106 protein-coding genes, 1 tRNA gene and 2 other RNA genes (1 of these 109 cut by a window edge) are annotated in these 113,875 nt (G+C 61.7%); 69 read left to right on the forward strand and 40 right to left on the reverse strand.

Going from position 1 to position 113,875, the window contains the following annotated elements:
- The 28 genes from QWE_RS09660 to ligA form a co-directional block, all read left to right on the forward strand.
- Positions 1-249, forward strand: a 249-nt coding sequence (locus QWE_RS09660) for a J domain-containing protein (RefSeq protein ID WP_006725926.1), incomplete at its 5' end; no start/stop codon positions are given.
- A complete protein-coding gene (locus QWE_RS09665; protein ID WP_006725927.1) occupies positions 246-1,007 on the forward strand; it encodes an N-acetylmuramoyl-L-alanine amidase in 762 nt (253 codons plus the stop codon). The genes QWE_RS09660 and QWE_RS09665, both read left to right, overlap by 4 nt.
- Positions 1,008-1,264: 257 nt before the next feature.
- On the forward strand, positions 1,265-1,789 hold the full coding sequence (locus QWE_RS09670) for a lytic transglycosylase domain-containing protein (protein WP_006725928.1): 525 nt from the start codon (positions 1,265-1,267) through the stop codon (positions 1,787-1,789).
- Positions 1,790-1,874: 85 nt separating this feature from the next.
- Positions 1,875-3,065: an NAD(P)/FAD-dependent oxidoreductase gene (locus tag QWE_RS09675; RefSeq protein ID WP_006725929.1), complete on the forward strand. Its 1,191-nt coding sequence runs from the start codon at positions 1,875-1,877 to the stop codon at positions 3,063-3,065.
- A gap of 79 nt (positions 3,066-3,144) precedes the next feature.
- Positions 3,145-3,543: RNase P RNA component class A (gene rnpB, locus QWE_RS24405), an RNA gene on the forward strand.
- A gap of 382 nt (positions 3,544-3,925) precedes the next feature.
- The gene (gene mraZ / locus QWE_RS09680) at positions 3,926-4,363 is read left to right on the forward strand and encodes a division/cell wall cluster transcriptional repressor MraZ (protein ID WP_006725930.1); all 438 of its coding nucleotides are present in this window, start codon (positions 3,926-3,928) and stop codon (positions 4,361-4,363) included.
- A gap of 17 nt (positions 4,364-4,380) precedes the next feature.
- A complete protein-coding gene (rsmH, locus tag QWE_RS09685) occupies positions 4,381-5,406 on the forward strand; it encodes a 16S rRNA (cytosine(1402)-N(4))-methyltransferase RsmH (RefSeq protein WP_006725931.1) in 1,026 nt (341 codons plus the stop codon).
- Between the two features lie 2 nt (positions 5,407-5,408).
- Positions 5,409-5,795, forward strand: coding sequence for a cell division protein FtsL (gene ftsL / locus QWE_RS09690; RefSeq protein WP_006725932.1), 387 nt, complete (start codon positions 5,409-5,411; stop codon positions 5,793-5,795).
- The gene (locus QWE_RS09695; RefSeq protein ID WP_006725933.1) at positions 5,795-7,540 is read left to right on the forward strand and encodes a peptidoglycan D,D-transpeptidase FtsI family protein; all 1,746 of its coding nucleotides are present in this window, start codon (positions 5,795-5,797) and stop codon (positions 7,538-7,540) included. Before ftsL ends, QWE_RS09695 begins: the two co-directional genes overlap by 1 nt.
- Before the next feature lie 59 nt (positions 7,541-7,599).
- Positions 7,600-9,054 (forward strand): UDP-N-acetylmuramoyl-L-alanyl-D-glutamate--2,6-diaminopimelate ligase, encoded by a 1,455-nt coding sequence (locus QWE_RS09700; RefSeq protein ID WP_006725934.1) that lies wholly within the window; start codon positions 7,600-7,602, stop codon positions 9,052-9,054.
- Positions 9,051-10,484 (forward strand): UDP-N-acetylmuramoylalanyl-D-glutamyl-2,6-diaminopimelate--D-alanyl-D-alanine ligase, encoded by a 1,434-nt coding sequence (locus QWE_RS09705; RefSeq protein WP_006725935.1) that lies wholly within the window; start codon positions 9,051-9,053, stop codon positions 10,482-10,484. The genes QWE_RS09700 and QWE_RS09705 overlap by 4 nt, the downstream gene beginning before the upstream one ends.
- A gap of 24 nt (positions 10,485-10,508) precedes the next feature.
- Positions 10,509-11,609 carry a phospho-N-acetylmuramoyl-pentapeptide-transferase gene (gene mraY, locus QWE_RS09710; RefSeq protein ID WP_006725936.1) on the forward strand — a complete coding sequence of 367 codons (1,101 nt, stop codon included), beginning with the start codon at positions 10,509-10,511 and terminating at the stop codon, positions 11,607-11,609.
- A 7-nt stretch (positions 11,610-11,616) separates the two neighbouring features.
- Positions 11,617-13,026 carry a UDP-N-acetylmuramoyl-L-alanine--D-glutamate ligase gene (gene murD, locus QWE_RS09715; protein WP_006725937.1) on the forward strand — a complete coding sequence of 470 codons (1,410 nt, stop codon included), beginning with the start codon at positions 11,617-11,619 and terminating at the stop codon, positions 13,024-13,026.
- A 1-nt stretch (position 13,027) separates the two neighbouring features.
- On the forward strand, positions 13,028-14,182 hold the full coding sequence (ftsW, locus tag QWE_RS09720) for a putative lipid II flippase FtsW (protein WP_006725938.1): 1,155 nt from the start codon (positions 13,028-13,030) through the stop codon (positions 14,180-14,182).
- A gap of 6 nt (positions 14,183-14,188) precedes the next feature.
- A complete protein-coding gene (gene murG, locus QWE_RS09725) occupies positions 14,189-15,310 on the forward strand; it encodes an undecaprenyldiphospho-muramoylpentapeptide beta-N-acetylglucosaminyltransferase (RefSeq protein WP_006725939.1) in 1,122 nt (373 codons plus the stop codon).
- Entirely contained in the window at positions 15,307-16,719 is a 1,413-nt protein-coding gene (gene murC / locus QWE_RS09730) for a UDP-N-acetylmuramate--L-alanine ligase (RefSeq protein ID WP_006725940.1), read from the forward strand. The genes murG and murC overlap by 4 nt, the downstream gene beginning before the upstream one ends.
- Entirely contained in the window at positions 16,720-17,694 is a 975-nt protein-coding gene (gene murB / locus QWE_RS09735; RefSeq protein WP_006725941.1) for a UDP-N-acetylmuramate dehydrogenase, read from the forward strand.
- A gap of 68 nt (positions 17,695-17,762) precedes the next feature.
- Positions 17,763-18,617 carry a GGDEF domain-containing protein gene (locus QWE_RS09740; RefSeq protein ID WP_006725942.1) on the forward strand — a complete coding sequence of 285 codons (855 nt, stop codon included), beginning with the start codon at positions 17,763-17,765 and terminating at the stop codon, positions 18,615-18,617.
- 205 nt (positions 18,618-18,822) lie between these two features.
- Positions 18,823-19,749, forward strand: a complete 927-nt coding sequence (locus QWE_RS09745; protein ID WP_006725943.1) for a D-alanine--D-alanine ligase — start codon at positions 18,823-18,825, stop codon at positions 19,747-19,749.
- Positions 19,737-20,669, forward strand: a complete 933-nt coding sequence (locus QWE_RS09750) for a cell division protein FtsQ/DivIB (RefSeq protein WP_052018139.1) — start codon at positions 19,737-19,739, stop codon at positions 20,667-20,669. Before QWE_RS09745 ends, QWE_RS09750 begins: the two co-directional genes overlap by 13 nt.
- The gene (gene ftsA / locus QWE_RS09755) at positions 20,666-21,997 is read left to right on the forward strand and encodes a cell division protein FtsA (protein WP_006725945.1); all 1,332 of its coding nucleotides are present in this window, start codon (positions 20,666-20,668) and stop codon (positions 21,995-21,997) included. Before QWE_RS09750 ends, ftsA begins: the two co-directional genes overlap by 4 nt.
- Before the next feature lie 96 nt (positions 21,998-22,093).
- Complete coding sequence (ftsZ, locus tag QWE_RS09760) at positions 22,094-23,839, forward strand: cell division protein FtsZ (RefSeq protein WP_006725946.1); 1,746 nt, start codon at positions 22,094-22,096, stop codon at positions 23,837-23,839.
- A gap of 261 nt (positions 23,840-24,100) precedes the next feature.
- Positions 24,101-25,057 carry a UDP-3-O-acyl-N-acetylglucosamine deacetylase gene (gene lpxC / locus QWE_RS09765; RefSeq protein ID WP_006725947.1) on the forward strand — a complete coding sequence of 319 codons (957 nt, stop codon included), beginning with the start codon at positions 24,101-24,103 and terminating at the stop codon, positions 25,055-25,057.
- 279 nt (positions 25,058-25,336) lie between these two features.
- Positions 25,337-26,143: an outer membrane protein assembly factor BamD gene (locus QWE_RS09770; protein ID WP_420804553.1), complete on the forward strand. Its 807-nt coding sequence runs from the start codon at positions 25,337-25,339 to the stop codon at positions 26,141-26,143.
- Positions 26,144-26,176: 33 nt separating this feature from the next.
- Positions 26,177-27,850 (forward strand): DNA repair protein RecN, encoded by a 1,674-nt coding sequence (recN, locus tag QWE_RS09775; RefSeq protein ID WP_006725949.1) that lies wholly within the window; start codon positions 26,177-26,179, stop codon positions 27,848-27,850.
- 58 nt (positions 27,851-27,908) lie between these two features.
- Complete coding sequence (cls, locus tag QWE_RS09780; RefSeq protein ID WP_006725950.1) at positions 27,909-29,357, forward strand: cardiolipin synthase; 1,449 nt, start codon at positions 27,909-27,911, stop codon at positions 29,355-29,357.
- A gap of 75 nt (positions 29,358-29,432) precedes the next feature.
- Positions 29,433-30,245 (forward strand): endonuclease/exonuclease/phosphatase family protein, encoded by an 813-nt coding sequence (locus QWE_RS09785; protein WP_006725951.1) that lies wholly within the window; start codon positions 29,433-29,435, stop codon positions 30,243-30,245.
- Between the two features lie 298 nt (positions 30,246-30,543).
- The gene (gene ligA / locus QWE_RS09790; RefSeq protein WP_085942925.1) at positions 30,544-32,754 is read left to right on the forward strand and encodes an NAD-dependent DNA ligase LigA; all 2,211 of its coding nucleotides are present in this window, start codon (positions 30,544-30,546) and stop codon (positions 32,752-32,754) included.
- Positions 32,755-32,756: 2 nt separating this feature from the next.
- Here ligA and QWE_RS09795 read toward each other — a convergent pair whose 3' ends face one another.
- The 5 genes from QWE_RS09795 to QWE_RS09815 form a co-directional block, all read right to left on the reverse strand.
- Positions 32,757-33,605: a GGDEF domain-containing protein gene (locus QWE_RS09795; protein WP_006725953.1), complete on the reverse strand. Its 849-nt coding sequence runs from the start codon at positions 33,603-33,605 to the stop codon at positions 32,757-32,759.
- 249 nt (positions 33,606-33,854) lie between these two features.
- Positions 33,855-34,265, reverse strand: coding sequence for a hypothetical protein (locus QWE_RS09800; protein WP_006725954.1), 411 nt, complete (start codon positions 34,263-34,265; stop codon positions 33,855-33,857).
- An 11-nt stretch (positions 34,266-34,276) separates the two neighbouring features.
- Positions 34,277-35,140, reverse strand: a complete 864-nt coding sequence (locus QWE_RS09805; RefSeq protein ID WP_006725955.1) for a TIGR02587 family membrane protein — start codon at positions 35,138-35,140, stop codon at positions 34,277-34,279.
- 142 nt (positions 35,141-35,282) lie between these two features.
- Positions 35,283-37,394: a DEAD/DEAH box helicase gene (locus QWE_RS09810; RefSeq protein WP_006725956.1), complete on the reverse strand. Its 2,112-nt coding sequence runs from the start codon at positions 37,392-37,394 to the stop codon at positions 35,283-35,285.
- Between the two features lie 166 nt (positions 37,395-37,560).
- The gene (locus QWE_RS09815) at positions 37,561-38,097 is read right to left on the reverse strand and encodes a GNAT family N-acetyltransferase (RefSeq protein ID WP_006725957.1); all 537 of its coding nucleotides are present in this window, start codon (positions 38,095-38,097) and stop codon (positions 37,561-37,563) included.
- 247 nt (positions 38,098-38,344) lie between these two features.
- Here QWE_RS09815 and QWE_RS09820 point away from each other — a divergent pair, with 247 nt between their 5' ends.
- Both QWE_RS09820 and QWE_RS09825 read left to right on the forward strand, forming a co-directional pair.
- Positions 38,345-38,986, forward strand: coding sequence for a 3'-5' exonuclease (locus QWE_RS09820; protein ID WP_006725958.1), 642 nt, complete (start codon positions 38,345-38,347; stop codon positions 38,984-38,986).
- A gap of 43 nt (positions 38,987-39,029) precedes the next feature.
- Positions 39,030-39,518 carry a CreA family protein gene (locus QWE_RS09825; RefSeq protein WP_006725959.1) on the forward strand — a complete coding sequence of 163 codons (489 nt, stop codon included), beginning with the start codon at positions 39,030-39,032 and terminating at the stop codon, positions 39,516-39,518.
- Between the two features lie 208 nt (positions 39,519-39,726).
- On the opposite strand, the gene QWE_RS09830 is transcribed toward QWE_RS09825, so the two are convergent.
- The 4 genes from QWE_RS09830 to QWE_RS09845 form a co-directional block, all read right to left on the reverse strand.
- Entirely contained in the window at positions 39,727-40,089 is a 363-nt protein-coding gene (locus tag QWE_RS09830; RefSeq protein ID WP_006725960.1) for a hypothetical protein, read from the reverse strand.
- 238 nt (positions 40,090-40,327) lie between these two features.
- Entirely contained in the window at positions 40,328-40,792 is a 465-nt protein-coding gene (locus tag QWE_RS09835) for a chemotaxis protein CheW (protein WP_006725961.1), read from the reverse strand.
- 2 nt (positions 40,793-40,794) lie between these two features.
- A complete protein-coding gene (locus tag QWE_RS09840; RefSeq protein ID WP_006725962.1) occupies positions 40,795-42,762 on the reverse strand; it encodes a methyl-accepting chemotaxis protein in 1,968 nt (655 codons plus the stop codon).
- Between the two features lie 193 nt (positions 42,763-42,955).
- The gene (locus QWE_RS09845; protein ID WP_006725963.1) at positions 42,956-43,744 is read right to left on the reverse strand and encodes a DUF2189 domain-containing protein; all 789 of its coding nucleotides are present in this window, start codon (positions 43,742-43,744) and stop codon (positions 42,956-42,958) included.
- Between the two features lie 137 nt (positions 43,745-43,881).
- On the opposite strand from QWE_RS09845, the gene QWE_RS24965 reads away from it, so the two are divergent.
- The 3 genes from QWE_RS24965 to QWE_RS09855 all read left to right on the forward strand — a co-directional run bounded on the left by QWE_RS24965 (position 43,882) and on the right by QWE_RS09855 (position 45,729).
- Positions 43,882-44,037, forward strand: coding sequence for a hypothetical protein (locus tag QWE_RS24965; RefSeq protein WP_085942926.1), 156 nt, complete (start codon positions 43,882-43,884; stop codon positions 44,035-44,037).
- Between the two features lie 119 nt (positions 44,038-44,156).
- A complete protein-coding gene (locus QWE_RS09850) occupies positions 44,157-44,756 on the forward strand; it encodes an SCO family protein (RefSeq protein ID WP_006725964.1) in 600 nt (199 codons plus the stop codon).
- Positions 44,757-44,844: 88 nt separating this feature from the next.
- Positions 44,845-45,729, forward strand: coding sequence for a 50S ribosomal protein L11 methyltransferase (locus QWE_RS09855; protein ID WP_006725965.1), 885 nt, complete (start codon positions 44,845-44,847; stop codon positions 45,727-45,729).
- Positions 45,730-45,878: 149 nt separating this feature from the next.
- Here the strand turns inward: QWE_RS09855 and QWE_RS25465 are convergent, their stop codons facing one another.
- On the reverse strand, positions 45,879-46,052 hold the full coding sequence (locus tag QWE_RS25465) for a hypothetical protein (RefSeq protein ID WP_006725966.1): 174 nt from the start codon (positions 46,050-46,052) through the stop codon (positions 45,879-45,881).
- Between the two features lie 265 nt (positions 46,053-46,317).
- Between QWE_RS25465 and QWE_RS09865 the strand changes: the two genes are divergently transcribed.
- A complete protein-coding gene (locus tag QWE_RS09865; RefSeq protein ID WP_006725967.1) occupies positions 46,318-48,153 on the forward strand; it encodes an aminopeptidase P family protein in 1,836 nt (611 codons plus the stop codon).
- 3 nt (positions 48,154-48,156) lie between these two features.
- Here the strand turns inward: QWE_RS09865 and QWE_RS09870 are convergent, their stop codons facing one another.
- The 6 genes from QWE_RS09870 to pncA form a co-directional block, all read right to left on the reverse strand.
- On the reverse strand, positions 48,157-48,468 hold the full coding sequence (locus QWE_RS09870) for an AzlD family protein (protein ID WP_006725968.1): 312 nt from the start codon (positions 48,466-48,468) through the stop codon (positions 48,157-48,159).
- Entirely contained in the window at positions 48,465-49,175 is a 711-nt protein-coding gene (locus QWE_RS09875) for an AzlC family ABC transporter permease (RefSeq protein ID WP_006725969.1), read from the reverse strand. The genes QWE_RS09870 and QWE_RS09875 overlap by 4 nt, the downstream gene beginning before the upstream one ends.
- Before the next feature lie 198 nt (positions 49,176-49,373).
- Positions 49,374-49,715: a hypothetical protein gene (locus QWE_RS09880; RefSeq protein WP_006725970.1), complete on the reverse strand. Its 342-nt coding sequence runs from the start codon at positions 49,713-49,715 to the stop codon at positions 49,374-49,376.
- 148 nt (positions 49,716-49,863) lie between these two features.
- Complete coding sequence (gene panB / locus QWE_RS09885) at positions 49,864-50,691, reverse strand: 3-methyl-2-oxobutanoate hydroxymethyltransferase (protein ID WP_006725971.1); 828 nt, start codon at positions 50,689-50,691, stop codon at positions 49,864-49,866.
- Between the two features lies 1 nt (position 50,692).
- Entirely contained in the window at positions 50,693-51,565 is an 873-nt protein-coding gene (panC, locus tag QWE_RS09890; RefSeq protein WP_006725972.1) for a pantoate--beta-alanine ligase, read from the reverse strand.
- A gap of 89 nt (positions 51,566-51,654) precedes the next feature.
- Entirely contained in the window at positions 51,655-52,281 is a 627-nt protein-coding gene (gene pncA, locus QWE_RS09895) for a bifunctional nicotinamidase/pyrazinamidase (RefSeq protein ID WP_040299971.1), read from the reverse strand.
- A 189-nt stretch (positions 52,282-52,470) separates the two neighbouring features.
- Here pncA and QWE_RS09900 point away from each other — a divergent pair, with 189 nt between their 5' ends.
- From QWE_RS09900 to QWE_RS09910, 3 genes are all read left to right on the forward strand, one after another.
- Positions 52,471-54,810, forward strand: a complete 2,340-nt coding sequence (locus tag QWE_RS09900) for a glucose/quinate/shikimate family membrane-bound PQQ-dependent dehydrogenase (protein ID WP_006725974.1) — start codon at positions 52,471-52,473, stop codon at positions 54,808-54,810.
- A 139-nt stretch (positions 54,811-54,949) separates the two neighbouring features.
- Entirely contained in the window at positions 54,950-55,231 is a 282-nt protein-coding gene (locus tag QWE_RS09905) for a DUF6074 family protein (protein WP_006725975.1), read from the forward strand.
- Positions 55,232-55,346: 115 nt separating this feature from the next.
- A complete protein-coding gene (locus QWE_RS09910) occupies positions 55,347-55,946 on the forward strand; it encodes a thymidine kinase (protein WP_006725976.1) in 600 nt (199 codons plus the stop codon).
- Positions 55,947-55,958: 12 nt separating this feature from the next.
- Here QWE_RS09910 and QWE_RS09915 read toward each other — a convergent pair whose 3' ends face one another.
- Together QWE_RS09915 and QWE_RS09920 are read right to left on the reverse strand one after the other, a co-directional pair.
- Positions 55,959-56,741 (reverse strand): glycosyltransferase family 25 protein, encoded by a 783-nt coding sequence (locus tag QWE_RS09915; RefSeq protein WP_040299973.1) that lies wholly within the window; start codon positions 56,739-56,741, stop codon positions 55,959-55,961.
- Positions 56,742-56,815: 74 nt separating this feature from the next.
- A complete protein-coding gene (locus QWE_RS09920) occupies positions 56,816-59,305 on the reverse strand; it encodes an ATP-dependent helicase (protein WP_006725978.1) in 2,490 nt (829 codons plus the stop codon).
- A gap of 278 nt (positions 59,306-59,583) precedes the next feature.
- Between QWE_RS09920 and QWE_RS09925 the strand changes: the two genes are divergently transcribed.
- The 4 genes from QWE_RS09925 to QWE_RS09940 all read left to right on the forward strand — a co-directional run bounded on the left by QWE_RS09925 (position 59,584) and on the right by QWE_RS09940 (position 69,270).
- Positions 59,584-60,792, forward strand: coding sequence for an efflux RND transporter periplasmic adaptor subunit (locus QWE_RS09925; RefSeq protein WP_006725979.1), 1,209 nt, complete (start codon positions 59,584-59,586; stop codon positions 60,790-60,792).
- Positions 60,789-63,938, forward strand: coding sequence for an efflux RND transporter permease subunit (locus tag QWE_RS09930; RefSeq protein WP_006725980.1), 3,150 nt, complete (start codon positions 60,789-60,791; stop codon positions 63,936-63,938). Before QWE_RS09925 ends, QWE_RS09930 begins: the two co-directional genes overlap by 4 nt.
- 117 nt (positions 63,939-64,055) lie before the next feature.
- Positions 64,056-65,465, forward strand: coding sequence for an FAD-binding oxidoreductase (locus QWE_RS09935; protein WP_006725981.1), 1,410 nt, complete (start codon positions 64,056-64,058; stop codon positions 65,463-65,465).
- Between the two features lie 73 nt (positions 65,466-65,538).
- Complete coding sequence (locus QWE_RS09940; protein ID WP_006725982.1) at positions 65,539-69,270, forward strand: AsmA family protein; 3,732 nt, start codon at positions 65,539-65,541, stop codon at positions 69,268-69,270.
- A 10-nt stretch (positions 69,271-69,280) separates the two neighbouring features.
- Here the strand turns inward: QWE_RS09940 and QWE_RS09945 are convergent, their stop codons facing one another.
- From QWE_RS09945 to ssrA, 4 genes are all read right to left on the reverse strand, one after another.
- The gene (locus QWE_RS09945) at positions 69,281-69,541 is read right to left on the reverse strand and encodes a ribbon-helix-helix domain-containing protein (RefSeq protein WP_006725983.1); all 261 of its coding nucleotides are present in this window, start codon (positions 69,539-69,541) and stop codon (positions 69,281-69,283) included.
- Between the two features lie 67 nt (positions 69,542-69,608).
- Positions 69,609-69,797, reverse strand: a complete 189-nt coding sequence (locus QWE_RS09950; RefSeq protein WP_006725984.1) for a DUF4169 family protein — start codon at positions 69,795-69,797, stop codon at positions 69,609-69,611.
- A gap of 49 nt (positions 69,798-69,846) precedes the next feature.
- Complete coding sequence (locus tag QWE_RS09955; RefSeq protein ID WP_006725985.1) at positions 69,847-70,350, reverse strand: SspB family protein; 504 nt, start codon at positions 70,348-70,350, stop codon at positions 69,847-69,849.
- 194 nt (positions 70,351-70,544) lie between these two features.
- Positions 70,545-70,921: a transfer-messenger RNA gene (gene ssrA, locus QWE_RS24690) on the reverse strand.
- Positions 70,922-71,036: 115 nt separating this feature from the next.
- On the opposite strand from ssrA, the gene QWE_RS09960 reads away from it, so the two are divergent.
- From QWE_RS09960 to QWE_RS09985, 6 genes are all read left to right on the forward strand, one after another.
- Positions 71,037-71,831 carry a thymidylate synthase gene (locus tag QWE_RS09960; protein ID WP_006725986.1) on the forward strand — a complete coding sequence of 265 codons (795 nt, stop codon included), beginning with the start codon at positions 71,037-71,039 and terminating at the stop codon, positions 71,829-71,831.
- A gap of 22 nt (positions 71,832-71,853) precedes the next feature.
- On the forward strand, positions 71,854-72,375 hold the full coding sequence (locus tag QWE_RS09965) for a dihydrofolate reductase (protein ID WP_006725987.1): 522 nt from the start codon (positions 71,854-71,856) through the stop codon (positions 72,373-72,375).
- Between the two features lie 152 nt (positions 72,376-72,527).
- The gene (gene hflK, locus QWE_RS09970) at positions 72,528-73,661 is read left to right on the forward strand and encodes an FtsH protease activity modulator HflK (RefSeq protein ID WP_006725988.1); all 1,134 of its coding nucleotides are present in this window, start codon (positions 72,528-72,530) and stop codon (positions 73,659-73,661) included.
- Position 73,662: 1 nt separating this feature from the next.
- A complete protein-coding gene (gene hflC, locus QWE_RS09975) occupies positions 73,663-74,616 on the forward strand; it encodes a protease modulator HflC (protein WP_006725989.1) in 954 nt (317 codons plus the stop codon).
- 4 nt (positions 74,617-74,620) lie between these two features.
- On the forward strand, positions 74,621-74,806 hold the full coding sequence (locus QWE_RS09980) for a DUF2065 domain-containing protein (protein WP_006725990.1): 186 nt from the start codon (positions 74,621-74,623) through the stop codon (positions 74,804-74,806).
- A gap of 110 nt (positions 74,807-74,916) precedes the next feature.
- The gene (locus QWE_RS09985; protein WP_006725991.1) at positions 74,917-76,512 is read left to right on the forward strand and encodes a Do family serine endopeptidase; all 1,596 of its coding nucleotides are present in this window, start codon (positions 74,917-74,919) and stop codon (positions 76,510-76,512) included.
- Position 76,513: 1 nt separating this feature from the next.
- On the opposite strand, the gene QWE_RS09990 is transcribed toward QWE_RS09985, so the two are convergent.
- Genes QWE_RS09990 through serB form a run of 3 tightly spaced genes read right to left on the reverse strand, consistent with a single transcriptional unit; the run spans position 76,514 to position 80,401 of the window.
- Positions 76,514-78,889 (reverse strand): putative bifunctional diguanylate cyclase/phosphodiesterase, encoded by a 2,376-nt coding sequence (locus QWE_RS09990; protein ID WP_006725992.1) that lies wholly within the window; start codon positions 78,887-78,889, stop codon positions 76,514-76,516.
- A 57-nt stretch (positions 78,890-78,946) separates the two neighbouring features.
- Entirely contained in the window at positions 78,947-79,501 is a 555-nt protein-coding gene (locus QWE_RS09995; RefSeq protein ID WP_006725993.1) for a GNAT family N-acetyltransferase, read from the reverse strand.
- A 9-nt stretch (positions 79,502-79,510) separates the two neighbouring features.
- On the reverse strand, positions 79,511-80,401 hold the full coding sequence (gene serB, locus QWE_RS10000; RefSeq protein WP_006725994.1) for a phosphoserine phosphatase SerB: 891 nt from the start codon (positions 80,399-80,401) through the stop codon (positions 79,511-79,513).
- On the opposite strand from serB, the gene miaA reads away from it, so the two are divergent.
- Positions 80,400-81,314, forward strand: coding sequence for a tRNA (adenosine(37)-N6)-dimethylallyltransferase MiaA (gene miaA / locus QWE_RS10005; RefSeq protein ID WP_006725995.1), 915 nt, complete (start codon positions 80,400-80,402; stop codon positions 81,312-81,314). The two genes, serB and miaA, sit on opposite strands and share 2 nt — an antisense overlap.
- 3 nt (positions 81,315-81,317) lie before the next feature.
- Here the strand turns inward: miaA and QWE_RS10010 are convergent, their stop codons facing one another.
- Positions 81,318-83,447 (reverse strand): ATP-binding protein, encoded by a 2,130-nt coding sequence (locus QWE_RS10010; RefSeq protein WP_040299975.1) that lies wholly within the window; start codon positions 83,445-83,447, stop codon positions 81,318-81,320.
- Positions 83,448-83,792: 345 nt separating this feature from the next.
- Here QWE_RS10010 and QWE_RS10015 point away from each other — a divergent pair, with 345 nt between their 5' ends.
- Both QWE_RS10015 and ilvN read left to right on the forward strand, forming a co-directional pair.
- The gene (locus QWE_RS10015; protein ID WP_040299929.1) at positions 83,793-85,571 is read left to right on the forward strand and encodes an acetolactate synthase 3 large subunit; all 1,779 of its coding nucleotides are present in this window, start codon (positions 83,793-83,795) and stop codon (positions 85,569-85,571) included.
- Between the two features lie 17 nt (positions 85,572-85,588).
- Positions 85,589-86,161, forward strand: coding sequence for an acetolactate synthase small subunit (gene ilvN / locus QWE_RS10020; RefSeq protein WP_006725998.1), 573 nt, complete (start codon positions 85,589-85,591; stop codon positions 86,159-86,161).
- Between the two features lie 70 nt (positions 86,162-86,231).
- Here ilvN and QWE_RS25895 read toward each other — a convergent pair whose 3' ends face one another.
- Together QWE_RS25895 and QWE_RS10030 are read right to left on the reverse strand one after the other, a co-directional pair.
- Positions 86,232-86,768 (reverse strand): metalloregulator ArsR/SmtB family transcription factor, encoded by a 537-nt coding sequence (locus tag QWE_RS25895; protein ID WP_006725999.1) that lies wholly within the window; start codon positions 86,766-86,768, stop codon positions 86,232-86,234.
- 161 nt (positions 86,769-86,929) lie between these two features.
- Positions 86,930-87,775: an aldo/keto reductase gene (locus QWE_RS10030; RefSeq protein WP_006726000.1), complete on the reverse strand. Its 846-nt coding sequence runs from the start codon at positions 87,773-87,775 to the stop codon at positions 86,930-86,932.
- Positions 87,776-87,931: 156 nt separating this feature from the next.
- Here QWE_RS10030 and QWE_RS10035 point away from each other — a divergent pair, with 156 nt between their 5' ends.
- The 5 genes from QWE_RS10035 to QWE_RS10055 all read left to right on the forward strand — a co-directional run bounded on the left by QWE_RS10035 (position 87,932) and on the right by QWE_RS10055 (position 91,406).
- On the forward strand, positions 87,932-88,525 hold the full coding sequence (locus tag QWE_RS10035; RefSeq protein ID WP_006726001.1) for a LysE family translocator: 594 nt from the start codon (positions 87,932-87,934) through the stop codon (positions 88,523-88,525).
- Positions 88,526-88,534: 9 nt separating this feature from the next.
- Positions 88,535-89,185 carry a nitrile hydratase subunit alpha gene (nthA, locus tag QWE_RS10040; protein WP_006726002.1) on the forward strand — a complete coding sequence of 217 codons (651 nt, stop codon included), beginning with the start codon at positions 88,535-88,537 and terminating at the stop codon, positions 89,183-89,185.
- Complete coding sequence (nthB, locus tag QWE_RS10045) at positions 89,182-89,841, forward strand: nitrile hydratase subunit beta (RefSeq protein WP_006726003.1); 660 nt, start codon at positions 89,182-89,184, stop codon at positions 89,839-89,841. The genes nthA and nthB overlap by 4 nt, the downstream gene beginning before the upstream one ends.
- Entirely contained in the window at positions 89,828-90,202 is a 375-nt protein-coding gene (locus tag QWE_RS10050) for a nitrile hydratase accessory protein (protein ID WP_040299931.1), read from the forward strand. The genes nthB and QWE_RS10050 overlap by 14 nt, the downstream gene beginning before the upstream one ends.
- Positions 90,203-90,275: 73 nt before the next feature.
- The gene (locus QWE_RS10055; protein WP_006726005.1) at positions 90,276-91,406 is read left to right on the forward strand and encodes an ATP-dependent DNA helicase; all 1,131 of its coding nucleotides are present in this window, start codon (positions 90,276-90,278) and stop codon (positions 91,404-91,406) included.
- Between the two features lie 13 nt (positions 91,407-91,419).
- Here the strand turns inward: QWE_RS10055 and QWE_RS10060 are convergent, their stop codons facing one another.
- The 3 genes from QWE_RS10060 to QWE_RS10070 form a co-directional block, all read right to left on the reverse strand.
- Positions 91,420-91,932, reverse strand: coding sequence for a DUF4405 domain-containing protein (locus QWE_RS10060; protein ID WP_006726006.1), 513 nt, complete (start codon positions 91,930-91,932; stop codon positions 91,420-91,422).
- A gap of 108 nt (positions 91,933-92,040) precedes the next feature.
- Positions 92,041-92,727, reverse strand: a complete 687-nt coding sequence (locus QWE_RS10065) for a MerR family transcriptional regulator (protein ID WP_006726007.1) — start codon at positions 92,725-92,727, stop codon at positions 92,041-92,043.
- Between the two features lie 180 nt (positions 92,728-92,907).
- On the reverse strand, positions 92,908-93,885 hold the full coding sequence (locus tag QWE_RS10070) for a hypothetical protein (protein WP_006726008.1): 978 nt from the start codon (positions 93,883-93,885) through the stop codon (positions 92,908-92,910).
- A gap of 254 nt (positions 93,886-94,139) precedes the next feature.
- Here QWE_RS10070 and QWE_RS10075 point away from each other — a divergent pair, with 254 nt between their 5' ends.
- Positions 94,140-94,892, forward strand: coding sequence for a pyridoxine 5'-phosphate synthase (locus QWE_RS10075; RefSeq protein ID WP_006726009.1), 753 nt, complete (start codon positions 94,140-94,142; stop codon positions 94,890-94,892).
- A 16-nt stretch (positions 94,893-94,908) separates the two neighbouring features.
- Here QWE_RS10075 and QWE_RS10080 read toward each other — a convergent pair whose 3' ends face one another.
- Complete coding sequence (locus QWE_RS10080; protein WP_006726010.1) at positions 94,909-95,622, reverse strand: aspartate/glutamate racemase family protein; 714 nt, start codon at positions 95,620-95,622, stop codon at positions 94,909-94,911.
- A 164-nt stretch (positions 95,623-95,786) separates the two neighbouring features.
- Between QWE_RS10080 and QWE_RS10085 the strand changes: the two genes are divergently transcribed.
- Positions 95,787-96,251 carry an Lrp/AsnC family transcriptional regulator gene (locus tag QWE_RS10085; protein ID WP_006726011.1) on the forward strand — a complete coding sequence of 155 codons (465 nt, stop codon included), beginning with the start codon at positions 95,787-95,789 and terminating at the stop codon, positions 96,249-96,251.
- A gap of 77 nt (positions 96,252-96,328) precedes the next feature.
- Here the strand turns inward: QWE_RS10085 and QWE_RS10090 are convergent, their stop codons facing one another.
- The 4 genes from QWE_RS10090 to QWE_RS10105 all read right to left on the reverse strand — a co-directional run bounded on the left by QWE_RS10090 (position 96,329) and on the right by QWE_RS10105 (position 97,628).
- The gene (locus QWE_RS10090; RefSeq protein ID WP_006726012.1) at positions 96,329-96,577 is read right to left on the reverse strand and encodes a hypothetical protein; all 249 of its coding nucleotides are present in this window, start codon (positions 96,575-96,577) and stop codon (positions 96,329-96,331) included.
- Positions 96,578-96,684: 107 nt separating this feature from the next.
- Positions 96,685-96,933, reverse strand: coding sequence for a hypothetical protein (locus QWE_RS10095; RefSeq protein ID WP_006726013.1), 249 nt, complete (start codon positions 96,931-96,933; stop codon positions 96,685-96,687).
- A gap of 106 nt (positions 96,934-97,039) precedes the next feature.
- Entirely contained in the window at positions 97,040-97,288 is a 249-nt protein-coding gene (locus tag QWE_RS10100) for a hypothetical protein (protein WP_006726014.1), read from the reverse strand.
- 100 nt (positions 97,289-97,388) lie between these two features.
- Positions 97,389-97,628: a hypothetical protein gene (locus tag QWE_RS10105; RefSeq protein ID WP_006726015.1), complete on the reverse strand. Its 240-nt coding sequence runs from the start codon at positions 97,626-97,628 to the stop codon at positions 97,389-97,391.
- A 403-nt stretch (positions 97,629-98,031) separates the two neighbouring features.
- On the opposite strand from QWE_RS10105, the gene QWE_RS10110 reads away from it, so the two are divergent.
- Together QWE_RS10110 and ilvC are read left to right on the forward strand one after the other, a co-directional pair.
- Complete coding sequence (locus QWE_RS10110) at positions 98,032-98,718, forward strand: TetR/AcrR family transcriptional regulator (RefSeq protein ID WP_006726016.1); 687 nt, start codon at positions 98,032-98,034, stop codon at positions 98,716-98,718.
- 24 nt (positions 98,719-98,742) lie between these two features.
- On the forward strand, positions 98,743-99,762 hold the full coding sequence (gene ilvC / locus QWE_RS10115) for a ketol-acid reductoisomerase (RefSeq protein ID WP_006726017.1): 1,020 nt from the start codon (positions 98,743-98,745) through the stop codon (positions 99,760-99,762).
- 73 nt (positions 99,763-99,835) lie between these two features.
- Here ilvC and QWE_RS24385 read toward each other — a convergent pair whose 3' ends face one another.
- Positions 99,836-101,023, reverse strand: coding sequence for a GGDEF domain-containing protein (locus QWE_RS24385; RefSeq protein WP_006726018.1), 1,188 nt, complete (start codon positions 101,021-101,023; stop codon positions 99,836-99,838).
- A gap of 201 nt (positions 101,024-101,224) precedes the next feature.
- Here QWE_RS24385 and QWE_RS10125 point away from each other — a divergent pair, with 201 nt between their 5' ends.
- The 5 genes from QWE_RS10125 to QWE_RS10145 all read left to right on the forward strand — a co-directional run bounded on the left by QWE_RS10125 (position 101,225) and on the right by QWE_RS10145 (position 105,621).
- The gene (locus tag QWE_RS10125) at positions 101,225-102,448 is read left to right on the forward strand and encodes an aminotransferase-like domain-containing protein (RefSeq protein WP_006726019.1); all 1,224 of its coding nucleotides are present in this window, start codon (positions 101,225-101,227) and stop codon (positions 102,446-102,448) included.
- Between the two features lie 110 nt (positions 102,449-102,558).
- On the forward strand, positions 102,559-103,668 hold the full coding sequence (locus tag QWE_RS10130; protein ID WP_006726020.1) for an endonuclease/exonuclease/phosphatase family protein: 1,110 nt from the start codon (positions 102,559-102,561) through the stop codon (positions 103,666-103,668).
- Positions 103,665-104,402 carry an NUDIX hydrolase gene (locus tag QWE_RS10135; protein WP_006726021.1) on the forward strand — a complete coding sequence of 246 codons (738 nt, stop codon included), beginning with the start codon at positions 103,665-103,667 and terminating at the stop codon, positions 104,400-104,402. Before QWE_RS10130 ends, QWE_RS10135 begins: the two co-directional genes overlap by 4 nt.
- Before the next feature lie 76 nt (positions 104,403-104,478).
- Positions 104,479-105,396 (forward strand): PhzF family phenazine biosynthesis protein, encoded by a 918-nt coding sequence (locus tag QWE_RS10140; protein ID WP_006726022.1) that lies wholly within the window; start codon positions 104,479-104,481, stop codon positions 105,394-105,396.
- Positions 105,397-105,545: 149 nt separating this feature from the next.
- Positions 105,546-105,621, forward strand: a tRNA-Lys gene (locus tag QWE_RS10145).
- 321 nt (positions 105,622-105,942) lie between these two features.
- Here the strand turns inward: QWE_RS10145 and QWE_RS10150 are convergent.
- Genes QWE_RS10150 through QWE_RS10160 form a run of 3 tightly spaced genes read right to left on the reverse strand, consistent with a single transcriptional unit; the run spans position 105,943 to position 108,703 of the window.
- Positions 105,943-106,734, reverse strand: a complete 792-nt coding sequence (locus tag QWE_RS10150; protein ID WP_006726023.1) for a heme ABC transporter ATP-binding protein — start codon at positions 106,732-106,734, stop codon at positions 105,943-105,945.
- Positions 106,734-107,804 (reverse strand): FecCD family ABC transporter permease, encoded by a 1,071-nt coding sequence (locus tag QWE_RS10155; protein ID WP_100220882.1) that lies wholly within the window; start codon positions 107,802-107,804, stop codon positions 106,734-106,736. Before QWE_RS10155 ends, QWE_RS10150 begins: the two co-directional genes overlap by 1 nt.
- A 20-nt stretch (positions 107,805-107,824) precedes the next feature.
- Positions 107,825-108,703: a heme/hemin ABC transporter substrate-binding protein gene (locus tag QWE_RS10160; RefSeq protein ID WP_006726025.1), complete on the reverse strand. Its 879-nt coding sequence runs from the start codon at positions 108,701-108,703 to the stop codon at positions 107,825-107,827.
- Positions 108,704-108,949: 246 nt separating this feature from the next.
- Between QWE_RS10160 and hmuQ the strand changes: the two genes are divergently transcribed.
- The 5 genes from hmuQ to QWE_RS10185 all read left to right on the forward strand — a co-directional run.
- Positions 108,950-109,294, forward strand: coding sequence for a heme-degrading protein HmuQ (gene hmuQ / locus QWE_RS10165; RefSeq protein WP_006726026.1), 345 nt, complete (start codon positions 108,950-108,952; stop codon positions 109,292-109,294).
- Between the two features lie 7 nt (positions 109,295-109,301).
- Entirely contained in the window at positions 109,302-109,820 is a 519-nt protein-coding gene (gene hutX / locus QWE_RS10170; protein ID WP_006726027.1) for a heme utilization cystosolic carrier protein HutX, read from the forward strand.
- A gap of 120 nt (positions 109,821-109,940) precedes the next feature.
- Positions 109,941-112,541, forward strand: a complete 2,601-nt coding sequence (locus QWE_RS10175; RefSeq protein WP_006726028.1) for a mechanosensitive ion channel family protein — start codon at positions 109,941-109,943, stop codon at positions 112,539-112,541.
- Between the two features lie 110 nt (positions 112,542-112,651).
- Entirely contained in the window at positions 112,652-112,924 is a 273-nt protein-coding gene (locus tag QWE_RS10180; protein ID WP_006726029.1) for a hypothetical protein, read from the forward strand.
- Positions 112,925-113,075: 151 nt separating this feature from the next.
- On the forward strand, positions 113,076-113,875 hold the 5' portion of the coding sequence (locus QWE_RS10185; protein ID WP_006726030.1) for a response regulator. 25 nt of this gene lie beyond the right edge of the window; the window shows 800 of its 825 coding nt (coding positions 1-800); the start codon lies at positions 113,076-113,078; the stop codon falls past the right edge of the window.

Raw genomic sequence — 113,875 nt, forward strand, 5'->3', positions numbered from 1 at the left:
GAGCGGTTCGAGGCGATCACCGAGCGGCACATCCATCAGGACGGTGATCCCTATGGCGTGCTGGGCGTGAAGCCATCGGACGATTTCGCGACGATCCGGAAGCGCTACCGTGCTCTGGCTGCCGAAAATCATCCGGACCGGCTGCATGCCCGTGGCGTGCCCACCGAGTTTCATGCCGTTGCCCATCACCGCATGGCGAAGTTCAACGCCGCCTATTCGGCGATCGAAAAGGCGCGCCGCGCCGCATGACGTCATTCCAGGCCGATTATCGCGGTGCGGAAGTCTCACCGTCGCCCAACCACAATGAACGGGTGGGCATCGACCGTCCGGACATCCTGCTGCTTCACTACACAGGCATGCCGTCGGCCGAGGGTGCCCAGGCCTGGCTCTGCAATCCCGAAAGCCAGGTGTCGAGCCATTACATCGTGCATGAGGACGGTCGTGTCGTGCAGATGGTGCCGGAAGATCGACGGGCCTGGCACGCCGGCAAGAGTGTCTGGGGCGGAGAGACCGACATCAACTCCCGGTCGATCGGGATCGAGATCGCCAATGCCGGCCATCCCGCCGGGCTTCCGGATTACCCGGATCGGCAGATCGAAACCGTCATCGAATTGTGTCTCGAATGCGTCAAACGGCACGATATTGCCCCCGAAAGGGTGCTTGCCCACTCCGATGTAGCCCCCATTCGCAAGGTCGATCCCGGTGAAAATTTCCCCTGGGATCGGCTGCATCGGGCAGGGGTCGGGCACTGGGTCGAACCGGCTCCGATCGGCGGCGGACGCTTCTTCCAGCGCGGCGACCGCGGGCAGCCCGTCGAGGCCCTGCAATCGATGCTGTCGCTCTACGGGTACGGTCTTGAGATTTCTGGTGAATTCTGCCCCCAGACGGAAGGCGTTGTCGCCGCGTTCCAACGGCACTTCCGGCAAGCCAAGGTTGACGGGGTTGCCGATAGCTCGACCATCGAGACCCTACACAAGCTCCTGACCACCCTGCCGCGTTTCGCCTGATTAAGCCACATCCTGCGCTGTTTTTGGACCAACGAAATCAACGCGCGGGAGAGCGATTTGTTGCGGTGCCACAGGAATTCCTCATTGGGCCGCTCTAAGGGACGGGCTGAACGGCGCTTGAGGTTCGCAGACGGACCTGGCGCAAACATCAACTTGAGAGACCCGGACTGGCGGCCTGACAAGGGCTCGCGGCGCTGAACTGCGCCCGCTTTGACGCGCGTGGATTCCGGTGGCTCGATTGGAGACTGAACCTTCTCATGACACGACGACTTGTTGCTGCCGCGGCATGCATTGCCCTTCTGTTGACTCACGCCCAGTCCGCGCTTGCCGGTAGCGAGGAGCGCCGCTTCAAAAAGCCCCTCAAAACGATTACCCGCGATGCCGGTTATCCGGCCGCACCCTCCTTCTCTAAAAGCCCCTACAGCGCGATCATCACGAAATATGCGAAGAGCTACGGGGTCCCGGTCGATCTGGCCCATGCCGTCGTTCGCGTCGAGAGCAATTTCAATCCCAAGGCGCGCGGCAGTGCCGGCGAAGTGGGTCTGATGCAGATCAAGCCGGCGACAGCGCGGGCCATGGGCTATCGCGGCAATACCAAGGGTCTCTACGATCCCGAGACCAATATCCGCTACGGCATGAAGTATCTCTCGATGGCCCATGAGCTGGGTGGCGGCGAGACCTGCGGCACCATCCTGCGCTACAATGCCGGCCATGGCGCCAAGCGCATGAACCCGATCTCCAAGCGCTATTGCGGCAAGGTTATCGCCTTGATTGGAAACTGAGAAAGAGCTGTGCCCTTGCCGTTCCTGTGACTGGACACGAGGGCTCGTCATGCTATCACCGGACGCAACGTAAGGATGGTGACGCATGATTGAGCGGTTCAAGTCGATAGTCGTTGGTCGAGGCATGATGGGGGCTGCTGCTGCCCGTTATCTCGCGCTTCAAGGGGATGGCGTCGCCGTCATCGGACCCGACGAGCCGAAGGACTGGGCGAACCATCACGGCGTATTTGCCAGCCACTACGACGAGGCGCGGATCACCCGGACGATCGATGCGAACCCTGTCTGGGCGAGGCTCGCAAACCGGTCCATCGCGCGCTACGGCGAGATCGCTGCCGAAAGCGGGATCGACTTTTACGAGGAGGTCGGTTGCCTGATCGTCGGGCCGGAGCGGGGTGGGACGGATCCCTATGTCTCTCAGGTCGAGAATGCCGCAAGGCAGCTCGGCGTGTCCATCGAGATGCTGTCGGATACAGCACTCAAGGCCCGGTTCCGCTATTTCGATTTCGGCTCGCAGTGTGAGGGTGTCTACGAGCAGCGGAATGCCGGCTACGTCAATCCGCGCCGGCTGGTCGAGGCTCAGAGCCTTCTTGCCGAAAAGGCCGGCGCCAGGGTCATCCATCGGACGGCCGTCTCCGTCAGGGAAGAGGACGGTTTCGCCATTGTCACCACAGATGATGGCGCTGTCTATTCGGCCGAGCGCGTGCTGGTGGCAGCAGGTGGCTTCTCGATCAACGAGAACCTCCTCCCGCGACCGATCGATCTCAAGGTCTTCGGGCGAACCGTGGCCTTCTTCGAAATCCCGGATGAGGAGCTGGACGCCTATCGCGGCATGCCGTCGCTCATCCATCAGCCGGAAAATCCCGTCGATCACATCTATCTCCTGCCGCCGGTGCGCTATCCGGATGGCAAGATCTATCTGAAGATCGGTGGCGATCCGGATGATTTGCAGCTGGAGACAGAGCCGGAGATTCGCGCCTGGTTCCGGCGGGGTGGTCGTCTCACGACGCGCGATCACCTGCATCGGATCATCACGCGTCTCGTGCCGTCGCTCGCAGATGCGCCGCTTTCGATGGCGGCCTGCGTCACGTCGTTCACGCCGAAAAATTATCCGGCCATCGGCTTTGCGAGCGAGCGCATCGCGGTTCTGACCGGCGGCTGTGGTGCAGCGGCCAAGAGTTCCGACGAGATCGGACGTCTCGGTGCCGAGCTTATTCAACACGGCCGAATCGTTGACGATGCCTATGGCGACGTCTTCCGGCCAGTGTTCAGAGACTGATTCACCAAAAGCGGCCAAGTGGCCATCCGCGCACGGTTTTCGTTGGCATTCGGGGCAAGGGTCGGTTAAGGACCCCTTGCCAGTTGGCCGGGCAGCCGCGCTTTACCAATGCCGAAAGGCGGTAGGGTGAGGAAAGTCCGGGCTCCACGGAAACACGGTGCCGGATAACGTCCGGCGAGGGCGACCTCAGGGAAAGTGCCACAGAAAGCAAACCGCCTCGCTTGCGAGGTCAGGGTGAAAGGGTGGGGTAAGAGCCCACCGCGTCGCTGGCAACAGGGACGGCACGGCAAACCCCACCGGGAGCAAGACCGAATAGGGATGACACGGGTGGTGCGCAAGCACCGCTACAGCCTGTTTCCGGGCCAGTTATCCGGGTGGGTTGCGCGAGGCAGCGTGCAAACGCTGTCCCAGATGAATGGCTGCCACGTTCCGGGAAACCGGAGCCATACAGAACCCGGCTTACAGGCCAACTGGCAAATTTTCCCTTTTCCGAGTTTTCGGCGAACCACCTGAAATCACAGGGGGAACGCTTTTATGTGCCGCAGATCACGTTCACGGCAACCGGCTGCGAAAAGGCGTCGGAAAACAGCGGTTTCTAACCATTCGTTAAGCTTAACCGCCTATCAATGTTTGAATCGCGGAAGAGGTTCATCCCGGCCATTCCCATTGACGCCCATATTGTCCCATGGTATCCCAATTGCATGCCGTTGCGGGGGTCGTTTCATCCCCGAAATCTCGCGAATCAGATGCTTCCCCTCGTCTTTCGGGCGGAGGTGTCGCGGGTTCGACGGTTGGCGTAATCAGGTGTGTTCCGGGGTCTCTGATCGGCCCTGCATCCAAGGGGAGGTCGGTTGTCAGTGATGAGCCGCTTCCTGTCCAACGCGACAAACAGGATCGATGCGAAGGGGCGGGTTTCCGTCCCTGCGGCGTTTCGCGCCGTGCTGGTGCAGCGCGGAATTCAGGAGCTTTATTGTCTCCAGGATTTCGTCTATCCGGCGGTCAATATCGGTGGTCCGGATCTGCTCGAGCGGTACGAGCGGAAGATGGCGGCCGAGGATCCCTTCGCGTTGGAGGCGAACGAGATGTCGCTGTTGCTTCATGGTGGCGGCGTCTTTGCGCGACTCGATGCCGAAGGGCGATTGGCGGTGACGGATTTCATCCGGGATTTCACGGGGATTTCCTCGGAGGTCTGTTTCGTCGGTCGTTCGGATCATTTTCAGGTGTGGCAACCGCAGGCGTTTCACGAGGCGCAGGCGCGAGCCAGAGAGGTGGTCAGGCAGCGGGGCCTGCGCACCTAGAAAGACGGGGAAACGGAATGGCGGCGAACTTTGGCGAAGGTTTTTCCGATGCCGATGGCGGACCGGTTCGCCACATTCCGGTTCTTCTTTCGGAGGTCCTGCAGTCGCTTGACCCCGAGCCCGGCAAAGTCATTCTCGACGGTACCTTCGGTGCGGGTGGTTACACCTCAGCCATCCTCGGCAAGGGTGCCGATGTCATTGCGCTCGACCGCGATCCCAACGCCATTGCCGGCGGCAAGGAACTGGTCGAGTCGAGCGGTGGGCGGCTCGTCCTTCATCACACGGAATTCTCCAATCTCGCCGAGTTCGCGCCGGAAGGCGGTCTCGACGGCGTCGTGCTCGATATCGGCGTGTCCTCGATGCAGATCGACGAGGCCGAGCGCGGCTTCTCGTTCCAGCGCAACGGCCCGCTCGACATGCGCATGGCAGTCTCCGGCGTTTCTGCTGCCGATGTGGTCAACCGCGCCAAGGTGTCCGATCTGATCCGAATCTTCGGCTTCCTGGGCGAAGAGAAGCATGCAGGGCGTATTGCCCGCGCCATCGAGAAGCGCCGCGCGCTCGAGCCTTTCCAGACGACGCGCGAACTCGCCAACCTCATCGAGACCGTCAATCCGCGCAAGGCCAAGGACAAGATCCATCCGGCAACGCGCGTCTTCCAGGCGCTTCGCATCTATGTCAACGACGAGCTCGGGGAACTGGCGCAGGCGCTGTTTGCGGCGGAGCGGTCGCTCAAGCCCGGCGGTCGCCTTGTTGTCGTGACCTTCCACTCGCTCGAGGATCGCATCGTCAAGAAATTCTTCTCCGAACGGTCCGGCAAGGCGTCAGGCTCGCGCCATCTTCCCATGGTCGAAGCGCGACCGGCAACCTTCGAACCGGTCGGCAAGGGCATGGTGGCAGCCAGCGAGGAAGAGGCGGAGATGAACCCCCGCGCCCGTTCCGCGAAGCTGCGCGCCGGTATCCGCACCTCGGCACCCGCCGAGCGGGCCGACATGTCGATCTTCGATCTGCCTGACCTTGCCACTCTCGAAAAGATCGGAGGCTGACAGTGCTGAGAACCTTCGACTTCCTGATGATCGGAGCCATGCTGGCCGCAGCCACCGTGACCTACCAGATCAAACACAACACGGATAACAAGGCGGCCGAAGTCCGCCGCCTCGAGGCCGAAATCAAGCTGGAGAAGGATACGATCGACCTCCTCAAGGCCGACAAGGCGCTGCTCACCCAGCCGAACAGGCTCGAGCGCCTGGTTCAGGCCTATGCCGCCGAGCTGCAGCTGGTCCCGACTGAGCCCAGCCAGTTGGCGCGGCCGATGGAGCTTCCCATGCTCAAGGATCAGTTGCCTGTGCCGGAAGGCGAAGAGGGGCCGGTGAGCGCTGAAGCGCCCTCGGATCCCATCAAGGACCTTATCACGACAGGATCGGTGGACCGCTGATGACTTTTCTTTCGCGAATCATGCTGCTGAAGAGCCAAGCGCATTTCTCGACCGATGTGCAGCGCGGCGGTGCCGTGGTGAACGGGGCGACCTTCAAGGGCACCGGCAAACGCAAGTCAGAGATGGCCAAGACCCGCGTCGGTCTGATGATCGCGACTTTCTGCGTCGCCTATGCCGTCATCGGCGGACGTCTAGTGCAATATGGTCATGCGCAGCCTGAAACCGTCTCCAGCATCCTGCCGGCCGACCGCCTGATGGCTTCGCGCCCGGATATCCTCGACCGCAATGGCGAAGTGCTCGCGACCGATATCCGCACCGTTTCGCTGTTTGCCGAACCCCACAAGATCGTCGATGCGGACGAGGCGGTCGAGCGCTTGGCGACCGTTTTGAAGGATCTCGACGTTCGCGACACGTATCGCAAGCTTTCGTCGAATTCGCGTTTCCAGTGGTTGCGCCGTCAGCTGACCCCGAAGCAGCAGAGCCAGATCCTCGCGCTCGGCATTCCCGGTATCGGTTTTCGTCCGGAGAAGCGGCGCTTCTATCCGGGCGGCGCGACGGCCTCGCATATCGTCGGCTACGTCAATATCGACAATCGCGGCATGGCCGGGATGGAGCGCTATATCGACAGTCAGGGCATGGCCGATCTGAGGGCGCTCGGCATGACCAGCGACACGCCTTTGGAGCCCGTTCAGCTGTCGGTCGACATCCGGGTTCAGAATATCCTGCGTGATGCGCTGGTCACGGCGGTCACCAAGTATGAGGCAATCGCGGCCGGGGCGGTGGTGCTCGACGTGCATACCGGTGAAGTCGTGGCGATGTCTTCGATCCCCGATTTCGACCCGAATCGGCCTCAGGAGGGCGCGCAGGAGGGCTGGATGAACCGGATGACGAACGGCACGTTCGAAATGGGTTCGACCTTTAAGACCTTCACGACCGCCATGGCGCTCGATTCGGGCAAGGTCACGATGAAGGACAGCTTCGACGCGCGCTATCCGATCCGAATCGGTCGCTTCACGATCAAGGATTTCCACGGCAAGCACCGCGTCCTGACCGTTCCGGAAATCTTCCAGTACTCGTCCAATATCGGCACGGCCCGCATGGCCGAAGTGGTCGGCACGACGGCGCACCAGGAATTCCTGACGCGAATCGGGCTTTTGACCAAGCTGGAAACTGAGCTACCCGAGGTGAAGACGCCGTCGCAGCCGCGTGAATGGAAGCAGATCAATTCGATTACCATCTCGTTCGGCCACGGGGTCTCGACTACGCCCTTGCAGACGGCTGTCTCTGCGGCTGCCCTGGTCAACGGAGGCAAGCTGATCCCTCCGACCTTCCTGACCCGCACGCACGAACAGGCTGAAGAAATTGCGCAGGTCGTGATCAAGAAGCAGACGAGCGACGATATCCGCCATCTGTTCTGGCTGAACGGCAAGAGCGGCTCGGGCCGGCATGCGCTCGTCGAAGGCTTCGATGTCGGCGGCAAGACTGGGACGGCAGAAAAGGTGGTCAATGGACGCTATTCGAGCGACCAGAACTTCAACTCTTATGTCGCCGCCTTCCCGATCGAAAACCCGCAATATCTCGTACTGAGCTTCATCGACGCGCCGAAGACGGGCGAGGGCGGTGGTCGGACCGCCGGTCTGACGGCCGCACCGATCGTTGGCGAGATCATCCGCAGAAGCGCCGCAATTCTTGGTGTAGAACCCAAATACGGGGAAGACGGCTCAGCGTTGCTCGTCTCTTATTGATCAGATCGACTACAGGCGGGGCGATTCGCGCAACTTGCCCCTCAAGGATGGACTGCAAAATGCTTTTGGGTGGACTGGCCGGCGAGGAGTTTGGGGAACAGGTGGCAGCCAGTGGCGCTGCAGACGTCGAGGTTCGCGGACTTTCCGCCGATAGCCGCAGGGTGGAGCCTGGCACCGTGTTCTTCGCGCTGTCCGGTTCCAAGGCCGATGGTTCGGCCTATGTCGCACAGGCGGTTGAAAAGGGCGCCGTCGCTGTCGTCGCCTCGCATGCACTCGACGCGACTGTACCGGTCGTCATCGTCGATCATCCGCGTCGCTTCCTCGCACTGGCCGCAGCCCGCCTTGTCGGGCGCCAGCCTCAAACGATGGTCGCGGTGACCGGCACGGCCGGAAAGACTTCTGTCGCCTCCTTTACCCGCCAGATCTGGGCCGAAGCCGGCCATGCCGCCGCCCAGATCGGAACGACGGGCGTGATTTCGCCGAAACGCAACGATTACGGTTCGCTGACGACGCCCGATCCGCTGGCCCTTCACACGCTTCTTGGCGAACTTGCCGATGAGGGCGTGACCCATGCTGCGATGGAAGCCTCCAGCCATGGCCTCGACCAGAGCCGACTCGACGGCGTCGCCCTGTCGGCTGCCGGCTTTACCAATCTCGGCCGCGACCACATGGACTATCATCCGACCATGGAAGACTACATGGCGGCCAAGATGCGGCTCTTCGATACGCTGCTGCCGAAGGGCGCGCCAGCGGTCATCTTTGCCGACGATGCCTGGTCGGACGAAGCGATCCGGGTCGCCAAGGCCTGCGGCCACGATGTGCGCACGGTCGGCCGCAAGGGTGATTTCCTCAGCCTCAAGCGGGTCGAGCATTTCCGCCACAAGCAGGTCGCCGAAGTCCATCATGCTGGCGAAATCTACGAGGTTCACATTCCGCTCGCCGGCGATTTCCAGATCGCCAATGCGCTTGTGTCCGCTGGCCTCGCGATCTCGACCGGCGTTGCACCGGCCGTGGCGTTGAAGGCGCTGGAACATCTGAAGGGTGCCTCCGGCCGCCTCGAACTGGTCGGCCAGACCAAGGCCGGTGCGCTCGCCTATGTCGACTACGCGCACAAGCCGGAAGCCCTTGAAAATGTGCTGACTTCGGTTCGCCCTTTCACGACCGGTCGAGTGATCGTCGTGTTCGGCTGTGGCGGAGACCGCGACAAGGGCAAGCGACCGATCATGGGCGAGATCGCCTCGCGGCTCGCAGACATCACCATCGTTACCGACGACAATCCGCGCTCCGAAGTGCCGGCGACCATCCGTTCCGAGATCATGGCGGCAACGCCCAAGGGTATCGAAATCGGCGACCGTGCCCAGGCCATCCGGGCGGGTGTCGCGATGATGTCGACCGGGGACACGCTGATCGTTGCGGGCAAGGGGCATGAGGAAGGACAGACGGTCGGAACCGAGACGCATGCGTTCTCGGACCATCACGAAGTCCGCAAAGCCTTGGAGGAGTTCGACCGTTGACCCTGCTCTGGACCGCGCGTGAAATGGTCGTCGCCATGGGCGGCAGACCCTTTGGCAATCTGCCGGAAGGTGTCACCGGCATTTCGATCGACAGTCGGACGATTACCCCCGGCGAAGCTTTCTTCGCCATCAAGGGCGACCGCGTCGATGGTCACAACTATGCCAGCATCGCCATCGCAAACGGAGCTGCCCTGCTCGTCGTCAGCGAAGCCAAACTGCCGGCGCTCGGTCGGCTGACCATCCCGATGATCGTCGTCGAAGACGTTCTCGTCGGCCTGCAGAAGCTCGGCATGGCCGCCCGCGATCGCACGCCTGCGACGGTCATTGCGGTTACCGGCTCCGTCGGCAAGACGACCACCAAGGAAATGCTGCGCGCAACACTTGAGCCGTCCGGCAAGGTGCATGCGTCCGTCGCCTCCTTCAACAACCATTGGGGCGTGCCGCTTACGCTCGCCCGCATGCCGATCGACACCCGTTACGGCGTGTTCGAGCTCGGCATGAATCACTCCGGCGAGCTCGGGCCGCTGTCGCGCATGGTCCGGCCTGATGTGGCGGTCATTACGACGATCGCGCCGGCGCATCTCGGCAATTTCGCCAGCGTCGACGAGATCGCCGACGCCAAGGCAGAGATCTTCGAGGGTGTCGTCAATGGTGGCGATGCGATCCTGAATCGCGACAATCCCTATTACGAACGGCTCGAGCAGGCGGCGCTCGCCCAGGGTATTGAAAACATCCATAGTTTCGGTCAGCACGCCAAGGCGGAGTTCCGGCTCGCGGAATTCGATGGCGCTGCCGAGCTTTCCACCGTCTGGGTCTCCTTCGGGGGCGAGACCCGCGAAGTGACGATCGGCGCGCCGGGGCGACATCTCGCTGAGAATGCCATGGCGGTTCTTGCGGCGGTCTCGCTGGTCGGTGCCGACATCGACGCCGCGATCGAAGCCCTGGCGAATCTTGCTCCGGTTAAGGGGCGTGGTGAGCGCCACAGGCTGCAGATGCCCGATGGCATCCTGACGCTGATCGACGAAAGCTATAATGCCAATCCCGCCTCGATGCGCGCGGCGATCGCCGTGCTTGCATCGGCCCAGCCGACGAGCGAGGGGCGGCGGATCGCCGTGCTCGGCGACATGTTGGAGATGGGCGAATTTGCTCCCAGTGTTCATGCCGAGCTTGCTGGCCCTCTCTTGGCCGCCGGTATCGAACATGTCTGGCTCGCAGGCCCGGAAATGGTGGCGCTGCGCGACGCCCTGCCGGAAACGGTTCACGTCGTCTATCTCGAGACCACGGAGGAGCTCGTGAATTTCGTTACCGCCGAGGTCCGCGCGGGCGATGTCGTGATGGTCAAATCTTCTCTCGGCATCGGTTTCGGCAAGATCGTTTCGGCTCTGCTTGACAAGCATCCGGCATTCACCGACACGGAGCGCCACTTTTAATCCGGGCTTTTGGAAAGGGCTCCAATGCTGATCTGGCTTGTGGAACTGGCGGATAACCTTCAGTTTTTCAATCTCTTCCGTTACATCACCTTCCGCACCGGGGCTGCTCTCTTCACCTCGGCGCTGGTGGTTTTCCTGTTCGGCCCGGCCATTATCTCGTCCTTGCGCGTGCGCCAGGGCAAGGGGCAGCCGATCCGCGCCGACGGACCGCAAACCCATTTCAAGAAGGCGGGAACGCCGACCATGGGCGGCTTGATGATCCTCGCCGGGATCGTGGTGTCGTCGCTGCTCTGGGCCGACCTCTCCAACGTCTATGTCGTCGCGACACTGCTGGTGACGCTCGGCTTCGGCGCCATCGGCTTCTATGACGACTATCTCAAGGTGACCAAGCAGACGGAGAAGGGCTTCTCCGGCAAGGCGCGCCTCGGCATCGAATTCGTGATCGCCGGCATCGCCGTCTATTTCATGATGTCGACCGCGCTGAGCTCCGGCCCGCAGGGTTCGACCTTCGGTTCGTCGATCGCCTTCCCATTCTTCAAGGACTTCCTGATCGATCTGGGCATCTTTTTCGTGCTGTTCGGCGGGTTCGTCATTGTCGGTGCTGGCAATGCGGTCAACCTGACGGACGGTCTCGACGGTCTTGCCATCGTGCCCGTGATGATCGCGGCCGCCTCCTTCGGCGTGATCGCCTATCTCGCCGGCAATGCGGTGTTCTCGAACTACCTGCAGATCAATTTCACCCCTGGCACGGGCGAGCTTGCGGTGGTGCTCGGTGCCGTGATCGGTGCCGGCCTCGGCTTCCTCTGGTTCAACGCGCCACCGGCTGCGATCTTCATGGGCGACACGGGGTCGCTTGCCCTTGGTGGCCTGATCGGCTCGGTGGCGGTTGCCACCAAACACGAAATCGTCATGGCGATCATCGGCGGTCTCTTCGTCATGGAGACGCTGTCGGTCATCATCCAGGTCGGTTATTTCAAGCTTACCGGCAGGCGCGTCTTCCTGATGGCGCCGATCCACCATCATTTCGAGAAGCTCGGCTGGACCGAGAGCCAGGTGGTCATCCGCTTCTGGATCATCGCTGTCGGCTTGGCCATGCTCGGTCTCTCGACCCTGAAGCTGCGGTGAGGCGGCGATGATCGCGGCCACCACGTTCAAGGGCAAGACTGTTGCGCTGTTCGGGCTCGGCGGTTCTGGTCTCGCCACGGCAAAGGCGCTGCAGGCCGGCGGCGCCAATGTGATTGCCTGGGACGACAATCCCGATAGCGTTGCGCGGGCTGAGGTCGACGGCGTTCCGACCCGGGACTTGCGCGAGATCGACTGGTCGTCGGTCGCGTCCTTTGTGCTGTCACCTGGCGTTCCGCTCACGCATCCGAAGCCGCATTGGACGGTCGGTTTTGCCCGCAATGCAGGCGTGGAGATCATCGGCGATGTCGAGATCTTCGTGCGCGAGCGGCGGGCGCATGCGCCGGATTGCCCGTTCATCGCAATCACCGGCACGAACGGCAAGTCGACCACGACGGCACTGATTGCCCATATTCTGCAGGCCAGTGGCCGCGACACGCAGCTTGGCGGCAATATCGGCCGTGCCGTGCTGACGCTCGATCCGCCTCGGGATGGCCGCTTCTTTGTCGTCGAGTGCTCGTCCTATCAGATCGATCTTGCCCCGACGCTCAATCCCACCGCCGGCATCCTGCTCAACCTGACGCCCGATCATCTCGATCGTCACGGTACCATGCAGCACTATGCCGACGTGAAGGAACGCCTGGTCGCCGGTGCAAAGACCGCGATCATCGGCACCGACGACAGCCACTGCGAACTGATCGGTGACCGGATCGAGCGGGCGGGCACCAAGGTCATCCGGATCTCGAAGCGGCAGCCGCTTGCCGATGGCCTCTATGCCGAGGGCTTGCGCATCATGCGGGCGGAGAACGGAGCGTCGGCGCCTCTGGTCGATCTCGAGGGGATCCAGACGCTGCGCGGTAGCCACAATGCGCAGAACGCCTGTGCCGCGATTGCGGCTTGCCTTGCGGTCGGTGTCTCCGAAGCCGAGATCCGCAAGGGTCTGCAGAGCTTCCCCGGCCTCAAGCATCGCATGCAGCCGGTGGCGCGTCGCGGCGACGTCGTTTTCGTCAACGACAGCAAGGCGACCAATGCCGAGGCCGCAGCGCCAGCCCTTTCCAGCTATGAGCGGATCTACTGGATTGCCGGTGGCCTGCCCAAGGAAGGTGGTATCGCAAGCCTCGCACCACTCTTCCGGCGCATCGTGAAAGCCTACCTGATCGGTGAGGCTGCTTCGGCCTTTGCAGCCCAGCTCGGCGACCGCGTGGCTTACGAGATCTCGGACCACCTGGAGCGCGCCGTGGCGCATGCCGCTGATGATGCCGATCGGGATGGCGAAGCTTCGGCCGTGATGCTCTCACCGGCTTGCGCAAGCTTCGACCAGTACAAGAATTTCGAGGTCCGCGGCGACGCCTTCGTTTCGCATGTCGCAGATCTGGACGGAGTGACGATGCTGATCGACCTGCCGACAGGAGGCAAATGAGATGGTAAGCCGCGTGGAGAGAGGGCCGGTCGCAGACTGGTTCTGGACGATTGACCGTCTGTTCCTGATCACCTTCGTTCTCCTGATGGGGATCGGGCTGATGCTCTCTTTCGCAGCCTCGCCGGCGGTTGCCGAACGTCTCAATCTCGACAGCTTCCACTTCGTCAAGCGCCACGCCTTTTTCATGTTGCCGGCCCTCGGCGTGATGATTGGCCTGTCTTTCCTGTCGCCGCGCCAGGTCAGGCGCATGGCGATGCTGATCCTGGCGGCCTCGCTGATCATGATGGTGCTGGTTCTCTTCATCGGCCTTGAGGTCAAGGGTGGCCGGCGCTGGTTGTCGATCGGTTCGATGTCGATCCAGCCGTCGGAATTCATGAAGCCGGCCTTCGTGGTGATCTGCGCCTGGCTGTTTGCCGAACATGCGCGGCAGCCTGAAATTCCGGGCAATCTCTTTGCGATTCTGCTCTTCGGCATTGCCGCGGCCCTCCTGATCGCCCAGCCTGACCTCGGGCAGACCATCCTCATTGGCAGTGTCTGGGGTGCGATGTTCTTCATGGCTGGCATGCCGTGGCTGTGGATCGTGGTCCTCGGCGCGCTCGGCGGTGCTGGCTTCTTCGGTGCCTATATGACCCTGCCGCACGTTGCCGGCCGAATAGACCGGTTCCTGACCGGCGAGGGGGACACCTTCCAGGTCGATACCGCCCGCGAGGCGATCATTCGCGGCGACTGGTTCGGCCAGGGGCCGGGCGAGGGCATCGTCAAGCGCATCATTCCCGACAGTCATACCGACTTCATCTTCTCGGTCGCGGCCGAAGAATTCGGCATCGTCTTCTGCATGGTGCTGGTCGCGATTTTCGGCTTCCTCGTGCTCCGGGGCCTCAGCCACGCCTACAAGGAGCGCAACGACTTCAATCGTCTCGCTGTGTCCGGTCTCGTGCTGCTGCTCGGCATTCAGTCGATGATCAATATCGGCGTCAATCTCGAACTTCTGCCGGCCAAGGGCATGACGCTGCCGCTCATCTCCTATGGCGGATCGTCGATGACGGCGATCTGTGTCACGGCCGGCTTCATCCTGGCGCTGACCCGCCGCCGTCCGGAAAAACGCGCCCAGGAGCGCAGCCTGTTCCGTTCGGTCGCGGGCGTGCCTGCGGAGTAAAGCGTCATGACCAAGGGTATTGTCTTGCTCGCCGCCGGGGGAACCGGCGGCCATCTCTTTCCGGCCGAAGCTTTGGCGCACGAGTTGAAAGCGCGGGGCTTTAGCGTTCATCTGGTGACCGACCGGCGTGCCGAACGTTACGCTGGAAGCTTCCCCGCCGATGAGATTCACACCGTTTCGTCAGCGACGATCGGCTCGAAGAATCCGGTCGCCGTGGTCAAGGCGTTCCTCTCGCTATGGCGTGGTTATCGCGAGGCGCGGGCACTGGTTTCTCGTTTGAAGCCGAAGGCCGTCATCGGTTTTGGTGGCTACCCGACCGTTCCGCCGCTTTTCGCGGCCGCCGGTCTTGGGGTGCCGACAGCGGTGCATGAGCAGAATGCCGTGATGGGACGGGCGAACAAGCTGCTCGCCTCCCGGGTACGGGCAATCGCTGGTGGTTTTCTGTCGCCCGATGGCGAACACAAGGCCAAGATGGTGCTGACCGGCAATCCGGTACGGCCGGCCGTCATCGCGGCTTCCGCCCAGCCCTATGTGGCGTCCGGCGCGGGCGAAGCCTTCAATCTCGTGGTCTTTGGCGGAAGCCAAGGCGCGCAGTTCTTCTCCGACGCCATTCCCGGCGCCATCCGGCTTTTGCCCGATGCGCTGCGTCAGCGTCTGGTCGTGACGCAGCAGGCGCGGCCGGAAGATCGCCAGAAGGTGATCGACAGCTATGCGACGCTCGGCATTCGCGCCGATGTGGCACCCTTCTTCACCGACATGTCAGAGCGGCTGGCGACGGCCCATCTCGTGATCTGCCGCTCGGGTGCGTCGACGGTCTCCGAACTCGCGGTTATCGGTCGTCCGAGCGTGCTTGTTCCCTATCCGCATGCCCTCGACCATGATCAGGCCGCCAATGCCGCGGCACTCGCAGCGCAAGGCGGGGCGCAGGTGATTGCCCAGGCGGATCTCTCCGCCGAGCGCATTGCCGACCTTCTGACGACGGCGATGGAAGGGCCGGAGCGGCTCGCCACCATGGCGGCCGCTGCGAAAAGCACGGGCAAGCCCGACGCTGCCGGCTTGCTCGCAGACCTCGTAGAGGCTATTGCCGCCGGCAAGGGTATTGCCCAGTCGAAGGGAGCCACACAATGAAAATGCCGAAAACAATCGGCCTCGTCCATTTCATCGGGATCGGCGGCATCGGAATGAGCGGTATCGCCGAGGTGCTGCACAATCTCGGACACAAGGTGCAGGGGTCGGATCAGTCCGAGAGCGCCAATGTCCAGCGGTTGCGCGCCAAGGGCATCGAAGTTTTTGTCGGTCACAAAGCCGAGAACCTCGGTGACGCCGAAGTCGTTGTTGTCTCGACCGCGATCAAGAAGAACAACCCGGAACTGATTGCCGCTCGTGAGAAGCTTCTGCCGATCGTGCGGCGCGCCGAGATGCTCGCCGAGCTCATGCGCTTCCGCAATGCGATTGCGATCGGCGGCACGCATGGCAAGACGACGACCACCTCGATGGTTGCCGCTCTCCTCGAAGCCGGCAATCTCGACCCGACCGTCATCAATGGCGGCATCATCAATGCCTATGGCACCAATGCCCGCATGGGCGAGGGCGAGTGGATGGTGGTCGAGGCGGACGAATCCGACGGCACCTTCCTGAAGCTTCCGGCCGATGTCGCTGTCGTCACCAATATCGACCCTGAACATCTCGACCATTACGGCACGTTCGACAACGCGCGGGCGGCGTTTCGACAGTTCGTCGAGAATGTCCCATTCTACGGTTTCGGTGTGATGTGCCTCGACCATCCGGAAGTGCAGGCGCTGGTCAGCAAGATCGAAGATCGCAAGGTCATCACCTATGGCGAGAACCCGCAGGCCGATGTGCGCTTCTCGAATGTGCGCCTCGACGGCATCCGTTCTATCTTCGACGTGGAAATCCGCCGTCGTCGTACCGGCCGGGTCTTCAATTTCAAGGATCTGGTGCTGCCAATGCCCGGGCGGCACAATATCTCCAATGCCTGTGCTGCAATCGCTGTCGCGAACCGGCTCGACATTTCGGAAGAGAGTATCCGCAAGGGACTTGCCGGCTTCGGCGGCGTCAAGCGGCGCTTCACGCTGACGGGCGCATCGAATGGCGTGCAGGTGTTCGACGATTACGGCCACCATCCGGTCGAGATCAAGGCTGTGCTGAGAGCGGCCCGCGAAGCCTGTCAGGGGCGGATCATCGCGGTGCATCAGCCGCATCGCTTTTCGCGCCTCGCCAGCCTCTTTGATGATTTCGCCAACTGCTTCAACGATGCCGACACGATCTTCCTTTCGCCAGTGTACGCTGCGGGCGAAGATCCGATCGAAGGGATCGATTCGGAGGTGCTGGTATCGCGCATCAAGTCCGGTGGTCATCGCGATGCGCGCTACTTGGCCGCGCCGGATCAACTCGCCTCTCTCGTCGCGGGCATTGCGCAACCGGGTGATTTCGTGGTCCTGTTGGGGGCCGGCAACATTACCCAGTGGGCTGCTGCCTTGCCGACGGAACTAGATGCAATTGCGGGAAAGTTTTGAATGAAACAGGTGGATGGGGAAAAGCTTCTGGCGTCGCTCGGCCCTGAAGTTAATGATCTCAAGGGGCGGCTGACGCCTGATGCGCCGATGGACCGGGTCACCTGGTTCCAGGCAGGCGGGCTCGCGGAGCTGATGTTCCAGCCGCATGACGTCGAGGACCTCACCAGTTTCCTGAAGCTTCTGCCGGAAGAAGTGCCGCTGACGGTCGTCGGCGTCGGATCGAACCTGCTTGTGCGCGATGGTGGCATTCCCGGCGTCGTGATCCGTCTGTCTGCCAAGGGGTTCGGCCAGGTGGAGCTTGCGGGCGAGAACCGCATCCGAGCCGGCGCGATCTGCCCGGACAAGCACATCGCTGCCATGGCGATGGATAACAATATCGGTGGTTTCCATTTCTACTATGGCATTCCCGGTTCGATCGGTGGTGCGATCCGCATGAACGCCGGCGCCAATGGCGGCGACACAGCGAGCCGGTTGATCGAAGTCGAGGCCGTTGACCGCAAGGGCAATGTGCATGTCCTGTCGAATGCCGACATGGGCTACAGCTATCGCCATTCGGCAGCACTGGAAGGTCTGATCTTTACCAGTGCGCTCTTCGAAGGTTATCCGGAAGAAAAGGCGAAGATCCGCGCCGACATGGACGCGGTCCGTCACCATCGTGAGACGGTGCAGCCGGTCAAGGAAAAGACCGGTGGCTCGACGTTCAAGAACCCCGAGGGGCACTCCGCCTGGGAACTCATCGACGAGGCAGGCTGCCGCGGGCTGATGATCGGCGGTGCGCAGATGTCGTCGCTCCACTGCAATTTCATGATCAATGTCGGCCACGCGACCGGTTACGATCTCGAATATCTCGGAGAGACCGTGCGTCAGCGGGTTTTCGAAACCTCAGGCATCAAGCTCGAATGGGAAATCAAGCGCCTCGGCATCTTCATGCCCGGCCGCGAGGTGAAGCCGTTCATGGGTGTTGTCGAGGCCTGAGAACGCGCCCTTTTCCTACGAAGTTTTAACTTCGCCCCATTAGGCTCCCCGGAGGTTCGGGGAGTTTCATGTTTGATCTGGTGCATGTCTGGGTAATCCGGCAGCTCACGCTTGGCGAGTTCTCCTCGCGGCAGGCGGTGCTGTGGAAGGCTATGGCCATGGCAGCCAAGATTGCCGTGTTCGCTTACGGCCTGAACGTCATCGCTCACTTCATTCTCGTCGGTCTTGGGCTTTTGCCGTATCCGCTCGGCCCGGCGCTCGTCGTTGCCACCATGCTGACGCCGCCCGTTTCCTTTATCGTTGCCGTCATTGCCTATTCGGTCGTAGGCCTTGCGATCTATGACCTTGGCGTGTCGCGCCAGCGTTTCGAGACATTGAGCCGAACCGACATGCTGTCCGGTCTGATGAACCGGCGGGCATTCCTGGAGACGTTCGAGGCAGCGCGTGGATCGGTTGCACTGATCCTCCTAGACATCGACCGGTTCAAATCGGTCAATGACACCCTCGGTCACAAGGCGGGCGATGATGTCATCGTCCGCACGGCGACATGCCTGACACATGTGCTCGGCTCCGACGAGGCCATTGCCCGGATCGGCGGCGAGGAGTTTGCCGTCCTGTTGACGGGGCAGGGGACGGAGCGGGCGATGGAGATCGCTGAAGCGATCCGTGCATCTGTTGAAGAGATGCGGCTTGAAATTTCAGGGCGACCCGTCTCGATTTCGGTATCTGCCGGGGTCTCTGAAGGCGTGGCCGAACTTGGCTTCAGCGAGCTTTTCTCAGGTGCCGACCGCGCCCTTTATCTCGCCAAGGCCAGCGGTCGGAATCGAATCGTGCATGCGAAAGAGCTCCCGGTGATGCCTCTCGGCGCTTCCGTTCCTGACGACGGTCAAGTTGGCATCGACCGCGGGCGACTGAGCGCCTGATCGAGGCCTCGCGTTAACTTCTTCAGTCTTTTCATCGGCTTCTTCCCATAAGCTCAAGTCTTGGTTTGGCCTGTTGCGCAGGCGCTTTTGCGGCCAAATTAACGAAAGTAAACGGTTCATTAACCTTAATGTTGTTCAACTGATCTGACAAAGCCGGATCAGTCGGTGCGATTGCCGGTCGAATTTTAGATTTTGCGAGGCGTAGATGAGTGGCAAGCATGTCGCGGTTTTGATGGGTGGATTGTCCTCCGAGCGGCCTGTGAGCTTGTCCTCTGGCAACGCCTGTGCGGCTGCCCTTGAAGGCGAGGGCTTCAAGGTCACGCGCGTCGACGTCGGTCGCGACATCGGTCGTGTGCTCGAGGATCTGAAGCCGGATGTCGCTTTCAACGCGCTGCACGGTCCCTATGGCGAGGACGGCACGATTCAGGGTGTGCTCGAATATCTCGAAATCCCGTACACCCATTCCGGCGTTCTTGCCTCGGCGCTCGCCATGGACAAGAAGCAGGCCAAGCTTGTGGCGGCCCAGGCGGGCATTCCAGTCGCTGAAGCCTTGGTGATGAACCGTTTCGATGTGGGTAATACGCATCCGATGGCTCCTCCCTATGTGGTCAAGCCGGTGCGTGAGGGGTCGAGCTTTGGCGTCGTCATCGTCCGCGAGGACATGGCCCATCCGCCGCAGATCCTGACCTCCAGCGAATGGCGTTACGGCGATGTCGTGATGGTCGAGCGTTATGTGGCGGGTCGCGAGCTCACCTGCGGCGTGATGGATGGCAAGGCGCTCGGCGTGACCGAGATCGTGCCGCTCGGTAACAGCTTCTATGATTACGACTCCAAGTATGCGGCCGGCGGTTCGGAGCACGTGCTTCCTGCGCAAATTTCACCGAAAATTTACCAAAAAATACAATCATTAGCGCTGAAGGCACACCAGGCGATCGGGTGTCGCGGGGTGAGTCGGTCAGACTTCCGCTACGACGATCGCTTCTCCGAGGATGGTGATCTGATTTGGCTGGAGCTCAATAACCAGCCGGGCATGACCCCTACCTCGTTGCTGCCGGAAATGGCTGCCCTTGCGGGCTACAGCTTTGGTGAATTCGTACGTTGGATGGTGGAGGACGCTTCTTGTTCTCGTTGAGCGGCAACAAATTGGTGGGTGGGTCCGGTGCGTATCCGGCTGCGCCGCTTGCCTCGGGTGAGGCAAAGGTGCTGCCGCGTCCGCTGCGTCGCCTGGTGCGCTTCGTGCTGGCCCTCTGCTCGGGCCGCATCGCTCTACCCCGCCATCTCGGCAAAGTTAGCCTGGCGGCTTTCTATGGTCTGGTGGGCTTGCATGGAGTTGTGGTCGGCGGCCATGGTCCGGTCGTCACGCAGACTGTCACGGCGTCGGCCGGTTTTGCCGTCGAAGACGTTCGTGTCTCCGGCAATCAGCATACTTCGGAAATCGATATCCTTCAGTTGCTCGGCCTCGATGGCTCGACCAGCCTGCTCGGTCTCGATATTGCTACGGCCCGCAAGGCGCTCTCCGGGCTGCCATGGGTCGAATCGGCGGAGGTTCGCAAGGTTTATCCGTCGACCGTCGAGGTGGTTCTGCGCGAGCGTCAGGCCTACGGTATCTGGCAGCATGGCAGTGACCTTTCGCTGATCGAGCGGTCCGGTTCGGTCATTGCGCCCCTTCGCGACAACAAATTCGCCTCGCTTCCGCTCTTCGTTGGGCGCGATGCCGAGACCGCAGCTGCGGCTATCGATGAGGAGTTTTCAAAGTGGCCGTCAATTGCCTCGCGGGTGAAGGCCTTTGTGCGTGTCGGCGGTCGCCGCTGGGACGTTCACATGGAGAACGGCATCGTCGTTCGTCTTCCGGAAGAAAATGTGCCGGGTGCTCTCGCTCTGCTTAACCGTTTCGACGGAGAGCAGCAGGTCCTTTCGCGCGACGTCGCGGTCGTCGACCTGCGTCTGCCGGATCGTGTCGCCATTCGCCTGACTGCCGGTGCGCAGGAGCGCCGTACGGCAGCACTCGAAGAGCGTCGCAAGGCCCTCAAGAAATTGGAGCGGAAGATATGAGCATCTTCGGTGGCTCTTCCTTTGGTTTTCCGCGCACCAAGCCGCTCTCGTCGAAGCGCGCACATGTCGTTTCGGTGCTCGACATCGGCTCGACCAAGGTGGTTTGCATCATCGCTCGCCTGACGCCGCGCCGCGAGTCGGCAGTCCTGCCGGGTCGCACGCACAATGTCGAGGTCATCGGTCTTGGTCACCAGCGCTCGCATGGCATCAAGTCGGGCGTGATTGCCGATCTGGATGCTGTCGAAAATGTCGTGCGCCTTGCTGTTGATGCTGCCGAACGCATGGCAGGCCTCACCGTCGAGAGCCTGATCGTCAACGTATCGGCCGGCCGAATCGGCTCTGATGTCTATACCGCCTCCATCGATCTCGGTGGTCAGGAAGTCGAATCCGGTGACCTGCGCAAGGTTTTGATTGCGGCCGGACAGCAGTCCCAGGGCAATGACCGCGCCGTGCTGCATTCGTTGCCGACAGGCTTTTCTCTTGACGGAGAGCGGGGAATCCGTGATCCCCTTGGAATGTATGGCGACGTTCTCGGCGTCGACATGCATGTGGTCACGGCCGAACGTGCAGCGCTTCGCAATCTGGAGCTCTGCATCAACCGGGCGCATCTGACCGTCGAGGGTGTGGTTGCCACGCCTTATGCCAGCGGCCTTGCAGCCCTGGTCGACGACGAGGTGGAGCTCGGTTGCGCGGCGATCGACATGGGCGGTGGCATGACCACCATCTCTGTCTTCGCCGAAGGCAAGCTGATCCATACGGACGCCATCGGGATTGGTGGTCACCATGTGACGACCGATCTGGCGCGCGGGCTTTCGACCCGTATCGAGGATGCAGAACGTCTGAAGGTCGTTCACGGTTCGGCTGTCGCCAACGGCGCCGACGATCGTGAGGTTGTGTCCGTTCCGCCGATCGGCGAGGACGATCGCGATCAGCCGACACAGGTGTCGAAGGCGCTTCTGACTCGGATCATCAGCGCGCGGATCGAGGAGACCCTCGAAATGCTGCGCGACCGGATCCAGAAGTCGGGCTTCTCGCCGGTGGTCGGAAAGCGTGTCGTTTTGACGGGTGGCGCGTGCCAGCTCACCGGCATGCCGGAGGCGGCCCGCCGCATTCTGGCCCGGAACGTGCGTATCGGTCGTCCGATGGGCGTGTCGGGTCTGCCGGCTGCGGCAAAGGGACCGGCCTTCTCGACGGCCGTCGGCCTGACGATCTATCCGCAGATGGCGGATCAGGAAACACATGCCGGGCAGGGCGGGTTGTTCTCGCCCTTCGGCAACGGAAACAGCCGCTTCGCCCGCATGGGCCAATGGCTGAAAGAGAGTTTTTGAGTTTACCCGGCCGGACACAAGGTTCGGCCAAGGGAAATCTGTTGAAATGACATGGCCGGCTTGGCGATGCGGCCGGAAAAAGAAGGAACGGGTACCATGACCATCAAGCTGCAGAAGCCAGATATCACTGAGCTGAAGCCCCGCATCACCGTCTTCGGTGTCGGTGGCGGTGGCGGCAACGCCGTCAACAACATGATCACCGCTGGTCTGCAGGGCGTCGATTTCGTCGTCGCCAACACGGATGCCCAGGCGCTGACCATGACCAAGGCCGAGCGCATCATCCAGCTCGGCGTCAACGTCACCGAAGGCCTCGGCGCCGGCTCGCAGCCGGAAGTCGGCCGCGCTGCCGCGGAAGAGTGCATCGACGAGATCATCGACCATCTCAATGGTACCCACATGTGCTTCGTCACCGCTGGCATGGGCGGTGGTACCGGCACCGGTGCTGCTCCGGTCGTTGCCCAGGCTGCCCGCAACAAGGGCATCCTGACCGTCGGCGTCGTTACCAAGCCGTTCCACTTCGAAGGTGCGCGCCGCATGCGCCTCGCCGAACAGGGCATCGAGGAACTGCAGAAGTCGGTCGACACGCTGATCGTCATCCCGAACCAGAACCTGTTTCGCATCGCCAACGATCGCACCACCTTTGCGGATGCCTTCGCAATGGCCGACCAGGTGCTCTATTCGGGTGTTGCCTGCATCACCGACCTGATGGTCAAGGAAGGCCTGATCAACCTCGACTTCGCGGACGTTCGCTCCGTGATGCGCGAAATGGGTCGCGCCATGATGGGCACCGGCGAAGCTTCGGGCGAAGGCCGCGCGATGCAGGCTGCCGAAGCTGCAATCGCCAACCCGCTGCTCGACGAAACCTCGATGAAGGGCGCCCAGGGCCTCTTGATCTCGATCACCGGCGGTCGTGACCTGACCCTCTTCGAAGTCGACGAAGCCGCAACCCGTATTCGCGAAGAAGTTGACCCGGATGCCAATATCATCCTGGGCGCCACCTTCGACGAAGCGCTCGAAGGCATCATCCGCGTGTCTGTCGTTGCCACCGGCATCGACCGCGCAGCACTTGCCTCCAAGGGCTTCGAAGCCGCTCCGCTCGCAAAGCCCGCTATGCGTCCCTCCGCGGCCGTTGCTCCGGCACCGGCCGCATATCAGCCTGCAATGACGCAGGCCCCCAAGCCGACCATGGATCCGGTCGCAGACACCATCCGTTCGGCTGAAGCCGCCATGGAACGCGAACTCGAAATCGCAACCGCCCGCCAGCCGCTGAGCCAGCCCCAGGCTGCTCCGCAGCAGGAATTCCGTCCGGCAAGCCGTCTGTTCGCGACGCCGGCTCCGGAAGCCGCTCCGGCTCCGCAGATGATGCAGCCGGTTGCGCCTGCGCCGATCATGAGCCAGCCGGCTCCGGTGATGCAGCAGCCAGCACCTGTCATGCAGGCGCCGGTCGCTCCGGCACCTGTCATGGCAGAGACGCGCATGGCGCCTGAGCCCGTCCGCATGCCGAAGGTGGAAGACTTCCCGCCTGTGCTGCGTGCCGAGATCGATCACCGCGCCCAGCCGGCAGCACCCGCTGCCCAGGACGAACGCGGACCGATGGGTCTCTTGAAGCGAATCACCAATTCGCTCGGTCGCCAGGCTGACGAAGAGCCTGTCATGGGTGACATGACCGGTTCAGCTCCGGCCGCTGCATCGCAGCAGCGTCGTCCGCTGTCGGCCGAAGCCAGCCTCTACGCTCCGCGTCGTGGCCAGCTCGACGATCACGGCCGTGCCACGCCGGCGCGTGCCACCAGCGAAGACGATCAGCTTGAAATTCCTGCTTTCCTGCGTCGCCAGACGAGCTAAGGGAAGTCGAGACTCAGCTTTGGAGACCCGGGTCGAGAGGCCCGGGTTTCTTGCGTTTAACGCTCTGTTACGAGACGTCGAATTCTTGAGGATAATCAAGGGGGTGGCTTCGTTACAAAGCGAAAGAATCAGTGATTTGGCTCACGTCCCGGTCACACGTATGTATGTGTTCAGAAACAGGGTCTTGTGGCCCTTCGACAAGAGATTGCGACGGGATGCTCAAGATCCACCGCCTCGTCGCTTCATTTTAAGGCTATCGGAATGGCAATTGCTTTGCTCGGATTTCAAACCACGATCGCAGCGCCTCTCACGCTGACGGGTATCGGGGTTCATTCCGGCCGCGAGGTCTCCATCACTCTCCAGCCAGCGGAAGCAGGGACCGGTATCGTCTTTGTGCGCCAGCATGACGACGGTTCGACCAGCGAATATCGCGCAGTGTCTGCACATGTCGGCAACACCGATCTCTGCACAGTGCTCGGCACCAATCCGGCGCGTTCCGTCGCCACGATCGAACACGTCATGGCCGCATTTTATGCGCTCGGCCTGGACAATGTCGTCGTCGAAGTCGATGGCGCCGAAATGCCGATCATGGATGGCAGCTCGGAAGTCTTCATCGATGCGATCGAACAGGTCGGTATCACCAATCTCGGCGTCAAGCGCCGTTACATCCGCGTCACCAAGCCGGTTCGCATCGAGGCCGGTGGTTCCTGGTCCGAGTTCCGCCCCTATGACGGTACGCGCTTCGAGGTCGAAATCGATTTCGACAGCAAGCTGATCGGCCGGCAGAAGTGGGAAGGCGATCTGACGGCTGAAACCTTCAAGACCGAATTGTCGCGCGCACGCACCTTCGGCTTCATGCGTGACGTCGAGCGCCTCTGGGCTGCCGGCTTCGCTCTTGGCTCTTCGCTTGAAAATTCCGTCGTCATCTCGGACGACGATACCGTGATCAATGTCGAAGGCCTGCGTTACGAAAAGGACGAGTTCGTCCGTCACAAGACGCTCGACGCCGTCGGCGATCTGGCGCTCGCCGGTGCGCAGTTCATCGGTTGCTACCGCTCTTATCGCGGCGGTCACAAGATGAATGCGAATGCGCTGAAGGCGCTGCTCAGCGACCCGACCGCCTATGAGGTCGTCGAAGCACCGAGCCGCAGCCATCAGGTCCGTGCCCGGGAATTCGTTCCGGTTCAGGTTTCGGAATTCGCGCCCTGGTCGGCGTAAGTACAAGACAGATCAGGCAAAGTTCAGCGCCGGCTTCTTCAAGAAGGCCGGCGTTTTGCTGAGCAGAAAAGGATAGGGGCAGAATGGCACTTTCTGGGTGCCCTGCCACAAAAATGCGTTAAAGTCGCATCACTGCGTTGCCCTAGTGCCGCTTTTGTGGCTAGAAACGCCAGTTGAAGGCGACGGTTTTCAAGCTGCGCTGCAATCGGGATCTTTCGAATGAATCAAGTGGGATCGGTCGTTGTGAAGAATGCCGTGCGTATTGCGGGCCTGAGCGTCATGTTGTCTTTCGGTGCCGTGCTCGCGGGCTGCCAGAGCGACCCGGATATCGACATCAGCAAGCTCGCCGCCGAGACCGAGCCGCCGGAAGTGCTCTATAATCAGGGCCTTGCCAACATCAAGGCCGGCAATATGGCTGAGGCGTCCCGCAAGTTCGATGCGGTCGATGCCCAGAACCCGTTCTCTGAGTGGTCGCGCAAGGCGCTCGTGATGAGCACCTTCACGAAGTATCGCCTCGGCCGCTATGCCGACGCGATTGCAACCGGCAATCGCTATATGAACCTGTATCCGAAGTCCGAGGATGCCGCTTACGCGCAGTATCTCGTCGGTCTGGCCTACTGGAAGCAGATTTCAAACGTCACGCAGGACCAGCGCAACTCGGTCAAGACGATCGAGGCGATGGAGCGTGTCGTCAACGAGTTCCCCGATTCGGAATATGTCGACGACGCACAGGCGAAGATTCGCTTCGCGCGTGACCAGCTCGCCGGCAAGGAAATGCAGGTCGGACGCTACTATCTGGAGCGTAAGGAATACCTCGCTGCGGTTTCGCGCTTCCGCGTCGTCGTCGAGCAGTATCCGAACACCAACCAGATCGAAGAGGCTCTGGCGCGTCTGGTCGAGTCCTACTACGCCATGGGCGTCGTCTCGGAGGCCCAGGCTGCAGCGGCCGTGCTCGGTCACAACTATCCGGACAGCCAGTGGTATGCCGACAGCTATGCGCTGTTGCAGAGAGGCGGTCTTGAACCGCGTGAGAATTCCGGTTCGTGGATCACCCGCGCCGGTCGCCGGCTGCTGATCGGGACCTGACGGTCTTAAGTCACGAAGTGAGAAACTGAGCCTATGCTGGTCCAGCTGTCGATCCGCGATATCGTTCTGATCGAGCGGCTGGATCTTGCCTTCGAGACCGGTCTGTCCGTGCTGACCGGGGAAACCGGCGCCGGCAAATCCATTCTCCTCGACAGCCTGTCGCTGGCCCTTGGTGGCCGGGGTGATGGCTCGCTCGTGCGCCACGGCGAGGACAAGGGGCAGGTCACGGCCGTCTTCGATGTCGGCGGCAGTCATGCGGCCCGTACGCTCTTGAAGGGCAATGGCGTCGACGATGACGGCGATCTGATCTTCCGTCGCGTGCAATCCGCCGATGGCCGCACCCGGGCCTATATCAATGATCAGCCTGTCAGCGTGCAGCTGATGCGCCAGGTCGGCCAGTTGCTGGTCGAGATCCATGGCCAGCATGATGATCGCGCGCTGATCGATACCAATGCCCATCGCATGCTGCTCGACGCCTTTGCCGGGCTGACCGACGAGGCGCTGGATCTCGGGGAAAGCTATCGCCGCTGGCGGGAGGCCGAGCGGGCCTACAAGACCCACAAGGCGAAGGTCGAGGCGGCCGCACGCGAAGCCGATTATCTGCGGGCTTCCGTCGAAGAGCTTGAGGGTTTGTCACCGCTTGATGGTGAGGAGGATGATCTCGCCGAGCGACGCTCCGCCATGCAGAAATCCGAGCGCATAGCCGGCGACATCGCTGAAGCTTCCGAATTCCTCAATGGCAATGCCTCGCCTGTACCGCATATTGCATCCCTGATGCGCCGACTGGAGCGCAAGAGCCATGAGGCTCCCGGACTTCTGGAAGAGACCGTACAGCTGCTTGGCACGGCTCTCGACACCCTGTCTGCCGCGCAGATGGAGGTGGAAGCTGCCTTGCGCCGCACGGAGTTTGATCCGCGCGAGCTGGAGCGGGTCGAGGAGCGACTGTTTGCGCTTCGTGCGGCAGGCCGGAAGTATTCGGTCGCCGTCGCAGATCTCCCGGCACTCGCCGAAAAGATGGTGGCCGATCTCGCCGATCTCGATGCCGGCGAAGAGCGGCTTGGCCAGTTGGAATCAGCTGTCCGAGACACCAGGGCGCATTACGATCACCTGGCACTGCAGTTGTCCGGCAAACGGCAGAACGCCGCCCAGGCGCTTGCCGATGCCGTCATGCAGGAACTGCCGGCCTTGAAGCTGGAGCGGGCGCGGTTCATGGTCGAAGTTTCGGCGGACGCCGAGAATGCGACCGCCGATGGCATCGACACGGTCGAATTCCACGTTCAGACCAATCCCGGCACGCGACCCGGCCCGATCATGAAGGTGGCCTCGGGCGGTGAGCTGTCGCGCTTCCTGCTCGCGCTCAAGGTGGCGCTTGCCGATCGCGGTTCGGCGCCCACGCTCGTCTTCGACGAGATCGATACCGGGGTCGGCGGTGCTGTGGCCGATGCCATCGGTCAGCGGCTGAAGCGCCTCTCGGCCAAGGTGCAGGTTCTGTCCGTCACCCATGCGCCGCAGGTTGCAGCTCGCGCGTCGGCGCATTTCCTCATCTCCAAGGGACCGACCGGCGATGCGGGGGACAAGATTGCGACCCGGGTTGCCATCATGGAGCCGGAGCATCGGAAGGAAGAGATCGCGCGCATGCTTGCGGGCGCTTCCGTCACCGATGAGGCGCGTGCGGCAGCCGCCAAACTGCTTGCCGCCGGCGAGTGAGCCACATCCATCCGGCCGTGGTTGCCTTCCACCCTGAAACCTGTTTCCTTGCCGCATCATGATGGACCTGATCCAGACCTACTGGGCCGAGACCCTTGCCGTTCTGTCCGTCGTTTTCGGGACGGTGGCAGCCACCCATGCCGCGATGACGAAACGCGAGGTGCGCTCTGCGCTCGGCTGGGTCGGCATCATCATCCTGTCGCCGCTGGTGGGAGCCATGATCTACGCGGTCGCTGGGATCAACCGTATCCGCCGGGCGACGCTGATTTCGCGACGCGCGCTCGAACTCGACGAGATCTGGCGCAGTCTCTCGCTCTACAGCATCGACCGCGAAACCGTGGCTGCCCAGTTCGGCGATCGATTCGGACCGATGAAGCTGCTCGGTGACAGAGTGACCCGGCATCCGCTGTCGTCAGGCAACCAAATCGCGATGCTCTCGTCCGGTGAGGAGACCTTCGATGCCATGTGTCAGGCGATCGAAGCTGCGCAGCACAGCATCATCCTCGAAACCTATATCTTCGATCGCGATGTCGTCGGCCGGCGCGTGGCCGACTGCCTGATCGCCGCGCATCGGCGTGGTGTCGCCGTTCGTGTGATCGTCGATGCCGTCGGTGCCCGCTACAGCGTTCCCAGTATCATCGGCTATCTCGAAGAGGGCGGCGTTCGGGTCGCCGTCTTCAACGGGCAGGTCATCATGGGGCTCAGGCTTCCTTATGCCAATCTGCGTACGCACCGGAAAATTCTGGTCGCTGACGGGGCCACCGCCTTTGTCGGTGGCATGAATATCCGAGCGGGCTTCACCGGGCCGGATGGCGCGCGAGACACCCATTTTCGCGTCACCGGACCTGTTGTCGCCGATATCCTGGCGGTTGCCGCCGAGGACTGGCACTTCGAGACCGGCGAGGTACTGCTGGGGCCGGAATGGGGCGTTCGGCTCGATGACGCCGTGGCTGGGGCAGGGACGGCTGTGCGGGCGGTGGTATCCGGTCCGGACACCCATATCGAGACGAATCACCGGCTTCTGCTCGGCGCGTTTTCCGTGGCTGAACGGTCGATCCGCATCGTCTCACCCTACTTTCTGCCCGATACGACCTTCATTGCGGCGCTGAACACCGCTGCGCGTCGGGGCGTTCAGGTGGACGTGATCGTGCCGTCGCAGAACAATCTCGCCATCGTCGCCCGCGCGATGATGGGGCAGTTCGACCAGATCCTGCGGGAAGGCTGCCGCGTGCATTTGGCAACCGGTCCTTTCGACCATTCGAAGCTGATGGTCATCGACCGGCAATGGTGCTTCATCGGCTCGTCCAATCTCGATTCGCGCTCGCTGCGTTTGAATTTCGAGATCGATCTCGAAGTCTATGATCGCGGTCTTGCCGCGCAGATCGAAGACCGGATTGACCGCAGCCTGTCCAGCGCGAGACAGGTCACGCTCGATACACTTAGGGCACGATCTCTGCCCAATCGGATGATTGATCGCTTGTTCTGGCTCGGATCGCCCTATCTTTGATCGGGGCGGGCGTTTTCAGCGCGGCCTCACCGCAAACGGCCACCGGCCCAACCGACGACGGATGCTACAGGTGTGATGAAGAAGACCAAACCTAGCCTCGCCCGCACGATGGTGACCTCCATCCGAAATCGCAGATGGCGTCCGGCCGAGGGGATAGTCAAGACACAGGTCGATGGTGCGCTGACGGTCGCCTCCTACAATGTGCACAAATGCGTCGGCACGGACGGCAAGTTCGATCCCGAACGGATCATCGACGTTATCAGGGAAATCGGTCCCGACGTGATCGCGCTGCAGGAGGCGGACCAGCGTTTCGGCGAGCGCTCCGGGCTTCTCGATCTCAACCGGCTGCGGTTGGAGACTGGCCTTCTGCCGGTACCGGTATTAACCGGGCCGAAGTCGCATGGATGGCGCGGCAATGTGCTCCTGTTTCGCGAAGGCATCGTGCGGGACGTGCATCAGGTGGCACTGCCCGGTCTTGAGCCGCGGGGCGCCCTGGTGGCCGAGATCGATATTGAAGGCCGGGCCGGGCTGCGGGTGATTGCAGCGCATCTGGGATTGTTGCGCTGGGCTCGCCGCCAGCAGGCGGATGTCATTCTCGATCTCCTGCAGAACCGTGCCGAGCGGGCCACGCTTTTGATGGGGGATTTCAACGAGTGGCGCCTGGGGCCCGGCTCGGCGCTCACACGGCTGGAGCCGGTTTTCGGGCCTCTGCCGCCACCTGTCCCGAGTTTTCCGGCTCGTATGCCTGTTCTTTCTCTCGACCGGATCATGGCGAACCGGTCCGGTCTGATCGCCGATCTGACGGCGCATGATACGCCGCTTGCACGCCTTGCTTCCGATCATCTGCCGCTGACGGCAAGGCTTGATCTCAGCAAGGTGGAGGAGTGAGGTGGCGATAAGTGGACGTTAGTTGTATCTCAATGCGGGATGAATCGTCTGCCTGATCGCCTTGCCGTTTTACAATCAGGTGGCGAGTCGACGCTGGAGCTTAAACAAAATGGAAAATGATCTGTTTGCAGATTTGGGACCCGATACACGGTCTCTGCGCTTCTACAGCGATCGAGGACAGGAACTCGATTCGGCGTTCAGAAAGGCTAGTGAGCTACTAAGTGTGGATCTATCTGTAGCTTTGCATCAATTCTCAACATCAAAAATACTAGATGCGTTGAACGTAGTTCCGCGCAATATGATCTATGACCTGTATACCCTTTTTCATGTGCCCTTGGCTGCAAATCATGTCGGTCCTGAAGGGTTAGTTGATTTTTTTAGAGCGCAAGTTGAGCTTTCACGGAACTTCAAAACTATCCATGCAAAGTTGAAAACGGTATTGGAGCTTTTCTCGCGGAAATACGACGATGGCGCTCCATACGTTGACGACGCGACAAATGACTGCATTAAGGCGCTATTGGATCTTATCGAAGAACTCGCAGCTGACGACATCGTCGAGTTTTATGAAGCTGTTGGTTCTCGTCCATCAGGGCAATTCCCTGCTATCGCTCACGCCCGCCCGATGCTGTCGCTCGACAACACCTTTTCCGACGAGGACGTCCAGGACTTCGTATCTTCGGTCTACCGCTTCCTTGGCCAGCTGCCGGACGATTCCATCGCGTTTACAGCCGAGCCCAAGATCGACGGGCTCTCGATGTCGCTGCGTTACGTAAACCGCAAGCTGGTCACGGCCGCGACCCGCGGCGACGGTACGACGGGTGAGAATGTCACGGCGAACATCCGCACGATCAAGGAAATCCCAACCGAGCTTCCGGCCGATGCCCCTGACGTGGTCGAGGTGCGCGGCGAAGTCTATATGGCGAAGTCCGACTTCCTGGCGCTCAACGCGCAGATGGAGGCTGAGGGCAAGCAGACCTACGTCAATCCGCGCAACACGGCTTCCGGCTCGCTGCGGCAGCTCGATCCGAAGGTGACGGCGAACCGCAAGCTGCGCTTTTTTGCCTATGCCTGGGGCGAGATGAGCCAGATGCCGGCGGAGACGCAATGGGAGATGGTGCAGGTTTTCGGCCGCTGGGGCTTCCCCATCAACCCACTCACCCAACGCCTGACCTCGGTTTCGGCGATCCTCGACCATTACCATGAGATCGGGCTGCAGCGGCCTGATCTCGATTATGACATCGACGGCGTCGTCTACAAGGTCGACCGGCTCGACCTTCAGGCACGCCTCGGTTTCCGGTCCCGATCGCCGCGCTGGGCGACGGCGCACAAATTCCCGGCCGAGCAGGCCTTCACCACGGTCGAGGCCATCGACATCCAGGTGGGTCGCACGGGGGCGCTGACGCCGGTTGCGCGTCTGAAGCCGATCACCGTCGGCGGCGTGGTCGTCACCAATGCGACACTGCACAACGAAGACTACATCAAAGGTATCGGCAATTCCGGTGACCGCATCCGGCCTGATGACCACGATATCCGCATCGGTGACACGGTGATCGTCCAGCGCGCCGGCGACGTCATCCCACAGGTGCTCGATGTGGTGCTGGAAAAGCGGCCAGAAGACTCGGCGGCCTACGTGTTCCCGAAGACCTGCCCGGTCTGTGGCAGCCATGCGGTGCGAGAGAAGAACGAAAAGACGGGCAAGCTCGATTCGGTGACGCGCTGCACCGGCGGTTTCGTCTGCCGGGCCCAGGCTGTGGAACACATCAAGCATTTTGTGTCGCGCAACGCCTTCGACATCGAAGGGCTCGGGACCAAGCAGGTCGACTTCTTCTTCGAGAGCGACGATCCGGCGCTGATGATCCGCACCGCGCCCGACATCTTCACGCTGAAGGCGCGACAGGACCAATCGCTGACCAAGCTCGAGAATATCGAAGGCTTTGGCCGTGTCAGTGTGCGCAAGCTCTTCGAGGCGATCGATGCGCGGCGCGAGATCGCGCTCCACCGCTTGATCTTTGCGCTCGGCATCCGACATGTCGGCGAGACGACGGCCAAGCTCCTGGCGCGGTCCTACGGCAGCTATGCGGCCTTTGCGGAAGCCATGCAGGCGGCAGCGCCAAAGTTCGGCAATGCGTGGAGCGAATTGAACAGCATTGAGGGGATCGGCGAGGTCGTCGCAGCCTCGATCGTCGAATTTTTCAAGGAGCCGCGCAATCTCGAAGTCGTCCAACGCCTGTTGAGCGAAGTGACGCCACTGGACGCAGAGGCGCCGGTCGCAAGCAACAGTCCTGTGGCTGGCAAGACCGTCGTCTTCACCGGATCGCTGGAGCGCTTCACGCGGGACGAGGCCAAGGCACGGGCCGAAGGGCTCGGGGCAAAGGTCGCGGGCTCAGTTTCGAAGAAAACGGACTATGTGGTTGCGGGACCGGGTGCGGGCTCCAAGCTCGACAAGGCGCGCGAGCTTGGCGTTCAGGTGATGACCGAAGACGAATGGCTGACGCTGATCGGCGGCTGAGGTCAGGCCGCTGTGAAGGCGGGGTCGCCAAGGTCGAGCCGAACAGTGTCGGGCTGATGGGGCGTGCGCGGTAGATCGCGTTCGAGCACGATCCGGTTGCGGCCGGACGATTTGGCCAGATACAGTGCCTGATCGGCTGCGGCGTAAACTGCCGTGAAATCGCGGAGCGGCGTGATGTCGGCCAAGCCGCCGGAGATCGTGACGGCGATCGACTGATGCACCGACTCAACCAGTCGGTTGGCAATGGTGCGTCTCAGTTTTTCCGCGATGGAGATGACATCGGCAAAGTCGGAATCCCTGAACAGGATGGCGAACTCCTCTCCACCGATACGGGCGACGAGATGGGCGGGGCCGGTGATTTCGCAAAGCGTTCTTGCAACGGAGACGATCACGTCGTCGCCGGCCAGATGGCCGTAACGATCATTGATCTGCTTGAAGCGGTCGATGTCCAGGATCAGCAGATGCCCGCGCTCAACCAGAGAGAGATCCTCGATGAAGGCGCGGCGATTGAGGAGGCCCGACAGCATGTCCGTGCGGCTCAACTGGCGGAACTCCAGCCTGGTTCTGGCGAGGTGGATGACGGCATAACCCATGTAGAGAGAGCAGAGCATCGTCAGGACGAAGGATACGATCATGGCGATGCCGCAGCCGATTGCAAGATCGCGCAACAGTGGGTTGAGCAGGACATCGAAGGCATGCAGGATAAGCAAGATGCCTGCGACCATAAAGCAGGCGATGATGGAATTGCGGATCGACAGTCTGGTTGCAAAGCGGAGCACCGCATCCCAGTTATCGAATTCTGTCAGCCCAATATCGCGGATGACCCACGCTTCAATCCGTTGCTTCAACATAGTTTTTGACCACACAGAATGACTTGAAACGAAAATCGGTCAGTCGACGCGAGAGCTTATCTGCGGCCGTCTGCTGTCATGAAATAGGTTAGGTCGCGACCATCGCGACCGCTTTACATCAAGGTGCCGAATGCAACCCTGGCAGTAAAGAGTTCATTTTCATTTCTACTATTATTAATCCCCTAAAAATTAAGGTTCGATGAATCCGAAACCCTGGATTGCATCGGATCCCGTGTCGAACCGAGACGCTCACGGCTCTGTGAAGCCGGATGGCACAATCTGCAACCGATGAAGAGACGGATCGTTGACGAAGACCAGACCGCCACGCGATGTCGAGCCGGCGGCGACGTAGTCGAAGGTCATTCCTGCCTCCTCGATCGTCGTGGTCCCGTCGAGAAGGGATCCCTTTATCTCGACCGCTGCAGCGGCCTGATCGCCTGAATTGCGCACCTCGATCATCACGCGCCAGCCCGAGGGCAGGGGGTCGATGGTGAGGATCTGGGCGGCAATCTCCGGTGGGCGGTCTGCATTCGTCATTGCTTCGAATGCCATCCAGCCGATCATCGCCACGACGATTGTGGTTGACGCAAGTCCGGTGAGCCACTCGACCCAGTGTGGTCGGATCGGATCGGCAGATTTGCTGACATCATGACGGGTCATGGTAAGCCTCCTCAAAGGATAAGTCTGGCGGCAGCCGCGCCGATCGCTGCGGGGAAGCCGAGGACGACGAGCGTCAAAACGGCCTCGGCGGTGCCGAGGTCATCCAGTCGGCCGAAGGTCCAGAGACTGTAAAGGCTGACGGCGAGGGCGACGACATAGCCGGGTATCGTGAAGCGCACAAAGGCGTGCCAGACCGGCGTGTCCTCCTGAAGACTATGGCTGCCCTTGAAAGCGAGCGCATAGACGAAACCATGCATCAGCATCATCGACAGCGCCATAAGCGCAAGGGCGTGCCAGATGGTCATCTTGTAGGCGAGCAGGATCATTTCTTCTGTCGGCGCGAGATTGAGCGACAGGAAGAGTGCGCCGACGGCCATCATGAAGAGTTCGGTGAGATATCCCGTACTGGCTTCCTGGCTCGGATCGCTGTCGTCCCCATCGTCATCCTCGTCCTGCATGCTGAGCTGGCTTCGGCCGAGCAAGGCGCCGATGCTCGCTGGCACCGCCTGCAGCGCCACCATGCCGACCCATTCGCGCGGCGCCATGCCGAACTTGATCACCCCGAGCAGCACGAGGATCAACGCACTGGCCACCACGCCCATGCCATAGGCGACGATCGCGTCTCGGGCCGACTCGCGCCAGGTGGCGGTCCGTTCGAAACCGATGCGGTGGGAGAGCCCGATGAGGAGAGGAAGATTGAGAACGAGCAGCAGCAGAAGCCGCTCTCGGTCCATGTAGAAGCCCAAGAACCACATCTCCATCGTCATCAGCATGGGGATGGAGAAGAGCAGCGCTCCAGCAAGCCCGCGTGCAAGTCCGACGAGAAACCGGGTTACCCGCGCCGATTCGTGAGTTTCATTCGCGACTTCTGCCATTGTTCCACCGTCCCTTGCCGCGCAGGGAATGCGCAAATGGGGGTGGTTGTTCCGTCTGGCAGGAGGTTCACCGGCTGCCGTCAGGCAACCGGCTCATGTCTTGGAGGAGGGCTGCTGCGCCTCCCTGCGACCAGGGGCTGGATCAGCCCTTCGGCTTGAAGGTCTTCTTCTTGGGGCCTGCCGATGGTCCACGGTCGTCGAACTTGCCCTTGGGCTTTCCAGCGCCGGCGAAGGCAGGCTTATCGCCCTTCGGCTTGCCGGCCCAGTCGGGCTTGGCAGGCTTGTCCCAGGAATTCGAGGCACCCTTCGGCTTCTTCTTGAAACCCGGCTTGTCGTCGCTCCAGTCGGTGCGCTTCGGCTTGGGCGCGTCGCCCCAGACTTCCGAATCCGTCACCGCCATGGCGTCGCGCGGCGGCCGGGCAGGGCCGTCGTCCTTGCGGGCATAGGGTTTCTTCTCACCGAACGGCTTCTTTTCACCATAGGGTGCCTTGTCGCCATAGGCTTTCTTTTCGCCGTAAGGCTTCTTGTCGGCATAAGGCTTCTTGTCGCCGAAGGGCTTGCGATCGCCATCTTCGCGCGGCGGCCGGGCTGCGCGTTCCTTCGGCGCTGCATTGAAGTCCGGCATGCCGGGGAGCTGCGCCATGGTGATGCCGCGCTCAAGCGCCTTGTTCGGTCCAAGTGCGCCGAGGAACGTGTCGAGCGCGCTTTCGGCGATCTCGACGAAGGTTTCCTCCGGCTGCATCTTGATTGCGCCGATCTCGTTCTTGGTGATGTTGCCGTTGCGGCAGAGCATCGGGATCAGCCAGCGCGGCTCGGCATGCTGGCGACGGCCGACGGACACGGAGAACCATACGCTCGGGCCGAAATCGCCGCGCGGCTTGGTCGTGGAGCTTGCGGGGTTGGCGTAGTCAGGCTCCTTGCGCGCCTTGCCGGCTTCGAGGCTGACCGGGATCAGATCCTCCGGTGCCGAGCGATTGCCACGCTGCAGACGCAGGAAGGCGGCAGCCACCTGTTCAGCCCCATGGGTAGCGATCAGCGCCTGAACCATGGGCGCTTCGTCCTCGGTGATCGCTTCCGTCAGCGAGGCGTCGCCCATCAGCCGTTCATCGTCGCGGGCTTGGACTTCGTCGGCAGAGGGCGGAAGCGCCCAGGTCGGACGGACATTGGCGCCACCAAGCAGGCGCTCGGCCTTGCGGCGCGCGCTGTTCGGTACGATCAGCGCCGAGACACCCTTGTTGCCGGCGCGGCCCGTACGGCCGGAGCGATGCAGCAAGGTTTCGGAATTGGTCGGCAGGTCGGCATGAATGACGAGTTCCAGACCGGGGAGGTCGATGCCGCGGGCAGCGACGTCGGTCGCGATGCAGACGCGCGCACGGCCATCGCGCATGGCCTGCAGCGCGTGGGTGCGTTCGTTCTGCGAAAGCTCGCCGGACAGCGCCACGACCGAGAAGCCACGATTGTGCAGGCGTGCCGTCAGATGGTTCACGGCAGCGCGGGTGGAGCAGAAGACAATGGCGTTGCGGGCTTCATAGAAGCGCAGCACATTGATGATGGCATTCTCGCGATCGGGATTGGCGACCATCAGCGCGCGATATTCGATGTCGACGTGCTGCTTCTGTTCGGAGACGGCCTCGATGCGACGCGCATCACGCTGGTAGCTCTTTGCGAGATCGGCGATCGAGCGCGGCACGGTTGCCGAGAACATCAGCGTGCGGCGATCGTCGGGCGATTCTTCCAGGATGAATTCGAGGTCTTCGCGGAAGCCGAGATCGAGCATTTCGTCGGCTTCGTCGAGCACGACGACGCGCATCTGAGACAGGTCGAGTGCGCGGCGGGTGATGTGGTCGCGCAGGCGCCCCGGGGTGCCGACGATGATATGGGCACCGCGCTCAAGCGCCCGGCGCTCGTTGCGAATATCCATGCCGCCGACACAGGAACCGATGATTGCGCCGGTCTCGGCATAGAGCCATTCCAGCTCGCGCATGACCTGCATGGCCAGTTCGCGGGTCGGGGCAATGGCAAGAGCCAGCGGCGCACCGGCGCGCTCGAAACGACCGCCTTCCGGCAGCAGCGTCGGGGCCATGGCGAGACCGAAGGCAACCGTCTTGCCAGAGCCCGTCTGCGCCGAGACGAGCGCATCGCGACCTTCCAGTTCGGGGTCGATCATGGCTTGCTGCACGGGTGTCAGGGTGTCGTAGCCGCGCTTGCGCAAGGCCTCAGCGATCGCCGGAACGATGGCGTCGAAATCAGTCATGAAGTGGTCTTTCGAATGTGATGGATGATGCGGGCCAAAGCGCCGCGCCCGCCGATTGCGGGTATGTTGGCGCTGTTCCTACTCGTCTAGACCCGGAAAGTCGAGAGGCAGGGAACGAAAACGCTGCGCTATGGTGAACCATGGGGCCTCGCATCATCCAGAAAAGTCACGCGCGCAGCCGCGCCATGGCCAAAGCTTCGACATAGGTTCCGCCCCGGAAGGCATACTCCGCCATCCGCCCCTCCACGGTGAAGCCGAAGCTTTCATAGAGTGCAATGGCTGCATGATTGTCCGCGTAAACGGTCAATTCAAGGCGTCGCAGGTTCAGCCAGTCATCCGCGATCCCGATCGCCTCGCCGAGGAGCGCGCGTCCGATCCCACGGCGGGTGTAGTCGTCGTGCACGCCCATGCCGAGTGTCGCGACATGGGCACGCCTACCCTTTGCCGGCCACAAGGCGATATCGCCGACGACCATTCCGTCGAGCAAGGCCACGAGGCTTCGGACATCGGCGGGCTGCTGTTCTATCCCGCGCCTGATTTCCTCTACGCTGTGATAGGGGAGGCGCATGGTGCCCCAGCGGTAGCCAGGCAGGTTGTGCAGGTCTGCGATTGCTGCAGCGTCTGTCAGGGATCGCGCGCGGATCGTCAGGCCTTCGGGCCAGGCTCGATTGTCTCGGGACGCTATGGGGGGCGACTGCGTCATGCTTGCTCTCCATGTATTGGGCGGGAGAGCGAACCGGACGCCTGCTCAACCGCAGGGCGTTCGGGATAAATCGGTGCTACAGACGCGACCTGACCCGGACACCCTTTTTAAGGGTGGTCACGTGAAGGGTCATCGCGGTGGTCAAGTCAGCTGCAGCCATGTGCGCATGATGGACAGGGTGCAGGCGTCGGTCAAGTGCGACGCCGGGACCCTTGTCCGAATCCGCTGCAGCTTTTAAGGCTTTGACATGTCCATCTCTCAATTTTCCGGCAAGACGATTGCCATCGACTTCGAGACCGCGACCGAGGCGCGCGCGAGTGCCTGCTCCATCGGCCTCGCCTTCATCGAGGACGGCCGCGTCGTGCGTGTCGAGGAGCGCCTGATCCGGCCACCGGAGAACCGCTACTCCCCGTTCAATATCGCCATTCACGGCATCCGGCCCGAGCACACAGCCCATGCCCCGGAATTTGCCGACGTCATGCTCGAATTCGCCGCCGATTTCGAGGGTGCGCGGATGATCGCGCACAATGCCTCCTTCGACTTTTCCGTGCTCAGGGCCAGTCTTGATCTCTGCGGGCTTCACTATCCGGACCTTTCCTACCTGTGCAGCGTGAAGCTCGCCCAGCGTCACTGGCCGGATCTCGGATCGCATCGGCTGAACGTGTTGGCCGCTCATCTCGGGCTCACTTTCCTGCATCACAATGCGGCGGAAGATGCGCGGATCTGCGCTGAGGCCTGCCTTGCCATGGCTCTCGAGGCCGAAGTCGACGACTTCTTCGATCTCGCCCTGAAGCTCGGGCTCAATCCGGGCCGTCTGCACCGGCAGGGCTATGATGCCTGCTCCTTTGCCCGCAAGCCGAAGAAGAAGGCGCTCGCCTTGCAAGCGTGATCGGGCATCCTATCTTCAGGGATATCACGAAGGAGTGAACTCGATGTCGATCCGCAAAGCCACTGCTGCTGCCGTCATTCTCGCCTCGACGGCGATTCCCGCGTCGTCTGAAGTCGTCGGCAAGGTCGGCGTGGACTGGGTCGGCAATGACATCGTCATCGAAGCAATGACCGATCCGGAAGTGAAGGGGGTTACCTGCCACGTCACCTATTTCGATCGCTCGATCATCGATCGGCTCTCCAAGGGGAACTGGTTCGAGGACCCGTCCAATAACTCGATTGCCTGCCGCCAGACGGGACCGATCGAGATCGGCGACATCGATCTCTCGGAAGATGGCGAAGAGGTCTTCCGGGAAGGGCTCTCGATCATCTGGAAGTCGCTGGTCGTTAATCGCATCTACGACAAGAAGAACGATACACTCATCTATCTTGCCCATTCGCGGCAGGTGGTCGAAGGCTCTGCCAAGATGGCGATCTCGACCGTGCCGCTCTTCAATCAGACAGTCGTTTGGAAGTCGGGCAAGCCGAACTGACAGACCAGTTTTGGGGGGAATAGAGATTGGCGTGTCCGGTGTGACATCCGTCACTTCAACGGGGCGGTGCCGTGGGTCATGCATCTTGGACCGGCGCCGCGTCACCCCCAATTTCGCAGCCGGACGGAGAGCATCCTGTTCAACTCTCCACGCAAAGACGCCCTGGAACCTTGCGGATCCAGGGCGTTTTCATGTGGCGATCAATGTCTTACTTGACGTAGACGATCTTGCCGCCGTTGGCTGCTTCTTCAACGTGGAAGACGTTGGTGGCCTGAACGCTCTGGGCCTGAAGAGCCTCGGCGATCGCCGGGTCGGACGAAATCTGAGCCTGCGCTTCAGTCATCGACTCCGAGCTGTTGGCCAGCTGCGAAAGACGGGTGTGTTCAGAGCGGTTCTGGTCGTTGTCCAGGCTGTCGAGGCGAACGATGTTAACGCCCTCGGTTGCCATGGTCGTGGAATTGGTCATGGTCGTGGTGTCGACCATCGGTTCAGCGGTCTGGGCAAGGGCAACGCCCGAAACGGAGGCGATGGACATGGCACCGGCGAGCGCAAGCTTTACTGCAGAATTCATGGTCTTTCTCCTTGGTTTCTTTTCGAATTTTCTGCTTCGTGGGAAGCTGACAGGAGAACGCGGGACCATGGAGAGGGTTCCGGCAAGCGTTAAAATTATTTATACATAATAACGGATATTCGTCATAATTTCTTACAACAAAAATACACGCCATCGGTGAGGCCGATCGCGTTCACAAGGAAGCTGAAGAAAAAATGCCCCGCGGATACGGAGCATTTTCCTGGGAAGGGAAGTCGGCTCAAGCTGCCTGAGCAAGCTCGTCGGCGATGACGGTGTCGAGGTTGAGGAAGCAGACCATCGACTTCTCGAGTGCGACGATGCCGCGGCAGAAGGCGCGCTGGGCTTCCGGGATGATCTCCGGTGCCGGCTGCAGGTCTTCACTCTTGATCGTCATCATGTCCGAAACCTGTTCGACCAGGAGACCGACCAGCTTGCCGGCGATGTCCGTGACGATGATCGCAGCGCGTTCCGACGGTTCGGTCATCTTCATGCCGAGACGGCAGGCCATGTCGATGACCGGGATGACGGCGCCGCGCAGGTTGATCAGGCCGAGAACGTAAGGGGGGGTATGTGGCATCGGAGTGACCGGTGCCCAACCGCGGATTTCGCGGATGGCCATGATGTCGATGCAGAATTCCTGGTCGCCGAGGTGGAAGGATACGATTTCCAGATAGGCACCCGACTGTTTGATGGCATTGCTCATGTTCAGAACTCTTCCCAGTGTTCCTGTGCTGCGGCAGCAGAGGCTGTTGCCGTGGCGGTACGGTTAAATGATCCCGCAACCTTGTTCATCAGCGCCCGTGCGGGAGACGGTCTCTGAGGGGAGGCGGCGCGCGCAGCCTCCTGATATTGGTCATGAGCAGCTTCGCCCAAGTTCACCTTGAACTGTCCGACAAGTCGCGAAAGGTTTTCCGCGTCACTTGCCAGTGTGTGGCTCGCCGCATTGGTCTGCTCCACCATCGCGGCATTCTGTTGCGTGACCTGGTCCATCTGGCTGACGGCCGAATTGATCTCGCTCAGTCCAACCGATTGTTCTCTCGCGCTGGTAACGATTGCCTTAACGTGCTCGTTAATTCGTAAAACATCTTCGCCAATCCGGTGGAGCGCCTGTCCGGTCGCAGTCACCAGCTCCACACCGCAGCGCACTTCGTCGTTGGAACGGGTGACCAGGGTCTTGATGTCACGTGCCGCATCGGCAGCGCGTCCGGCGAGGGCGCGGACTTCCTGCGCCACAACGGCGAAGCCCTTGCCCGCTTCGCCGGCACGGGCTGCCTCGACGCCGGCGTTGAGAGCGAGAAGATTGGTCTGGAAGGCGATTTCATCGATGACGTTGATGATCTTGCCGATTTCGTCGGTGGCATCTTCGATGCGGTTCATCGCGGACATGGCGTCGTTGACCACCGCGCCGGATTTCTCGGCGTAGTCCTTGGCATTGTCGACCATGTGGCTGGCTTCTTCGGCCCGGTCGGTTGCCGTCTTGACGGTCTCGGTGATCTCGGAAAGGGCGGCCGAGGTTTCCTCGAGCGATGCAGCCTGCTGCTCCGTACGGCGCGCAAGATCGTCTGCGGCGCTCTTCATCTGCTGGCTGTTGGCGCGGATTGAGCTGCTGTTGGTCGCGATTTCGGTCATGACCCGCTTGAGGTTCGAGGCCACTTCGTTGAAATCGATCCTGAGCCGCTCGAGATCCTGCGGGAAGGGGCCGGCGATGCTAGCGCAGAGATCGCCCTGAGACAGGCGGGTCAGTCCTTCGCCAAGCGCATCGACCGCGAGCTTGAGGGCGCGCGTGTCGGCTTCCATGGCCGCGGTGCGGCTTTCTCGCTCTGTCTCGTTCTGCCGGCGCTGGGAACGGCTTGCCTCCTCCAGGTCGTGCTTTTCGATGGCCGCCTTGCGGAATATGTCTGCCGAACGGGCCATGCCGCCGATTTCGTCCTGCCGGTCTGTGCCGGCGACTTCCGTCTGATAGTCGCCGTCGATGATGCGCTGCATGCTCGTGCGAACGAGGCGGATGCCGTTGGCGATCGAATTGCCGTGAATGAGCTGGAGTGCGATGACCGAGAAGAAGGCGATACTGCCCAGCCCAAGCTGGAAGGTCAGCGCCTGATTGCTTCGACGGGTCGCCTCGTTGGCGAAGTCTTCGACCAGATTGCCACCGAGCGCCGAGAGGTTGTTGAGCACGTCGCCAAGGCGCTCGCCCGAACCGTCGATCGCGTCGTCGATGGCTGCGTAGTCTGCTTCCGGCGCGCCGGTCTCGACCATGCGTTTGAGATCCACCTGGATGGCTTGCGCCACCGCGTTCAGGTCAGCTTCATAGCTGCCGACTTCGCCCGGCGCACCCGCTTCAGCCGCAACGGATGCAAGGACGGAAGCACCATCCCGAAGAAGGGTCACCGCGGCATTGATGATCTCCATGCGCTCCGGCTGGATGCTTCCTTCGCCGCGGTCGATGATCGTATCCATGGCCGCCAGCACCATGTTGGCATTGGCGAGGCGCATCTCGTTGATGCGCTCGACTTCGTTCTTGATCTCGATCGAGTCGTGGATTGCCGTCGATATGCGTGCGTTCTGGTACCAGCCGACGGCCAGCATCGAGCCGATGCCCAGCACTGCCGCGGCGCCCAGCGTCATCAGACGCTGTTTGACGGACAGGTCTTTACCCGTGATGAGATTGACCATGAAACTCCCCAGCCTTTGTCCCGGTTGCCCCTGCACACCGGTGACATGTCATGCGCAATCCGGGGGATGGAGTGCCCGGGGGACGGTCATGTCCGCTTGGCCCGCAAAGGCCAGATGCAGACGCAGAATCGCTAATATTAGTTAATCAAGAACTAATGGCCGATCAGGGGGCAAATTCGGGTCTTAGGCCGGGTTAGGTGGCGGTGATCGCGCGACGATAAAGGTGCCACGTCGCGTGTCCTGCGACAGGTAGGACGACAAGCAACCCGAGGAAAAGCGGCACCATGGCGAGGATGGCCAAGGCGGCAATGACCAGTCCGAAGACGAGCATGGGAGCGGCGTTCTCGATCACCGTGCGCATGCTTGTCAGCATCGCGGTCACGAAGTCCACATCGTGATCGAGAAGCAGCGGCATCGAGATGACCGTGGCGGTGAAGAGGATCGTCGCAAGCACAGCCCCGACAACCGTGCCCACGGCGAGGAAGAGCAGACCTTCCGGGGTGGTGAGCACGACATTGACGAAGGCGTCGAGGGTCGCGGGCACGCGGAAGCCGAGAAAGAGCGCCATCAACAGGCGCACTTGGTAGATCCAGATCCAGAAGATGAAGAGCACGACGAAGGCCATCCAGGACAGTTGCCGCTCGCGTTGGCGAAAGACTTCAGCGAGGATCGCCTTCCAACTGACGGGTTCGCCAAGCCGGTGCCGACGGCTGATTTCGTAGAGACCGACGGCAATGAAGGGTCCGATCAGCGGGAAGCCGATCGCGACCGGAATGATCATCCATGGCAGGTGGTAGTAGGTGAGCATCACAGCGATGAAGATGCCGCCCGCCGCATAGATCGCACCGAAGAACAGGCCGTAGGCGGGATAGGTGCGAAAATCACTCCACCCGTCGGAGAAGGCGGCACGGATATCGTCCATGCGCAGCCGGTTGATCTGCAGCTTCGGCAGAGAGCCCCGATCGAGTGCCTGTTGTTCCATGCGTCCCTCCCAAGACATGCGGTCCTGCGACAATCTGTCAGAAACTACCATGGGCCTTCCTTGATATCCGTCAAATCGCAGGGCCGGGAGTTCAAATTCTCGCGTTTCATCCTGAACGAACTGCGCTATGATACGGCATGTCCGATGTCGCCCGCTCACAGAAATGGTTGCCGTTGACCGCCCTGATGCTTGCGGGGACGTTGTTCACTCTGGCTGTCTTTCTCGGCTGGATGCGCTACGGATCGGACATCTTCCTGACCTTGATCGAATCCGGTCTGGCCTATTGCTTCTAGCCGCCGTGGTCCGTGACAAATCAGCGCTCGTTCTGCCATTTACACCGAGTTGAATTGCCTTCTCGCGACGGGAGGCTTATCCGGCTGGGCGAGAAATTCGGATTCAAGGAAATGCCATCATGAAAACGGTCAGGGTCATCTTGTGGGCGGCGGTGGTCGTCATGGCGGGTGTTCTCGGCTGGCTGACCTATTCGGTCACGCAGTCGGATCAGAAGATCGCGGAGGCGCCCTTCGGTGTGCCGTTCCAGCTCGTCGACCAGAATGGCCAGCCGATCACCGAACAGGCTTTCCGCGGCAAGCCGACGGCTCTGTTCTTCGGCTTCACCCATTGCCCGGAAGTGTGCCCGACTACGCTCTTCGAGCTGGATGGCTGGTTGAAGCAGGTCGATCCCGACGCCAAGGGGCTGCAGGCCTATTTCGTGACCGTTGATCCCGACCGGGACACGCCCGAGCTCCTCGGTCGCTACATCTCCAACGTGACGGACCGCATTACCGGGATTGCCGGTGATCCCGCCAAGATTGCCGAAGTCGTCAAGGGCTTCCGCGTCTATGCCAAGAAGATCCCGCTCGACGAAGCTCAGCCGGATGGTGACTATACCATGGATCACACGGCCTCCGTTTTCCTCCTCGATGCCGAGGGACGCTTCAAGGGCACGATTGCCTATGGCGAGAACCCGGATACGGCCGTCAAGAAGCTCGAAAACCTGATGAAGGGCTGACGGTCCGTCCCCTGGCGGAGGTTGCCATGAGTGCGATTGCGTTGTACCGCAACGCCTGACCCCCGTGACCTCCGAGGAAGACCTGACCGTGAGCGAAATCCGCCTCTATGTGACCACCACCGAGAAGAACGCCAACCGGATCCTCGATCTGATGAGCTTCGCTTTCGGCGAGGAGGATTATGCGATCGCGACCACGGAAGTGGACGAGAAGGCGGATATCTGGGAGGCCTCGATCTATCTGATGGCCGATCAGGAAGACGAAGTGCTGCCACGGGTTCAGGATCTGCTGGCGGATGAGTTTGCGGATGCCACGATCGAGCGGGAAGTCATCCCTGATATCGACTGGATCGCCAAGTCGCTCGAGGGATTGAAGCCGGTGCGCGCCGGTCGCTTCCTGGTGCATGGCTCGCATGATCGGGACAAGGTGCAGGCGCACGACGTTGCGATCGAGATCGATGCAGGCCAGGCCTTCGGCACGGGCCATCATGGCACGACGGCGGGCTGCCTCGAAGTGATCGAGCAGGTGGTTCGCTCTCGCAAGGTGCGCAACACGCTGGATCTCGGCACCGGCAGTGGCGTGCTGGCAATCGCCGTGCGCAAGTTGCTTCCCGTGCCCGTTCTCGCGACGGATATCGATCCGATCGCCGTGCGTGTCGCCAAGGAAAACGCCCGTCGCAACCAGATCGTCGAGGGTATCGACTTTCGCACGGCTCCCGGGTTTCACTCGACAGCTTTCCGCGAGCACGGCCCCTTCGATCTCGTGATTGCCAATATCCTGGCGAGGCCGCTGATCAAGATGGCGCCGCAGCTCGTCACGCATCTGGCGCCGGGCGGCTCCGTCATTCTCTCCGGTATCCTGGCCGAGCAGCGCTGGAAGGTGATTGCGGCCTATAGCGGTCGCGGCCTGTCGCATGTGAAGACGATTTGGCGCAACGGCTGGGTGACCATCCACTTTACGCAAGGGAAGGGCTGACACCTAACGTCAGCCACCGCAGAATAGAAAAAGGCGGCCCGCAAGGAGCCGCCTTTTTGGCACAGGCATCATGCCGCGCCGGGGTCCGCGAGCGTGGGAGGAGCGCTCAAGCGGATGCTAGACTGGACGGTCGTTCAGATCATCGCCGTTCAGATGATCGAGTGCTGATGCGGACGACGGCGCAGTTCTTCGCGCTTCAGGCCCATGGCCTCCAGCGATGCGTCGTCGAGCGACAGAAGGGCACCCGTCGTATAGAGATCGGCGCGGCGCTGGCGTGCCTCGACGAGATTGTTGAGGGCAGTGCGCAGGAAAGACTTGGCCATCTCTCGGTTCCTTTTCGGTTGCGGACGCTTCGTTTCTCACGTCCTGGATGACTATGATATAGTCTGATCCGCGGTGCTCAGTCAGAGGGCTTGAAGCACGGGAGGTCTGCGATTGCTGCATAGCAGCATAAGGTCTGCTTGAAATTGTGGCATAACCCGACCGGCTGGCGCGCATATGCTGCGAAAGCGTGCGGTGGTGGTGGTGAGGGCGATGTGGCCTTGCTATAAGCCCTGACAGAATCCGAAACCGATCGCGAGCCATGCCATGTTTCAGTCCTTTGAGGTCAAGTCCACGCCGCTTCACGGCAAGTCCAGGATCGCAGCCCTTCGCGCGCTGTTTGCCGATCTTCAGATCGATGGACTGCTCGTTCCGCGCTCGGATGAGTATCTCGGGGAATATGTGCCTGAGTCCGCCGAACGTCTCGCCTGGGCGACGGGCTTTACCGGTTCCGCCGGCATGTTGATGGTGACCGAGACGCTCGCCGTCGTTTTCGTCGACGGCCGCTATGTTACGCAGCTTGCCCAGCAGGTCGACGCATCGGTGTTCACGCCGGGCGACCTCGTCGGCGAGCCGCCGCACAAATGGATCGAAAACCGTGCACCGAAGGGTTTCCGTCTCGGCATTGACCCCTGGACCCATACGGGTGCGGAAGTCCGGCGGCTGGAGAAGGCGCTGGCCGACAAGGGTGGTAGTCTCGTCTTCCTGCCGTTCAATCCCGTCGATCGCCTCTGGACCGACCGTCCAGCCGAGCCGAAGGGCGCCGTCATGATCCAAGCGCTGAACCAGGCCGGTGTTTCTGCTGCAGACAAGCTGAAGACCATTGCCGCCGATCTCAGCGACAAGAATCTGGCTGCCGTCCTGATCGCCGATCCCTCGTCGGTGGCCTGGATCTTCAACCTTCGGGGCAGTGACGTGCCGCACACGCCGCATCCGCTTTCGCGTGCGATCATCAAGGCCGATGGTTCGGCCGAACTCTTCCTCGACAGCGCAAAGACCAACCTCGAAGTCGAAAGCTATCTGCGCGATCTCTGCGAGCAGGTGGATCCGGCGGTTCTTTCCGAACGCATCGAGCGGGTTGCGCTTGACGGTGCCCGCATTCTGGTCGATCCCGACCTCACGCCTTACGCCCTATCGCGGATGATCCGCGAGAGCGGTGGCGAAGTGGTCGAGGGCAACGATCCGGCGAAGCTTGGCCGTGCGGTGAAGAATATGGTCGAGCTAAACGGTTCGGCGGCCGCACATCTGCAGGACGGTGTGGCGATTGTCGAGTTCCTTCACTGGTTCAACGAACAGCCGCATGGCAGCCTGACGGAGATTGCGGCGGCGAAGAAGCTCGAAGCGGTGCGTGCGGCGGTTGGCGAGCGTATGCAGAACCCGCTCAAGGACATTTCCTTCGACACGATCTCCGGGGCAGGCGAAAATGCCGCCATCATGCACTACCGTGTCACCACCGAAAGCGACCGACAGATCCGCTCGGCCGAGATGTTCCTGATCGATTCCGGTGCGCAATATGTGAACGGCACCACCGACATCACCCGCACGCTTGCCGTCGGCAAGGTGCCAGAAGAGCAGAAGCGTTTCTTCACGCTGGCGCTCAAGGGCATGATCGCGATCAGCACGGCCCGATTCCCGAAAGGCACTCGCGGCTGCGATCTCGATCCCTTGGCGCGCATCGCGCTCTGGAAGGCCGGTGCCGATTTTGCCCATGGCACGGGCCATGGCGTCGGCTCCTATCTCTCGGTGCATGAGGGGCCGCAGAGGATTGCCCGGCTTTCGACGCAGGAGCTGCTGCCCGGCATGATCCTGTCGAACGAGCCCGGCTATTACCGCCCGGGCAGCTTCGGTATCCGCATCGAGAACCTGATCTATGTGCGCGAAGCCGAGGCGATCGAAGGTGGCGACCAGCCGATGCTCGGTTTCGAGACGCTCACCTTCGTGCCGATCGACCGCGCGCTGATCGTCGAGGACCTCCTGACGCGCGATGAGCTGCAATGGCTGGATGCGTATCACGCTAAGACGCGCGCCGAGCTCTTGCCGTTGATCCCGGACGCTTCGACCCGGGAGTGGCTGGAGCAGGCAACGGCGCCCTTTGGGCGCTGAGCGTCAGCCGACGAACTGCCGCATCACCATGACGGCGGCCCAGCCGCCGATCAGCATCGGGATGGCACCGAAGCGCAAGCCGATCAGGAAGGCCGCCGCCATGGCGACCTTCACGTCGATCTCGCCATAGAAGAAGGCGGGCGCGACGAGCGTCGTCAACACCGCTGCCGGAACGGCGTTCAGCGCCGCTTCCAATCGGGGCGGCATGTGCTTCAGGCGCTTCACCAGAATGTAGCCGCCAATGCGGGTCGCGAATGTTGCGGCAGCTGCGGCAGCGATCAGCAGGGTCATGTAAGGCGTCAGGAGTGTGGTCATCGGATCGTCTCCTCGCGCTCCGCTCGCTGATCGGGCAGCGGCAACAAGGCCGCGAGCAGCACGCCTGCGAGCGCCCCGACGCTTATATGCCAGGGTGAGCCGATCAGATGCTGGGCGATGACCGAGACCACGGCACTGACCGCCACGATCAGCAGGAAATTGCCGCGCTTGCGGAAGCCGAGCACCAGGCCGAGAAAATAGATCGGCAGCAGCACGTCGATGCCCCAGTCCGCCGGGTCGCCCATCGCCTTGCCGACCAGTCCTCCGACGGCCGTCATGGCGACCCATGGCACGTAAATCATCGCACCGAAACCGAGATACCAGGGGAAGGAGACGCTGCGACCGCTTTCGCCACGCGCCAGCGTTTCGGCAAATTGCGGATCGGTGAGCAGGAAGAAGCTCAGCATTTTCTGAGGCAGCGTGAAGTGATCCATGAAGGGTGTGATCGCCGCCGAGTAGAGAATGTGTCGGAAGTTCACCGCAAGAATCGAGAGGACCACTACCCACATTGGTACTGCCTGGCCGAAGAGCTCGATGCCGACCAGCTGACTGGCACCCGCATAAACGGTCGCGCTCATCAGGGCGGCCTCGGCGACCGTCTGGCCGTTTGCGACTGCCACGGCGCCAAACAGCACAGCGAAGGGCCCGGCCGATATGATGACGGGGAGGGCCTTCAATGCACCCACGGTGAAATCTGATCGGGACATGGCGCAGTTTCTCACATTTATCTGCTGGCTAGCCGCTGTCGGCTTGTCGGACAAACCAATTCCGCTGATGGAACGACCATCGGCATTGATGATTGCCTATTGGCGTGGACGGTTGCCGGCGTCTTGTTGAAAAGTCGCATTCAAGGAAGTCACGGATTGTCCGGACTCCGGCTTCATCGCCGCGGCTGTCGATTGCGGTCAGATCGACACCGGGCTTCGCCCGTCAATCACGACCCGCTTGCGCTGCGAAAGCGGCGGATATCTGAAAACACTGTATTCAGGTTCCTCCTGGATCAGCGTTCCATCCACTTCGACCGCGCTGATCCAGGATAGGCCATATTGGGTGGCAAGATCCCGAACGGCCCTCCAATGCGCCGCTTTAGCGGTGTCTCCGGCTCGGATGGCCGTTCTGATATAGGTGATGCACTCTTCGGACAGTCCCACTGTCAGAGGGTGTCCCCATGCCTCACGCAGCGTACAAAAGTCGCGCCAAACCTCGCCGCTGACAACAAAGATCACGTCGGGGCGATAGTCTTTCATCGTCCCGGCTCGACTGGCAAATGAGGGCGTGTCGCAGCCTCAATGTAAGCGTTCCGCAGCGGCGACCGCGCTTCATCGAACCCCGTAGAGCTACCGGTTAAGTCGCAGAAACCATTCCGGTCAGCTGAGGGACCCATCGGAATTTTGGCTACTTCTTCGGCCGGATCTGGAAGGTGTGTTCCTGACCGGGGAAAACGCGTTCCTTGACCTCAGCGGCATAACCCTCGGCAGCCTTCTCGATCACCTCGGCGAGCTCGCTGTAGTGCTTGACGAAGCGTGGTTTGAACTCGTTGAAGAGGCCCAGCATGTCGTCGGAGACGAGGATCTGGCCGTCGCAGGCCGGCGAAGCGCCGATGCCGATGGTTGCTGCCTTGACGGTGGTGGTGATTTCGCGCGCCAGCGGCTCGACGGTCCCCTCGATGACCATGGCGAAGGCCCCGGCCTCGTCGATCGCCTTGGCGTCGCGGCGGATCTTGTCCTGCTCGGCCTCGCTGTGCCCCTTCGATCGATAGCCGCCGGACGTATTCACCTGCTGCGGCATCAGGCCGATATGGCCGAAGACGGGCACGCCGCGGCTGACGAGAAATGCGACGGTCTCGGCCATTTCGGCGCCGCCCTCGAGCTTCACGCCGTCACAGCCGGTTTCCTTCATCAGGCGGACAGCATTGCGGAAGGCCTGTTCCTTGCTCTCCTGGTAGGCGCCGAAGGGGAGGTCGACGATGACGCAGGCACGGGATACGCCGCGCATGACCGCCTGCCCGTGGGCGACCATCATGTCCATGGTGACGCCGACGGTCGTGTCCATGCCGTAGAGCACCATGCCGAGGCTGTCGCCGACGAGCAGCAGGTCGCAGTGGCGGTCGAGGATCCTTGCGATCGGTGTCGTATAGGCCGTCAGCGAAACGATCGGACGGTTGCCTTTCAATGCCGTGATGTCGGCCGGGGTCAGGCGTTTCTGGCGGGGTGGTGTGCTCATGTCAGGCGGCCTCCATGCCGGTGGCGGCCGCTTGGCCGATGATGCGGTTGTCGAGAAGCTTGGTCTTGCCGAAGCGAACATAGAGAAGAACGAGTGCTGTGGTCGTCACGGTCTCGATGCGCTCCAGCGTGCGCGGATCGCGGATGGCTATGACTTCCGGCTCTGCGAGCGGTTCCGTTTGCAGGAATTCGATGAGTTTTGCTTCCAGGGTCGCGACGTCGCGAATTCCCGTCAGCAGAAGCCTTTCGGCTTCGGCGAGGGTCTTCGGCACGATCACGGCTGCGGCGCGTTCGGCGGGCGAGAGATAGACGTTGCGCGAGGAGCAGGCGAGACCGTCGGCCTCGCGGACGGTTGGAACCGGTACGACGCGCACTGGCTGGGCGAGATCCTCGACCATCTTTTGGATAATGGTGACCTGCTGGTAGTCCTTCTCGCCGAAATAAGCGGCGTCCGGCTGGACGATGTTGAAGAGCTTGGTCACCACGGTCGCGACGCCGGCGAAATGGCCGGGACGAGCTTCGCCTTCAAGCTCGGAACTGAGCTTCGGCAGATCGACAACCGTCTGCATGGGTTCGGGATACATGTCTTCAACGCCGGGCGCGAAGAGATAGTCGACGCCGGCCTCTTCGAGCATGGTGCTGTCGCGGGCGAGGTCGCGCGGATACTTTTCCAGATCCTCGTTCTTGCCGAACTGAAGCGGATTGACGAAGATCGAGACGACCGTCACGTCGTTTTCAGACTTGGCGCGGCCGACAAGGCTCAGATGGCCCTGATGCAGGTAACCCATGGTCGGCACGAAACCGATCGTCTGACCGGCATGGCGGCGGGGCGCGAGCTTCTGTCGCAAAGCGGCGATCGTGGTGACGACTTCCATGACCGGCGTCCTCCCTGTCTTCTCACTGGCTCGGCTCTAGCGCTTGCCGCGAAAAAAGGCAATCGCACGAATCCTTTGCAGAAAATTCCTCAGAAACCGATTCGGCTGCTGTCGATGATCTCGACACCCGCCTCGCGCATGGCTTCGATCGCGTCCTCCACGCCCTTCGCATCGATGCCCCGGCTCCCGTCGGAGATCAGCCGGACCTTGACGCCCGGCAGCATGTCGACCGCATCGAGAGCCGAAAACTTCACGCAATAGTCTGTGGCGAGCCCCATCACATCGAGTTCGGTCACACCCTTTGCCTTCAGCCAGTCGGCGAGACCGGTGAGGGCCGATTTGTCATTGTCGCGAAAGGCGGAATAGCTGTCGACGGCGGGGTTTTCGCCCTTCCGCTGGATAAAGTCGAAGCGTGTCGTGTCGAGATCGGGGTGGAATTCCGCGTCCTTCGTGCCCTGAATGCAATGGTCCGGCCACATGACCTGCGGCTGCCCGGAGAGTTCGCCCATGTCGAAGGGCTTCTTGCCCGGATGCTGGGAGGCGAAGCTGCCGTGGTTTGCCGGGTGCCAGTCCTGCGAGGCGACGACGAGATCATAGGCGCCATGCGCCATCAAACGGTTCGCCACGGGCACGACCGCGTCGCCTTCTGCAACCGGCAGATTGCCACCCGGGCAGAAGCCGTTCTGGATGTCGATGAGTAGCAGAGCCTTGGTCATGATCGCACTCCCATTCTTGTGCGGCGCAAGATGGCAATCGCCAGCCGCGGGATCAAGGCCGAAAGACCTGAATTCAGAGGTTCCGAAACAGGGAACAATCATCTTGTTCCATCGTTCCGTTCAAATCGTCCTCCGACATGACCGCAGGCGGCCATGTCGGCAATTTTCAAAACATCGAATGGATTCGGCATGTTTCTCACCGTTACCGCCGTCGTCTTCGGGATTCTGGGGCTTGTCCTCGGAGCAGGGGGCATTCAGCTCCTGATCCTGGGGGGCAGCTTCTATTTCCTTCTCGCCGGACTTGCGTTTCTTGCGACAGCAGTCCTGCTTTTCCTGAGGCGGGTCGAGGCCCTCTGGGTCTATGGCCTCTTCATTTTGGGAAGTCTTGCCTGGGCCTTGTTTGAAGTCGGACTTGACTGGTGGCAGCTCGGTCCGCGCGGCGGGCTGATCATCGTCCTCGGCCTGTGGCTGATGTTGCCAGCCATTCGCCGAAAACTGGGACCGGCCGATCGACGCGAACGAGCGGCAACTGCCATGCTGCCGATTGCGGCGCCGGTTCTGATTGCCGTGATCGTTGCCGGGATCTCGCTATTCGTCGAAACCTATGATCGCGACGGCGTTCTGCCGACCGATCAGGTAGCGGCAGCACCCGCGCTGGGTGGTGACGTCCCGGACGGTGATTGGCACCAGTATGGACGGACACCCTATGGCCAGCGCTATTCCCCGCTGACCCAGATCAACACGGACAACGTCAAAGACCTTAAGATCGCCTGGACCTATCAGACCGGCGATGTGAAACTGCCGGAGGATGTGACCGAGACGACCTATCAGGTCACGCCGCTCAAGATCGACGACACGCTCTATCTCTGCACGCCGCACAATTGGGCGATTGCCGTGGATGCCGAGACCGGTCAGGAGAAGTGGAAGTTCGATCCGAATGCCGGTCTCGAATCCGATCGCCAGCATCAGACCTGCCGCGGTGTCACCTATTACCGTGATCCGACAGCCGTTGAAGGCACCGTTTGCGCCGAGCGCGTCTATCTGCCGACGTCGGATGCCAGGCTGATTGCCCTCGACGCCGGAACAGGCGCCATTTGCGAGAATTTTGCCGACGGCGGTACGCTCAGGCTCGAGCAGAACATGCCCTACAATCCGGCCGGCTATTACTATTCGACCTCGCCGCCGGTCATCGCTGCCGGCAAAATCATTATCGGCGGCGCCGTCAACGACAACTACTCGATCCAGTCGCCGTCCGGCGTCATCCGGGCCTTCGATGTGAACACCGGTGAACTGGTCTGGAACTGGGACAGCGGTAACCCGACGGAAACGGCGCCGATCGGCTCCGACGAGACCTACATGCCCAATTCGCCCAACAGCTGGTCGATCTTCTCGGTCGATGAGGAACTCGGCCTCGTCTATATCCCGCTTGGTAATCAGGTGCCCGACCAGCTCGGCATGGGGCGCAGCGAGAGTGTGGAGAAATACTCCTCTTCGATCGTCGCGCTCGACGTCAATACCGGACAGGATCGCTGGGTCATGCAGACGGTGCACCATGATCTGTGGGACATGGACGTCCCGGCACAGCCCGTGCTGATGGATCTGACGAATGCCGAGGGTGTCGTGACGCCCGCGCTGATCGGGCCGACCAAGCAGGGTGACATCTATGTGCTGGACCGCCGGACGGGTGAGCCGATCATTCCGGTGCGCGAGCTCCCGGCACCCGGTGGTGCGATCCCGGAAGATTTCACCGCGCCGACCCAGCCGATCTCGGATCTGACCTTCCGTCCGCCGACCATGACCGAGAGCAATATGTGGGGCCTGACCATCATCGACCAGATGATGTGCCGTATTCAGTTTCATCAGCTGAAATACGAGGGCCAGTACACGCCGCCCTCGCTGGAAGGCACACTCGTCTATCCCGGCAATTTTGGCACCTTCAACTGGGGTTCGGTCGCCGTCGATCCGGAGCGACAGGTGATGTTCGGCATGCCGACCTATCTGGCCTTCACCTCGAAGCTTGTGCCGCGTTCCGAGATTCCGCCGAAGGAAGAGGGCGAAACCGGCTCGGAGCAGGGGCTCAACCGCAACGAGGGTGCACCCTACGGGATCATCATGGGGCCGTTCCTGTCGCCGCTTGGCATTCCCTGCCAGGCGCCGCCATGGGGCACGATTGCCGGCGTCGATTTGCGTTCGGGTGAGATCGCCTATCAGAAGCGCAATGGCACCGTTTACGACATGACGCCGCTACCGCTGCCCTTCAAGGTGGGTGTGCCCGGTATCGGTGGTCCGATGATCACCAAGGGCGGCGTGGTCTTCCTCGGCGCAGCGGTCGACAACTATCTGCGGGCCTACGATCTGACCAACGGCGAGCAGCTTTGGGAAAGCCGTTTGCCAGCCGGTGGCCAGGCGACGCCGATGACCTATGCGCTCGACAACGGCAAGCAGTATGTCGTGATGGTCGCTGGCGGTCATGGCTCCGTGGGCACGGATCCGGGCGACTACGTCATCGCCTACACGCTGCCTGATTGAGGTAGCTCTTTCGACTTGAACCCGCCCGCGGCCGTGGGCGGGTTCACATTCGGCACACTTCAGCGTGTCCGGCCTTGCTGCGAAACGGAACGTTAACCATGTGATTCTACACACATGCCGTAACGTGAGGATGTTTCGCATGAGTAGCCAAGCCATGAACGGCCAGTCCAACCCGACGACCATCGCCTTCTTTCCGCTCGCGAGCCGCCGGGACCTGGTGCGCCGTTCCGCGATCGAACTCGACCGCCTGAATGGCTATGCCGCGACGGATTTCTGGAAGACGACATGCCGCCGGCTCGGTAACGAACTTCTCGAACTCGGTTGCCCCGAGGACGAGATGCGGGCCGAAATCATGGATTTCCAGGCGGCCGTCCAGGTCGAACTGATGTGGCTGCATCGCGAGGAAGCCGCCCAGGGCTGAGCCCTTTGGCGTCACGCGCGATAGTTCCTGTTGGCAACGCTGCCCGGTGCTTGTCCCCCGTCTCACCTCTCCGGTAAGACGGCGCCAGCATCACTCCAGTTCGAGCAGCGCAGCCTTGGCCAAACTCCACTACATCTACGCCACCATGAATGCCGGTAAGTCGACGCTTCTTTTGCAGGCGGCGTATAATTACCAAGAGCGCGGAATGCGGGTGGCGATGCTGATCAGCTCACTCGACAACCGTGCCGGCAAGGGCTTCATCGGCTCGCGGATCGGCCTGCGAGCCGAGGCGTCGGCCTTCGGCTCCGAGGCTGATCTCTTCACGGCCATCCAAGCGGATCATAAGACCTCGCCTCTGTCCTGCGTCTTCGTCGACGAAGCGCAGTTCCTCACCACAGAGCAGGTCTGGCAGCTGGCGCGTGTCGTCGATTCCCTCGACATCCCTGTGATGACTTACGGATTGCGGACTGATTTCCGCGGCGAACTCTTCCCCGGCTCGAAAGCGCTGCTCGCGATTGCCGACGAGCTCACCGAGGCCCGTTCCATCTGCCATTGCGGCCGCAAGGCGACCATGGTCGTTCGCGTCGGCGAAGACGGCAAGGCGCAGCGGGACGGCGCCCAGGTGCTGATTGGCGGAAACGAGACCTATACTTCGCTCTGCCGCCGCCATTGGCAACTGGCCTTCGCCGCGGAAGAAGTGACCGCCAGCAAGTGAGCGTTTGAAGTGTCAGCCGTTCCGGTTGACCAGCGTCTGCCAGAGCAGCAGTCCGCCGCGCGCGAGAACCCGGCTTACCTCCAAATAGGCACGGTAAGGTAGTACCGTGATATACCGCCAGCGAGGCAGCTTGTGCGCATTGATGTTGCCCTGGATCTGCGATTCGAAATCGGAATCCTGGCTCGCGACCAATGGCCAGACGAAGGCGCCCTTTAGTCCGGACAGATATTCGAGATCGAAGGCTATGTCGTAGGCGAGGCGCATGGGCACGAGGCGTTCAGTGATCCAGCGGGCGGCTTTTCGATTGATCATATAGGCCCCGGAGCCTTTCTCGCGGGTCAGAGCGATCGAGAGCGAGCGACCGTTTTTCAGTCTGCGAAAGGGGAATTTCCTGCCACTGCTGACCGTTGTGAGGCGCAGGATATCCCAGGCATCGGCGTTTTTCGCTGCCGCGTCGATCGTTTCGAGAAAGTCCGGCTCGAAAGTCACATCGTCTTCGAGAATGAGACAGAGATCGGCGTCTGAGGCGAGGAAGCGCCGCGTGCAGTCCACATGACTCAGATAGCAGCCGACCTCGCCGTGTTTCAGGCGGCGGCCATGCAGCAGTTTGTAGGAGAGTTCGGAGAATTCCGGGATCGGGAAGTTGAGGTTTCGGCCGATCACCGCTGGGACACGCTCGGCGACGATGCCGGCGGCGGCCGTCTCGCGGTTCATCACCTCCATGCGGTCTTCCGCGCCGTCCATGTTGATCAGGTAGACGGCGAGGTTCAGGCGGCTTTCCGGCAAGACTTGCAAGGCGGTCTCCATCGACACGTGCGGGCGCCCAGCCTTCTGCGCAATCCTCACGAAAGCGTCAATAGCCTCGTGTTTCAGGCTTTCTCGACGAACCCGTCAAGCACGCGCTTCTGGCCCGCCCGGTCGAAGTCGATCGTCAGCTTGTTGCCCTCGATTGCCGAGACATTGCCGTTGCCGAACTTCATGTGGAAGACGCGGTCGCCTACGGAAAAGCGTGACGGTTCCGATGTCGTCGACTTGGCGACAAGTTCGCCGTCGATCGTCTTCGCCCTCGGGCCGCTTTCGCCATAACCGATCCGCTCCACAGCATGACCGGAGCGGTTGCCCCAATTGTCGCGGGTGGCATCGGTCTTGTTGGCCTGGGCGCGCTTCCAGCCGGGTGTCGAATAGCTGTTCTGGAAAGGCTCCTGCTTGTCGAAGCGGGACTGGCCATAGGGGTTGCGACCATAGCCGCCATAGGAGGTCTCGGCTTCGGCGACCTCGACATGGGCGGGCGGTAGCTCTTCGAGGAAGCGCGAGGGCAGGGTGGATTGCCAGAGGCCGTGAATGCGACGGTTCGAGACGAACCAGATGTGACAGCGACGCTTGGCGCGGGTGATGCCGACATAGGCGAGGCGGCGCTCTTCTTCGAGACCGGAGCGTCCGCCTTCATCGAGCGCGCGCTGGTGGGGGAAGAGGCCTTCTTCCCAGCCCGGCAGGAAGACGGTCTCGAATTCGAGGCCCTTCGCCGAATGCAGCGTCATAATCGAGACGGCATCGAGGTTCTCGTTGGTCTCGGCATCCATCACCAGCGAGACGTGTTCGAGGAAGCCGCGCAGACTCTCGAAGGCTTCCATCGAACGGATGAGTTCCTTCAGGTTTTCCAGGCGCCCCGGCGCTTCTGCCGACTTGTCGTTCTGCCACATGGCCGTATAGCCGCTCTCATCGAGGATCTGCTCGGCGAGTTCGGTATGCGGCGTCGTTTCGAGCAGCGACTGCCAGCGGCGGAAATCGGTGACGACGTCGAAGAGCGCCTTGCGGGCCTTGGGCTTCAACTCGTCGGTTTCGATGATGTCTGCCGCAGCCGCCAGCATCGGGATGTCGCGGGCACGGGCATAATCGTGCAGATTGCGGATCGTCGTGTCGCCGAGGCCGCGCTTCGGCGTGTTGACGATGCGCTCGAATGCGAGGTCGTCGGCCGGCTGGCAGACCATCCGGAAGTAGGCCATGGCGTCGCGGATCTCGAGGCGCTCATAGAAACGCGGGCCGCCGATGACGCGGTAGTTGAGGCCGAGCGTTACGAAGCGGTCTTCGAATTCGCGCATCTGGAAGGATGCGCGGACCAGGATCGCCATGTTGTTCAGCGGGTGCTGATTACGCTGGAGCTGTTCGATTTCCTCGCCGACAGCCCGGGCTTCCTCTTCCGAATCCCAGGCCGCATGAACGACGACCTTGTCGTCGTTCGGATCGACGCGGTCGGTGAAAAGCGTCTTGCCGAGGCGGCCCTCATTATGCGCGATCAGAAAGCCGGCGGCACCGAGGATATGCTCGGTCGAACGATAATTGCGCTCAAGCTTGATGACCTTGGCGCCGGGGAAATCCTTTTCGAAGCGCAGGATGTTATCCACTTCGGCGCCGCGCCAGCCATAGATCGACTGGTCGTCATCACCGACGCAGCAGACATTCTGCGGCACGCCCGGCGGACGCTGGGCAAGGAGGCGCAGCCACATGTATTGGGCGGTGTTGGTGTCCTGATACTCGTCGACGAGCACATATTTGAAGCGCTGATGGTACTCCTTCAGCACGTCCGGGTTCGCTTTGAACATCCGGATCGGATGCAGGAGCAAGTCGCCGAAATCGCAGGCGTTCAGCGTCTTCAGGCGGTTCTGGTAGGCGATGTAGAGCTCACGACCCTTGCCGTTGGCGAAGGCACGGGCGTCACCTTCGGGGATCTGGGCCGGGTCGAGGCCCTTGTTCTTCCAGCCGTCGATCATCTGGGCGAACTGCTTGGCTGGCCAGCGCTTGTCGTCCAAACCTTCGGCCTGGATGATCTGCTTGATCAGTCGCACCACATCATCGGTGTCGAGGATGGTGAAGTCGGAGCGGAGGCCGACCAGTTCGGCATGGCGTCTGAGAAGCTTAACGCCGATCGAGTGGAAGGTGCCGAGCCAGGGCATGCCTTCGACGGCACCGCCAACGAGGTGGCCGATGCGTTCCTTCATCTCGCGGGCAGCCTTGTTGGTAAAGGTCACGGCAAGGATCTGGCTCGGAAAGGCCTTGCCCGTGGCCAGGATATGGGCAATGCGTGTGGTGAGCACGCGGGTCTTGCCGGTGCCGGCGCCGGCGAGCACCAGAACAGGGCCATCGACGGTTTCGACCGCTTCGCGCTGTTCCGGGTTCAGGCCGGAGAGATAATCCGGCGCTCTCGCTTGGTCGCGGGCTGCCATGGCGCGGGCGGCAATGCCCAAACCACCGCCGGCAGGGGCGCCTGTCCCAGATGCAGGAACAGGGGCAGGGGACGCGGCAGGCTTGCGCGGTGCGGGTTCTTCGTCGAAGAAGGGAATGTCGTCGAAACCGTTACTCATGCGGCCCAATGTAGTGATTCGGGTCGGAAAGGCCAGTGACGGCGTTCTGGTTTTATTCCTTCCGCCTTGTTGCGCACGGAATTCGGGAGGCTTCGGCCGCCGGTTATGTTAGGCTCTCCGAAGAACGGCTTTGACCGGCATGCAATAGGTGCGGGATCACGGCGGCGTGAAAAGACGCGAGATTACAAATCAGTAAGCTTGACGTTCTGGCATTGCCACCGCGGGTTTGCGCCCGATACTTAACCGACATCATCCAGTTCGACATTTCGGAGCCTTGCATGCCGCTTTGGAAGCAACTCGCCATCAGTATTGCCCTCTTGTTCATCGGCCTCTGTTCGTGGGTCTATTTTTCGCCCGGTGCCGGCCAGGCGCTCGTCTCCATGGGCGTGCCACAGTCTGTCGTCGGCCTGGTCGCTGCGACCCCGGAAGCCGAGGGGCATGACGGTCAGCGGGCGCAGGCAGGTGGGCAAGGTGGAGCCCAGGGACAAGGTCAGGGCCAAGGCAATCGGCGCGGCGGCGGCAACCAGCCCATTCTTGTCGCAACCGAGGCTGTCGCGATCGGTGTGGTCAATGACCGGCTGAGCGCCATCGGCGACGGTGAGGCTGTCGAGGCCGTCACGGTCATGCCCCAGACGTCGGGCATGCTCGACGAGATCCTCGTTTCTTCCGGCCAGAAGGTCAGCAAGGGCGACATTATCGCCCGGCTCGATCGCGAGGAGCAGGTCATCCTGCGCGATCAGGCTGCCGTCGCGCTTCGCAGTGCGAAAGAGAAGGCCGAATCATACCGTAATCTCCAGAGCTTTTCACGCCTCGACGTGCTCGACGCGCAGATCGCGGAGGAGCAGGCGCAGCTGCAGCTCACCACCGCCGAGCTCAATCTGAAGCGCCGCGACATCGTCGCACCCATCGACGGTATCATCGGTATCGTCGGCGTGAGCGTCGGCGACAATGTCACCAATTCGACCCCCATCGTTTCGCTCGACAACCGCAGCCAGCTGCTCGTCGATTTCTGGGCGCCCGAGCGTTTTGCGGCAGCCGTGACACCCGGCATGCCGGTCGAGGCCCGGTCTGTTTCCCGTCCGGGGCAGGTTTTCCAGGGCAGCATCGAGGCGGTGGACAGCCGCGTCGATCAGGCCAGCCGGACGATCCGCATCCGCGCGAAGATCGACAACCCGGACGACGTGCTGCGCGCCGGCATGTCCTTCAACGTCGTGATGCGCTTCCCCGGCGATCAATATGCAGCGGTCAATCCGCTTGCCGTCCAGTGGGATGGCGAAGGCTCCTTCGTCTGGCAGATCGTTGATAACAAATCCGTGAAGACGCGGGTGACCATTGTGCAGCGCAACTCGGATCAGATCCTGGTGGACGCGTCGCTCAAGGAAGGCGACGTGGTTGCCGTAGAAGGTCTGCAGCGGGTGCGAGAAGGCGGGACGGTTGAAATTGCCGGCGCGCCGCAGGAAGATCCCGAGGAGGTCGCCGCGCGATGAGCTCTACAGAGAACGGTTCCGAACAGTCCGGACGTAGCTTCACTGCGCTTTTCGTTCGTCGCCCGGTGCTGGCCGCCGTGCTCAACACGCTCCTGGTCGTTGCGGGCCTTGCCGCGCTTGCCGGCATTGAAATCCGCGAACTGCCCGATGTCGACCAGCCGGTCATCACCGTCAGCACGAATTATGATGGTGCGTCTGCGCAGACCATGGACCAGGAAGTCACCCGAACCATCGAGGGTGCTGTCGCCCGGGTGAGCGGGCTGAAATCCATGTCGTCTCGATCTTCGTTTGGTCAAAGCCGCACGACGCTTGAGTTCAGCGACAATGTCGACCTTGCTGTCGCCGCGAATGACGTACGCGATGCCCTCGGTCGGATACGCAACCAGCTTCCCGACGATGTCGATGAACCGCGCATCGTCAAGGCGGATGCGGACTCGCAGCCGATCATGCGTCTCGGCGTGACATCCAGCACGCTTTCCATGGAAGACCTGACGCTTCTGGTCGAGAACGAGATCTCCGACCGTCTGGCCGCCGTGGATGGCGTGGCCGACGTCCAGATCTATGGCGATCAGGAGAAGGTCTTCCGCGTCGACGTCAACCAGGCGGCACTCGCCAGCCGTGGCTTGAGCGTCGCCGATCTTGCTTCCAGTCTGCAGAATGCTTCGCTCGACGTGCCGGCAGGTTCGCTCGAATCGCAGACGCAGGACATCGTCGTCCGTGCCACCGCAAACCTCACCACGGTCGAGGACTTCGAAAACGTCCTGATTGGCGAACGCGTCCGCCTGCGCGACGTGGCCACCGTGACGCTCGGCCCCGATGACGGCTCGACATCGCTGCGCTCCAACGGGGTGCCTGGCGTCGGCCTTGGTGTCATCCGCCAGGCACAGTCCAATACGCTCAACATTTCGGCCGGCGTTCATGCAGCCGTCGAGGGGATGCAGGACGCTCTGCCCGAGGGTACACGTGTGATCGTCACCAGTGACGATGCGGTGTTCATCCAGGGCGCCTTGCACGAGGTCGAAATCGCGCTCGGCCTGTCTGCGGCAATCGTGCTGGTCGTCCTGTTCCTTTTCCTGCGCGACTGGCGGGCGACGCTGATCCCGGCGCTGACGATGCCCGTTGCCTTGATCGGCACCTTGGCTGCGATCTATATGGTCGGGTTCTCGATCAACATCCTCACGCTGCTCGCGATCGTTCTTGCCACGGGCCTCGTCGTCGATGACGCGATCGTCGTGCTTGAGAACATCGTGCGCCGTCGTGGAGAGGGCTTGGGCCCCCGTGCCGCGGCCGTGCTCGGTGCGCAAGAGGTGTTCTTTGCCGTTCTCGCAACGACGGCGACCCTTGCCGCCGTCTTCGTCCCGCTGTCCTTCCTGCCCGGACAGCTCGGTGGCCTTTTCCGCGAATTCGGCTTTGTGCTGGCCTTTGCAGTGCTTCTGTCGTCCATCACGGCGCTGACGCTCTGCCCGATGATGGCCTCGCGCATGTTGTCGCGCGAGCAAGAGAAGGATCACGGCGTGCTCGGTGCCGTGGGTCGTCGCTTCGCGAACTTCTACGCGCGGACGCTGCGGGGCTGCCTCGGCAATCCGCTGATCGTCATCATCGTCGCCGTCGTATTCTCGGGCGCCGCCTATCTGACCTTTACCGCCATTCGCAGCGAGATCACGCCACGCGAGGATCGCTCGATGGTCATGATGCGGTTGACGACGCCGCAGGGATCGAGCCTTGCCTATACGCGTGACCAACTCCAGCGGGTCGAGGAATATCTGCAGCCGCTGCGTGACAGCGGTGAAATCCAGAACATTTTCTCGATTTCCGGACAGGGCTCGTCCAACAGCGCCTTCATGGTGATGACGCTCGCCCCCTGGTCGGAACGCAGCCGCACACAGGACCAGATCGCCCAGGACATCAATGCGGCGACAGCCAAAGTGCCGGCCTTGCGCGGTAACGTCTTCCAGTCCAACAGCCTGAGGATCCGCGGTGCGGGCAGCGGACTGCAGATGGCCATGGTCGGATCCAGCCATGAGAACCTGACGGAAGCTGTGCTATTGGTGGTCGAGCAGATGCGCGACCGACCGGAATTCCAGACGCCGCGGATCGACAATGAGCCGACGCAGGCGCAGATCTCGGTCACCATCAATCGTGAACGGGCGTCGGACCTCGGCATCGATATCGGTGCGATCGGAACCTCGTTGCAGGCGCTCCTCGAAGGGCGATCGGTCACCGATGTTTTCGTCGACGGCAATTCGATCCCGGTGCGGCTGGTTTCCAGCACGCAGCCGATCAATGACCCGACGGACCTTGAAAACATCTTCCTGACCACATCGGATGGACGGGTGGTTCCGATGTCGACCATCGCCTCGCTGCAGGAGACGGCGGTCTCGCCCACGCTCAATCGGGAACAGCAACTCGCATCGGTATCATTCTCGGCAGGGCTCGCCGATGGCGTGGCGCTCGGGGATGCGGTCGAAGTTGCGACGCAGTTGGCACAGCCACTTCTGCCGCCGGGTTCGCGCCTGATTCCGCTGGCCGAAGCGGCGACGCTGGAAGAGAACAGCTATGGCATGGCGCTGACCTTCGGCTTCGCGGTTGCGATCATCTTCCTGGTGCTTGCCGCACAGTTCGAAAGCGTGGTCTCCTCGCTGATCATCATGGCGACGGTGCCGCTCGGCCTTGCCTGTGCCGTCTTCGCGCTTGTCGTCACCGGCTCGACGCTCAACATCTACAGTCAGATCGGCCTCGTTCTGCTTGTCGGTGTCATGGCGAAGAACGGCATTCTGATCGTCGAATTTGCCAACCAGTTGCGTGATCGCGGGCTTTCCGTTCGCGAGGCGATCGAAACGGCCTGCGCCATCCGTCTTCGCCCGGTGATGATGACGATGATCGCGACCGTGCTCGGCGGCGTGCCGTTGGTGCTGGCGCAGGGCGCCGGTGCTGAAGCGCGCATCGCGCTCGGCTGGGTCATCGTTGGCGGTCTCGGTTTTGCAACGCTCGTGACGCTTTACATCACGCCGGTCGCCTATCTCCTGCTTGCCCGCTTCTCCAAGCCGCATGCCCAGGAAGAAGCGCGCCTGAAGACGGAACTCGAGGATGCCACGCTGAAGATCGCCAATGATCGCGGCGCGCCGCCGAGGGTTGCGGCCGAGTAAGACGAAGAGCTCGCCTCTGCGGCTGTCTGACGACTGGACAATCTCCGAGCCCTATCCCATAGCAGGGACGCACCATTTCCCCGGTGCGTCCCACGGCTATTATTCGGGAGGTCGCGGATGGCCCGCAAGGATGTGATCGACGGCATACGCAACGAAGAAGGCATCGCGCTGGCCTTGCCGCTTCTCAAACAGCGTTTCGGAGAGCGCTTCCAGACGGGGCAGTCGTTTCGCGACCAACATAGCCACACCACGACCTATCTGCCCTCGCAGCGCCCGGACGGGGTCGTCTTCGCCGAGAGCAGCGAAGACGTTCGGGAAGTCGTGCGGATCTGCGCGCCGCATCGCGTGCCCGTCGTGCCTTTCGGCACAGGCTCCTCACTGGAGGGGCAGGTGAACGCACCTTGCGGCGGCATATCGATCGATTTCAGCCGGATGAACCGGATCCTCTCGGTCAATGCCGAGGACCTCGACTGCACGGTCGAGCCGGGCGTGACGCGCGAGGATCTCAACACCTATTTGCGCGACACCGGTCTCTTCTTTCCGATTGATCCGGGCGCGAATGCGTCGCTCGGCGGCATGACCGCGACGCGCGCTTCCGGTACCAATGCAGTGCGGTATGGCACGATGAAGGACAATGTGCTGGCGCTGACGGTGGTGACGGCCGATGGCGAGGAGATCCGCACTGCGCAAAGGGCCCGCAAGTCCTCGGCCGGCTATGATCTGACGCGGCTCTTCGTCGGCTCGGAAGGGACACTCGGGGTCATCACCTCGATCACGCTGAGGCTGCAAGGCATTCCGGCCAAGATCAGTGGCGGTGTTGTGGCTTTCCCGACGCTGGAAGACGCCTGCAATGCGGTCATCATGACGATCCAGATGGGGATCCCGGTGGCGCGCATCGAACTGCTGGACGAGATGCAGATCCGCGCCTGCAACGCCTATTCCAAGCTCTCCTATGCCGAGCGCCCGACGCTGTTCGTCGAGTTCCATGGGACGGAAGAGACGGTGGCGCTTCAGGCCGAACAGTTCGGCGAGATCGCAGCCGAGTTCGGCGGTGGAGAATTTGCCTATACCGCCAATGCGGAAGAGCGAAACCAGCTTTGGAAGGCGCGCCACAATGCCTATTGGGCAAGCCGTGCGCTGGCACCGGAGCTTGCGGCCCTGTCGACGGATGTCTGCGTGCCGATTTCGCGTCTCGCCGAATGCGTGGCAGCGACGCAGGCTGATATTCGCGAACAGGGTTTTCTGGCGCCGATTGTCGGCCATGCCGGTGACGGCAATTTTCATGTTCTGCTGCTGTTCAACGACAAGGACGCCGCTGATGTCGAGAAGGCTGAAGCCTTCCTGGAGCGGCTGAACGGGCGGGCTCTTGCCATGGAAGGCACCTGCACCGGAGAGCATGGTATCGGACAGGGCAAGATCAGCTATCTCGAGCAGGAATTGGGATCGGCACTGCCAACTATGCGGGCCATTAAGGCTGGGCTCGATCCAGACAATATTTTCAATCCCGGCAAGATCTTTCGGCTGTGACTGCAAGAGCTTGCGGGTTGCCCCTGCGGTGAATTGCGTTACCTTCGGGCCGTAATCAAGGGAGTGGCATTCGGTGCTCGGACGCATACTGGTAACGTTTGGCGGCCTTTTGGTGGTTGCGCTCTTTGCAGCGCTGCTTGCCCCCTTGTTTGTCGACTGGACCAATTTCCGCCGCGACTTCGAGGATCAGGCAAGCCAGTTGCTCGGCAAGAAGGTTGTCGTGCATGGCAGCGTCAGTGCCCGTCTCCTGCCGTTCCCTTCCGTCACCATGGAGGATGTGACCGTCGGGACCGATGTGGACGGCACACCGCTTGTCCGGGTAGCCCGCTTCTCGCTCGATGCGGAGCTTGCGCCCTTCCTGTCCGGCGAGGCGCGCATCTTCGACATGCGCATCGAGGAGCCGAAGGCGCGCATCCGGCTTCTGCCTGACGGGACGCTGGACTGGTTGCGCGGCAGCAGACCGAGCATTCCGGCGCGCACCGTAGTTCTGGAAAAGGTCTCTGTGACCGGCGGCACAGTCGAGTTCATCGACGAGCAGTCGGGGCGCAATCGCGTGCTCACCGAGCTCGACGCTGCTCTGTCTGCTCGCACGCTTGCGGGACCATGGTCGGTCCAGGGCAGGGCGGTGCTCGACGGAGAGGCCGCGCAGTTCGGCCTGACGACCTCGGAATTTTCGAGCGTTTCGCTTCCGCTTCGCTTGCGGATCGATCCGGAAGCGCGTCCCTTCGACATGATGCTCGAAGGTGAACTGGCGCTGGAAGAGGGCAAGCCGCAATACGCCGGCAGCTTCTCGTCCACCTGGAAGATCGCGAGACCGGCCGAGGCTCTGGAAGCTGGGCAGACGCCGGTGCCAGCGCCTCGGATGCGCGGCGAGTTCAAGCTCGCAAATGACAGCATCACGGTTCCGAGCTATCGCCTCGAACTCGGCGATGCCGTCGATCCTTACGTGATTTCGGGCGAAGCCAAGCTCGACACCGGTGCAAATCCGGAGTTCCTGCTAACCGCCGAGGGCCAGCAGGTCGACGTCAATAGGCTGGCCGTCGATGGCAGCCGGGCAAAGACCTCCCGCAACGGTACCGTGTCCGTCCAGCAGCGCCTTGCGCTCCTGCTCGCGACCGCTGCCGAAATCCCGATCCCCAAGGTTCCCGGACGGGCGACGCTGCGCCTGCCGGCGATCGTGGCCGGCGATACCGTGTTTCGCGACCTGCAGCTCGATGTGCGGCCCGCGGGCAATGGCTGGACGGTGGAGAAGGCCGTCGGCCTCTTGCCGGGCCGCACCCAGGTCGAAGCAAGCGGCCGCCTGGTGCTCGTGGGCACGCCCTCCTTCCAGGGCAATGTCCTGATCGCGTCGACCCAGCCTTCGGGCCTTGCGACCTGGATTGCAGGACGTGTCGATCCGTCGATCCGTGGCCTTTCCTCGGCCGGTTTTTCGGCCTCGGTCAACCTGACACCCGAATTGCAGCGTTTCGAAAATCTGGAGCTCGCGATCGGTGCGGAGCCACTGAAGGGACGAATCGAGCGGGAATCGCCAAGCGGTCAAGCGCCGAGCCTCTCCATCGATCTGACCGGGGACGGTCTCGATCTCGATGCCGCACGGGCGATCGCCGCTTTGGTCGTCGGCGAGGACGCCGAACAGCGGCTGCTTGCCGAACGGGTTGCGACCCGTCTGAAGGTGGGTGCGTTGCGCGCCTTCGGTGTGACCGCCGAGGACGTCGAAGCGATTGCTACTTACGAGGCCGGGCAGCTTTCGATCGAGAGGTTCAACCTCGGCAGTGTCGCTGGCAGCGCAATCCGGGTGAGCGGCACCCTTCGGGATACGCTGGCCACGCCGGCGGGTGAGGCGGAGATCGGCTTCGTCTCTGAGGATCCAGGTCCGTTCCTTGCGCTCCTCAGGGAGCGCCTGCCGGCGAGTGCTCTCATCGACCGGTTGGCCCGGAGTGCGCAGTGGTATCCGCAGACCGACATCAAGGGTCGGCTGCAGGTGACGGAGGCGGGTGCCGTGACGCTTGGACTGACCGGTCGCGTCGACCAGACTGCGCTTGCCGTGACGGCCGAGGCTGACGCAATCTCCGCGTTCCTCGCGGGCGGCAAACGCAGCGTCGACATCCGACTGGAGAACGAGGAGGCGCAGGTTCTTCTCGGACAGGCCGGTTTTGATCCCCTGCCATGGACAACCGGCGAAGGTGGCGTTCTGACCTTGACGGTGAACGCCGCGGGCGAGGGAAATGCCGACGCCATGGTGCGCTTTGCGGGACCTGCGACCACGCTCAACGCGACGGCGCAACTGACGGCTTTCGACACGCCCGGCATGCTGGATGGCGGGTGGGATGTCTCGCTCGACAGCCAGGACCTTGGCCCGTATCTGATGGCGCTGGGTCTCAGCCTTCCCGATGCGGCGACCGGTCTGCCGGTGAAAGGAGAGACGCAATTCTCGCTTGGCGACGGTCAGCTTGCGATCGAACGCATGACGGGGACGATCGGCGGACAAACGCTCGAGGCTGAGGGACAGGTAAACCTGACGGGATCCGTTCCCTCGATTGCCGGTACCGTCAGCATCGATCAACTCGATCTCGACTGGCTTGCGGCGACCATGATCGGGCCGCTCACGGATCCGGCCAGCGGCGTCTTGTCGGAGGCGGCTCTCGGCCCCGCCAGCTTGCCCTTCGATCTCGATCTCGGCCTGACTGTCAAACAATTCTGGCCCGGTGCGGCAGAGGCCATGACGGATGTGTCCGGAACGCTGCGCAACAAGGCCGGTGAACTAAGCTTCGACGAGATCGCCGGAGACTGGCTGGGCGGGAAGGCCAAGGGTCGGTTCTCGGTGGCCAACACCGACGGAAACGGCTTCCTGCAAGCCCGCCTCGATCTCGAGGGTGGCGATGTGCTCAGAACGGTCAATGCGCTTCGCATCGGGCGCGGAATGACCGAGGCCGACACGCCCACAGGCCGCATGGACGTGACGCTGGTTGCCGAAGGCGCCGGTAAGACGCCGCAGGAGTTGATCGGGACGGCCAGTGGCTCCGGCGAGGCGCGGTTCAGCAGCCTCACGCTCGACAGGCTGCATCTCGATATCATGCCGGCACTGATTGCCGAGGTAGACGCCCTGGGAACGGAGATCAGTGAGGACAAGGTTCGGGATATCACCGAGCGTCTGATCGAGGATGGCCGAACGGAGCTGACGGGTCTGGTTCTCCCCTTTGCCTTGTCGGACGGTATGCTGCGCATTCAGGCGGCGAGCCATCAGACGGATGCGGCCAAGCTCGACGGTGCGCTCCGGCTCGATCTGCGAGCCGCCGTGCTCGAGGGTGAGATTGGTGTGGCCCTGAACGCCGGAGAGTCGGCCATGGAGGGAGGAGAGCCGAATTTCCGGCTCCTCTTCCAAGGTGATGCCCTTTCGCCCAGTCAGTCACTTGACGTTACGGAACTCACCAACTTCGTCTCTTTGCGAGCCTTCGAGACCGAGCGGCGGCGGGTCGAGGCGCTGCAAGCAAGCGTTCTCGAGAAGCAGAGGCTGAGGCGTGAGGCAGCGCTTGCGCGGTCGCGTGCCGAAGAGCGGGCGCGGGCAGAAGCCGAACGTCTGCGGCTGGAAGAGGAGGCGCGGCTCAAGGCTGAAGCTGAAGCCCGGGCGGCACAAGAGGCCGAACGCTTGGATGCTCAACCTGAGGCGCCGCCGGCCATTCCGGTGGAGCCCCTGACGACCGAGACGGTGCCCGTCGCGCCCGTTCTTCCAGTGGCACCGGAAGAACGCGTGATCCGTCAGCCCTTGCCGGAGATGCAATTCGAGGGGCTGCCTGGGGTCAACTGACCGGATTGGCTTAGAGTTTTGTTTCTGTCGGACTGTCCAAGACCTTGTCTTCCGTCGAAACGGCAGCCTGCTTGAGTTCGCGCAGGACGAACAGGCGAAGGGCAGAGGAAAGGTTCGAGTCGAGCGGGCGGCTTTGGTCGATGTCGGCGATCAGGGCTGCAAAGCTCAGGCCACGCATCCTGGCGATGGTCTTCAACTCGTCGAGAAAGGCGTCTTCTACAGAAAAACTGGTGCGGTGTCCGTGGAGGGTGATCGAGCGTTTGCGGATCATGGCGGTCACCGTCTTGAAGGGGCGAGGGTAGGGCCGTGCCGATATGCCGCCGTGGCGGGTGTCCGGTTCAATCCTGCTCGGGCTTCTCAATCCGTCCCTGTTCGTGCTGGCGGACCGCCTTGTCGTTGCGTGCCTTGGTCAGCGATTTTTCCGCCTTGGTGCGGCCATGGCTGATGCGGTTTTGTTCGGCCACGGTCTCGCGCTCATCGCGGGCTTTCGCCTTGCGGAACTGGCGGAGATTGACGATGTCGGCCATGGCCTAAACTCCACGGAAAAGGCCGGGCAGGAGCCCGGCCGTCGTCATGTCACTGCTTCTTGCGGAAGGCGTCGAGCGAAACGACGGAGCCTTCCTTCTTTTCTTCCGTCTTGCCGGCTTCCGCTTCTTCCGTCTTGGCGACGGCCTCCAGCGGGTAGGCGGTGATCTCGGCTTCGCCTTCTTCCTCGTCGGCCAGCGGCACGTCGAATTCAAGTTCGAAGTTCACGGAGGGGTCGTAGAAGCCACGGATGGCGTTGAAGGGTACCACGAGCTTTTCCGGCGTGTCGGAGAAGGACAGGCCGATCTCGAACAGGCTGTCGGTGACCTTCAGGTCCCAGAACTGATGCTGGACGACGATGGTCATCTGCTCGGCATATTTCGCCTTGAGATGCTGGGAAATGCGAACGCCTGGCGCGCCGGTCAGGAAGGTGATGAAGAAATGATGATCACCCGGGAGGCGCCCCGTCGCGGCAACCTCGGCCAAGACCTTGCGGATGACGCCACGGAGGGCGTCCTGGGCCAGAATGTCGTAGCGAATATGGTCGTGCCCCATCAGATCCTGCTTTCGTTATCATGCCGATTTTCAGCGGCTTATGCCACGACGCGGCGGCGCGGAAAAGCCCCGACGCGTGAAACTGGTTCGCGCAATGTACATCAAATCTCGGCCTGCTGGTAGCAGCGAAATCCGAAGCAAAGTCATGCAGAAGACAGGGAGTGAAGACTGAGGGTCAATTTGGGGAGGAGGTAGGTGAAGGCTTCTGTTGCCAGGTGCCTTCGGACCCCGCCTTAAGGGGCTAACCCTAAGGACTTAGAGCGGGTTTCCCGCACCGCCATTAGGCAGCGAGAGCGTAACCCTTAGCGTTGTTGTCGTTTGCAACTACACTTGTGACCCGATAACGGCGGTATCATGCCGAGCAAAAGTTCGATCTTTACGCCCTTGTCGATCCTATTTCGCCCCCATCAAAAGCCGGTCCGAATAGACTTCGTCACCGACCGGTTTTTGGTGGAGGCGCCGGGTACCGCCCCCGGGTCCAATAGGTTTATTACACCGACCGTTTATTGCCATAGCCGGAGCAAGCCCCGGCAAGGCTGATATAGGTGTTTCCGTTCCCGATGAAAAGAGGCTAACCGACCGGATCGCGGATTATGCCGCGCGGACCGGGGAAAACCGATGAAGCCGATTGGTTCGCAGCGCGGCCGGCGATAAGATGACACCGACAACGACTCGATGATGGACCCATGCACCAGTATCACGACCTTCTGCGCCACGTTCTGGAGACCGGCAGCGATCGCGGCGACCGCACGGGCACCGGCACCCGGTCCGTATTCGGTTACCAGATGCGCTTCGATCTGGCGGAAGGCTTTCCGGTCATCACGACAAAACGGCTGCATCTGAAGTCGATCATTCACGAGCTGCTCTGGTTCCTGAAGGGCGATACAAATATCCGCTACCTCAAGGAAAACGGCGTCAGCATCTGGGACGAATGGGCCGATGAGAATGGCGATCTCGGTCCTGTCTACGGTGCACAGTGGCGCTCTTGGCCTGACTATGACGGCGGACATATCGACCAGATGGTGAAGCTCATCGAAAGCATCAAGAAAAACCCGAATTCGCGCCGCCACATCGTCACGGCCTGGAACCCGGCGCTGGTCGACGAGATGGCACTTCCGCCCTGCCACTGCCTCTTCCAATTTTACGTGGCCGATGGCCGCCTGTCCTGCCAGCTCTATCAGCGCTCGGCCGACATCTTCCTCGGCGTGCCCTTCAACATCGCCTCTTACGCGCTGCTGACCCTGATGATTGCGCAGGTGACCGGGCTCGAGCCGGGAGACTTTGTCCATACGCTGGGCGACGCCCATCTCTATGCCAATCATTTCGATCAGGCAAAGCTTCAGCTGACACGCACGCCAAAGGCGTTGCCGGTCATGAAGCTCAATCCCGACGTCAAGGACCTGTTTTCCTTCGCGTATGACGACTTCACCCTGATCGGCTATGAGGCCGATGCAAGCATCAAGGCGCCGATTGCCGTCTGACGGTGCGGTGAACGGGTTCGGCATGGCTGACATCAAGACCGTCATCATTGTTGCCGTGTCGCGGAACGGGATCATTGGCCGCGACGGCGACATGCCGTGGAAGCTTTCGACGGACCTGAAACGCTTCAAGGCGCTCAGCATGGGCAAGCCGTTGGTGATGGGACGCAAGACCTTCGAGTCCGTCGGGTCGAAACCGCTGCCTGGGCGGCCGCATATCATCGTCAGCCGCAGTCAGGCCTTCGACATGCCGGGCGTCGAAACCGTGAAGAGCCTTGACGAAGCTCTCGAACGGGGCAGGGCGATTGCGGCCGAGATCGGCGTGGACGAGGTGTGCGTCGTGGGTGGTGGCGAGATCTACCGCCAGGCACTTGAGTTTGCCGATCTCCTGTATGTCACCCATGTCGAGACGGTCGTGGATGGGGATACTTCGTTTCCGGCGATCGATCCCGCGGTTTTCGAATGTGTCGAGGAAACCGTCATTCCGGCCGGCGACAGGGACAATTACCCCACACGCTACGCGATATACCGTCGCAGGGCCGCCTGATAACGCAAAATTTGCCCTGTCCGAAGAAGAAGTTGGCCTCCTCGCGTTGAAAGCAGGGGCTCCGACACCTATAACCCTGTGGAACCTCATGCATGTCGGTCGATCGGCCAGCGGGCGGGGGACTTGGGAGCTTTTACAGCAAAGAGGTATTGATGCCCTGGAGCAATCAAAACGGCGGCGGCGGCGGTCCTTGGGGCGGCGGCGGCGGCGGCGGTAACAATCAGGGCCCCTGGGGGCAGGGGCCAAACCGGCCACGCGGAAACGGCGGTGGCGGCGGTGGCAATCAGCCCCCGGATCTGGAGGATCTGATCCGCAGAGGTCAGGATCGACTGAAGAACGTCGTGCCCGGCGGGTTCAACGGCGGTGCATTCGTGATCGTCGGTATCGTGCTGGTCGCCTTCTGGGCGATGCAGGCCGTCTATACGGTTCAGCCGGACGAGCGCGGCGTGGAACTGCGCTTCGGCAAGCCGAAGGAAGAAATCTCGATGCCGGGCCTGCATTTCCATCTCTGGCCGATCGAATCGGTCGAGATCGTCAAGGTCACCGAGCAGCAGCAAAACATCGGCAGCCGTCCGACGTCGAACAATCCTGGCGCCGGCCTGATGCTCAGCGGCGATCAGAACATCGTCAGCGTCCAGTTCTCGGTGCTCTACACCGTGTCGGACCCGCAGTCCTATCTCTTCAACCTCGAAGATCCGACCCAGACCCTGCAGCAGGTGTCCGAGAGCGCCATGCGTGAAGTGGTCGGTCGTCGTCCGGCCCAGGATGTCTTCCGCGACAACCGCGAACAGATCTCCACCCAGGTTCGTGACATCATCCAGGGCACCATGGACACCTATGGTGCCGGCATCGCGATCAACGCGGTTCCGATCGAAGACGCGGCTCCGCCGCGCGAAGTGGCCGAAGCCTTCGAAGAAGTGCAGCGCGCCCAGCAGGACGAAGACCGCTTCGTCGAAGAAGCCAACCAGTACGCCAACCAGCGTCTCGGTCAGGCACGAGGCCAGGCCGCTCAGATCCGCGAAGAGGCAGCCGCCTACAAGGATCAGGTCGTCAAGGAAGCCGAGGGTGAGGCGCAGCGCTTCATCTCGATCTACGACGAATACGTCAAGGCGCCCGACGTGACCCGTCAGCGCATCTATCTGGAGACCATGGAGAACGTTCTGCGTAACTCGAACAAGGTCATCATGGGCGACCAGCAGGGTGTCGTGCCTTACCTGCCGCTCAACGAACTTATGCGTCAGCCGGGCAACCAGGGCGCAGGCCAGTCTACGACGGGAGGGAACTGACATGCAGAACCGTGTTCCCTATTTCCTCGCCGCTTTGGCCGTCGCACTGTTCTTGGCCTATTCGTCGATCTTTGTGGTCAACGAGCGTGAGCAGGCCATCGTCCTGCGCTTCGGTCAGATCCAGGATGTGAAGAACGAGCCGGGCCTCTATTTCAAGCTGCCCTTCGCCTTCATCGATGCCGACCGCGTGCAATATGTCGAGGACCGCGCCCTGCGCTTCGATCTGCCTGACATCCGTGTTCAGGTCCGTGGCGGTGCGTTCTATGAGGTCGATGCATTCGCGGTCTATCGCATCACCGACGCACGGCGCTTCCGTGAAACGGTGTCGGCCGACCGAGAAGCTGCGGAATCGCGTCTTCGTACCCGTCTCGATGCCGCACTTCGCCGCGTCTACGGTCTTCGCAACTTCGACGCAGCGCTCTCCGAAGAGCGTGGCTCGATGATGTCCGACGTTCGCAACGATCTCCAGGCAGCGGCTGAAAGCCTCGGCCTACAGGTCACCGACGTCCGCATTCGTCGTACCGACCTGACGCAGGAAGTCTCGCAGCAGACCTTCGAGCGCATGAAGGCCGAGCGTCTCGCCGAAGCCGAACTGATCCGTGCGCGTGGTAACGAAGAAAGCCAGCGTCGCCGGGCAATCGCCGACCGTCAGGTCGTCGAGTTGCAGGCCGGAGCGCAGCGCGATTCGGAAATCCTGCGTGGTGAAGGCGATGCCGAGCGTAACAGCATCTTCGCCGATGCCTTCCAGCGCGACCCGGCCTTCTTCGAGTTCTATCGCTCGATGCGCGCCTATGTCGGTTCGCTGAGCAATCAGGGCACGACGATGGTGCTGTCGCCCGACAGCGACTTCTTCCGCTTCTTCAACAGCGGAGCGGGTACGGGCAACTCGGCGACGCCGACACCTGCCCCTGCTGCCCAGCAACCGGCTACGCCGCCGGCACCTGCCGGCAACTGACATCATGGACGACCTGCTCGCAGGTATCGCCATATTCCTGATCATCGAGGGGCTGGCCTATGCGCTGGCCCCTCGTTTTCTTGTGCGCATGGCGCGGCTTCTGCCACAGATTCCGGAGGATCAGCTCCGGTTGCTTGGCCTCACCGCGATCACCACGGGCGTGGCAATCGTCTGGTGGGTGCGCGCCTGACAAGATGTGGTCGCAAGTTGAGGTTAGATCTCTTCCGGCAATTGTGATTTTCCCTCAGCCCATTCCGCCTTATGTTCACTCAGACTCCAGACAATCCAGTGAGGAAGCCGATGATGAAACCTGCCCGCGCGTCGCGAATGATTCTCTCGGCGCTTCTCACGGGAACGGCCGTGACCGTCGGTGCCGTGGCGTCGCCCATCCCGGCGGTGGCGCAGCAAGGGCCTGAATCCGTTGCGGATCTCGCGAGCGGCCTGCTCGGTGCCGTCGTCAATATCTCGACGTCGCAAAGCGTTGCCGAAGAGGGCGAGGGGCCGCGTCCGCAGGTTCCGGAGGGCTCGCCCTTCCAGGAGTTGTTCGAAGACTTCTACCGTAACCGCGAGGGCGGGGGCACGAGCAACAAGGTGAACTCGCTCGGCTCCGGCTTTGTGATCGACCCGACGGGCTTCATCGTCACCAACAATCACGTGATCGAAAATGCCGACGATATCGAGGTCATTTTCTCCGACGGTTCGAAGCTGAAGGCGAAGCTGATCGGCACCGACACGAAGACTGACCTGTCCGTTCTCAAGGTCGAGCCGCCGCAGCCGCTGACGGCCGTGAAGTTCGGCGATTCGACGAAGATGCGCATCGGCGACTGGGTCATGGCGATCGGCAATCCGTTCGGCCTCGGAGGCTCGGTCACCGTCGGCATCATTTCGGCGAGCGGCCGCAACATCAATGCCGGCCCCTATGACAACTTCATCCAGACGGATGCGGCGATCAACAAGGGCAATTCCGGTGGACCGCTGTTCAACATGAGCGGCGAGGTGATCGGGATCAACACCGCCATCATATCGCCGAGCGGTGGCTCGATCGGTATCGGTTTTGCCGTGCCGACGGAGTTGGCGGAGAACATCGTCAACCAGTTGATCGAGTTTGGCGAAACGCGTCGTGGCTGGCTCGGTGTTCGCATCCAGCCGGTTTCCGACGAGGTTGCACAGAGCCTGAATATCGACCGCGCCCGTGGCGCCCTGATCAGCGGCATTGTCGAAGGTGGCCCTGTCGCCAATGGCCCAATCCAGGTCGGCGACATCATCACGCGCTTCAATGGACGCGCGATTTCCGAGACCCGCGACCTCACCCGTATCGTGGCCGAAAGTCCGATCGGTGAACCGCTCGACGTGGTCATCCTGCGAGACGGACAGGAACAGACGGTGAAGGTGACCCTCGGGCGTCTTGATGACGACGAGGTCGCGAGCAACGAGACGGATCCAGAAACCACTGTCGAGCCCGACGAGGAAGGCACGGCACCCGACGGCGATCAGCAGGCGCCGGCAGAGCCGCCGGCCGGCGAGGAGGCTCCCGATGGCGAAGAGCAGGGCGAGGCTCCGGCGATGCCCGATCAGGCCGAACAGAGCGCGCCCGTGACCGAAGGGCTGATCGGCGTGGAGCTGACCGCGCTGACGGACGCGAACCGTGTGAGCTTCTCGATTGCCGAGGGCGTCGAAGGCGTTCTGATCACCCGCGTGCTTCCCGGCTCCAAGGCCGAAGGCAAGGGGCTGAAGGTCGGCGAAGTGATCGTCGAGGTCGCCCAGGAATTCATGAAGACGCCGCAGCAGGTTGCCGAAAAGCTCACCAACATCAAGGGCGAGGGGCGCCGCAGCGGCTATCTGATGATCGCCGACAAGGACGGCAACCTTCGTCTCGTGGCTGTTCCACTCGAATAGTTCAGGCGTAAAGCCGCTCGACCGAGATGCTGTTCTGTCTCAAATACTCCTCGAACTGGTCGACCGGCATCGGTCGTCCAGCGAGGAAGCCTTGGATTTCGCCGCAGCCCATCTGCCGCAAAAGGTCGAACTGACCTCTGGTTTCGACCCCTTCTGCAGCAACGCTCATGCGCAGGTCACGCGCAAGACGGATCACGGCGTCGACGATGGCGCGGCTGTCGGCATTGGTCTCGAGGTCCGAAATGAAGGACTGGTCGATCTTCAATTTGTCGAAGCGATACTGGCGAAGGTAGCTCAAGGAGGAGAAGCCCGTGCCAAAGTCGTCGAGCGCGATGCGAAGCCCGAGCCGCGACAGGCAGGCAAGCGTTTGTTCGACGCCGATCGCCTTTTCCATCAGCAGACTTTCCGTCACTTCCAGTTCAAGACGATGGGCGGGAAGACCGTTCTGTTTCAGCGCGCCTTCAACCAGAGGCAGGAGCCCCGGACTGAGAAACTGGCGAGAGGACAGATTGACGGCGACGCGGATGTGGTCCGGCCAGTTGACCGCGTGCTTGCAGGCCTGGCGCAGGACCCAGCTGCCGATGGCGCCGATCTGGCCGGTTTCCTCGGCGATCGGAATGAATTCGCCGGGGCTGATCGCGCCGAGTGTGGGGTGGTTCCAGCGTAACAGCGCCTCGGCACAGACCACCTGACGGCTTTGCGCATCGACCAGGGGCTGGAAGTGCACGGTCAGGCTCTCCTGCGTGACGGCGAGCGAGAGTTCCTGTTCGATCAGATTGCGGCGCCGCGCGGCAGCATCCAGCGAACTGTCGAAGAAGCGGTACCGGTTACGTCCGTCTGTCTTGGCCCGGTAGAGGGCAAGATCTGCATTGCGCATCAACTGGTCCGGATCAGTGCCATCGATCGGGGCGCAGGCAATGCCGATGCTGACGCCGACATGGGCCGTGCCGCAGCGAAGGCTGATCGGCTTGCTGAGGCTTTCGATGATGCGGGAGGCGAGGCTCGCGGCGCTCTGCGGATCGTCGCCGGTCACATGCAGGATCGCAAACTCATCACCGCCAATGCGCGCCAGCGTGTCGCTCTCGCCGCGCACCTGGCTCAGAATGCTGGCAATGGAGCGCAGCAGTTCGTCCCCGCCGGCATGGCCGAAATTGTCGTTGATATGCTTGAAGCGGTCGAGATCCAGCAGCAGGACGGAGAACGGATCGCCGAAGCGTTCGTGACGCGACACTGCGCGCTCGAAATCCTCGGAGAGGAGAACCCGGTTGCCGACTTCCGTCAACGGATCGTGGCGGGCCATGTGTTCGATCCGCAGCCGGCTTTCACGGCTTGCGGTGACATCTCGGCCAACTCCGCGATAGCCGCAGAACTGTCCGGTCTCGTCCTGGATCGCCTTTGCGGTCAGCGACCAGATCGCCAGTTCGCCCCCCAGTTCGACACAGATGTCCTGATCACGGAAGGACTGGCGCGCCTCCAGACAGGTAATGAAGTTCTCCTTGCAATCCATGCCCTCGACCCCAACTTCGGCGAAGGGCATGATCCCGGTCAGCGGCTTGCCGATCACCATGGCTTCCGGCACCTGCATCTGATCGTAGAAGCGGCTGGAGGCACGAACGAGGTTGAGCTTCTCGTCGGTGCCCCACAACCAGTCCGCGGCGTTCTCTTCGAAATCGTTCAGCAGGAGATTGATGACGTCCCGCTGCTCGTCGGCCGCAAGTTTGGCCCGGACGCGCTCCGTAAGGCTTCGACAGACCGCCAGCGACGAGCGGATGATGATCGCGGCAAAGATCAGGTAGAGGACGAAGAGGTAGGCGCCGACAATGGTCGGATCGCGGGAGAGGGCGATTGCCGCGCCGACGGCAACGGTGCTGCAGAAGACGATCGACGCCGGCGGAATGGTCGCCAGTGCGAAGCCGCCGCCGCCGGCCATGCCGACGGTGAGGGCGATCAGCACCATGCGCTGCGTTTCGTCGGCTATGTGATAGGCCGCCACATCGAGGGCTGCCCAGAAGCCGCTTAGGATCGCGGCATAGATGATCGCGCGAACTGTCCCGCGCAGGCTTGCACGCTCGCGCATACCTCGCTTGCGATTGCGCCACCAGGAAAGGCTCGTATAGACCGCCACAATCAGGATCAGGCCGCATATCACATAGACTTCGGTCGCGGAGGGGCTGCCGTAAAAGGCGAAGACTGTCAGGATCGCGTTGCAGAGGTTTGCCGCCATCATCCAAGGCGTGCTGGCGCCGACGACCGCCAGTCGTACCGCACGGATACGCTCGGCCTCTTCCTCCGTCTGGTTGCCTTCACCAAGACGCAGAAAGCGGTCGTACAGGCTCACAATCGGTGCCGCGACATGCGCGGAAAACATCTTCTGCATACAGCGATTTGTAGCAGATACATTTTAAGTCTGCGTAAATTAGGAATATCATCTTGTTCAGATCGGGGTGGAATCGAACTGAGTTCTGAACAATACATGCCGCTTCAGGTGCGGATGCGTGTCAGGCACCTTGGGATGATCGAAATCCTGGCCAGCCAGACGCTGCATGCCGATCCGTTGCATGACGGCTGTCGACCGATGATTGGCGCCGACGGCAAAGGCGTAGACTGTCTGCAGATGTAGGTCGGTGCGTGCGTATTCGATCAGGCGGGATGCCGCTTCGGTGACGTAGCCGCGGCCCCAGAAGCGGGTGGCCAAACGCCAGCCGATCTCGATTGCTCCCTCGGGCAGGATGCCGGGTAAGTCCACGGGTGAGAGGCCGCAGAAGCCCATTGCCTCGTTTGTGGTCCGATCGGCGAGCGCGTAGAATCCAAGGCCCGTTTCACTGATCATGTCCCGGTTCCGGTCGAACAGGGTGTCGCATTCCGCATGGGAGCGGCGGAACGGGAAGAACTCCATGACCTTTTCGTCGCGGTTGATCTCGTAGAAGAGGTTGCGATCCTCATCCTGCCAGTTGCGCAGGATCAGTCGCTTCGTCTCGACGATCAGCATGATCAGCCCTTATGCGGTCACGAAGTCCGACTTGCGGTAGCCCTGCAGATAGAGAAGGGCGGTGAGGTCGCCGTGGTCGATGCGGATCTTCGCTTCAGCGGCCACGGCCGGCTTGGCATGCAGAGCGACACCGGAGCCGGCGATGCCGAGCATGCCCAGATCATTGGCGCCGTCGCCGACGGCAATCGTTTCGTTCGGGCTGATGCCGAGGCGGTTTGTGATGTCGAGCAGGGAATCCACCTTGGCCTGCTTGCCGAGGATCGGTTCGGCGACCTCGCCGGTCAGGACGCCGTCTTCTTCGATCAAGATATTGGCGCGGTTCTCATCGAAGCCGAGCATCGCGGCGATCGGGCCTGTGAAGACGGTGAAGCCACCGGAAACAAGCGCGGTGTAACCGCCTCTTGCCTTCATCGTCGCGATCAGTTCCTTGCCGCCCGGGGTCAGAGTGATGCGCTTGGCGATCACCTCGCCGACCACCGAGATCGGCAAACCCTTCAACAGCGCCACGCGCTCGCGCAGGGCGGGCTCGAAGGCGATCTCGCCGTTCATGGCCCGGGCCGTGATCTGGGAGACCTTGTCCTTCAGGCCGACCTCGGCTGCGAGCTCGTCGATGCATTCCTGGCCGATCATCGTCGAATCCATGTCGGCGATCAGGAAGGACTTACGGCGAGTGTCGGCATCCTGGACCGCGACGTCGACGGGCTGCCCCGCCAGCACCTGACGCAGAGCGCCTTCGGCCTTGATCGGATCGGTGCCATCGGGAAGCGGGATGTCGCAGGCGATCCCGTCGGCCAGCCAGTAGAGGCGCGAAGACGCGACGGCATCCGCAGCCTTCTCACCGAGGGCGGGGCTCAGAACAGGGTTTGACGGATTGGCGACAAGCGTGGCAACCAAGGCCATGATGGAAGATCCTGACAAGAACAACGACGCGATCCTGATAACCGGGCCGACCGCCAGCGGCAAGTCTGCGCTCGCGCTTCAATTTGCCCGCCGCCATGAAGGCGTCGTCATCAATGCCGACAGCATGCAGGTCTATGACACGCTCCGCGTCGTCACCGCCCGTCCGAGCGCGGCGGAGGTGGGAGAGGTGCGCCACGAACTCTATGGCCATGTCCCGGTAGGCCAGACCTATTCGACCGGCGACTGGTTGCGCGAAGCAGGTGTGCTGCTGGAGCGACTGAAGCACGAGAACCGTCTTCCCGTGTTCGTCGGCGGTACCGGGCTCTACTTCAAGGCGCTGACCGGCGGGCTTTCGGAAATGCCCGCGATCCCGGCCGACCTGCGGACGGAGATCCGCCAGCGGCTTGAGACCGAGGGGTCCGATGCGTTGCATCGGGAATTGGCGGAGGTGGATCCGGCGATGGCGCAGCGCCTCAGTCCGGGCGATGGTCAAAGGATCGTGCGGGCACTCGAGGTGTTCAGGGCAACAGGACGGTCGATCGCCGAGTATCAGAAGCAGTCCGGACCACAGTTGGTCGATCCGGATCGCACCCGCAAGCTTGTGGTCCTGCCAGATCGCACGGTGCTGCACGACCGGATCAACAGGCGCTTCCAACAGATGATGGACGAGGGGGCGATCGAGGAGGTCGAGGCGCTTCTGTCGCTTAGCCTGAAGCCGGAGATGCCTGCCATGAAGGCGATCGGCGTGGCGCAAATTGCCGACATGCTGGCGGGGCGGATTACCCGGCAAGAAGCGATCGAACGGGCCTCTGCCGCGACGCGCCAATATGCCAAGCGACAGATGACCTGGTTCCGTAACCAGATGGATGAAAGCTGGGAGAGGGTCGACCCGGCAGTTTTCCGGATCGATTGACGTTTAGTCGCGCTTATAGAGGCTCGATAGCGGCTTTTTGAGAATGCTCTCGCGCAAGGATGAGCCGCCCTCACGGCGCAGGGGTTGGGAGCCGAAGGTCGCTGGCGGCGGCTCGCCAGCCATTGAGTGAGCCGGCGCCGGGCTCTCCATGCGCGGGCGGGGCGCGTCGTCGATACCAGGACGGGGCAGCATGTCCGGACGGTAGGGCTCGATCGTCGGCGTCTCCGAGGCTGGCAATGCCTGTCGCTGCAATGGCGCCTCGAAAGGCTGACGCGTCATAGGGGGCGGTGATGCCGTTGGGAAAGGAGAGGCGGCCGGGCGCGCCGGTGTCTGTGGGGCAAACGAAGGACGCAGCGAGTCGAAAGCTCCGTCTTCGTCGTCGAACTCCTCGTCGTCATAGATTCCATCAGGGGCGCTCGGGGTGCCGCCGAAACCGGTCTCGAAGCTTTGCTGGAAGGCTGAGATATCCGGCCCGGCGATGGCCCGCATACGGCCGACAATGGTGCGTAGATCGACGGTGTCAGGCGTTTCATCGGTGTGTTTGGCGTTGACGCCGTTGGCCTTCGGCAGCGCCGATTCCGGTACGCGGGTGAAGCGCATACGCATGGGAACGGCGATCGCCTCACCGAAGGCGATGGCTTCGCCATTGCCGATCGAGGAAATGAAGCTGGTGGTCGAGATCGAACTGTCGGGGATGGCCGAGCGGATGATCTCCTGGTCGCGGTCGTTGGCAAGACGCATGGCAAACAGCGTCGAGCACTGCGACAGGATCGTCTGGTCGAGCTCGCCCGGGCGCTGGGTGATCACACCCAACGAGACCCCGTATTTACGGCCTTCCTTCGCGATGCGGGCGATGGCCTGGCGCGTCGGGAAGAAACCGAGGCTCGGGTCGGCCGGCACATAGCGGTGCGCCTCTTCGCAGACGACCAGCATATGGATTGCGCCGTTCGACCAGAGCGCCAGCTCGAATGCCATGCGGCAGAGAACCGAGGCGACGGAGTTGACGACTTCCGAGGGGATGCCGGCAAGCTGGAAGGTCGAGATCGGACGGTCGTCTCCCGGGATGCGGAAGATATGCGCGATCGTCTCCATGATCGTGTCGCTGATCGTGTTGTTGGAGAACATGAAGTGATAGCGCGGATCGTTGACCGCCGACATGATGCGCATCTTCAGCGAGCGCAGATAGGGCTTTTCACCACGGCCTTCGAGGCGTCCGATGCGCTCGTCGATGAGCGCGAGCAGGTCGGCGATGCGGTAAGGGACCGGCGTATCGGCGGTCATCGAACTCTTGTCGGCCATGCGCCGCATCAGCGCACTCTCGTTGCCGCGGAAGGCGCGTTTGGCTTCGGGCATCAGGTCGCGCAGGATGTCGAGCTCTTCCGGGACCGGCGGACGACCGCGGAACAGAACCTCTGCGAATTCGTCCAGGCGCATCAGCCAGAAGGGCAGGTCGAGCGTGTCGGTATCGATGACGACGGCCAGCTCGGGAAAGGCGGCCGCGAACTCGTTGTGCGGATCGAGGATCAGAATGCGCAGCTTCGGATCGCTTTCGATCGCCTTGCGCAGAAGCAGGGAGACGGCGGTCGATTTGCCGACGCCGGTCGAGCCGACCACGGCGAAGTGCTTCGACAGCATCGACGGGACATGGATGGCCGCGTCGATCGATTCGTCCTGGGTGAGCTTGCCGATCACGGCGGTGTCGCTCATCCGCGTGTCGTAGATGCGTGACAGGTCGGCTGCACGAATGCGGTGGGCGATGGCGCCAAGATAGGGATAACGCGAGATGCCGGTCGAGAAGAGTTCCTGACCGTCTTCCTGAACATAGACTTCGCCGAGCAGTTCGACCTCGATGAGAAACTGGTTGTCAGCCCCTTCGCCCCAGTCCTTGCCTTCCGTCTGCATGGAATAGGCGAGGGCGACGACGCGGTTCTTGCCAACGGTGATCGAGATCAGACGGCCGACGGACCACAGCTCCGTGAGATCCGTGCCACCGTCTTCGGCGACGGCCGCGATCGTCGCGCGCGAGCCGTTGCAGGCGACGACGCGTCCGAGCATCCGGTTGCCAGGCCGCATGCCATCGCGGCGGTCTTGATCTCCGGCTGCGCCGGACTTGTGAAGATCATCGTTCAACAAGCGCATTCTCCCTGCTTGCGCAAGCTTATGGGGGAGCGCTTAAAATTTCGTGTAACGCCTTAGCCTGGGGTTGAGGTTTCAGAGCGTGTCGCGCAAGAAACTTTCGCGGCGGAGGGCGGAAATTTGCAAAAGATGCGTTGACGCTTGCGGGCTTTCTGGCTAACACTTCGCTCCATGAAAATCTCGGTGGCACTTATCGTGGTGGGACGGCGCATGGGCAGGATGGTGTAACCATCCGGCGATAGCCACCCATGCGCTAGATGACAGGCTCCTCAAAGGAGCCTTTTTTTATGCCCTGAACCGGGTTATCAGCCCCAAAACCAAGAAGGCAGATGGAAACACAGCATGACGGGTAAAGACAATCAGATGACTGGCGCCGAGATCGTCCTGCGCGCGCTCAAGGATAACGGTGTCGAGCATATCTTCGGCTATCCCGGTGGGGCCGTGCTTCCGATCTATGACGAAATCTTCCAGCAGGAAGACATCCAGCACATTCTCGTCCGCCATGAGCAGGGTGCGGGCCATGCGGCCGAAGGCTATGCGCGCTCGACCGGCAAGGTCGGCGTCATGCTGGTCACCTCGGGTCCCGGTGCCACCAATGCGGTGACGCCGCTGCAGGATGCGCTGATGGACAGCGTTCCGCTGGTCTGCATCTCCGGCCAGGTTCCGACCTCGCTGATCGGCTCGGACGCCTTCCAGGAATGCGACACCGTCGGCATCACGCGCCCCTGCACCAAGCACAACTGGCTGGTCAAGGACGTCAACCAGCTGGCCTCGATCATCCACGAAGCCTTCCGTATCGCCCAGACCGGCCGTCCGGGTCCTGTGCTCGTCGATATCCCGAAGGACATCCAGTTCGCCACCGGCACCTATACGCCGCCGGATGCGCACAAGGCGCTGAAGAGCTACCAGCCGAAGGTTACCGGTGACGCCCGCGCCATCCAGGCTGCTGTCGAGCTTATGGCCTCTGCCCGTCGGCCGATCATCTATTCGGGTGGCGGCGTCATCAATTCCGGTCCCGAAGCCACCAAGCTGCTGCGCGAGCTGGTCTCGCTCACCGATTTCCCGATCACGTCGACGCTGATGGGCCTCGGCTGCTATCCGGCCTCGGGCAAGAACTGGCTCGGCATGCTCGGCATGCACGGTTCCTACGAGGCGAACATGGCGATGCATGACTGTGACGTCATGGTCTGCATCGGCGCGCGTTTCGACGACCGCATCACCGGCCGCCTCAACGCATTCTCGCCGAACTCGAAGAAGATCCACATCGACATTGATCCGTCGTCGATCAACAAGAATGTCCGCGTCGACGTGCCGATCACCGGTGATGTCGGCCGTGTCCTCGAAGACATGGTCCGCGCTTGGCGCGCGCTGCCGAAGAAGCCTGAGGCCTCGCAGACGGCCGAATGGAATGCCGATATCGCCAAGTGGCGGGCCCGCAACTCCTTCGCCTATACGCCGTCCAAGGATGTCATCATGCCGCAATATGCGCTGCAGCGGCTTTATGAGCTGACGAAGCATCGCGACACCTACATCACGACGGAAGTCGGCCAGCACCAGATGTGGGCGGCCCAGTATATCGGCTTCGAACAGCCGAACCGCTGGATGACCTCAGGTGGCCTTGGCACGATGGGTTACGGCCTGCCGGCCGCGATCGGCGTTCAGGTCGCGCATCCGGATGCGCTCGTCATCGATGTCGCGGGCGATGCCTCGATCCAGATGTGCATTCAGGAAATGTCCTGCGCCATCCAGTACGAGCTGCCGGTCAAGATCTTCATCCTGAACAACCAGTACATGGGCATGGTCCGCCAGTGGCAGCAGCTGCTGCACGGCAACCGTCTGTCGAGCTCCTATACGGAAGCCATGCCTGACTTCGTCAAGCTGGCGGAAGCCTATGGCGCGGTCGGCATCCGTTGCGAAAAGCCCGACGATCTCGACGGCGCGATCCAGGAAATGGTCGAGGTGAAGAAGCCTGTCATCTTCGACTGCCGTGTTGCCAATCTCGCCAACTGCTTCCCGATGATTCCCTCGGGCAAGGCACACAACGAGATGCTGCTGCCGGACGAGGCGACCGACGAAGCGGTTGCCACTGCCATCGATGCGAAGGGCCGTCAGCTCGTCTGACCGGGAGGAAAAAGATCATGAACGCTCATCTTCAGCCGACCGGTTCGGCCTATTTCATCGCCAAGGAAACCTCGGCCATCGAGAGCCACACGCTCTCGGTGCTCGTCGACAACGAGCCGGGCGTTCTTGCCCGGGTCATCGGCCTGTTTTCCGGCCGCGGCTACAACATCGAGAGCCTGACGGTCTCGGAAACGGAGCATGAGGCGCATCTGTCGCGCATCACGATCGTCACGCGTGGCACGCCGGGCGTGCTCGAGCAGATCAAGGCGCAGCTCGAGCGCATCGTTCCGGTGCACCGGGTGCTGGATCTGACAGTGCGTGCCAAGGATCTCGGCCAGGAGCGCCCGATCGAACGGGAAGTGGCTCTGGTGAAGGTCGTATCGACCGGTGAGATGCGGGCCGAGACGCTGCGGCTGGCCGATGCCTTCCAGGCCAAGGTGGTCGACGCCACTGTCGATCACTTCATCTTCGAGATCACAGGTAAGTCCTCGAAGATCGATCAGTTCGTCTCGATCATGAAGCCGCTCGGCCTCAACGAGATCTGCCGCACCGGCATCGCCGCGATGAACCGCGGTCCGCAGGGCATGTAAGGAATTCGGCAATTGCCGAAATGAAGAAAAGGGCGGCCTCGCGGTCGCCCTTTTTTGTTGCCTTGCCTCTTCAGTTCATACCGAGGAGATCGAGGAGGCCCATTTGCTGCGGTGCAGGGGGCAGATCAGCCTCCGCCTTTTTCGGCTTTTCTTTGACTGGTTTCTCGCTGGCCTTTGCCTTCGAAGTCTTCTCCGGTTTGTCAGAGCTTGCTTCGACTTGTGTCAAATCGACCTGCTTCTTCGAGGGCTTTTTGGCCTTCGCTACCGTTTCCTCTGGGGGCAACGCGCCTGCCGTCTCTCCGTCGACGTCCGTCGTGCTCAGCATGGCAGTCAGTGCGTGACGCAGGGTTGCGGGTCTAAGACTGTAGTGGATGTACTGGCCCTTCTTTTCGCCCTCGATGAGTTCGGCATTTTCGAGGATCGATAGGTGCTGGGAGATCGAGGGTTTGGCCATGTCGAAGCGGGCGGCGATCTCGCCGGCGGTCAGGGTCGATTGCGACAGATGCACCAGCATCATGCGGCGGGGATCGGAGGCGAGTGCGTGGAAGACCCGGGAGGACACCTTGTCGATTGCCGGATGTATTTCGGTTTTTCCGCGCTTTGCCATGAGGCCCTCTGTCAGCCGCAGCCTCCGAGGCTGCCATTTGCGAGTTAGGCAATCTCCTAATTTCCTGAGGGGCTGTCGTAAAGCGCTGGAAATGCGGGGGCTGTGGATAGATCGTGATTTTCCGATGCGCGGCTGAGCATATGGCCCCAAGCTTCTCTCGCCTACAGCATTTCCAGCGGCATCTTGCGGGCAGGGGGCGGAAAGGCCGCGTCCAGACGTGACCAGTCTTCATCGGAGATGTCGAGATCGACGGCGTCACGGTTTTCCTGCAGGCGGCGCAAGTTCGAGGTCTTGGGGATGGGAATGACGCCCTCACGCTCGAGTAGAAAGGCGAGCGCCACCTGCGCCGGCGTCGCCTGATAGGCCTTGGCGACGTGGACCAGTTCGGGATGGTGCAGGATCCGTCCCTGCTCAATCGGCGAATAGGCCATGACCGGAATCTGGTGCTCCTGGCACCAGGGCAGAAGGTCGAATTCGATGCCGCGGCGGGAGAGATTGTAGAGCACCTGGTTGACGGCGCAGTTCTTGCCGTCGGCCACGGAGAACAATTCCTCCATGTCCTCGACATCGAAATTCGAGACGCCCCAGGCGCGGATGCGGCCGGCTGTTTGCAGCTCTTCCATCGCCGCCACCGTGTCGTCGAGCGGATGTTCCCCGCGCCAATGCAGGAGATAGAGATCGAGGTGATCCGTACCCAGTCGGTCGAGGCTTGCGTGACAGGCCTTGATCGTCCCATCATAACTCGCATTCCAGGGCAGGACCTTGGACACGAGGAAGGCGTCTTCGCGCCGATCCTTCAGCGCTTCGGCGACGATGCGTTCGGCGCCGCCATCGCCATACATCTCGGCGGTGTCGATCACGGTCATGCCGAGGTCGAGTGCAAGCCTGATGGCATCGATTTCCATCTTCTCGGAGGGGCGGTCTTCGCCCATCATCCAGGTGCCGAAGCCGAGGCTCGGGACCTCTGCACCGCCCGGCAAGGTGACAGTCGGTATGGCGTCATGCATGGTGATACTCCTCGGGGCGGGTTGCGCGAAGGATAGCGAGGTGGTCTTGCGAGGCAAGCGACAAAGTCGCTCTCCTTCGTGTCACCATAACAAGAATGGTGATGGCGTCTGCTCAAAGGACAGATAGGCTGACATAAAAATCCGGGAGAAACATCCATGTCGGTCGATACGCTTCTGGCGCTTGTGGTCTTTGCCTTCGCGACCTCGATCACCCCGGGGCCGAACAACATGATGCTGTTCGCATCGGGGGTCAATTTTTGCTTTCGCCGGACGATTCCGCATATGCTCGGCATTGGTGCCGGGTTCCTCTCGCTGCTGGTCGCGGTCGGCCTCGGTCTCGGCGCAGTGCTCCAAGCCTATCCGCCCGCCTTCCTCGCGCTCAAGGTCGCTGGCGGGCTCTATCTTCTCTGGATCGCTTGGAAAATCGGCTCTTCCCGCACGATGGCCGAGGGGGAGGCTAAGGCGCGACCGATGACGTTCTTCGGCGCTGCCGCCTTCCAGTGGGTCAATCCGAAAGCGTGGGTCATGGCCGTAACCGCCATGGCGGTCTATCCGAATCCCAATCATTATGCTCTGACTGTCGGGATCGTTGCGCTCGTCTTCGCGGCCGTCAATGTTCCCAGCGTTTCCACCTGGGCCGGGTTTGGCTCGGCGCTTCGGGAATGGCTGTCGGTCCCGGTGCGGCTCAAATGGTTCAACATCACCATGGCCGTGCTGTTGGTGCTCAGTCTCTGGCCCATGCTCAACTAGGAAACTGCGATGTCCGGTCACCACCCTGAAGATCACGATCATCATCACGGGCATGATCACCACCACGACAACCGGTATTCCGACATGGAGGCCCGCGTGCGGGCGCTTGAGACCCTGCTGACCGAGAAGGGCCTGATCGATCCAGCCGCGATCGACGCCATCGTCGAGACCTATGAGACGAAGGTGGGACCGATGAATGGCGCGCGGGTGGTGGCCAAGGCCTGGGTCGATCCCGAGTTCGCCGATTGGCTGAAGCGCGATGCGACGGCAGCAATCGCGAGCCTCGGCTATACGGGCCGACAGGGCGAGCATATGCGGGCCGTCTTCAACACGCACGACACCCACAATCTCGTCGTCTGCACGCTGTGCTCCTGTTACCCGTGGTCGGTGCTCGGCCTGCCGCCGGTCTGGTACAAGGCGCCGGCCTATCGGTCGCGGGCGGTGATTGATCCGCGCGGTGTGCTCGCCGAGTTTGGCGTCAGTTTGCCGGAGGCGACGGGCATTCGCGTCTGGGATTCGACGGCGGAGCTTCGTTATCTCGTTGTCCCCATGCGTCCCGCAGGCACGGATGGCTTCAACGAAGAGCAACTCGCCGATCTCGTCACACGCGACTCGATGATCGGCACGGGACTGGCACTCTCACCGGAGGGTTCGCGATGAACGGGCCGCATGATCTCGGTGGGCAGATGGGCTTCGGTCCGGTCGCGCCGGAAAAGGACGAGCCGTATTTCCATGCCGACTGGGAAAAGCGGGCGCTCGGCATCACCCTGTCCTGTGGCGCCTTCGGCGCCTGGTCGATCGACGAGAGCCGCCATGCGCGCGAGAACATTCCGCCTGCGAGCTACTTGGCAGCGAGCTATTACGAGGTCTGGATCCGGGGTATCGACATGCTGCTTCAGCGGCATGGTTTCGCCACAGCCGAAGAGTTGGCAGCGGGGCATTATCTGGAACAGGGCCGCGCTCCGAAGCGGGTCCTGAAAGCCGAGATGGTCGAAGGCGTGCTGGCCCGTGGTGGGCCGTGCGATCGGCCCGTCGACGCGGCACCGAATTTCGCCGTGGGGGATAGAGTTCGCACGAAGAACTTCAACCCGACCGGTCATACGCGCCTGCCGCGTTATGCCCGCGCAAAGACGGGTGTCGTGGAGGCAGTGCAAGGCGGCTTCGTTTTCCCTGATGATAATGCCCATGGTAGCGGCGAGAACCCGCAATGGGTCTATACCGTCGTCTTTACCGGGGACGAGATCTGGGGCGAGGGGGCAGACCCGACGCTTACCGTCTCCATCGATGCCTGGGATAGCTATCTTGAGCGAGTGTGACACGGTGACCGATCTCGCTGAAACGCCCGGCCTGCCGCGTTCGCCCGAAGGTGACCCGGTCTTTTCCGAGCCGTGGCAGGCACAAGCCTTTGCGATGACCGTGCATCTGCATGCACGTGGCGTGTTCAGCTGGACGGAATGGGCGGAGAGCCTGTCTGCCGAAGTGCATCAACCGGGGCGGGCGACTGACGGATCCGACTATTTCAATGCCTGGGTCGCGGCATTGGCCGGGCTGCTTGAGCGCAAGGGGCTGGCCGATCGCGACACCGTCGAGGCCTTGCGCGAAAGCTGGCAGCGGGCGGCGGAGGCCACGCCGCATGGTTCGCCGATCGAGCTCGCCAATGATCCGCTCAGGGGCTGATGTCCATGATTTGTTCTGACTTTCCCGGCTTTGGCCTTGCATCGGGCCAACGAATCCGCGCATGACCTAGGTCATGCAATTCGCGCCCCAGCAAGACGAGGCCCTCAAGGCCGTTTCGAAATGGCTGAAGGAGGGGAAAACCCCGGTCTTCCGCCTGTTCGGCTATGCCGGTACGGGCAAGACGACACTCGCCAAGCATTTCGCCGAACATGTCGATGGCGATGTCTTGTTTGCCGCCTTCACCGGCAAGGCTGCCCAGGTTCTGCGCTCGCGGGGCGCCTCGAATGCTAAAACCATCCATTCGTTGATTTATCGCCCGCGCGGCGAGGAGGCTGTCGAGGACGAGGAAACGGGCAAGACGTCGATCGCGCCGATGTTCTCGATCAACCGCCAGAGCCCGGTCGCCAAGGCCGCACTCATCGTCATCGACGAATGCTCCATGGTCGACGAGGCGCTCGGCCGCGACCTGATGAGCTTCGGCACACCGATCCTGGTGCTCGGCGATCCCGGCCAGCTGCCGCCGGTCTCTGGTGGTGGCTTCTTCACCGACCAGGAGCCGGATTATCTCTTGACCGAGATCCATCGCCAAGCGCGCGACAATCCGATCATCCAGCTCGCGATGCATATCCGCGAGGGCAAGGAGATCATGTATGGCGATTACGGCGATACCGCACGGGTGATCTCGAAGAACGAGGTGACGCAGGATCTCGTGCTCGGGGCCGATCAGGTTCTGGTCGGCACCAACAAGACGCGGCGGCGCTACAACATGCGCCTGCGCGAGCTCAAAGGCTTTACCGTCGATTATCCCCAGGCTGGCGATAAGCTCGTGTGTCTAAGGAACGATCAGGTCAAGGGCCTGCTCAATGGCTCGCTCTGGCAGGTGATGACTTCGTCGCGCGAGACCGTGAAGCCCGGCATCAATCTGCTGATCAAGCCCGAAGACGACGACATGGATCGCGGCGCCGCGAAGATCAAACTGCTGAAGGCGGCCTTCGAGGAGATCGACACCGAGATCCCCTGGTCGACGCGCAAGCGCTACGACGAGTTCGACTACGGCTATGCGCTCACGGTCCATAAGGCGCAGGGCTCGCAGTGGAATGACGTCGTGCTTTTTGACGAGAGCTGGGCGTTTCGCGATACCCGCGAGCGCTGGCTCTATACCGCCGTCACCCGTGCCGCGGAGACGCTTACCATCGTCCGGTAAGCGTTGCCTGGGATCACTTCGATTTCAGGGCGGCAAGCGTTGCCATCAGCGCCATAGTGTCCTTCTCCGATGCCGCGGCAATCGCGGATAACGGTGTCGTGGCGTCGGCGACGGTGAAGCCGGCGAGCTTGAGGGCTGCGATCACATCCGCTTCCCCTCGTCCAAGTAGCGGTGCCACCTGTGCCGGCGTGCCGCCAGCCACCACGTTGATCATGGCGAAAGCCGGATTGCCGGCTGCACCAGTCGCGGTTCCGGTGATCGCCGGCCAGGCGAAGGCAAGGCCAGCCACGAGACAGACACCGAGCGACAGGGCCATCGGCAGCCGCTTGAAATAGGCGAGGAAGGGCCGCCAGTTTTTCCAGACATGCAGGACGAAGGGCAGGATCAAAACCATGCTCAGCCATTCATGCATCTCGCGGAAGGCGGCGGTCCCGGTGTGGAAGAAGAGCGCAATGCCCGAGATCAGGGAGACGAGAAAGAGCCCGGTGGTGAAGGGCGTGGCGTAGCGCGAGAAGATGTTGGGCATAGGGAGGCCTTGGTCGGCGTTGACGATATCCGCTCCTAGCGCTGTCGCATTTCGCCGTCCCGTTAAACTTCCTCCACTATTGATGATGCGCGAGATGAGGGCTGGTCTTCAATTGGCGACCATGCCGAGAAGAACGGCTTTCGCCACGGCCTGGAAGCGGTTCTGGGCGTTGAGTTTGTCGACGATGCTCGCTTCCACGGCACTGACTTCCTCGGTCTTCAGTTCGAGCGTGCGTGCGATCCGGATCGGGGTATAGCCTTCGACCATCAACTGCAGGCAGCGGGCCTCCGTCTCGGTGAGGGGCGGCCCCTTCGGTTCGGTGTTCAGCTGTCCGGTCTCGGCCTCTTCGTGATCGAGGAGGGCGTTCAGTTGCTGGAGCTGTCGATGGATCGTCGAAAGATTGGAGGCCAGCTCACGGCGGCGGGCGAGCAGGGTTTCCTCCAGGATCAGATTGGCTTCGCTCGTCGAGCTGGCGGTTGCAAGCGTCTCGAACAGGTCCTGGATGACTGAAACCGACATGCCGACTTCGCGGCAGACATTGATCAGAGCCATTCGGGCGATTTCGTCACGCCCGTACACACGCATGAGGCCCATGCGCCGCGCGGTGAGAAGGCCCTTTTCCTCGTAGAAATGCAGTGTTCGGTGGGTGACGCCGAAGAATTCCGCCATTTCGGCAATCGCGACCGGCTCCTTTGGCGGGGTTCTCGTCTGGACAAGGTCCGGGAAGAATAATGCCGTGCCAGTCTGACCGGATACGCTGGTGATCGGTTGCAGATGATGTGTTCCGTGCGGCATGTACCCCTCCATGTTCATTGCCAACGCGTCTGCTCAAGCCGATAGTTCGCTCCCTCCTGGTTTTCCGCTCGTCTGGCGGCGCGGAGAATCGTCGTCTCACTGAAGACTATAGTATATTGGAAATACGTGAAGTAAGTTTTCGAAAGCGGAGCCTTGCCCCTCTTGGTGGGGCAGCACAGTTCAGCGGAGCGGGGAAGACAGGGCGATCAGCCTCGTCATCTCTGTGATGATCTCGCTGCTCTGCGCGAGGCCGGCCCATTGCTGCTGGGAGCGACGCGCACTGATATAGGTCTCGTCGGTGCGCTCCAGCGTGTAGCGATAGGTTGCGTCCAGGCACTTCATCTGGCCCGTCGACAGTTCGTTCTTGTGGCAGAAGCGATAGATCGAACCGGGAAGCGTCAGGTTCGCGCCGGCAAAACCGTTGGCGAAGGCGCCGATTTCCAGGCTGTCGCCGTCGGTCTCGCAGACGCTCATGCTGATCGGCACTTCGCTGCCGGAGCGGAGATGGCGAAGGCCGAGCTTGAGCGTGGTGCCGAGGCAGTGCGCCTTCAATTCGAAATGGAGGGGATGCGGTGCTCCGCCTTCGAAACTGGGTTTTTCATTCGGGCCAGCGATGCAGACCGCCCAGAGCCTTGTGCTCCAGAGCCTTGTCGCATTGACGAAGATCGAGGCGATCAGATCGTCGCCGTCGGGACGGCGGATAAAGAGCCGTGGAAGCGAGGCCCTGTCGCCGGCGAGGGCGGGGTTTTCGACCTCGGCGAAGGTAGTCTCGATCAGGTCGAGGTCACGCCCGTGGCTGATGTCGGCTGACGATGCGACGCGGTCATAGACCGGAACATAACCGCCGAGCGGAATGCGAATGCGCAAGGGATCATCGCGTCCTTCGTCGGCATAGAACTGGTTCAACAACTTGCGCAGCTTGCCGGCCTGGACCCGGACCAGCGGATCGGTGCCCGGATCGAAACCATGGTTGCGGCTGAACACGTCGATGCCGATCGTGTAGCCCTTCAGTTGGTGAGACAGGCCAAGCTGCTCCATCTCGACGATGAATTTGAGGAAGGAGCGCAGCCTTTCGGAGCGTGCGAATGTCCTGCTCCGCAACACCCGCTGCAGAGCCTCCGAAACCTGCCCGCTATCGATACCGGTTTCCGTCAACATGCTTGCTCCAACCGCTCCAGGCCGCTTCAGGGGACGCCTGCGCCGTTATCCGACTGTGCGTATTTGTGCGATCCGTCACAATCGAGATCTGACTAAAGGATGGGGGCTAGGCGTCAATACCTTAAAGTCTAGGGGGTGAGCGCGGTTGCCATTCATCAATTTCCCGCATCGGAGCATTTGCGATTCTCGTTGGCCTTCGATAACCCGATGCCGTAAGGATGCCCCAGACCTCTTCATCGCCGGATCATGCTGCCATGCCTGCCAAGCTCTCCGTCAACCTCAATGCCATTGCCATGCTTCGCAACCGCCGGGATCTGCCCTGGCCCAGCGTTGCCCACCTGGGCCGCATTGCCCTGGCTGCCGGTGCCAGCGGCCTGACGGTGCATCCGCGCCCGGATCAGCGGCACATCCGCTTCAGCGATCTGCCGGTGCTGCGGGCACTGATCGACGACGAATACCCGACGGCCGAGTTCAACATCGAGGGCTATCCGAGCGAGGATTTCCTGGCGCTTTGCGAGGTGACTGAGCCCGAGCAGGTCACGCTGGTCCCCGATGACCCGTCGCAGGCGACGTCCGACCATGGCTGGGACCTCGTCGCGCATCAGGATTTTCTCAAGCGTGTCGTGTCACGGCTTCGCGCCAAGGGCATGCGGGTGTCGCTCTTCGTCGATGGCGATGGACGCTCCGAACCGATGGCGCTGGCCAAGGCGACCGGTGCCGAGCGCGTCGAGCTCTATACCGGTTCCTATGGCGGTTGTTACGACAATCCGGACGAGGCTCTGCGTCAGGTCGAACTGCTCGGGCTGACGGCCGATGCCGCCCGCGCCCAAGGGCTCGACGTCAATGCCGGGCACGACCTGACGGTGGCCAACCTGCCGCTCCTGGTGAAGCGCATCCCGCATCTTGCCGAAGTCTCGATCGGTCACGGCCTGACCGCCGATGCCCTCGAATACGGGATGGCCGAAACCGTCCGGCGCTTCTGCCGCGCCTGTGGCCAGACGATCTGAGCGACGGCTAGTTTTATCAGGCAGCCCGCATGTCGCGATTGCCTTCCAGTGCGAAGGTTACGGCCGCTTCGGCATGGATCGTCGTCGAGTCGTAGCCGGGCAGCTGAAGCATGGTCGGGTCGAGGATGAGGCAAATCTCCGTGCAGCCAAGAATGACGCTGTCGGCACCCTCCGCCTTGGCCTGTTCGATGATCGCGTTCAGTTTGCCGCGCGATGCATCCAGAACGCGGCCTGCGCAAAGCTCTTCGAAGATGACGTCATGGGTAACGGTCCGCCCTTCGGCATCCGGCACCATGATCTCGATGCCATGGCGCTTCATGCGCTCGGCGTAAAACGGCTGTTCCATCGTGTAGCGGGTCGCGAGCAGCAGCGGGTGTTTGGCGCCGCCGGCCTTCAGAGCATGGGCGGTTTCATCGATGATGTTGATGAGCGGTACGTCGATCCTGGCCTGCACCTCGTCGGCGACGAGATGCATGGTGTTGGTGCAGATGAGAACGCAGTCGGCGCCTGCCTTTTCCAGGCCAGTTGCGACGTCGCCCAGACGCTTCGCGGCAAGGTCCCAGCGGCCGGCCTTCTGCAGTGCCACGATCTCCGCAAAGTTGACCGAATGCATCAGGACCTCTGCCGAAGTGAGGCCCCCGAGACGGGCGCGAACGGCCTCGTTGACCTGGCGATAATAGACCGCCGAACTTTCGAAACTCATCCCGCCAATCAAGCCAATCGTCTTCATCTGTCGTCTCCGTCATTTGATGCGAAGATGATGATGCGAACCCGGCGCAATTGGGTTGCAATGATGGGATCGAGAACAGCCCTTGGCGCATGACAGTTAGCGGGATATGAGGAGATTGCGCAGATTGTTTGCGCGTTCAGGCGCTTGGGCCGGGGAGATGTGGCGTGATCGACGAAAGAGACAGGAAGATTCTTGATCTGCTGCAGCAGGATTCGAGCATTGCGGTTGCGGATCTCGCTGAGCGCGTGGCCTTGTCAACGTCTGCCTGCTCGAGGCGGATCCAGAAGCTCGAAGAACAGGGCTTCATCGCGCGTCGCATCGTCGTTCTGGATCGCGAGAAGATCGGTGTGCCGACGACCGTCTATGCGCTGGTGAAGACCGCACACCATGCCGACGACTGGATCGAGGCGTTTCGCAAAGCCATCAGCGATATCCCGGAGATCGTCGAGGCTCATCGGCTGACGGGGCATTACGACTATATTCTGAAGCTGGTCCTGCCGCGGGTCGAGCATTACGACGTCGTCTATCGACGGCTTGTCAAACGGGTCGAGCTCTTCGATGTCTCGGCCTCGATCTCGATGGAAACCCTGAAACAGGGTTTGGCCGTACCGGTGGACTACGCCCGATAATCGAGCCTCCATCAAGGGTCGAACGCAAAAAAAAGGCCCCGGGACCGAAGCCCCGAGGCCCACCACGCACCCTTGATTCAGGAAGCGTTGGAAACCGTGCGGTTGACGAGGGTCACCGTCTTGTCGGCATTGACCTTGTAGACTTCGTTGACGTCACGACCACTGCCGTCCGAGAATGTGTGGAAGAAGGTCGAACCGGCGGGTGCCTTTTCCAGCTGAACATTGGCGTTCTCATAGGTGATCGAGCCCGGGATCGGCTGGACGGAAGCGAAGGCTGCCGAACCGGCTGCGAGGGAAATGAGGGCTGCAGAAATGATGGTCTTCATGGTCGTATTCCTTGTGTAGCGTGGGGTTGGCGGCGACTCGGTTGGGGGGAAGGGGGAGAGGGGACCGAGCCGGCCGCCGAAGGGTGCGTCTTTGGGAGGCGCGCTGATTACGAAGCGTTGGAGACAGTGCGGTTGACGAGGGTCACCGACTTGTCGGCATTGACCTTGTAGACTTCGTTGACGTCACGACCGCTGCCGTCCGAGAATGTGTGGAAGAAGGTCGAACCGGCGGGTGCCTTTTCCAGCTGAACATTGGCGTTGTCATAGGTGATCGAGCCCGGGATCGGCTGGACGGAAGCGAAGGCTGCCGAGCCGGCTGCGAGGGAAATGAGGGCTGCAGAAATGATGGTCTTCATGGTGGTATTCCTTGTGTAGCGTGGGGTTGGCGGCGACCCGGTTGGGGGCGGGGGAGAGGGGACCGAGCCGGCCGCCAAAGGGTTTGCGTGCTGGGAGGCGCGCTGATTACGAAGCGTTCGAGACAGTGCGGTTGACGAGGGTCACCGACTTGTCGGCGTTGACCTTGTAAACTTCGCGAACGTCGCGGCCGTCACCGTTGGAGAATGTGTGGAAGAAGGTCGAACCGGCGGGTGCCTTTTCCAGCTGGACGTTCGGGTTGTCATAGGTGATCGAGCCCGGGATCGGCTGGACGGCGGCGAAGGCTGCCGAACCGGCTGCGAGGGAAATCAGGGCTGCAGAGATGATGGTCTTCATGATCGTATTCCTTATCTTGAATTGAGCTGAGTCTCAGGCATTCAGCTCTAGATTGTAGTGATGGGTAGCATCTACCCGTGATGAGGATCGTCTTTTCCTGTCAGTCGTTCGGCATGGAACGGGAGACGAGGGAGACGGTCCGGTCTGCATTCACCTTGTAGATCTCATGGACTTCCGTGCCGTTGAGATAGAAGGTGTGGAAGAAGTTCGAACCGGCGGGTGCCTGTTCGAGCCTTGGCTGCGCACCGCCATAGGTGATTGAGCCTGGGACTGGCTCGATCGCGAAAGCGGCCGAAGCGGCTGCGATGGTGGTCAGGAGTGCTGCTGCGATGGTCTTCATTGTGTTGGCCTTTAGAACCTTGCGTGATCGAACTGCTCGGTTCGATGAGATGTATTTGGCGTATTGCGCTGGGGAAATCAATACCCCTTTGCGCACAATCGAACTGATTGGTTCGGTGGAAGTACCCGGTATCACGGATGATACTTGAAGGATGGATTGAGGAAAAACAGCGGGTTAGGCTTTAAAGACACCGTCATTTAACTATGACATACAACGATTATTTTTTACCTCAATCACCCTTTTGTGACAGTTTGGTGGGCTCCTTGGGGCGTCCGCGGATGCCCAAGACAGCATCTCCTCTCCGAGGCATCTGCATTCTTTTTTCGCAAAACCTGTCTTGACCTCAGCCGTCCCGCGGGACATAAAGCGTGCGAACCGTACCGTACGGTACCAGGAGGCGCCCATGTCCATCGACAATCAGACCTCGGAATTCACGCCGCGTCAGAACGCCGTTCTGGCCGAGGCGCTGCGTCTGCTCGTCGAGGGCGGCGACAAGGCGGTCACCACAGCCGGTCTCGCGCGGGCTGCCAACTGCTCGAAGGAAAGCCTCTACAAGTGGTTCGGCGACCGCGACGGTCTTCTGTCCGCTATGATTTCCTACCAGGCAAGCAAGGTTCGCACATTCGAGCGACCGGGCGAGCGTCTGACGGTCGCGACCCTGACCGATCATCTGGAGGTCTTTGCCCGCGATCTGCTCGAGGTTCTCGCCGGCGATGTTTCGCTCGCACTCAACCGTCTCGCCATTGGCCAGTCGAGTCGCGACGGTTCGAAGCTCGGTACGTTGCTTCTGGAGCGTGGTCGCCGGCAGATCGATCGCCGTGCACGGGCGCTGCTCGATGCCGGCCAGCGCGATGGCTTGCTGCGCTTCGGCGACGGCGAGGAAGCCTATCGCATCCTTTACGGTCTGATCGTCAGCGATCTGCATGTGCGCATGCTGCTCGGCGAGGCGCCGCAGACCCACAAATTCGGCGCTCGGGCGACGAAGGCGGTTGCCGCCTTTCTCGCTCTCTACGGCACCGACCGCCTATTGGCGGGCCTCGACGGGGCATCCCGTTCCGGCTCGCCGACCAACAACATCCACCACAACTGACAAAGCATAGGGAAGGACACTACAATGCGCGTCTATTACGATCGTGATGCCGACTTGAACCTGATCAAGTCGAAGAAAGTTGCCATCATCGGCTACGGTTCGCAGGGCCGTGCCCACGCGCTGAACCTGAAGGATTCGGGCGCCCAGAACCTCGTCGTTGCCCTGAAGGCCGGCTCGCCGACCATCAAGAAGGCAGAAGCCGACGGCCTCAAGGTCATGACGGTTGCCGAAGCTGCTGCATGGGCCGACCTGATGATGATGGCGACCCCGGACGAACTGCAGGCCGACATCTATAAGGCTGACATCGCACCGAACATCCGTGACGGCGCCGCCATCGCCTTCGCGCACGGCCTCAACGTCCATTTCGGCCTGATCGAGCCGAAGTCGACCGTCGACGTCGTCATGATCGCGCCGAAGGGCCCTGGCCACACGGTTCGCGGCGAATACCAGAAGGGCGGCGGCGTTCCTTGCCTCGTTGCCATCCATCACAACGGTTCGGGCAATGCTCTTGAACTCGCTCTCTCCTACGCCTGTGGCGTTGGTGGCGGCCGTTCGGGCATCATCGAAACCTCGTTCAAGGAAGAGTGCGAAACCGACCTCTTCGGCGAACAGGTCGTTCTCTGCGGCGGTCTGGTCGAACTGATCCGCGCCGGTTTCGAGACTCTGGTCGAAGGCGGCTACGCGCCGGAAATGGCCTATTTCGAATGCCTGCACGAAGTGAAGCTGATCGTCGACTTGATCTATGAAGGCGGTATCGCCAACATGAACTACTCGATCTCCAATACGGCCGAGTGGGGCGAATATGTCACCGGTCCGCGCATCATCACCGCTGAAACCAAGGCTGAAATGAAGCGCGTCCTGCACGACATCCAGACCGGCAAGTTCACCTCGGACTGGATGCAGGAATACCGTGCCGGTGCTGCCCGCTTCAAGGGTATCCGCCGCATGAACGACAGCCACCAGATCGAAGAAGTCGGCGCCAAGCTCCGTGGCATGATGCCGTGGATCGCCAAGAACCAGCTGGTCGACAAGTCCCGCAACTGATCGTCATCTCCAGAGTTGAACAAGAGGCCGGAGAGGGAAACTTCTCCGGCTTTTTCTTGTCCGCGTGGCGCGCTCAGGCGGAACCGACCAGCCGCTCGGCGTGATCGGCGTCGCAGACCCGGTCCCGTCCTTGGGCCTTGGCCTCGTAGAGCCTGCGATCGGCAAGGGCGATCAGGTTTCGCTCATCGTCATCAGGGCCCGCTATTGCCACGCCGATGCTGACCGTGAGGTTCGTCGATCCGCCATCGGACGTCGAAAGGAAGAGCGAACCCACACGCCGGCGCAGATCTTCGGCGAAGACGCCGGCCTGCAGGGCATGGTCACCCTGCAAGACGACGGCGAATTCTTCACCGCCATAGCGTGCTGCCGTACCGTCGACGTCCCGCATGCGGGCCGCGAGGACCTCTGCCACCACCTGCAGCGCTGCGTCGCCCGCCTGGTGGCCCTGGGTGTCGTTGAAGAGCTTGAAGTGGTCGATGTCGATCAGCAGCAGCGCCAGCGCTTCGCCCTGATTGCGATATCGACCGAGACGACGGCTCAACTGCTCGTCGAAACCACGCCTGTTGCTAAGGCCCGTCAGGGCGTCGGTCACGGCATGGCGGCGCAATTGCTCGTTGGCATCAGTGAGTTTCTCGTTGCTGTCGGCGAGCGCCGCAACCAGCGTTCGGGTCTTCTTCTCCGCCGCCAATCGTCTCTCGTCCATGGCGATCAGTCGGATCATGTAGCTGGCGAGAAAGCCGACATAGGCGAGGCAGATCGGCACCATGATCCAGTTGCCTTCGCGCACCGCGACCAGGTTGATCGAGGCGATCATCACGAGAATGACCAGAAGGGTGGAGCGGGGTGCCATGTAAGCGCGTGCGGCGCTCGACTGGAGGATGCCGCAACCGATGGCGAGGATGACGACCTTCGTGTCGGGGCTGCCGCCGCTGTAGAGGATGGCAAGAGAGGCGCCCCAGGCAAAGCCCGACATCAGGGAAACGAGGGTGAAGAGCTTGAGCCATTGCTGCGCCGTGTCAGACGGCTTCCGCCGCCGGAAATGGAAGTCGGCGACGCCCCGCATGCTCACCTGCAGCGAGAGGATCGCCAGCACGACCGAGACCTCAAGGGTCCGACCCTCCATAAAGGGAAGGATTGCGGCCGACAGGATCGCGACGGCTGCGACGATGTGGGGGAAAATATGGAAAAGAGTGCCCAGATGCTCCCAGGGCGGATCCGTTTCATTGTCGATGCCGACCATCGGCAGGGTAAGCTTTCGCATCGGCAAGTGGCGGGTCCTTTCACTGTTGCGGACACTATAGAGCGAATCATTTCGCGTTTTAGGCTTGCCTGAAGAAACAGCAGAAACATGGTTGCCAAACTGTAAAATGGAGGGTCTTATCTCGATATGTCAGTATTGTTGACCTATCGAGGTTTTCGTGGTCTGCTGCCTCAAATAACGACAAGACCTGAGGAAACGCCCATGCTGAACTGGGATCACGTCTTCGCCACGCGTTCGTCGCGCATGCGCGCGTCTGAAATTCGAGAGCTCCTGAAACTTCTCGACAAGCCTGACATCATTTCGTTTGCAGGCGGTATTCCGGATCCGGCGCTGTTTCCCGAGCGGGAGTTTGCCGAGGCCTATGCAGGCCTGTTTGCCGATGGCAAAGCCGGCGGTGCCCTGCAGTATTCCGTATCGGAAGGGTATCTGCCGCTGCGTTCATGGTTGAAGGATGAAATGGGGCGGCTCGGCATTGCCTGCGAGCTCGACAACATCTTCATCACGTCGGGATCTCAGCAGGCGCTCGATTATCTCGGCAAGCTGTTTCTGTCGCCCGGCGACACGGCGCTCGTGACTTGGCCGACCTATCTCGGCGCGTTGCAGGCCTTCAACGCCTACGAGCCAGCCTATGATCAGCTCTCGATCGGCAATCGGACGCCCGAGAGCTACAGGGCGGAGGCTGAGGCCGAGGGGCGTGCCGTGAAGTTTGCCTATCTCTCCACCGATTTCGCCAATCCGACGGGGCAGACCGTGAGCCTTGAGGAGCGGCACCAGATCCTCGCTCTGGCAGACGAACTCGACATTCCGGTGATCGAAGACGCGGCCTATCAGCATCTGCGTTATGACGGCGAGGCCATTCCGCCGATTTTGGCGCTCGACATTGCCCGCAGCGGCGGCATCGACGCCTGCCGGACCATCTATTGCGGCAGCTTTTCGAAGACGCTCGCGCCCGGCCTGCGCGTCGGCTATGTCGTGGCGGCCAAGCCGGTCATCCGCAAACTGGTGCTGATGAAGCAGGCCGCGGATCTGCATTCCTCGACGATCAACCAGATGGTTGTGGCCGAGGTGGCCGCAAAGCACTTTCCGGCACAGATTGCGAAGATACGGACAGCTTACGTCGCCCGCCGCGATGCCATGCTGGCGGCGCTTCAGAAATACATGCCTGAAGGTACCGAATGGACGCGGCCGGAGGGCGGGATGTTCGTCTGGGTCACGCTACCTGAGGGCATGGACGGAGCCGAACTGCTGGCGCGATCCGTCGAGACGGAAAAGGTGGCTTTTGTGCCGGGACAGGCCTTCTTCGCCGATCGTTCGGGTGCCAATACGATCCGGCTCTCCTATTCCTGCGCGAATGAAGCGATGATCGAGGAGGGCATCCGGCGTCTCGGCCGGCTCGTCGGACATGCGCTGGCACGCGCGGCCTGACCGGGGGTGAGCGGCGAGGCGTCAGCCTCGCTTTGGGTTGCGGCGGCGGAGCGGGCGTGATTGACTGCGCTTGATCCACCTCCCGCGCCGCTCCTCATTCCCGGGTGCTCATGTCCATTCGCATTGCGACCTTCAATATCGAGAACCTGATCGCCCGCTTCGATTTCACCGGTTATCGCAACCAGTTGAAATCGGACCGCGTGCTGAAGCTGTTCGAGATCAAGTCGGAAGCCGACTATCAGCGGCTCGAGGCCGCTCGAATCGTCTCTTCCACCGACGACACCCGGCAGCTCTCGGCGCTGGCGATCGCCGACACCAATGCCGACATCCTGTGCCTGCAGGAGGTCGACAACATGGAGGCGTTGAAGGCCTTCGAATATGGTTATCTCTTCCGCATGATCGGCTCGGGCTATCGGCAGAAATATCTGGTCGAGGGTAATGACAGCCGCGGCATCGATGTTGCGGTGCTGATGCGCGAAGAAACCCGCGACGGCCAGCCGATCGAGTTGCGCGACGTCATCAGTCATGCCGCACTCACCTATCACGACCTCGGCCTATATCATCCGGGCCTCGGGGAGCGGGTCCGGCCGGACGACCGCATCTTCAAGCGCGACTGCCTCGAACTCGATTTGCGCGTCGGAGGTCGTCCGCTGACGGTCTATGTCGTGCATTTCAAGTCGATGACCAATGGCCGGGACGGGACGGACGGTCGTACCTCGACCATGCCGATCCGCGAAGCCGAGGCAAAGGCGGTGCGACACATCATCGAGAATAGGTTCGGCCCGGACAATGCGTCGCGGCGAAACTTCGTGATCTGCGGTGACATGAATGACTACCGGGAGCGCGTCGATGTCATCGGAGATCGCCGCTCTGGATATGAGTATGTGCATCGGCCGGATCTGCCGAGTGCGCTCGATGTGTTCTCGCATGACGCTTTTGCGGAAAACCCGATGCTGAGACGGGATGCGCTCGATCGCTGGACGCTCTATCACGCGCGTGGCCCCGAAGAGCAGCATTTGTGTCAGCTCGACTATATCTGGCTGTCGAGGGGCCTGGCTCAGGCCAATCCGATGGCAGTTCCGGAGGTGATCCGCAACGGTCAGCCTTTCCGCACGCCCTTTCCGCCGGGGCAGGACGTCGAGCGCTATCCGCGCATAGGCTGGGACAGGCCCAAGGCGTCCGACCATTGCCCGATCGCGATTACCCTGCATCTGCCATGAGCGATCTCTTGACTGACGAGGTTGGCCTGCCGGCCGATGGCAGCCTGCATCCGGTTCGCTCGCTGGCGCTCCGGGTGGCAGCCGACCCGCATCCGCTGGACCTCACTCAGAGCACTGCCATCTCTGCCAATTGGGAGCGTGAGGTGACGGCAAACCCGGCCTTTTTCAACGGCCGGATGATTCTGCAGCGCCAGATCCGATACCGCGACGGTCATCTCGAGGCGCTCGGCCATGTGTCGAACTTCGCGACTTTTCTCTGGTGGCGGCGCCAGCCGGAGCTTGCCGGTGCCTGCCACCTGTTCGGCTATCCCGTCCTCGTCTCCTCCGATGGGGCGCTGATCGCGGTCGAGATGGCGCCGCATACCGCCAATCCCGGACAGGTCTATTTTGCGGCGGGTTCGCTCGACCTGTCTGATGTCGTGGACGGGGTATGCGACATCGAGGGCAATATGCGGCGCGAGGTCATGGAGGAAACAGGGCTCGATCTCGATCTGGCCCGTGCAGATCCGGTGCTATACGCCAGCTATCGGTCCCGACGCCTGACCCTTGCCCGCGTTTTTACCTTTTCCGAAACGGCCGAGGTGCTTGTTGAGAGGATCGATGCCTTTGCGCGCGACTGCCCGGAGCCCGAGATTTCCCGGGCCGTGGTGATCCGGACCGGCGATCCGACAGCGCATCGCTATGGAGCCGCCATGCTGCCGGTTCTCAGCTGGTACTTTCAACAGCAGGGATGATCCGGGCTCGGCTTGCCTTGACGTTTCGCCTCGGGCAGTGTGTGCCGCGAGCGTGACCTTCAACGGAGATAGGCCCGTGGCGAGACAGTATGCCATCTACGACGTGTTCACCGACCGCAAACTGGCGGGCAATCCGCTCGCTGTCATCTTCGACGGGGACGGCCTATCCGACGAGATGATGCAGACCATCGCCGGCGAGATGCACCTGTCGGAAACCGTTTTCGTCCAGCCCGCCGATCATGCCTCGCACACGGCGCGCATCCGGATCTTCACCCCTGGCCGGGAACTGCCCTTTGCCGGGCATCCGACGGTGGGCACCGTGATCGCGCTGGCAGAACGGGCCTATAGCGGCGAGGCCGCCAACATGGATCTCGTTTCCGTGCTCGAGGAGACCATCGGTCCGGTGCGCTGTGCAGTCAGGGTTCGGCCGGGAGAGGCGAGCTTTGCCGAATTCGACCTGCCGCGTCTGTCGAGCCGCCATGAGCTGCAACTGGATCGGCAGGGGCTTGCCGATGCATTGTCGGTCAAGGCCAGCGCCATAGGTTTCGAAAACCATCTGCCGATGGTCTGGAGCGCCGGCGTGCCATTTCTTCTCGTGCCGCTGCATGATGTCGCGACGATCGAGAGCGTCGAATTCGACCCGCAACTGTGGGAACGCGTGGCACCGATGAGCGAGGGACGCTTGACGTCGGCTTACATCTATTGTCGCGGCGGAGTTCACCATGCCGCAAAATTCCATGCGCGGATGTTCTCGCCCGATATGGGCATTCACGAGGATCCGGCGACGGGCTCTGCGGTGGCCGCGCTTTCAGGCGCCATCCATTATTTCGACGCGTTGCCGGACGGTCATCACCCGATGATGATCGAGCAGGGTGTGGAGATGGGACGGCCTTCCTACATTCACCTGCATATCGATGTGAAGGATGGCGCAGTCTCGCGGGCGCGGATCGGCGGTCAGGCCGTCCGATTGGCAGTCGGAATGCTCGACCTTTGAAAGGATTGGATATTTCCCGCTTTTTGAAATTTTTTTGACCAAAGGGCCAAGAATTTTTGCAGGGGCGCTAGACAAGGTCGCTTATCCTGTTTATACGCCCGGTCACGCCACCGGAAACGGGGCGGACGAGACCGGAAACGGTGTCAGGCGGGTGATTAGCTCAGTTGGTAGAGCAGCTGACTCTTAATCAGCGGGTCGTAGGTTCGAGCCCTACATCACCCACCAAATCCTTCATCAAAACAATATGTTGGTCGCAGGCGCTCCAGGGTGCTCGGCGTTTTTGGCGCGCCTTCTCTTCACTCCTGTCGGATGATCTTCGGCACGGTACATCGCGCCGCACCACTTTTTCTGATCGATGCCCGAACCGGCATTAGCCGGCTATCGAAATCTCGTATCGAGAATTGCGCTGACGCTTGCGCCCTCAATCGTCGGGGTTCGCCATACGTTCTCAAGTGCCGTCGCTCATGTTCCGCGTTTGTTGCGGATTTTTGCACCGATTGGTCGGTCTTGCCCTGTGGATAACTGTGGACAACTGAGATAGCCGGCTCAGCGTGTCGCGCTGAACCGGGCCTGGGGCAGAACATAAGGGATCGCAGCACTCGGCAGCCGTCCGACGCTGCCGGCAATGCCATAGACATGGGCAATCGTTTCGTCGTCGATCGTTTCCTTGGGATGACCTTCCCGGATCAGTTTGCCGTGGTGGAGGACGGCCAGGTGATCGGCGAATTCGGCGGCAAGGTTGAGGTCGTGCAGGATGGCCAGGACGACACCGCCGCGTCGGGCAAAGTCACGGGCGAGCTCAAGAACCGAGATCTGATGACCGATGTCGAGGCTTGCCGTCGGCTCGTCGAGGAAGATGGCGCGCGGACGACCGTCAAGGACCGGATCAGGCATCTGCGCCAGCACGCGGGCCAGCTGCACGCGCTGTTGCTCGCCACCTGATAGCGCGTTGTAGCTGCGCCCCTCAAAGCCACTCAGCCCCACACGGGCGAGCGCCTGGCGGCCCGCAAGATTCGCGTCGCGGCTGCCATGCGCAACGGCGCCCATGCGCACCACCTCAAGCGCCGTGAAGGGGAAGGAGAGTGCTGTGGATTGCGGCAGCACTGCCCGCTCTCGGGCGAGTTCTACGGGGCTCAGCGAGGCGATCCGCCGGTCCTGGTAAAGGATGTCGCCATGGTCGGGGCGCATCTCGCCGGAGAGGGTCTTCAACAGCGTGGACTTGCCAGCCCCATTGGGGCCGATGATCACGGTGACCTTACCCGCTTGCAGATGGAGGCTTACCTTGTCGACGAGAACGCGTCCGCTGCGGCGGATCGTGATGTCGTGTGCGCGGATCATTACAAGCCCTCCATGGCCTGGCGGCCCTGTTTGCCGAGTAGAAGCATCAGGAAGACGGGCGCGCCGAGGATCGCGGTGATGATGCCGATCGGCAGTTCTGCCGGTGCGGCGATGGTGCGGGCGACCGTGTCGGCAAGAAGCAGCAAGGCCGCTCCGCCAAGCGCCGAGGCCGGCAGCAGGAAGCGATGGGACGGGCCGATCGCGAGACGCAGCAGATGCGGCACGACGATGCCGATGAAGCCGATCGAGCCTGCGGCGGCCACGGTTGCGCCGCAGGCGGCGGCCACAGCGAGGATCGTCATGCGCTTCAGCCGCTGCACGGGCACGCCCATGTGAAACGCGGCAGCATCCCCAAGAATCAGCGCGTCGAGGCCGCGTGCGACAAAGGGAATGATCGCCAGCACGAAGACAACGAAGGGGAGGATCGCCACGATCTTGGACGTCGTTGCGCCGCTCAGCGAGCCGAGTGACCAGAAGGTGATGTCGCGCAGCGCCCGGTCATCGGCGATGAAAATCATGAGGCCGGTGGCCGCACCCGTCATGGCGGCGATCGCGATCCCCGAGAGGATGAGGGCTGTCGTCGATGTCTGGCCGTTACGGGTGGCGATGACGTAGAGCAGGAAAGTGTTGCCGAGACCACCGAGGAAAGCCATCAGCGGCAGGAACTGTTCACCGAACACCACCTGCAACGGAAAGAGGAGGGTGGGACCGAGCACAATGGCGATCACGGCGGCGAGTGCCGCCCCGGAGGTGACCCCGACGATGCCAGGGTCGGCCAGCGGGTTGCGGAAGAGGCCCTGCATCATGGCGCCGGAGACACCCAGCGCTGCGCCGATCAGAAGACCCATGCCGGTGCGTGGAAGGCGCACGGCTTCCACGATGATTAGATTCTGCTGGTCCATGTCCGCATGATCGCCGGTCAGATAGGTGACCAGATGTGGCAGGCCGACGCCGGTCGGACCGATCACGATCGACACGAAGACAGCGACCGTCAGAAGAACAGTCAGCAGGGCAAGAACGACAAACCCGAGAGCGGAGCGATCTCCGTCACGCCTGCCGAGGGTCGACATCAGGGCGAGCGTGTTCACGGTTACTGCCCTTCCGGATAGAGCATGGCGTTCAGGTCACGGGCGGCGTCGGCAGCACGCGGTCCAAGACCGAGGAGATAGAGGCCGTCCATGGTGAGGAAGGCCTTGTTTGCGCCGGCCGGGGTTGCTGCAAGGGCAGGGAGCTCAAAGGCCTTTTCGGCCGTCAGATGCTGGGCGCCGCCGCTCATCACCAGGATAACGTCGGGGGCTGCGGCAATCACCGCTTCGTCGGTGAGCGGCTTGTATCCGGAGATGGTTGAGACCGCGTTTTCGCCACCGGCAAGCCGGATCATCGCATCGGCAGAGCTTTCGCTGCCGGCCGCCATGACGCGTCCATTGGCAAGGGAGAGGGCGAACAGCACCTTCTTCTTCGGCCCTGTTGCGGTCTTCACCTTGTCTTCGATGGCTTTCAGGCTTGCTTCAACCGATGTCGCCAGTGCCTCCGCCTTTTCGGCGCGGCCGATTGCTTGGCCGATAGCGCGGATCTTGTCGGGGATCGCCGATGTCTCGGGCGGCGAGGGGATGCTGACGAAGTCGAGGCCGCTTGCCTTGAGGATATTGATCGAGTCGACTGGGCCGGCGCCGGCTTCCGCGATGATCAGATCAGGTTTCTGGGAAAGGACGCCTTCGGCCGAGACCTGGCGGACATAGCCGATGTCAGGCTTTGCAGTTGCTTCTGGCGGATAGAGGCTCGTCGTGTCGACGGCAACCACCCTGTCACCCTCGCCGAGCGCGTAGATGACCTCCGTCACGGTGCCGCCGATCGCCACGATCCGCTCGGCATCCTTGGCAGCTGCCGTCTGTGACAGAACGAGCGGTAAGGAAAGGGCGAAAGCGAGGGTGGAGAGGAGCTTGCGGCGGGATGGGCGAATGGACAACATGAATGTGCTCGAACCTATGATCCGGGCGCCCGGAGGCCGGCACGATGCCGCTCTGGATCGCCGATGATGAGAGTGCTCATGTGCGGGAAGCTCCCGACATTTAACTTGACTGTGCTACACAAGTTTAAATAGGAAGGCAACAGATCGCGGTTGTTCCAGACGGTCGGATTTCGGGGTAAACTCGTCAGCCGAGCCCATGCCGACCGCGACGATCAGATCTTGTCTTGCAAAGAGGGAAACAGACCCATGTACATCGCCATGAACCGTTTTCGCGTCGTCCCGGGCTTCGAGGAAGCCTTCGAAAACCAGTGGAAGGCCCGCGAAGGCCGGCTCGCAGAAATGCCGGGTTACATCGAATTCCACATGCTGAAGGGCCCGAAGGCCGAAGACCATACGCTGTATGCCTCGCACACCGTCTGGGAGACCCATGCCCATTTCGTCGCCTGGACCAAGTCGGAACAGTTCCGCGCCGCCCATGCCCGCGCTGGCGAAAGCAAGGTACAGTATCTCTCCGGTCCGCATTTCGAGGGCTTCGACGTCATCATCCACGAAGACCGCTCGGGCAAGCGCTCGGCTTCCGAAGCCGCGTGAGGCTCTTATGGACACGTTGACGCAAAGCAACGGTGACAGACGCGAGCGGGCGCTGGCGGCACTTGCCGAAAAGCCTGACGGTGTGATCGAACAGATCGCTGCCAAGGCCGAGGTGACGCCTGCCGAGGTGCTCGCCATCCTGCCGGAAGGGGCCGCCGTAGTGGTGCCTTCCGACCAGTGGGAGCCGATCTGGAAGGATCTCACCTTGTGGGGCGAGATCCTGATGATCGTCCATACTGACGACATCGTGCTCGAAGTCGAGGGCAGTCTGCCCGAAGGCAGTGAGGGGCATGGCTGGTTCAACATCCATGGCGACAGCCCGATCGGCGGTCACATCCGCAAGGAACGCTGCGTCTCGATCGCTTTCGTCGATCGCGGTTTCCATGGTCGCCGCTCCTGCTCTGTGTGGTTCATGAATGCCGACGGAAAGGCCATGTTCAAGGTCTTCGTCCGTCGCGACAAGGAGCGCAATCTTCTGGAAGAGCAGGTTGCCCGCTTCGAAGCTTTGCGGCAGACCGTCGCCTGACGGATATAGTCGACCCGCCGGACCGTCAGGGACGGCGGGTTCTTCCATTAAGCCCTTCTTTCTTTTGCCTTTAACTGGATCTATTGTCCTGCGGAATTCCATCACGCACTGGGCCTCGTTTTGATCCGTTTCCGTTCGCTTTCTTTCGCCGTCGCGCTCAGCCTGCTGGCGGCGGGTTCTTCTTTGGTGCTCACGCCACACACCGCTCTGGCACAGGACAGTGGTGCCGCGCCGGCGGTGACTGAGCCGGCGCCGGTTGAAGCGCCGGAGGCGCCACAGTCACAACCGGAGACGGCGGCCCCTGTCGCACCACCGGCCGCAGCCCCGGTCGCTGCGCCACCGCAACGCGACGAGCAGATCGTCGCTGCCGAACGGCGCGTCGAAGAAGCCCGCGCACGCCTGACCGGGCTGCGTGAGCAGGTGGAGAAAAACCTCCAGGAAGATGGCGTCCTTGCAGACCTAAAGGTCCAGTCCGACGCGCTGGTCCGCGAGGCGCTGGCGATCACCGTCGATTTGCGTCCGCGGATCGATGCCATTCAGGGACGGTTGACGGAACTGGGCGCGCCGCCCGCCGAGGGGCAGCCGGGCGAAAGTGCGAGCGTCGCGGATGAACGGTCGCGCCTCAACGCCGCGCGGGCGGAAGTCAATGCGCTCACCGGCCAGGCCGAGGATCTGTCGATCGAGGCGAAGACGCTATCCGACCGTATCTCCGACACGCGCCGGGCGCTGTTCACCAGCCGCCTGCTTGAGCATACCGACATCAATGGCAGCGTGCTCCAGGATGCACTCCAGTCCTTCTCCGCCGATGTGGCGCGGGTTCAGCGAAGCATCACGAGCTGGCTGAGCTTCGTTTTCAAGTTCAAGGCCTTGCCGCTGGCCATTGCTGTATTTTTGTCGATGGCCCTGGCGTCGCTGATCCTGTTTGTCGAGTACCGCCTGTTCGGACGGATCAATCGGCGCGATCCGACCATCGAGGCACCCTCCTATCTCAGCCGATTCTCGGTCGCCTTCTTCTCGACGATCCTCCCGTCGCTGGCGCTCAGCTTCTTTCTGGCTTCCACCTATTTCCTGCTCGACACGTTCAATGTGCTGAGAACCGACATCGCTCCGATCGTCGCGTCGGTCTTTGCATTGATCGGTCTCGTCTTCTTCGTCATGGCGATTTCAAGAGCGGTGCTTGCGCCCGCGGCGCCCCATTGGCGGCTGGTCAAGCTGTCGAACAAGGGCGCGCGCGACCTCAGCATCGCGATCTTCCTGATGGCGCTGGTCAACGGTCTCGACTACGTCGTGTCGGTGATGAACGAGACCTACAGCTCGCCGGTCGTGCTGACTGTGATGCGCAGCTTTGCCTCCTCCGTCGTCATCGGCCTGTTGCTGTTCTTCGTATCCTTCCTGCGGCCGGTGCTCGCCGAAACGGGCGATCCTTCGGTGCGGGGCCGTCCCTGGCCGCGGGCGGTGTCGATCACGCTTCGGATTGTCGGTGCCGTGCTGATCCTTGCGGCTGCCATCGGCTATGTCGGGCTTGCGCGCTTCCTCGCGACCCAGATCGTGCTCACGGGCGCGGTCCTAGCAACGATGTATATCGGCATCCTGACCGGCAAGGCTATCTCCGCGCCCAATCAGTTCGGCGAAACCAGGGTCGGTCGGTTCATCGGCCGCCGTTTCCGCCTCTCGGCCGTTGGACTCGACCAGAGCGGCATCGGCGCCGGTCTGGTCATCTACGCCTTTGCGCTCGTGACCGGCATTCCGCTCATCCTGATGTCCTGGGGGTTCCAGCCGCGAGATCTGCAGCTCTGGCTCTTCAACCTGTTCACCGAGATCAATGTCGGCACGATCCGCATCTCGATCTTCGGCATTCTCGGCGGCGTCCTGCTGTTTGTTGGCGGCCTTGTCGTGACGCGCTGGTTCCAGAAGTGGCTGGACGGCAATGTCATGGCGCGCAGCCATATCGACGGCGGCGTGCGCAATTCGGTGAAGACCGGTGTCGGTTATCTCGGGACCGGCATTGCGGGCATCATCGGTATTTCGGCAGCCGGCATCGATCTCTCCAGTCTGGCGCTCGTGGCCGGTGCGCTCTCTCTCGGTATCGGCTTTGGCCTGCAGAACATCGTCTCCAACTTCGTCTCCGGCCTGATCCTGCTGGTCGAGCGACCTTTCAAGGTCGGCGACCACGTGATCACTGGCGTCAATGAAGGCATCGTCAAGCGTATCTCGGTTCGCGCGACCGAAATCGAGACCTTCCGGCGCCAGTCGATCATCGTGCCGAATTCCGAGCTTATCAATGCGCCGCTCGGTAACTGGACCCATCGCAACCGCATGCAGCGCTCCGAGGTCCCGGTAAGCGTGGCCTACGATGCCGATCCGCAGGAGGTGATCGATGTGCTCCTGGCCGTGGTCAACGAGCGGTCCGACGTCCTGCGCAATCCCGAGCCGCATGTGGAGTTCCTGCGCTTCGGCGCATCCTCGCTCGATTTCGAACTGCGTTTTCATCTCGCAGACATCGCTGACGGTCTGCGTGTGCGAAACGAGGTCCGTATCGAGATCCTCAGACGTTTCCGCGCCCGCGACATCGTCATGCCCTATCCGCATCAGGACGTCATGCTGCATATCCAGGAGCAGGACCGGCAAGCTCTTGTCCGGCGCAAAGCCCGGGCGGACGATAGGCCTGAGGTCTCAGAGGAATTGTCTCCGGCGCCGGATGATGACAAACTCCTGCCATGAACGCCCCATTCAGCCGCCATTCAGGCGAAATGGGGCACTAGAGGGGCAGGAGCGGTCGGAAGTGTACCGGGCGCGGTTGAGAGGACGGAGCTTTTCGCTCCGCTATCGGCATGAAGCAGTTCTATGCGCAGCTGGTTGTCTTGGTGGTTGGTAGCCTGATGGCGGGGCCAACACTGGCAGCCTCGGTGCTGAATACCGGCAGCTCGGCCGTGGTTATCGTCGTGGTCGAGGAAGGCACCCGAACCGAGATTTCGCTCGATGCCGGGGGCTCCGACACGATCTGCGCCTCCGGTTGTTTTCTGACCCTGCCCAACGGTGACCGAATCGGGCTCACCGGCGAAGAAACCGTCGAAATCAAAGATGGTGTCGCCACCATCAAGTGAGTGGTTCTGACCTCGCTCGCCAGGATACCTGGATATTCTTGAATGCTTAACTATGCGGGGTTGTTGATGCAGGCCAAGGGCCTGAGTTAACGCTTCCGCAAAGGGCCTTTGTTAGATGTCTTACAAATAAACAAGACAGTGAAGGCTGGTCATGGCAGTTCTCGGTATTTCTGGAATGCAGTATTCGGGAGAAACCTTTCCCGATGTTCGGATCGTTCTCGGAGAGGACTCGAATGTCTTCACCCAGATGATCAGTCAGCGCCTCAAGGAGCTGATGGGCGTCGACATCGAGATCTGCCGAACCTTCGAAGATCTGCAAATGGCCAACGAGCTGTCGGATGAACCGGTGAAGCTGGCGATTTCGAACATCAACCTGCCCGGTGCCGAAAACGGCGAAGCGCTCGAGTATCTAATCGACTGCAACATCCCGACCGTCGTCTTCACGGGCACGTTCCAGGATGAGATGCGCGAAAAGCTGCTCGCCAAGGACATTGTCGACTACATCCTCAAGGACAACGTCTTTGCCGTCGAAATGTTGGCGGAGTCGGTCTATCGCTTCCTGACCAACCACCGTCACCACGTTCTGATCGTCGACGACAGCCCGACCGCACGCGCCCTTCTGTCCAGCCGCCTGCGTCGCTACAATTTCCGTGTCAGCCTTGCCGAGAGTGGCGCCAAGGCCATCGAGATCCTGAAGGCCAATCCGGATATCGGCCTCGTGGTCACCGACTACAACATGCCCGATATCGACGGTTTCGAGCTGACGCGACGCATCCGATCGGTGCGCGGGTCGCATGAACTGCGAATCATCGGCGTCTCGTCGTCGACCAACCGCCTGTTGTCGGCCCGCTTCCTGAAGGTCGGCGGAAACGACTTCATGCTGCGTCCGTTCATCGATGAAGAGTTCTACTGCCGCGTGAACCAGAACCTCGATACGCTTGTTCAGATTAA

It is taken from the genome of Agrobacterium albertimagni AOL15, assembly GCF_000300855.1.
Classification (GTDB): Bacteria; Pseudomonadota; Alphaproteobacteria; order Rhizobiales; family Rhizobiaceae; genus Allorhizobium; species Allorhizobium albertimagni.

What these genes read in the sequence shown, in the direction of transcription:
- QWE_RS24965 (WP_085942926.1), top strand. Translation starts at nt 43,882, where the DNA reads ATGTCCGATGTCGCCCGCTCACAGAAATGGTTGCCGTTGACCGCCCTG.
- QWE_RS09740 (WP_006725942.1), top strand. Translation starts at nt 17,763, where the DNA reads ATGTTTGATCTGGTGCATGTCTGGGTAATCCGGCAGCTCACGCTTGGC.
- ilvC (WP_006726017.1), top strand. Translation starts at nt 98,743, where the DNA reads ATGCGCGTCTATTACGATCGTGATGCCGACTTGAACCTGATCAAGTCG.
- QWE_RS10130 (WP_006726020.1), top strand. Translation starts at nt 102,559, where the DNA reads ATGTCCATTCGCATTGCGACCTTCAATATCGAGAACCTGATCGCCCGC.
- QWE_RS25465 (WP_006725966.1), bottom strand. Translation starts at nt 46,052, where the DNA reads ATGGCCAAGTCTTTCCTGCGCACTGCCCTCAACAATCTCGTCGAGGCA.
- hflC (WP_006725989.1), top strand. Translation starts at nt 73,663, where the DNA reads ATGCAGAACCGTGTTCCCTATTTCCTCGCCGCTTTGGCCGTCGCACTG.
- QWE_RS09990 (WP_006725992.1), bottom strand. Translation starts at nt 78,889, where the DNA reads ATGCAGAAGATGTTTTCCGCGCATGTCGCGGCACCGATTGTGAGCCTG.
- QWE_RS10035 (WP_006726001.1), top strand. Translation starts at nt 87,932, where the DNA reads ATGTCGGTCGATACGCTTCTGGCGCTTGTGGTCTTTGCCTTCGCGACC.
- murC (WP_006725940.1), top strand. Translation starts at nt 15,307, where the DNA reads ATGAAAATGCCGAAAACAATCGGCCTCGTCCATTTCATCGGGATCGGC.
- QWE_RS09945 (WP_006725983.1), bottom strand. Translation starts at nt 69,541, where the DNA reads ATGATCCGCAAACGCTCGATCACCCTCCACGGACACCGCACCAGTTTT.
- QWE_RS10080 (WP_006726010.1), bottom strand. Translation starts at nt 95,622, where the DNA reads ATGAAGACGATTGGCTTGATTGGCGGGATGAGTTTCGAAAGTTCGGCG.
- mraZ (WP_006725930.1), top strand. Translation starts at nt 3,926, where the DNA reads ATGAGCCGCTTCCTGTCCAACGCGACAAACAGGATCGATGCGAAGGGG.
- ligA (WP_085942925.1), top strand. Translation starts at nt 30,544, where the DNA reads ATGATCTATGACCTGTATACCCTTTTTCATGTGCCCTTGGCTGCAAAT.
- QWE_RS09965 (WP_006725987.1), top strand. Translation starts at nt 71,854, where the DNA reads ATGGCTGACATCAAGACCGTCATCATTGTTGCCGTGTCGCGGAACGGG.
- QWE_RS10060 (WP_006726006.1), bottom strand. Translation starts at nt 91,932, where the DNA reads ATGCCCAACATCTTCTCGCGCTACGCCACGCCCTTCACCACCGGGCTC.
- QWE_RS09900 (WP_006725974.1), top strand. Translation starts at nt 52,471, where the DNA reads ATGTTTCTCACCGTTACCGCCGTCGTCTTCGGGATTCTGGGGCTTGTC.
- QWE_RS09925 (WP_006725979.1), top strand. Translation starts at nt 59,584, where the DNA reads ATGCCGCTTTGGAAGCAACTCGCCATCAGTATTGCCCTCTTGTTCATC.
- QWE_RS09875 (WP_006725969.1), bottom strand. Translation starts at nt 49,175, where the DNA reads ATGTCCCGATCAGATTTCACCGTGGGTGCATTGAAGGCCCTCCCCGTC.
- panB (WP_006725971.1), bottom strand. Translation starts at nt 50,691, where the DNA reads ATGAGCACACCACCCCGCCAGAAACGCCTGACCCCGGCCGACATCACG.
- QWE_RS09980 (WP_006725990.1), top strand. Translation starts at nt 74,621, where the DNA reads ATGGACGACCTGCTCGCAGGTATCGCCATATTCCTGATCATCGAGGGG.
- QWE_RS09675 (WP_006725929.1), top strand. Translation starts at nt 1,875, where the DNA reads ATGATTGAGCGGTTCAAGTCGATAGTCGTTGGTCGAGGCATGATGGGG.
- QWE_RS09995 (WP_006725993.1), bottom strand. Translation starts at nt 79,501, where the DNA reads ATGCTGATCGTCGAGACGAAGCGACTGATCCTGCGCAACTGGCAGGAT.
- pncA (WP_040299971.1), bottom strand. Translation starts at nt 52,281, where the DNA reads ATGACCAAGGCTCTGCTACTCATCGACATCCAGAACGGCTTCTGCCCG.
- panC (WP_006725972.1), bottom strand. Translation starts at nt 51,565, where the DNA reads ATGGAAGTCGTCACCACGATCGCCGCTTTGCGACAGAAGCTCGCGCCC.
- QWE_RS09785 (WP_006725951.1), top strand. Translation starts at nt 29,433, where the DNA reads ATGAAGAAGACCAAACCTAGCCTCGCCCGCACGATGGTGACCTCCATC.
- murB (WP_006725941.1), top strand. Translation starts at nt 16,720, where the DNA reads ATGAAACAGGTGGATGGGGAAAAGCTTCTGGCGTCGCTCGGCCCTGAA.
- QWE_RS09880 (WP_006725970.1), bottom strand. Translation starts at nt 49,715, where the DNA reads ATGAAAGACTATCGCCCCGACGTGATCTTTGTTGTCAGCGGCGAGGTT.
- QWE_RS09830 (WP_006725960.1), bottom strand. Translation starts at nt 40,089, where the DNA reads ATGAATTCTGCAGTAAAGCTTGCGCTCGCCGGTGCCATGTCCATCGCC.
- hflK (WP_006725988.1), top strand. Translation starts at nt 72,528, where the DNA reads ATGCCCTGGAGCAATCAAAACGGCGGCGGCGGCGGTCCTTGGGGCGGC.
- recN (WP_006725949.1), top strand. Translation starts at nt 26,177, where the DNA reads ATGCTGGTCCAGCTGTCGATCCGCGATATCGTTCTGATCGAGCGGCTG.
- ftsA (WP_006725945.1), top strand. Translation starts at nt 20,666, where the DNA reads ATGAGCATCTTCGGTGGCTCTTCCTTTGGTTTTCCGCGCACCAAGCCG.
- QWE_RS09770 (WP_420804553.1), top strand. Translation starts at nt 25,337, where the DNA reads ATGTTGTCTTTCGGTGCCGTGCTCGCGGGCTGCCAGAGCGACCCGGAT.
- QWE_RS09930 (WP_006725980.1), top strand. Translation starts at nt 60,789, where the DNA reads ATGAGCTCTACAGAGAACGGTTCCGAACAGTCCGGACGTAGCTTCACT.
- QWE_RS09850 (WP_006725964.1), top strand. Translation starts at nt 44,157, where the DNA reads ATGAAAACGGTCAGGGTCATCTTGTGGGCGGCGGTGGTCGTCATGGCG.
- QWE_RS09955 (WP_006725985.1), bottom strand. Translation starts at nt 70,350, where the DNA reads ATGGGGCACGACCATATTCGCTACGACATTCTGGCCCAGGACGCCCTC.
- QWE_RS09820 (WP_006725958.1), top strand. Translation starts at nt 38,345, where the DNA reads ATGTCCATCTCTCAATTTTCCGGCAAGACGATTGCCATCGACTTCGAG.
- QWE_RS09805 (WP_006725955.1), bottom strand. Translation starts at nt 35,140, where the DNA reads ATGGCAGAAGTCGCGAATGAAACTCACGAATCGGCGCGGGTAACCCGG.
- QWE_RS09670 (WP_006725928.1), top strand. Translation starts at nt 1,265, where the DNA reads ATGACACGACGACTTGTTGCTGCCGCGGCATGCATTGCCCTTCTGTTG.
- murG (WP_006725939.1), top strand. Translation starts at nt 14,189, where the DNA reads ATGACCAAGGGTATTGTCTTGCTCGCCGCCGGGGGAACCGGCGGCCAT.
- QWE_RS10055 (WP_006726005.1), top strand. Translation starts at nt 90,276, where the DNA reads ATGCAATTCGCGCCCCAGCAAGACGAGGCCCTCAAGGCCGTTTCGAAA.
- QWE_RS09810 (WP_006725956.1), bottom strand. Translation starts at nt 37,394, where the DNA reads ATGACTGATTTCGACGCCATCGTTCCGGCGATCGCTGAGGCCTTGCGC.
- QWE_RS10125 (WP_006726019.1), top strand. Translation starts at nt 101,225, where the DNA reads ATGCTGAACTGGGATCACGTCTTCGCCACGCGTTCGTCGCGCATGCGC.
- QWE_RS10065 (WP_006726007.1), bottom strand. Translation starts at nt 92,727, where the DNA reads ATGCCGCACGGAACACATCATCTGCAACCGATCACCAGCGTATCCGGT.
- nthA (WP_006726002.1), top strand. Translation starts at nt 88,535, where the DNA reads ATGTCCGGTCACCACCCTGAAGATCACGATCATCATCACGGGCATGAT.
- QWE_RS09665 (WP_006725927.1), top strand. Translation starts at nt 246, where the DNA reads ATGACGTCATTCCAGGCCGATTATCGCGGTGCGGAAGTCTCACCGTCG.
- QWE_RS10110 (WP_006726016.1), top strand. Translation starts at nt 98,032, where the DNA reads ATGTCCATCGACAATCAGACCTCGGAATTCACGCCGCGTCAGAACGCC.
- ftsW (WP_006725938.1), top strand. Translation starts at nt 13,028, where the DNA reads ATGGTAAGCCGCGTGGAGAGAGGGCCGGTCGCAGACTGGTTCTGGACG.
- QWE_RS24385 (WP_006726018.1), bottom strand. Translation starts at nt 101,023, where the DNA reads ATGCGAAAGCTTACCCTGCCGATGGTCGGCATCGACAATGAAACGGAT.
- QWE_RS09870 (WP_006725968.1), bottom strand. Translation starts at nt 48,468, where the DNA reads ATGACCACACTCCTGACGCCTTACATGACCCTGCTGATCGCTGCCGCA.
- QWE_RS10030 (WP_006726000.1), bottom strand. Translation starts at nt 87,775, where the DNA reads ATGCATGACGCCATACCGACTGTCACCTTGCCGGGCGGTGCAGAGGTC.
- rsmH (WP_006725931.1), top strand. Translation starts at nt 4,381, where the DNA reads ATGGCGGCGAACTTTGGCGAAGGTTTTTCCGATGCCGATGGCGGACCG.
- QWE_RS10015 (WP_040299929.1), top strand. Translation starts at nt 83,793, where the DNA reads ATGACGGGTAAAGACAATCAGATGACTGGCGCCGAGATCGTCCTGCGC.
- ftsZ (WP_006725946.1), top strand. Translation starts at nt 22,094, where the DNA reads ATGACCATCAAGCTGCAGAAGCCAGATATCACTGAGCTGAAGCCCCGC.
- nthB (WP_006726003.1), top strand. Translation starts at nt 89,182, where the DNA reads ATGAACGGGCCGCATGATCTCGGTGGGCAGATGGGCTTCGGTCCGGTC.
- QWE_RS09815 (WP_006725957.1), bottom strand. Translation starts at nt 38,097, where the DNA reads ATGACGCAGTCGCCCCCCATAGCGTCCCGAGACAATCGAGCCTGGCCC.
- QWE_RS09695 (WP_006725933.1), top strand. Translation starts at nt 5,795, where the DNA reads ATGACTTTTCTTTCGCGAATCATGCTGCTGAAGAGCCAAGCGCATTTC.
- ilvN (WP_006725998.1), top strand. Translation starts at nt 85,589, where the DNA reads ATGAACGCTCATCTTCAGCCGACCGGTTCGGCCTATTTCATCGCCAAG.
- QWE_RS09920 (WP_006725978.1), bottom strand. Translation starts at nt 59,305, where the DNA reads ATGAGTAACGGTTTCGACGACATTCCCTTCTTCGACGAAGAACCCGCA.
- QWE_RS09960 (WP_006725986.1), top strand. Translation starts at nt 71,037, where the DNA reads ATGCACCAGTATCACGACCTTCTGCGCCACGTTCTGGAGACCGGCAGC.
- miaA (WP_006725995.1), top strand. Translation starts at nt 80,400, where the DNA reads ATGATGGAAGATCCTGACAAGAACAACGACGCGATCCTGATAACCGGG.
- QWE_RS10100 (WP_006726014.1), bottom strand. Translation starts at nt 97,288, where the DNA reads ATGAAGACCATCATCTCTGCAGCCCTGATTTCCCTCGCAGCCGGTTCG.
- QWE_RS10155 (WP_100220882.1), bottom strand. Translation starts at nt 107,804, where the DNA reads ATGTCGACCCTCGGCAGGCGTGACGGAGATCGCTCCGCTCTCGGGTTT.
- serB (WP_006725994.1), bottom strand. Translation starts at nt 80,401, where the DNA reads ATGGCCTTGGTTGCCACGCTTGTCGCCAATCCGTCAAACCCTGTTCTG.
- QWE_RS09825 (WP_006725959.1), top strand. Translation starts at nt 39,030, where the DNA reads ATGTCGATCCGCAAAGCCACTGCTGCTGCCGTCATTCTCGCCTCGACG.
- QWE_RS10095 (WP_006726013.1), bottom strand. Translation starts at nt 96,933, where the DNA reads ATGAAGACCATCATTTCTGCAGCCCTCATTTCCCTCGCAGCCGGCTCG.
- QWE_RS10135 (WP_006726021.1), top strand. Translation starts at nt 103,665, where the DNA reads ATGAGCGATCTCTTGACTGACGAGGTTGGCCTGCCGGCCGATGGCAGC.
- QWE_RS09700 (WP_006725934.1), top strand. Translation starts at nt 7,600, where the DNA reads ATGCTTTTGGGTGGACTGGCCGGCGAGGAGTTTGGGGAACAGGTGGCA.
- QWE_RS10150 (WP_006726023.1), bottom strand. Translation starts at nt 106,734, where the DNA reads ATGATCCGCGCACACGACATCACGATCCGCCGCAGCGGACGCGTTCTC.
- QWE_RS09845 (WP_006725963.1), bottom strand. Translation starts at nt 43,744, where the DNA reads ATGGAACAACAGGCACTCGATCGGGGCTCTCTGCCGAAGCTGCAGATC.
- QWE_RS10070 (WP_006726008.1), bottom strand. Translation starts at nt 93,885, where the DNA reads ATGTTGACGGAAACCGGTATCGATAGCGGGCAGGTTTCGGAGGCTCTG.
- QWE_RS09865 (WP_006725967.1), top strand. Translation starts at nt 46,318, where the DNA reads ATGTTTCAGTCCTTTGAGGTCAAGTCCACGCCGCTTCACGGCAAGTCC.
- hutX (WP_006726027.1), top strand. Translation starts at nt 109,302, where the DNA reads ATGGACACGTTGACGCAAAGCAACGGTGACAGACGCGAGCGGGCGCTG.
- QWE_RS10160 (WP_006726025.1), bottom strand. Translation starts at nt 108,703, where the DNA reads ATGTTGTCCATTCGCCCATCCCGCCGCAAGCTCCTCTCCACCCTCGCT.
- murD (WP_006725937.1), top strand. Translation starts at nt 11,617, where the DNA reads ATGATCGCGGCCACCACGTTCAAGGGCAAGACTGTTGCGCTGTTCGGG.
- QWE_RS10180 (WP_006726029.1), top strand. Translation starts at nt 112,652, where the DNA reads ATGAAGCAGTTCTATGCGCAGCTGGTTGTCTTGGTGGTTGGTAGCCTG.
- cls (WP_006725950.1), top strand. Translation starts at nt 27,909, where the DNA reads ATGATGGACCTGATCCAGACCTACTGGGCCGAGACCCTTGCCGTTCTG.
- QWE_RS09745 (WP_006725943.1), top strand. Translation starts at nt 18,823, where the DNA reads ATGAGTGGCAAGCATGTCGCGGTTTTGATGGGTGGATTGTCCTCCGAG.
- QWE_RS09950 (WP_006725984.1), bottom strand. Translation starts at nt 69,797, where the DNA reads ATGGCCGACATCGTCAATCTCCGCCAGTTCCGCAAGGCGAAAGCCCGC.
- QWE_RS09985 (WP_006725991.1), top strand. Translation starts at nt 74,917, where the DNA reads ATGATGAAACCTGCCCGCGCGTCGCGAATGATTCTCTCGGCGCTTCTC.
- QWE_RS09935 (WP_006725981.1), top strand. Translation starts at nt 64,056, where the DNA reads ATGGCCCGCAAGGATGTGATCGACGGCATACGCAACGAAGAAGGCATC.
- hmuQ (WP_006726026.1), top strand. Translation starts at nt 108,950, where the DNA reads ATGTACATCGCCATGAACCGTTTTCGCGTCGTCCCGGGCTTCGAGGAA.
- mraY (WP_006725936.1), top strand. Translation starts at nt 10,509, where the DNA reads ATGCTGATCTGGCTTGTGGAACTGGCGGATAACCTTCAGTTTTTCAAT.
- QWE_RS09800 (WP_006725954.1), bottom strand. Translation starts at nt 34,265, where the DNA reads ATGACCCGTCATGATGTCAGCAAATCTGCCGATCCGATCCGACCACAC.
- lpxC (WP_006725947.1), top strand. Translation starts at nt 24,101, where the DNA reads ATGGCAATTGCTTTGCTCGGATTTCAAACCACGATCGCAGCGCCTCTC.
- QWE_RS10075 (WP_006726009.1), top strand. Translation starts at nt 94,140, where the DNA reads ATGCCTGCCAAGCTCTCCGTCAACCTCAATGCCATTGCCATGCTTCGC.
- QWE_RS10090 (WP_006726012.1), bottom strand. Translation starts at nt 96,577, where the DNA reads ATGAAGACCATCATTTCTGCAGCCCTCATTTCCCTCGCAGCCGGTTCG.
- QWE_RS10105 (WP_006726015.1), bottom strand. Translation starts at nt 97,628, where the DNA reads ATGAAGACCATCGCAGCAGCACTCCTGACCACCATCGCAGCCGCTTCG.
- QWE_RS09905 (WP_006725975.1), top strand. Translation starts at nt 54,950, where the DNA reads ATGAGTAGCCAAGCCATGAACGGCCAGTCCAACCCGACGACCATCGCC.
- QWE_RS09835 (WP_006725961.1), bottom strand. Translation starts at nt 40,792, where the DNA reads ATGAGCAATGCCATCAAACAGTCGGGTGCCTATCTGGAAATCGTATCC.
- QWE_RS25895 (WP_006725999.1), bottom strand. Translation starts at nt 86,768, where the DNA reads ATGGCAAAGCGCGGAAAAACCGAAATACATCCGGCAATCGACAAGGTG.
- QWE_RS09840 (WP_006725962.1), bottom strand. Translation starts at nt 42,762, where the DNA reads ATGGTCAATCTCATCACGGGTAAAGACCTGTCCGTCAAACAGCGTCTG.
- QWE_RS09795 (WP_006725953.1), bottom strand. Translation starts at nt 33,605, where the DNA reads ATGTTGAAGCAACGGATTGAAGCGTGGGTCATCCGCGATATTGGGCTG.